Consider the following 115,343-nt stretch of genomic DNA (forward strand, 5'->3'; position numbering starts at 1 on the left):
CAGACCGGCTACTGATCGTCGCCTTGGTGAGCTCTTACCTCACCAACTAGCTAATCAGACGCAGACCCATCTTTTAGCGGTAGCTTATAAATAGAGGCCACCTTTCCTCTTTCTCCCATGCGAGATAAAGAGCTCATTCGGTATTAGCAACCCTTTCGGGATGTTGTCCCCATCTAAAAGGCAGGTTGTCTACGTGTTACTCACCCGTTCGCCACTAAGATCCATTGCTGAATCTCCGTTCGACTTGCATGTGTTAGGCACGCCGCCAGCGTTCGTCCTGAGCCAGGATCAAACTCTCCATAAAAGTTTTATGAAGAACCGATAAGGCTCTAATTACAAAATAAAGAAATTATTTAAGTTGGTTTCTTACGAAACCCGCACATCTGGCTTGTTGTTACTTATCCATCGTTTAGTTTTCAGAGAGCCGCTACCGAAGCAGCTTAGATAGTTTACCATCTTTCGAACCAGTTTGTCAAGCACTTTTTTCAAAGTTTCTTTTTTAACCGTTTCGCCTTCGTTTTTAGAAGCGATGATTCTTTTCTGTTTTCGTGTCGCTCAGCGGCGACTTGTATATAATAGCACAGCAGATTCACTTATGTCAACACTTTTTCGCAAAGTATTTTTAAGATCCTTTTCAGCTCTATAATATATATGATTTTGCTTAAAGCGTCGCAAGAAAAGCAGCACTCAACCACATGACAATAGCCGATCCCTTTTGCAGCCATTTCAAAATAAGCGGCGCTGTGTCAAGACGACGGACAATACGCCCGAGTAAAGCTAGTAAAAAAAACCAAAACCAAGAAACGCCAATACAGGCTAAAGTAAATCCGATCTTTTCCATGCCTTGATAAGCCAAAGAACTTGTTCCAATAACACCGACCGTATCCAAAATAGCATGGGGATTTAACAGCGATACACTCATAGCAAACAAGATACTCTTTTTAATCGTTACCGCTTCTTGATCGCTATTAAGAGCCTGTGTTTTCATATGCCAGTACACCCAGCCCATATAGAGGAGAAAAACAACACCGCCAGCCATAAGCAGCAGTTTTACAAATTGAAAGGTAAGAACAAGAACAGACACGCCTGTTACTGCCAAGGTAATGAGGAGCGTGTCACACAAGCTTGCTGTAATAATGACTGGTATAGCCCCGCTAAACCGCGGCTGAACAGCTCCCTGCGTAAACACGAAGACATTTTGCACCCCCAGTGGCAAAATCAAACTAAAAGCGAGTAAAAAACCATGAAAAAAAGCGAGTATCATCTGTAAGCCTCCTGCTTCTTGCACTCAAAAATTGTTGCACCTTAAATTCAAAATAGCAAAAAGACCGAAGAATCCTCTACAAAAGAATTCTATCGGTCTTTTTCTCTTATCTAGTTAAAGCATTTGATTACCCTTTTTGCGGACGCATATAAGGGAATAATAACACATCACGAATAGAAGAACTGTCAGTTAATAGCATAACCAAGCGGTCAATACCAATGCCCAAACCACCTGTTGGCGGCATGCCATATTCTAAGGCGGTTACATAGTCTTTATCCATCATATGAGCTTCATCATCGCCTGATTCGCGTTGTTCCACTTGCTTTAAGAAACGACCTTCCTGATCAATCGGATCATTCAGCTCAGAGAAGCCATTCGCCATTTCACGGCCAAAAATAAAGGCTTCAAAGCGGTCGGTAATCGTTCCATTGTCTTTATTGCGTTTCGCTAGCGGCGAAATTTCAGTCGGATGGCCAATAATAAAGGTCGGTTGAACCAAAGTTTCTTCTACTTTTTCTTCAAAGGCCTTGTTTAAGATACCGCCAATTCCGTCACCCGAAGTGTATTCTACATGAATAGAATCAGCCCACGCTCTAGCTTCTTCGATTGATGCAGCCGCGAGAAAATCAATGCCAGTCTGCTGCTTTACAGCATCTGCCATTGTCATGCGATTCCAAGGTGGAGTTAAATCGATCTCCTGGCCTTGATAAGTAATTTTCATAGTTCCGAGAACGCGTTGCGCAATCTGCGATACTAACTCTTCGGTCAAGTTCATTACTGTATTGTAATCGCCGAAGGCTTGATAGATTTCTACCAGCGTAAATTCCGGGTTATGTTTTACTGATACGCCTTCGTTACGGAATACGCGGCCTACTTCATAGACTTTTTCGAAGCCGCCGACAATAAGACGTTTCAAGTAAAGCTCCGGCGCAATACGCATATAAAGATCCACGTCAAGTGCATTATGGTGGGTAATAAACGGTTTTGCTGCTGCACCGCCGGGAATTCCATGCATCATTGGGGTTTCTACTTCCAGAAAGTCTTTTTCATCAAGCAATTGCCGTAATGTAGAAATAATCCGGCTACGCTTAACAAAAGTATCTTTAACTTCTGGATTCATAATTAAATCAAGATATCTTTGGCGATAGCGCATTTCTACGTCTTTTAAGCCATGGAATTTTTCCGGCAACGGACGCAGAGCTTTGGCCAAAAAAGTAAACGTAGCTGCTTTTACGCTGATTTCGCCGCGTTGTGTGCGAAATACCGTGCCTTCTACGCCAATAATATCGCCGATATCTGCAAGGTGAAGCTCTTCATACTTCGCTTCTCCCATCGTATCTTGGCGAAAATAAATTTGGATTTTCCCACTCATATCCGTTACATGAGCAAAACTTGCTTTGCCATGGCCTCTTACGGCAACAAGCCGACCACTGACTTTTACAGTCTGACCTTCTAAGCTGTCAAAATTGTCTAGAATCGCTTGCGCGTGATGCGTAGCGTCATAATTTCGACCAAAGGGTTCAATCCCTTTATCGGCAATGGCAGCTAACTTCTCCCGGCGAACTTTCATTAATTCATTTAGATCTTCCGTAGCGGCAACCTGTTGATCACCGGCTGCTTTATTCTTACTCATCTTTCCTCTTGCCCCCGATAACAGCACACCAATTAGCTGCGTTTAATAGTTAAAATTTCATATTTTAAAATGCCTGCTGGAACATTCACTTCGACCACTTCGCCAATCTTACACCCTAAAATAGCTTGCCCTACAGGTGATTCGTTGGAGATTTTGAGTTCACTGGGATCAGCTTCGGCAGAACCGACAATGGTATATTCCAGTTCATCATTAAATTCAAGATCTTTTAAAATGACAGTAGACCCAATAGAAACGGTGTCAATACCGACTGTACTCTGATCAATGAGTTTCGCATTGCGCAGGGATTTTTCTAATGTAAGGATTTCGCCTTCGATAAAGGCTTGCTCATTTTTGGCGTCTTCATACTCGGAGTTTTCGCTAATATCGCCAAATTCGATTGCCTGTTTTATGCGCTCAGCTACTTCTAAGCGGCGCACTGATTTTAAATGTTCTAGTTTGTCTTCCAGCTTTTTTAAGCCTTCTCCGGTTAAAATTACCTCTTTTTCAGCCATATGTCTGTCTCCTTTAACCCTAACTTCACTTCTTGCTGACACATTACCGAGATTACTGCGTTCTGACTTTTTCCTAAAAATGGGCAGAATAATATAAATAGTGCCAAGCCATAAACTTGACACTTTCTACCTAAACTAAAGCGAATGAATCACAACACATAATTCCCCTTAGTTTTATGCACTATTATAGGCATAAAGCAGTGGTTTGTCAATCATTACTAGCCTATCCCCTTTGCCAAATACCCGCTATCGCCCTGTACTTGTAGACGAATTTTTTCAATGTCTTGATCGGTCAAAGGTTTATCGAAGCTGCGCAGACCAGCCAACCGAAAGTGATGTTTTTTCGCCATAGCGCTAATCCATTCAATTTGTTTTACCGAAATATGACGCCCAAGCGTAAAGTTTTTTTGATACTTTTCTAAACAAAGCAAGATTGTTTCAGCCATACAAGCATAAGCAGTCCCTGGCGGAAAGCCGAAATCAATGCCAAAATCCACTTCCCCTGGAATTTTCACAATTCCTCCATCAATCACTAACACATCCTTACGAACAGAAGCTACAGCTTTCGCTACATTGCGCGGTCTTGCTACATCGCAGACGACGGCCCCACTCTTTAAGTCAGTTGGTTCAATTAAGCTTTCCACAGAACTCGTTACGGCAATAATAATATCAGCTGCTTTTAAAGCAGCCTTAGTATTTGCCGTTACCTGCACAGCTAAACCTGTGCTTTTTAAGATCTGCCCAGAAAGTTTTTCCAACCGACTTTCATCACGGGCCACTAAGATAAGATCAGAAACTTCCCGTGACAAAAGTTGTGCACAAGCTGCGCCAATGGATCCAGTAGCTCCCAGAATAACGACTCTAGCTTCTTCTAAACAAATCCCCATCTTATTCGCCGCTTCACGCGTTCCAGCTAAAGCCATCGCAACAGTATAGCTATTGCCAGTCGTAACAGGTATCGTTAAATTTTTCGCTATCGTAATGCCTGCATCGCCAACAACCGAAGTAAAGGCGCCGAGCCCCAACATCTCAGCCCCAAGTTTTTCTGCAATCTTCCCTGCCCCAATAATCTTTTTCAATACGACTTCTTCCGGCAATTCCATCATTTGACGAGCGGTGAGCGGACAGCCGATAAACCAACCTTCTGCTTGACCATAAGGAGATGATATCCCCTGTATTGACGAAACTTTTAACGGCGGAATATATTTGATCATGCCTTCAACCCAACGATCCGGCCACGTCTTTGTAAACGAAAATTTGCGTGAAAAATCTTTTGCGGTGAGCGGGTGAACAATAAAAGCAAATTTCTCCATCCCAATTCCTCCCTGCGACTTGCCTTCTTCAGGACAAATGAACAATGCGCGGCTGAATCTGAAGCCGTTCCATCAATTCTAGATATTCTAGGGGCGTAAGCGCTTTTGGCCAACGCCCACTATGAGCAACTAGCAGCGCTTCAAGAATATTGGTGCCAAAAGAACGCCCCCCCATGCTCGGAGTCGTTGTGACAACGGTAGCTGCCCCTCTTGCCGCAAGCAGAGCAAGATCATCCTGCGTTACTGTATTGGTCAAAATTAATTTCCCCGCAAGCTTTAGTGGCATATACCGTCTAATAAAATGAAAATCACCGGCAATAATATCGGCTTCTTCAAAGAATCGGGAATATCGTGGCTTTGACTCGATCTGCGCTTTGCCCATAGGGTAGAACCAGCCGACAGGCAATTTCGTAATAACAGGCGCTAAAAAAAATGCCAGCCTTGCTAACGTTTTGAGACTGCGAATCGGAACAGGCCAGCCCAGGCCAAATAATAGGTCGCCAAAAACCACTTGGCAGCCTGCCTGTACAAAAGCTTCCGCCAAGCCAAAGCGATCTACTGCGCAGACAAGCAGAACTTTTTTGCCTTGAAAGGAAAATCCCGTTTGCTCCAAATAAGTAAGTACTCTGCGTTCTAAGGTGTTTTTTATGCCGCTGCCGTCTACAAGGGGCGATTTGACAGCTGCTTTCGCGATCTGCGCCGCTTCATAAAAGCAATACCGTTTGTTTCCAGCATAAATATAAAGATCAGTCCCCCCTAGACCAAACGCGGCGACACGGCCATCCATAGCCTGAATCAGCTCAATCGCTCTTTTTTTATCGCCATCAACCCCGCGCCGCTCTACTGTATACTTTTTTCCTTCCAACCATTCTGTTGTACAATGATTACGCTCTGAAGAACCTAGACTGACACTTAAAATATGGTTGTTTGTCATAATGCCTGCTTCATTCCCCTTTAAGTCAGCTCCGGTGAAAATTTCCATCTCCTGCTAGTATATGTTACCGCTTTCCCTCCCATACCAAAAAAGAAAGCAACTCGAAGCGAAATACCTCGAGTTGCTTTCTTAGCGCTTTAATAAGTCTCAATCTTTGCAGCTACAGCACGAAAATCAGCTTCACTTTCGGCCTGATTAAACAGGCGGCGAAGTTCTGCCGAGCCGGGAAGCCCCTTCGTATACCAGGCTGCATGCTTACGCATTTCCCGAATACCAATATGAGCGCCTTTATAATACATCATCAATTCAAAGTGTTTTAATAGCATCGCTATCCGTTCTTGCCGCGACGGTTCTGCCATTTTTCGACCTGTTTTCATATAGGCGATCGTCTGCTGGAAAATCCAAGGGTTCCCTTGGGCGGCACGGCCAATCATAATTCCATCGCAACCCGTCTCTTGCATCATGCGGCAACCATCTTCAGGTGATCTAATATCGCCATTACCAATAACCGGAATCGTCACAGCATCCTTCACGGCTTTAATAATGGACCAATCAGCCTCGCCAGCATAAAACTGTTCACGCGTACGGCCATGAACCGCAATAGCCGCCGCTCCAGCCTGCTGCGCCAACTGGGCAATTTCTACCGCATTCACTTCCGCATCGTTCCAGCCTTTACGAAATTTCACGGTGACAGGAATCTTCACTGCAGCAACCACCGCCGCAATCACTTCATAGGCTAATGCTGGTTGACGCATCAAAGCAGAACCTTCACCATTTTTAACAATTTTCGGCGCGGGACAGCCCATATTAATATCAAGAATATCGGCACCAGCGGCTTCCACCATTTTAGCCGCCTGAGCCATTTCCGCTGGTTCGGCGCCAAAAATCTGAATAGAAATTGGCCGTTCGGCCGGTTCAATCCTAAGCATTTCGTGAGTATGTTTATTATTATAAATAAGACCTTTATCACTAACCATTTCAGCGACGACTAGAGGACAACCCATTTCTTTCGCCAACAATCGAAATGGCAGATCACAAACACCAGCCATAGGCGCTAAAATCACAGGATAAGGTAAATTGATCGGCCCGATTTGCATAAATCAGCCTCCTTGCCTTGTAACATAATAATACCTTTAGTAGTATAGCCGAAAGACTGGGAAAAGAGCAACAAAAAAAGAAACCGCCGTACCTTGACGACAGTTTCTTTGATTTACCAATTCGCATTAACAGTTTCTTTCGTAAATAATCCGCAAGCCTTCTAACGTTAAAAAAGGCTCTACTACATCAATCGCATCGGTTTCCTGAGCAATCAGATTGGCCAGACCGCCTGTAGCAACAACATAGGCTTTATGGCCTAGTTCTTCTCTCATCCGTTTTACCAGTTCATTGACTTGTCCGACAAAACCATAGATAATACCTGATTGCATACTGCTGACTGTACTGCGGCAAATTACATTTTTCGGTTTAATCAGTTCAATACGCGGCAGCTTGGCAGCACGTTGGAACAAAGCCTCAGAAGAAATGCCAATACCAGGGGCAATCGCGCCGCCTAAATAATCACCGTTTTGCGCAATCGCACAGAAGGTAGTAGCCGTACCAAAATCAACAACAATTAAAGGACCGCCATATTTTTCATGAGCGCCAACGGCATTGACAATCCGGTCAGCTCCCACATCGCGGGGGTTTTCATACCGTATAAAAATACCTGTTTTGATTCCCGGCCCCACAACAATGGGTTCAACGCCAAAATACCGCTGGGACATGCGAGTAAGCGGTACCGTTAAGGGCGGTACTACGGAAGAAATAATGACGGCATCAATATTTTTTACGTCAATTTTCCCATAGGCAAACAAATTACAAATCAGCATGCCATATTCATCAGCTGTTTTTTGTCTGTCTGTCGAAACCCGCCAGTTCACACGTAGTTCTTTCTTATCATAGACTCCAAGTACAATATTGGTATTCCCCACATCAAAAACCAAAAGCATGAAAAATCCTCCTGCCACTTAAATTGTGAATTTTCTTAGTACTTAGCACGAATTGACACATCACCAGCAAGAACTCGCTCAATGCCGCTTTCCCGTTCAATCAACAAAGCGCCGTCTGAATCAATATCAACGGCCTTGCCGGAAAAACGCTGATCAAAGCCAATCACATCAACAACTTTGCCTAAAGTAATCGATTTTTTTCGCCATTCATCAAGTAGTGGTGCAAAGCCTTGTTCATTAATCTGATCATAAGCTCTTTCAATCTCTTCTAATACTTTACCAAGAAGCTGCTTGCGATCCACAGGGGATCCCTTCAGTTTAGCAAGGTAAGTCACTATGTCTTTGAGCTCGTCCGGAATTTCTGCTTCATTAAAATTCACATTAATCCCCATGCCGATCACAATATAATTAATCATATCAAGGTCAGCATTCATTTCCGTCAAGATTCCAACAAGTTTCTTACCTTCATAGAGCAAATCATTCGGCCATTTGATGCCACAGTGAATCTGGGTTTCTCGAAAGATGGCCCGTTCCAAGGCTACAGCTGCCATTAAATTGCATTTTGGCGCATCATAAGGACGAAATGTTGTCGGTCGTAATACAATGGAAAGCCAAATTCCTTGATATCTCGGGGAATACCAGCCTCGAGCCAGGCGACCTTTGCCGGCACATTGACTTTCCGCAAGAACAATGGTTCCTTCCGGGGCGCCTTTTAACGCAGCATCCCTGCCAATGGCATTCGTCGACTCCACTTCATCAAAGTAAAAAATTTTTTTACCGAGCCATTCTGTGGTCAAATGCGGAATGATTTCTTCTGGCCGCAACCGATCTGGTGCCAACAGCAATCGATAGCCGAGTCTTGTATGAGACTCAATTTCATAGCCAGCCTGTTTTAATGCCTGGATATGCTTCCAAACTGCCGTTCGGGAAACAGAAAGCTGTCTAGAAATTTCTTCGCCTGATAAATAGTCGCTGCTATGAGCGCGAAGTAATTCCAATATGGAGTTACGCACAGAAATTCCTCCCACAATTGTTAGCTTTATGATAACCGCTCGTTAACTATCTGTCAATCAATTCCGCCAGCTAAAGCCGCGGGAATATCAGCTCTTTCCCAAACAATATTATCAATGAGTCTTGTCCGTCCAATGCGAACAGCTAAAGCGATCAGTGCGCTGTCTTGCACTTTAGGCAGTGGCGCCAAGGTTTGATTGTCTACAATCACAGCATAATCAATCTGCGCCAAAGGTTCCGCTTCAATCAAAGCGCGCATAGCGCCAAGAAGTTTCTCACTGTTTCTTTCGCCCGCTTGTAAGCGTCGTTTTGCTAAGGCAAGCGATTTACTTAATACGAGAGCCGCGCTACGCTCCGCTTGATTTAAATAAACATTACGCGACGACAAAGCTAAGCCGTCTTTTTCGCGCACGATTGGCACAGTAACAATCGTAATGTCCATATTTAAGTCTGCCACCAGCTTTTTAATAACAGCCACTTGCTGGGCGTCTTTTTGACCAAAATAAGCCTTATCGGGCTGAGCAATCTGAAACAATTTAGTAACTACTGTGGCTACACCACGAAAATGTCCGGGGCGCGACTGACCGCAGAGGCCTTCGGTAAGACCTTTTACTTCCACAAAGGTCATCATATTCTCATAACCAAACGGGTACATTTCTTCCACGCTAGGTGCAAAAACGAAATCCACGCCAGCTGTTGCGGCCTTTTGACTATCACAAGCCAAATCGCGCGGATAGGCGGCATAATCTTCGCCTTGACCAAACTGCAGCGGATTGACAAAGATACTTAGCACAACAATATCATTTTCCGATCTAGCTGTTTGGGCCAGTGTTAGATGCCCATCATGTAAATACCCCATGGTCGGAACAAGTCCCAGACTCTTTCCTTCGCAATGCGCTTGTTTAACTTTTTCCCGTAAAGCTGCAACAGTTGTAATAATTTCCATGTCCATCCCCCTAAAGTTAAATTTTTCTAAAATAAAAAGCCTTTCCCGACGGAAAGGCATAAAGTATCGCAGCAAGCGCTTTCCGTCTCAGTCGCAAAGATCTAAGCGGCAAATCTATAAAACTGTCTAAATCACTTGTTCTAACGGCCAGTCAGACTCCCCCAAGGATGCCTGCTGCTTGCTGCCAGCTTAATCATAGCATGTCTTTTTCCTCGGAGCAAGGCAATTGATGGATTTTAACAGGTATGACCCCAGTCCCCCTGTTAGATGAGATTAATTTATGATAGCATAGAGTGAGACTTGTTTAAGGAGGAACTTTCATGATTAAAATCCTCATTGCTGACGATGAACCCAGTATTGTAGAAGTAGTGAAACTCTATCTTCTACAAGAAAACTTTGAGGTTTACTGCGCCTATGACGGAACGACAGCACTCGAAATGGAGGAACAATATAAACCAGACCTTCTCCTGCTTGACATTATGCTGCCAGGCTATTCCGGTTTGGAAATCTGCCAGGCCATTACGCGCGACGTACCTGTCATCTTTTTAACAGCCAAAACGGCAGAGCAAGATAAGATTACCGGTTTTTCTCTTGGTGCTGATGATTATATCACGAAGCCTTTCAGCCCCAAAGAACTGATCGCCCGCGTCAAAGCAGTATTGCGTCGCAGCAATCTGCTCTTTGCGGAATCGATTCTAACTTTCCCAGGCCTCACGATCAATCCGACCTCCCATGTAGTGAAAAGTAATGATCAGACCGTGGCGCTCTCCCCGAAAGAATATGAATTGCTGCTCTTTTTGGTACGCCATCCGTCGCAAGTGTTTGATCGCGATCAAGTTCTAACAAATGTGTGGGGCTATGATTTCGACGGCGATGACCGCACCGTTGACGCTACTGTAAAGCGGCTTCGTCATAAGCTTGCTGAACCTGCAGCAAACTATATTCATACAGTCTGGGGCAAAGGCTATAAATTTGAGGTGCCTGAGTCATGATCCGTTCTATTTTCGGCCGTATTCTTCTTTCCAATTGCGTTGTTATTTTAATTACTGCCGTAACATGTCTACTACTGACAGGCTATCTCTTACATAGCCATTTTGTGGAAGGTCAAAAAAATGATATTCTCATGAAAGGCCAAGCCGCCCTGAATTTAATCATTGCAGAAAATCGTCATGGCCACAAACAACTGCAACAAAATATTGATAAAATCAATGAACTCGTCGGCGCCACTTGCTGGATCGTCGACGAAAACAGTCAAACCGTTACAGGCATCCCCCCCGAAAATTGGCTGGTCGATTATCCCGAAGCCCAAGGAGCGATTGCCAAGCTGGCAAGAGAAAAGGGCGAGTCTTGGTTATATCGATCGTCACGCCGCGGTGATCGTTCCATTCTGTTAGCGTTAACCATTCCAGAAATCAATCAGCCACGTATCCTTGTGATGCACGCTTCCACGCCGCGAGTCAATAAACAGGCCGATCGCGCCCAGCCCTTGCTTTTATACGGCGCTATTGCCGGTTTACTTGTTGCCGCAACCTTTGCCTTTTTCATTTCTCGCTCGCTCACCTGGCCGTTGGCAAACATTAGTAACGCCGCCCGCCGTTTTGCTTCCGGTGATTTTAATGCCAGAACAACGGCTACAGGAAATAGTGAAATCGGCCGCCTTGGTCAAACCTTCAATTCCATGGCTAAATCCTTTGCGGCAATTGAACAAAACCGACGAGAATTTCTAGCAAATGTAACCCATGAATTAAAAACTCCAACGACTTCCATTCAGGCTATGACGGAAGCACTCCTTGATAATATGGTTCCGCCGCAACAAGAGCGCGCCTTCTTAACGGCCATTTTGCAGGCAAGCCGTCGCATGGATCGACTGACAAATGATTTATTAGATTTGTCGAAACTAGAAGCAGGTGAAATGCCAGCGATTCAGGAAGTCATTGAGTTGGCTGGATTTTTAAAAAATCAAATCAAACTAGAGTCTATTCTCTTTCAAGAAAAAGGAGTTCGCTTAGAACTTGATGTAACAGAAGGCCTCTATGTTTTAGCAGATTCCTGTCGCTTAGCCCAAGTCCTGACAAATCTACTAAGTAATGCTAGACGATATTCCCCACCAAACACGCTAGTCACAGTAGCGGCAAAACGTCAGGGAAAAAAAGTCCTTATTACGGTAGTAGACCAAGGCAAAGGAATTGCAGAAAAGGATTTGCCCTATATTTGGGATCGTTTTTATCGTGTGGATAAGGCCCGCTCCCGTGAAGATGGCGGCACTGGTCTCGGTCTTGCCATTACCAAATATCTTGTAGAGTTAATGAATGGTCGTATTTATGCGCAAAGTACCCTAGGCCAAGGATCTACCTTCACAATTGAATTACCCTTATCGTCTTAGCCGCTAAAATAACGACTTAATAAAAAAGGTCCGCAGCACGATTCTGTGCTGCGGACCTTCGCAATTTTAAACATTAAATTTTTAATCGTCTTTACTGTCAGAATCTGATTTTTTAATATAGACGACTTTCGGTGAATCGCTTGATTGCGACATATCACTCGTCTGCTCTTTGGCCGGTTCTACCACAGGGGAAATAGCAGCTGAACTTTCACTGGTATTTTCTGTCGCAGGTTTTTCCGACAAGGAACCCTTTTCCAGAAGTTCCGCCAATTCAGCGCCTTCAAGAGTTTCTTTTTCCATCAGAGCCTGAGCAATCAAATGAAGTTTGTCAATATTATCACGCAGCATTTGCTCCGTTTTTTCGTAAGCGTCTTCAATTAAGCGACGCGTTTCCTTATCAATGGAGTAAGCCACTTCTTCACTGTAATTGCGGTCGCGAGAAATATCGCGTCCCAAGAAGACCTGCTCTTGTTTACGACCAAAAGTAATCGGTCCAAGTACATCGCTCATGCCGTATTCTGTAATCATCTTACGAACAAGTTCTGTAGCTCGTTCCAAATCGTTTTGCGCCCCGGTGCTGATTTCATCTAAAATGACAGCTTCCGCTACACGGCCGCCTAACAAGGTTTTTAACTGATCAAGCAGTTCCGACCTAGTAGCATAATAGCGATCTTCTTTTGGCAGCATCAGCGTATAACCACCAGCGCGACCGCGAGGAATAATCGAAACTTTATGAACTGGATCGGTATGAGTGAGCAACATTCCGATCAGAGCATGCCCTGCTTCGTGATACGCAGTCAGCTTCTTCTCTTTATCGCTAATCACACGGCTCTTACGTTCCGGACCAGCTACTACCCGTTCCACCGCTTCTTCCATTTCCATCATGTCGACACGGCGTTTATTGCGGCGAGCTGCGAGAAGCGCCGCCTCATTCACAAGATTACTTAGATCGGCACCAGTAAAACCAGGCGTGCGTCTTGCTAGTACATCAAGATCTACCTCTTTTGTTAAGGGCTTTCCTTTGGTATGAACCTTTAAGATTTCCTTACGGCCTTTTACATCAGGACGATCTACTACAACCTGGCGGTCAAAACGACCAGGACGCAGTAGTGCCGGATCTAAAATATCCGGTCGGTTGGTTGCGGCAATAATAATAATGCCTTCATTAACGCCAAAACCATCCATTTCGACTAGCAGCTGATTTAACGTCTGTTCGCGTTCATCATGGCCGCCGCCAAGACCCGCTCCTCTTTGACGCCCTACGGCATCAATTTCGTCAATAAAAACGATACAGGGAGCATTTTTCTTAGCCTGTTCAAAAAGATCGCGCACACGCGATGCGCCAACACCGACAAACATTTCCACAAAGTCAGAACCACTGATACTGAAAAAGGGAACGCCTGCCTCGCCAGCAACCGCTCTAGCCAAAAGAGTTTTCCCTGTGCCTGGAGGTCCAAACAGGAGAACGCCTTTCGGAATACGAGCACCTAAATCATTAAATTTCTTAGGATGTTTCAAGAACTCAACAACTTCCTCGAGTTCTTGTTTGGCTTCATCAGCCCCGGCTACATCTTCAAAAGTAACCTTAATTTTATCTTCACTATGCAGCTTTGCCCGGCTCTTGCCGAAACTCATTACGCGATTTCCCCCGCCTTGAGTCTGTTGCATAATAAAGAACCATACGCCAATCAAAAGCAGCATAGGCAGGATTGACGAGAAAATCGTCGTCCACCATGGCGGCTGCGGCGGCTGTTCCGCTTTAATATCGACCCCTTTATCGCGCAGGGAGTTGATTAAAGTAGGATCATTCGGCGCGACTGTCGTAAACTCTTGACCATCTTTTAATTTTCCCTTGATCGTATTATCCACAATCGTCACGCGGTCCACATTCTGGTCGCTCACTTGTTTTAAAAACTGCGTGTAGCTAACCTCCTGCTTCGTCACCGTTCGGGATGAATAATAATCAATAATGGAAATAGCAATGATGATGATCAACAAATAAAAACTGACATTGCGAAAAAACTTGTTCAAAATAGCCCTCCTCTCACTGGAGTACATGGAAAAGAATACTCATATCCACAGTAGATTATTATATCATAAGTGATCAATAATTTACAAAGAAACTTATTGAAACTTTCCATGCGCTTTTTTATGCCAGTGATCTCTATTTACTGTATATTTCTGGTTTCAAAATACCGATAAAGGGCAGATTGCGATATTTTTCTGCATAATCGAGACCGTAGCCGACAACAAATTCATCAGGTACATCAAAGCCGTTATAAGCAATGGGCACGGCTACTTTGCGTCTTTCTGGTTTATTTAAAAGAGTGCAGATTTTAACGCTCTTTGGATTGCGCGACTTAATGTAATCAATCAGATAATTTAAAGTAAGGCCGGAATCAATAATATCCTCAACAATAAGTACATGCTTTCCTTCTACATCCTCGTCAAGATCTTTTAAGATACGCACAACGCCGCTAGACGAAGTGGACATACCATAACTTGAAACAGCCATAAAATCAATAGCTACAGGAATTTTTATCGCCCGTGACAAATCGGCCATAAAAATAACGGCGCCGCGCAATACGCCTATCATTAAAATTTCTTCGCCCGCATAATCAGCTGAAATTTTCTCGCCCAGCTCTTTTACCCGCTTTGCCAGCCCTTCCTGACTGATTAAGATTTTTTCCATGTCTTCTACCATTACAAATCCTCCTGATATACTAGGGATAATTTTAAGAAACGTCTTGTTGCAGCGCTTACGGCGGCAAGAGCAGATTGCCGCAAACCACAAAGCCACAAAATTCCTTGATCATTGTATAAGATCGGAACTTTGTCACGACTTTCCTGCGGCACCTTATGGTCAATCAGATATTTTTTAATCTTTTGCGTTCCCTGCATCTGAGACGGTGTAAAACGATCTCCCGGTTGCCGAGATCGTATGAAAAGCGGCGACGTCAGTGCGTCATAGTCAAACCAAGCTTCGTTTTTGTCAGCTTTTAGCGGGGCTTCTGTCGTCACCACGGCCTCGATCGCTGCGGCAAAAGAAAAAAGAATCGTTTTCCCGGGAATAGACAGCGCCTGTGGCGCAGTGGAAGCTATCGCTTCCCTTTTAGGCCCCTGCCGCATAAGCTTGACAGTATCATACCCTTTATAGGCAATCAGCTTCTGCGGTAAAGGGTAATAGGTCCCTACCGTCCAGGAAAAAAGCATCTTTGACAACTGTTCAACATGATGAAAGCTGATTCCTCTTAAATGCCCCTGTTTTTTTTCAATGGCTAAACGAAAAACTTCTCGCTGCACCGCTTTATGATATGACTGTAGACGTTGCGAAACAAAAACCCCATCCGCTTCTTCCCACACCGTATTCTCATAGGCCTCATAAGCCGCCTGCAAAAGAAAATCATGCTCTTGCTGTGCGATTAATGCCGTACGGCAAAGCGACTCCTTAATATGGTTATTATACTCTAGTTGCAGAGTTGGTAAAAGAGATAAGCGTAAACGATTACGAAGAATTTTCTGATCCGTGTTCGTACTGTCATAACAAGTATCAATACCAAGCTTCGTCAAATATTGCTGAATCATTTCCTTATTTACCGCAAGCAGCGGCCTAATTCGATTGCCATTCTTCGGCAGAATGCCTTTGAGTCCAGAACTGCCGCTACCGCGCAGCAAATTCATCAAGACCGTTTCGGCCTGATCATCTTGATGATGACCGGTAGCAATTTTTTCTGCGCCAACTTGTTTTGCCGTTTCCTCTAAAAAACGATAGCGCAAGATCCGCCCGGCTTCTTCCAACGAGAACCCTTGCTGCTTGGCATAAGAACTGACTTCACAGCGTGCTACAAAAAAAGGAATCTGAAGGTTATCACTAAGTTGCTTAACATAGGCTTCATCTCGATCGGCCTCCGTTCCTCTAAGACCATGATGCAGGTGAGCAAGATATAGTTGATGATGATATGTTTTCTCTAAGTCTTTCAAAATACAAGTTAACGCCACAGAGTCACTGCCGCCAGAACAAGCGATAATAATCTTATCGCCTGGCAAAATCAGTTCGTGACTGTCAATAAACGCTTTAATTTTTTCTAACATTCTTAGTATGACTCCCTATTTTACGGTTTATCATGAAACGAAAGAAGCTTACACAAACAAAAATTCCAAAAGCAATCGCACTGGCAGTAAGCAAGGCGCGCATAGCCATCGCCGCCCCTTGTTCATACTGGCCTTTTACTAAGTAAGTCATAGCCAAATAAGCCTCCCGACCGGGAACAAGGGGAATAAATCCCGGAATTAAGTAAATCGTCGCTGGTTTTTTCCACCTTCGCGCAAAAACTTCCGAGAGAAATGCCGCAGCTACCGAACCAAAAAAACTTGCTGCAACCCAGTGTATGGACACTAATATCGAAAGTTGCTGCGTAAAATAGGCGCCTGTGCCTACAAAGCTAGCATAAAACAACGAAGCCCTAGGAATACGATATAAAATGCCAATAGAAACGGACATTATAAAAACAGTTAGCAGCGAATACAAGTCCATGAAGACCTCACTCAGCTGCCATGGCCACAACTAAAATCACGCCCATGGCAACAGCTCCAGACGTCAATGCGGCTTCCAGACTGCGAGAAATACCGCTTAAAAGATCGCCCGCAATGACATCGCGAATTCCATTAGTCACTGCCACACCCGGAACAAGCGGCATAATGCCGCCGCTAATCATAATATCACTGTGCAAACCGGGCCAAGCAGAACTGCAAAAAAGACCAATAGCGGCGGCCAATACCGCGCCAAGAAATTCATGGGTAAAAGTAACGCCGTGAAACCGTGAAACAAGATGAGCCAAGAGGCGTACCAAAAAAGCAGCAACAAAAGCGGCGACCACGTCTAAAAAAGCCCCATGCTGCAATACAGCAAAACCGCCGCCTACTATGCCGGAAGCCATCATCGAAGGTAACAAGGAAAACCCAGTCCGTTCTCTAGCGATTCTAAGCAACAAGGGCTGTACACTTTCTGACCCGATTCGGTTATCGACTAAACGGTGCGATAGTTCGTTCACCTTATCAATGCGATCTAGATTAATCGTTCGGGCCGCTACCCGCCTAAGCAGCGTAATACTCTCATTATTGTGACTCACTAAGGTTACAAATACGCCAGTCGGTATAACAAAGCTATCGACAGACGCTGCGCCTAATGCTTTGCCCATACGGCGCATCGTTTCTTCCACGCGCGATGTTTCCGCGCCATTTTTTAGCATGATTTCACCGGCGAGTAGTACGAGACTGCCTGTTTCTGTCATCATAAAAACAGACCCTCCTTTTTATTTTCTCTTCGTTCAAAAACATTCCTGCTCTTTTTTTACAACCCGCTCGTTTTAGAATACCCTAGCATGAAAGGTTTCATGAAAAAGAAAACGGCAAAGGTCATCCTCTGCCGCCATTGCTTATTTTTTTAACGATTTACCTTGTTAAGACGTCCTACCAATACGGTCATATCATCGACTGCCTTACTGCAAGACCGCCGCTGCGCTTCTTGTAGCAACGCTTCAGCAATCTGTTGCGGTTCTTCTGAGGAAAGGCACCGTAAATAATTGGCTAGCCAGTTACCTCGTTCTGTTTTGCCACTATCACTCACGCCGTCGCTAACTAGCACCACAAGATCGCCTACCGTTAACTGAACGGAAACAGGTTCAAGCCGCTGAGGAACAATCCCTGCGGGTGCGGAACAATACTCGATGGTCATAACTTCCTTCACGCGCTTGACATAGCTGGGAGCTGCGCCGATTTTAATAAAATCGGTTTCACCAGAGTAGGCATTGATAACAGCAAGATCAAGTGTAGGAAAACTTTCTCCCGACTTTTGTGCAATCAGCAGCGCATTTACTGTTTTCACCGCTGTTTCCACGGAAAAACCGGCCTTAAGGAGTCTTTCCAAAAACTTTACAGCTTTCGTACTTTCTTGTGCGGCCTCACTGCCTGTTCCCATGCCGTCACTCAAAATCATAATAAACTTGCCTTCCGCCAGAGAAAGATAGGAGCATGTATCGCCCAATTCCGCTCCTGGCTGCTGCGCTGCGCAGGCATATCCTACTTGCAGCATCATTTTTGCTGCCGTTTTAAACGTAATTTCACATAAGCTACCTTTTTCCGCCGAACCGCACTCTGTCGCCATTTCCAATACATCACCAGTTAGGCTCTCAGCCAAAGGTAACAACGTATGGCGACATTCTTGATTTTTAGAGCAAGGCGCTTTTTCGATTTGAAGCACCTTTGCCTGGCTCTCACAAAAAACAGTAGCAAATTGCAAGGGACAGGCTAAAGCAGCAGCTTCCTCCTGGAGCCTCGTCGCTAATGCAGTATCCTGCCGCGGCTTTTTGACAAGTTCCTGCCGCAAATTTTGCAAAATATCGCTTAAGGCCAGCATTTGTTCGCATGCCAAATGACGCGTCTCATTGAGTTGCAGCTGCCAGTAAGATCTAGCCAGTTTTTCTTCCGTTACTTTCAAAACTTGCGCCATTAGCTCTTCTGGTTTTAAACAAATATCTTTAAAGTACCGCGAAATGGTTTTATTCCCTTGCTCCGCTCGTCCGGCCAAGATAATCAAAGCTTCGTAACTCTGATAAAAAGCGCTCCCCCAGCATTCTTCGCGCTTTGTACAACATTCACAAACCTGCTGTCCAACTTCAACAAGCAACAGCTGCGCCTCATATTCTTCCACGTCTGCTTGCTTTTGCCCCTCCCTACTTCCCATAGCTTGTCCTAAATCGGAAAATAAAGCAGCGAGCTCAGCAAGTTTTTGGCTGGAAGCGGCTTTTACAGCATAATCAGTCTTTTTTTCAGGTCCTACCAAACGACTTGTGAGCGAAATGTATTTTAACGGACAGAATAAAAAGGCACCACAACTTATTGCTCCTTCAGCCAGCCAACTGGGAGAAACGCCTTGTCCTAAAAGCAAAAGCACTAAGCAAAACCCCATAAGATAGGCAAGAGCAGAAGCGTATTTGCCGTTTTGCCGTACAGCGCCACCCAGCATACCAGCCATAGCAAAAAGCATCATAAACGAAAGTGCATCCTCACTGACAAAACCTAAAATCATACCTGTACAAAGGCCAACAACGGCTCCGATTCCAGCTCCGCCGCTAAAAGCCAACATTAAAACAAAAAAGCTGCCTAATATGTGACGAAGCTCCCAACCATAAACAACGGTAGCGCCAATCCCGCTAAGCGCCAGCGATACGAGAACAAGTTTTGCTAATAAGACTTCTTTAGCAATCTGAGCCTGAAAAAAATCCCCTGATTCGCCTAAAGCAATCGTAAAAACATAGTACAAAAGAAAACCAAAAAAACCGTTTAAGAAGGCGAGCATCACATCATAGAGCGAGAAAGTAGAAAAAAAGAGTAAACTTAATTTACTCGCTATTAGCAGAGTAAACCAAAATAACATTTGCCAAAAAAACCAAGTCGCTACGCCTTTCTTCTTCAGCCCATAATGATGATAAATCGCCATAGCAACGCCATAAGCGCAAGCAGCTTCCCAGCGTCCTAACGACAAAGCTCCAAGCACTACGCCAACGGCTGCTAAAAACCGGCCTGGGGCAAATCGGTGCGCTAAAGCACCGTAAAAAGCGATGCCGCAAGCGTCTAATTCTCCCAGTATGACAATGCGACTCAATAAAAAAGCAACAATACCCTGAAAAAGAATTTCTCCTACTCTACTTTGCTGCAAGGTTAGCTGCCGCTGCAACGCCATAACCCCTTTGTTACAAAAGGTTAATCCTTTTCGTAGTAATGAAAAATTGTCGATTTCTTTTACTAATTCCCGCGGTACTGAAATAACGGTAACTTTCGGCATGGATGATTCCTCCTTTTGTCAGCTTCTTATATTTTACAAAAATTACCATACATTTTTTTGTCTGAATAAAGAAGGAGATCACGCAAAAAAACCGGCATTTTATCCCAAAATTGTAAATAAAAACACATAAAAAAAACAAGTCTAACAACTAGACTTGTTTGTTTCATTTATATCATTATAGAAACAGCTGATACATTACTCGGCCCGGCGAGCAGCACCACGACCGCCGCGCTTTGATTCCGTATTGCGTTTTAAGTCAGATAAACGTTCATCGCTGTCTTTTAAAAACTTACTTAACTTGTCTTCAAAGGACGGCGCATTAAAACGCGGACGCCTGTTCTCATTGACATGTGGCTTTCTATAAGGTTGCTGTGCGGGTACTTCTTTTGGCGCTTGCAATTGCTTAATAGATAATCCTATTTTGCCGCGTTCATCAATCGAAAGAACTTTTACCTTTACGGTATCTCTCTCTTTCAAAAAATCCTTAACATCACGAACATAAACATCGGCAACCTCTGAAATGTGAATAAGACCGACTTTACCTCCTGGCAGTTCCACGAAAGCACCAAAATTCGTGATTCCTGTCACAACGCCTTCTACCACGCTGCCAACTTCAATGGACATACTAATCAAACTTCCTCCTTAAAAAACAATATTTGCAATCATATTATAGCCTTGACAACAAAAGAGTGTCAAGGAATGCCGCAAAAATATAAAAAACTATCACTTCTTAGCAGCACGGTAAGGAACTTCTCCGGGTCGAACAAGCCCCAAATCTTCGCGGGCTACCTTTTCAATATATTCGGGAGTTTCCAGCTTGGCTTTTTCCTCAAGAAGCTGATCATGAATTTGCTGTACTTCCGCCAAACGCTGCTGATTGGCAAGCACTTCTTTGTGGATGGTCCACATTGATATGCCTTGGGAAATAAATAAATATACAAAGCCAACCCCAATTAACAGGATTACACTTCGATACCAATTAAATCTCATTGCTTTTCCACGCATTTTTTACACCGCCAGCTTTTCGTTTCGCAAATTCACTTACATTTGTTTTATTTATTCGCCTAAAGCTTATTACAATCCTGCTTATTTAAAAATTTTTTCCAGCGTCGCCGCCCCTGTTGAGCAAGCTTATTAAAGCCGTAAAACGGCGCTAGACTTTTTCGTACGAGAAACAGGCAGGGCCCAATCAGAAAAAAATAGACAAGCTTTAGAAGCTTTTGCCAAAGAAACTGAAATAAGCGCAAACTTTGTTCGATCCCTTTGACAGCCTGTCTGCTCAAAAATTGATAGTAGGCAAGAACTCCACCTAATAAACTGATGAAAATATAAAATCTCAGCTCACCGCCATTATTCCAGACAAGTACCAAAAATACAACAATAGCAGAAAAAAGCCAAAAAATAAGATCAGCAATGCCTGCAATAACTGAGCGGGGGCGACTACGACGACGAAACACACGATACCAGTCAAAACAAAAAGCCAGCAGCGCTCCGGTAAGGCCCAGCCACAAAAAGGTCGCTAGATCTTCTCTCATCACGATCTGTTCGTCCTCCCTGATCAAACAATTACTTAAGCAGTCGCTGCAACAACCCTTTTTTCACTTTCATTTCTTCATCATAGGCAATAGAATGAATCATTCCTTCAAAAACGAGATTGCCATCTTCTAAATTAAGTTGTTTTATATTGAGTCCGCTTCCCTTGACTGTTAAAATTCCCTGTTCCGTTTCCATAATCACTTCTCGCTCATCAAAACTAGCTAAATTAATTACACCGTCAACAGACATTTCTTCCCGTTCTGTCACACAAAACTGATGGCGCCAACGCGCTGTTTTTTCTTCGCTTGCCATAACCCCTCTCTCCCTCCTGTTGTCCTCCGCTATCAATATATGAGCTATGCCGTAAAAATAGAATAAAAAAAGAGCTGTCGCCAGCTCTTTCAATATCTTTGTTCAATTGCTACGCCTTGAAAATAGTGAGCAATAATGTCTGTTGCACTTGTACCCGACTTAGCTAAAGCGTAAGCGCCCCATTGCGACATTCCCACGCCATGGCCGAAACCGCGCCCACTAAAAATAACCTTACCGCCACTAACTTCCACTGTATCAAGCAACATCGATTTGACTACATCACTGCCCAAAGCAATGCGAAGTTCCGGGCCACTTACTTTTACGGAATGATTCACAGTCAATTCTTCGGCTCGACCGGAAGGTCCTTTTTGCGTAATCTCCACAGCATCAACTGTATTTACCTTTTGACCGATTTGGGCTAAGGCTGTCAGCATGGCCTCGGTTGAAACTGTTGCTTTCCAGTTGCGCACCTCGGGTGGCGCTTGCTCATCGGGCGAGGCAACAGGGGAAATATAAGGCGGTTCCGCATCCTTATAATTAAGGCCTTCTTTGGCAGTAGCCGTCATACCGCCGGCGCTGGCGTGAAACCAAGCCGTAATCAGCTTGCCTTGATATGTAACAACCTTGCCGCGCGACATTCGAATTGCTTCGCGAACATTGTCATTGATGGACTTCGCATCATAAGCCTGGAACTCCTTAATATCTGTTGACGCCTGGGTACCGCGCGCTGGCACACCGCCTTTGCTCTCTATCGCCTGTAACGTAAAGGTCCTGGCTAAAATCGCCTGAGCGGCTAAAGCTTCAACTGGCCAATCGGCTTTCATTTCTCCCGCTACGACACCAGCAATATAATCTTCCAACGGCATTTTCTTCGTTTGTCCAGTTTCGTGCATATAAACCGTAATTTCTGGCTCATTCTGACTACTGGAAGGCGGCGTCGGCTCCGTTTCCGGCTTTTTCTGCGGTGAAAAAAGTGTACAGGCGCTTAACATAGCAATCACCATAATACTGCAAAGAAAAATCACGAATTTTTTCTGTTTCATTTTAATTCGTCCTCCTTTGCCTGTAGTATGCCGCCTGCAGTACAATTTATACTTTGAAGCGACTGATAAGCTCTGCTAAGTCATCCGCTAGGATTTTCACTTCAGCAACAGCTTCATGAATTTGCCGCGAGGCATCGGCTTGTTCTTCGCTAACTGCCACAATTTCCTGAACGCTTTCACTATTAGCCGACACTAAATCCATCACCGATTGTACGGTCTTCACCGCCGACTGACAAAGCTCTACCTGTTCATCCGTCTCTTGGCGTACAACGACTGTATTTTCGTGCATGGAAGCGACAGAAGCAACAATTTTCTCAAAGGCAGGTCCTAATGACTGAGCCGCGGCTACTCCATCGCAAACCTTATCAAAACTTTGGCACATTGTAACAGAGACCGCTTTGGTTTCGTCATCAATTCGTTGAACCACCTGAGAAATTTCTTGAACAGAAGCAAGGGACTGATCGGCTAGCTTGCGGACCTCATCAGCAACAACGGCAAAACCACGTCCTGCCTGTCCTGCTCTTGCCGCCTCAATGGCGGCATTTAGCGCCAACAAATTGGTCTGCTTGGCAATACCGCGAATCATATCGGTAATTTGACCGACTTGCTTAGCATTGTTTTCTAATAAAGCCATTTGATCAGCAGTACCACTCATAGTTTCTTTTACTGCTTCCATATAGCCTACTGTTTTCTGCACTGTGCTTTGTCCGTCTATGGCCGTATCAGAGCAACTGGCCGCTTGCAAGGCAATATGGCTAATGCTGTCAGCCACCCGTCGACTTAATTCGGATAGCCCTTCAATCGCTCCTGTCGTCTCTTTCACTCGTTCGCGTTGGTTTTCCATGGAAACAGCAATAATCTGCACCGCTTGACTTACCTGTTCACTTGCCTGGGTCGAGCCTTCAGCGCTTACAGCAACTTGCTCGGCGGCAGTTGTTACAAAGTGCGTCGCTTTCTTTACAGCCAAAACAATTTTTCTAAGACTCTCCATCATGAACCCAAAGGAACGAGCTACCTGACCAAACTCATTTTGACTTGTACTCGCCAAATCTTGCCGCAAATCGCCTTCTGCGGCAAGATTTACTTTTGTAACGAGCGTTTTAAGCGGGGCCAAGAGGCGACGTGTAAAAAAGAGACCGCCAATAATAAATATCGCCACGACAATAAAAGCCGCTTTGATACTTTGATAAACACTGTCATAAGCCCCTTGTAGCGCCGCTGTCTTGGGATAAAAAGTCATTACAACCCAGTTCGTATTCGCTACAGAACGATAGGAAATCAAATAATCCTGCCCGCGTACGATAGCTGTTGTATCGCCGCTTTCTTGCGCTACAGCTTCATTGTAGTAAGATTCATTGAGTTGACGCTGCTCCTCTACAGCACTAACATCGGACTGATAAAACAAAGGAACACGATTTCGATCAATGACAATCATATTATAGCCGGGATTTTGCGCTAAGATCGTCTCAACAATTCCTTGAATCGTCGCTAAGGAAATTTGACCAACTAAAATACCTTGTATATTCTGGCTCGCCCCTTGTAGCGGAATCGACCCCAAGACCGCCAGCTTCCCATGATCTTTTACAACATTCGAAAAAGCGGCTTTTTCGGTATGAATTTGCGAGAAATACGCTTCTTTTGCTACATTTGTGACAGGAGAAGCATCTGTGCGTACTAATTCTTGACCATCTGATCGAATCACGGCTAAATTATCCGTACCATAATAAGGTTTTACTGACGCTAAAAATTGCTTGGCATCATCGGCCTGAAGGGAACGTATCTCTGGTCGTGAAGCAGTAGCAAGCAAAAAATTACGCTTAGTAAGCATATAATTCCCTAGTTCGCTGGCCACTCGCTCCGCCACTTTACTATTCTTATCAACATCAGTCTGAATCAGTCCATTCATCGTTTGACTTGCAAAATAAGAACCAATCAAAGCCACCGGAACTGAACAGGCAAGAACCATAACCAAAATAAATAAAAAAGCTAAAGAAGAACACTTTTGCTGCCAACTTTCACACCAGTTTTGCCTGTTAAACCCACGAAAACCTTTCCCCTTTTGCCAATACGTACGACCTTTATGCCAAACCCAAGCCAGACCTTTGAGCATGATACCCCTCCATCAGTTCTTTTGTGCATGTCCATGGTATCATTGCCGCCGCAGTCTTCCTAGTGACTTTCCCATTTCTTAACATTTAGATAACCAAACCTTCCAAATACAAAATCAGTGCTGATCAGACACAAAAATGGGGCTATCGTAGTTCAAAACAATCCTACTCTATAGCGTGATTACTGCCCAAAAGCCACACCCTACAAGTAGAAATGCCGAATACGCTAACCCCATTTTCCAACAGTCAAAACTGTACTATCGGTTTTTAATGCTTTGCTGCCGCCGTCCGCCTTTTTATAATCCTGCCCGGGATAGCAAAGAGTAAATTGAAGATCAAAATCATAACAATAAGCAAAGCACCCGTGCCATTGGCTATATCCATTCGGTCAGGGACCAGCCCCACAGCCATGACATACCACATGTGCACAGCCAGCGTTTCACCAGCGGCCGTAGGGTCAATATCACCAATATGGCGCGATACGGTCGTTCCTGCTGTAAAAATCAATATAGCTGTCTCCCCCAAAGCACGCCCCGCCGTCAAGGTAAGTCCTGTAATAATACCAGGTAATGCATTTGGCAATACAACATTCCAGATCGTCTGCCACTTTGTAGCACCAAGCGCCAAACTGGCCTCACGGTAATAGGCCGGTACAGTTCGAATACTTTCTTCTGTAACCCGCACAAGCACAGGCAGATTCAAGAGCGACAGCGTCAAAGCGCCGCCTACAATGCTAAAGCCCATTCCGAGCATATTTACAAAAATAATCATACCAAATAGCCCCAAAACAATCGAAGGAACTGTGGCCAAGCTTTCTGTACTCAGGCGAATCATATCAGTAAGCTTATTTTGTTTCGCATATTCCGCTAGATAAATTCCAGCACCGAGTGCGACGGGAACGGAAAACAGTAACGATAAAAATAAAATGTAGAAAGAGTTGAATAACTGTCCGGCCACACCGCCGCCAGCGCGAATATCACTTGACGGGCTAGTAATAAAGTTCCAGGAAAGAACAGGTAGTCCTTTCACTAACATATACAGTAAGAAGGCGGCAAGAATCGCCAAAATGAGAAATCCCGCCACCCACATCAAGAAAGTAGCAATTTTATCAGTCAACTTTGCAGACATCAAGCCATCCGTCCTTTCGCCACACGGCGCATAATTAAAATCATGGCAAGTGATAGCAATAGCAGCACCAGCGCCATCAAAAAGAGAGAATTACCCCAGGCAGAACCAAACGGAGTATTTCCCATTTCTACAACAATTTCGCTTGGCAATGTTGCTGTAGGCATAAACAAGGACTTTGCCAACTGCGGCGTATTACCGATAACCATTTGCACAGCCATTGTCTCCCCAACCGCTCTGGCCATAGCCAAAATAATTGAAGTAAGAATGCCTGGTACAGCAGCAGGAATCAGCACCCGCCACAAAGTTTGCCAACGTGTAGCGCCTAATGCTAAAGAGGCTTCTTCTAAAGCAGTTGGAACTGCACGAATCGCATCTTCGGAAATACTAATAATCGTTGGTAAAATCATAACAGCTAAAATCAGCGCCGCTGCCAACAGACCAAAGCCTGTGTTTGTATGAAAATAAGTTCGAATTGCTGGTACTAGAATTGTCATTCCGACAAAGCCATAGACAACGGATGGTACAGCCACATAGAGATCCGTCGCTGGGCGCATAATTTCCCGAAGCCAAGACGGAGCAATCTTAGCCATAAATACGGCACCGGCCAAACCAAGCGGTGCGCCAATAATTACCGCCAGTAAGGTAACTAGAATTGATCCAGAAATAAAACTGAAAGCACCAAACTTCCCATCAGAAGGACTCCATTTTGATTGCGTAAAAAAATCTATCGGACTTACTTCTTGAAATGTCATAAGCCCCTGCTGTCCAACAAAAATAATAATTGATAAAATAATCAATGTCATGAGACAGGCACAAGCAATAAATAAATAACGAATATACTTATCACAAGTTAATTTAAATTTATGCCTGTTATCTTTCGATTCAACTAAAGTTCTGGCCAATTCCATAGTCCCACATCCCTCTACCTTTCCTAAACCATTCGTTTAAGTTGTTAAATTCATTATAAAGCATTGCCCTGAGCGATCTGTTAATGGATTGTTAATTCTTTGTTAAAACCAAACAGAGGAGCTATAGCGAAAACGCTATAGCTCCTCTGTCCTTATTTAAAAAGTTTACTTCTTCATTTTGGTCATAGGGATGAAACCGTTCTTTTCAATATACGTATCTTGGAACTCTTTGCTCAGTACATAGTCAAGGAAAGCTTTTACTGCACCAGTAGCTTCGCCCTTTGTATACATATGCTCATAAGCAAATACAGGATACTGACCATTGATAACAGCATCAGGTGAATATTTTGTGCCATTGAAAGAAAGTGCTTTGACCGTCTGATCAACATAAGCGGCATCCACATAACCGATAGAACCAGGCGTACTAGCTATAGCGCTACGTACAGCTCCGTTAGAATCTTGAATAACTGCGTTATCAGTAAATTCAGCGCCTTTCAACACAACTTCGCTAATGGTAGCACGAGAACCGGAAGATTTAGCTCTATGAATCAGTGTAATTTTGGCATCTTTACCGCCAACGTCTTTCCAGTTAGTAACCTTACCAGTCATAATATCGATATATTGCTGTGCTGTCAGATTCTCAACCGACACATCCGTATTGGCAATAAATACGAAAGGAGCAACAGCAACCTGATGATCGACTAAACCTTTATCTTTATACTCTGCTGTAAAAACTACGTCAGAGTTCCCAATATTGACTGAGCCTGCTGCGACTTGATTTAAGCCTGTGAAAGAACCGCCGCCAGCAATATTTACTGTTACCTTACTATATTTTTTCTGGAATTCTTCCTGAGCTGGTTTCAAGAGCGGCAAAAGAGCTGTCGAACCAGACGCCGTAACCGTTCCTTGAATTTCATCTGTTGCCGCTTTGGCTTTGTCGCTTCCGCCGCCACAGCCAGCAATCAAGCTTGCTCCCAGCATTAATGTAATAGCTGCCGTTAAAAATTTGGATTTCCCGAGAAATTTCATTTCATTTCCTCCTCGAAAGTTTGAGTTTCATTCTTGCTTTATTATAAAACAATGCTTTTCCCACTGTGTTAAAGCCATGTTACGTTTCTGTTAAATCCGACGGGACCGGACGCAAATTGCAAACAGGCTCTACCATTTCTTCACTGAAATAGCAGCTTTGCCAGTAAAGCTTACATTTTTTCTTTAACAGGCTGGCTGCTTCAGCCACAGCTTGGGCTGATGGATATTGGCGCTGCTTATTTGTGACAATCGCAATACTAAGCGATACCAAAGGAAAACGTTCCTCTTTACCATGACGGTTTTTCGCCAAAATATAGCCTCTGGCTAAATCGCTTTCGCTATATAAAGAGCTAATCTGCCGATCAAACGCGGCTGATAACTGGCCGCAAATATCTTCTACATTCCAGCGCCTCAAAACAGCAATAAAATCATCGCCGCCAATATGTCCCACAAAGGGTATCTCGTCAAGGCCGCGCGTCAATTCTTGCTGAATAACGGTAGCTGTTAGATCAATGATTTTATCACCGCTTTCAAAGCCGTACACATCATTGTAAGGTTTGAAATTATCTAAATCAAAATATAAAATCGTATAGGGTTCGTTTTGAGCTAGTACCTCTTTAATCGTGCTTTCAATTAAAATATTACCAGGAAGACCTGTCAATGGATTAGAATGTTTCGCTCGATTTACTTCCAGTTGTGTTGTTTTTTCTAGTAAACGCCTGACCGTAATGACACCGTAATACTCACCATTTTTTGTGATGATAATATAGTCATACAGTGTCTCATCAGAGCGAGAAATAGCCATTTTAGACACTTGCTCTAAGGGCATGGCATAATCCACAACAATGGGGTCCTTATCCATCACTAAAGAAATTTTACGATTCATATACAAAGCGACACCGTACTGAGTTCCCAAATTGCTAAAAAAACGATCTTTCATCAATAAACCCACAGGCTTTTTTCCTTCTACAACACATACGCCCATACTTTTCGGATTATTGTTGAAATACTCGATGACTTCATGTCCCAGCGTTGTTGGCGTAATACAAGGATCACGACGAGTAATTTCACCAATCGGCATTGTTACTGGCGTATAGAACGTTTCTCGTTTTTTGCGCCTTACCCGTTCGGCAATATAGCCGCGCACCTCACTGGCGAGCGGAGTAATATTCTCTGAAGGCTTTTGCAAAAAATAGCCTTGTCCATAGGGAATGCCAATTTGAATCAACTCATTGAGTTCAGCAATCGTTTCAATCCCTTCGGCAATCATTTTAATATTTGTTAAAAGCGAGAAGTCATGGAAAGCCTTCATTAGGGCCTGCTTGAAAGGATCTTTATCAATATGACGAACTAGCGCCATATCAATCTTAATAAAGTGAGGATTGGTTTGCGCCAGTGTATTTAACCCTGCATAGCCAGCGCCAGCATCGTCAATGGCAATTTTATAGCCCTGCTGTCGAAACTGTTTTAAGATACGGCGAAAATTTTCATAATCCTCAATAGCTGTCCCTTCGTTAATTTCAAAAACGATTCGCCGCGAAGCTCCTGGCAAAGCAGCCATACTTTGCTGAAATAAGCTGCTATTAAAACGTTCATCGCTTAACACGAGCGGGTCAATATTCAAAAATAAAAGTTCCTGTTTTTGCAGTACTGCACTCTTAGCTAAAGCCTTTTCCCGACAGATCATTTCCAGTTCCCATACGCATTGAAAGCGTCTAGCCAAAGAAAAGAGCATATCAGGACTTTCTAAAAAGGATCCCTTAGGACCGCGACTAAGCGCTTCATAACCAATGACAGTTCCATCAGAGAGAGATACAATGGGCTGCATCACTGCACGGATTTGTTGTTTTTCAAGAATCTCCTGAAACGCTTTAAAATAGTTCTTCTCATTACTTTTCGGTTCACCATTCCAGGCATTAAAGCTTTGAACCAAAGCAGACATCCTTTTCCACCTCATTATTTTCCCTTATGGCTCTATTTGTTTCATCATACTGTGTTTTTCAGCTCTTATTGTTAATGAATCATTAAAATTTAATTAAGATCGCTACTAAGAAGAAAAGGCATCCTGTATAATGAAAAAAGAATAAGAGTATACCGAGGGGGATTCTCATGTTTCGCTTAGGCATTCGCACTCGCCTCATCTTTGCTTTTTTTATTATGATTTTTTTATCGCTCTTTCTCACTGGCAGTTATGTTTTATGGTATTTTTATAATCATGATCTCAATGCGCTGAAGGCTACTATGCAAGTAGAGTGTCAAATTATTGAGGAATTGCTCCATGACGAGCTTTCCGACGCCTTGCGCCGCAACAATATCGACAATAAAGTAAAAGACCTAGGCAGTAAAATTAAGATGCGGATTACCGTCATTGACCAGCAGGGAGCTCCCCTTGCCGACTCTTCCGCTAATCCCGTGTTAATGGAGAATCATCTGAATCGACCAGAAGTTCAGTCTGCTCTATCAGGAGCGGCTGGCATGTCAATTCGCTTCAGTGATACAACAGAAGAAAACCTCCTCTATATGGCAATCCCCGTCTATAATGATCGTGAGCTCATTGCAGCCATTCGCATCGCTACGAGTTTATCGCACATTGAAGAAGGCTTTCAAAAAATTCGTAACGCTATGCTGGCAGCCTTTTTCTTTGCCTTTCTTCTCGCGATTGCTTTGAGTCTACGACTGGCCCGTAAATATACTGAACCCTTAGAAGAAATTGCGGAAACAGCTCGGGAAATTGCCGATGGAAAACTGGAGGCCCGCGTATATTTAAAGACAGGTGACGAGCTTGAAGTACTCGCTCATGCCATTAATCATCTCACTTCGAATCTAGAGGATAAAATCACTGAAACGATTGCAGAAAAAAATAAGTTAGAACTGATTTTAGAACACATGGACAACGGTGTGATCATGTTTGATAAATATGGCAAAGTGGTATCTGCCAATAAAATGGCTACACTTAACTTTTCGATCACGGAAAAAATGATTGGTCAACATAACATGAATGTCATCGGTAAAAGCCAGCTTGATAAAGCCTTGCAAAAAAGCATTTCTTCTGGCGAAAACCAGATCATTGACCTAAAGCGGCAAAGTGATGTCTCCCGACAAATTTATCAAGTCTCGCTTGTACCGATTCAGGAAAATCATCAAGATATTACAGCAGTACTGGCTGTATTCCATGATATTACGACCCTACAGGAACTCAATGACCGCCAAGCTGATTTTGTCGCCAATGCCTCTCACGAACTGGCTACGCCGCTTACAGCAATAAAAGGCTTTGCCGAAACACTCCTGGATGGCGCCATGGAAAGTCCCAGCTTACGACAAAAGTTTCTTACAATCATTTTTAACGAATCAGAGCGAATGACTCGTCTCATAAAAGATCTGCTGCAACTAGCCAGATTAAACCGCCAGCCAGATCAGCCTAAAACCGTCTCTGATCCTGTCGCCTTATCGCCAATTTTAAAAAGTACTGCCGAAAATCTCCTGCCTTACTGGCAAGATAAGAAAATTGACTTTACTGTAACGCTGCCACCCCATCCCATCTTTGTAACCGCCTCAGCCGATTGGATCAAGCAAATCGTGACAAACCTGCTAGAAAACAGCGCAAAATATACACCTGAAGGCGGCAAAGTCTATCTTACTTGCAGCGAACAAGGCAAGTCTGCCATTATTACCGTGAAGGATACTGGAATTGGCATCCCCGCCAAAGATCTGCCTTATATTTTTGACCGCTTTTATCGCGTTGACCGGGCCAGAGCTCGTACAGCTGGTGGCACTGGATTGGGTCTTTCCATTGTAAAAATGATTGTAGAAATGATTGGCGGTACCATTACCGTGACAAGTGAAATCGATAAAGGTACCACATTTACTGTTACCATTCCCACAGCCATTCATTTTGGCTAAATAAAGTTTTATAAAAATAAAAAAGGAATGTACTTTCGATTCCCCGTTCGAAAGTACATTCCTTTTTGTTTTTAGTTGTTATAAACAACTTATTTATTCAAACTTTCGGCACCGCTGGCCTGTAGCCAAATAGATTGTCCATTCAGCAATATTTGTTGCATGGTCCGCAATTCGTTCAATGTAGCGAGCTACAAAGAGCAACTGCGTCGCCTGAGAAATCGTATGAGGATCTTCCATCATATAGGTTAGCAGTTCCCGAAAGAGTCGATTATAAATATGATCGACTTCATCATCGTCCATACATACTTTTTCTGCTAAGGTAATATCTAAATTCACATAAGAGGTTAGCGAGTCCTGTAGCATTTTTTCCGCGACTTCCGCCATAAACGGAATATCGACAAGCGGTTTAATCAGTTCTTGATCGCCAATTCGAAGCGCAATCTCAGCAATATCTGTGGCGTGGTCTCCCATTCGCTCCAAATCAGTTACGATTTTCAAGCCAGTACCAATCACCCGTAGATCTTTGGCTAATGGCTGTTGCCTGGCAATCAGCACCATGCATTTATCTTCAATCTTCTCTTCCAATTCGTCAATGATATCATCGCTGTCAATCACTTGACGCGCCAAAGCAAGATCCTGTTTAGACAAAGCTTCCACCGAACGGATAATTGAATCCTGCACTTTATTGCCCATATCCATAATATCTTGGCGCAAATCCTCTAAAGCATGACTATAATTTTCTCTTGTAGTCATTTGTAACTCTCCCTTCTCCTGGCTTAACCGAACCGGCCCGTAATATAGTCTTCTGTCCGCTTATCCTGAGGCCGTGTAAAGATCGCGTCAGTCTGCTCATGTTCTACTAACTCTCCGTTTAAAAAGAAAGCAGTATAATCAGATACCCTGGCAGCCTGCTGCATGTTATGGGTGACCATAACAATCGTATATTTCGCTTTCAGCTCAGTGACAAGTTCCTCAATTTTCATTGTGGAAATCGGATCAAGGGCGGAACAAGGTTCATCCATAAGCAGAACTTCTGGTTCTACTGCGAGAAGTCTAGCAATACAAAGACGTTGCTGCTGACCGCCAGACATGCCCATGGCGGACTGATCGAGACGATCTTTTACTTCTTCCCAAAGAGCAGCGCCTTTTAAGCTGCGTTCTACAAGTTCATCAAGTCGTGCTTTATCATTAATACCATGAATCCGTGGTCCATAGGCAATATTTTCATAAATCGACATAGGAAAAGGATTGGGACGTTGAAAAACCATCCCCACGCGTTTTCTTAGCATAACCACATCGACGCTGGGATGAAAAATATTCTCGCCATCAAGCAGAATATCGCCTTCGATGCGTACGCCACTGACTAAATCATTCATTCGGTTCAAGGTTTTCAGAAAAGTGGACTTACCACAGCCGGAAGGACCAATCAAAGCCACTACACTGTTTGCTTGAACGTCGAGCGAAACTTTTTTTAACGCCAGCGACTGCCCATAATATAATTTCAATTTATTGACTTGTATTTTCTTTTGAATGCCTGATTCATTCGTGAATTCCATAGTCAGACCTCCTGTCGTATCTGTTTAGCACTATACCACAGAAAGGGTCCGTTTATTGTTAAGAAAAGATTAACTTTTGTTAAAGTTCACTTAGACGGTAGCCTACGCCCCGTACCGTTTCAATAGCTTCAGCCACTTCTGGCTCTTTTACTAGTTTCGCCCGCAAGTGACGCACATGCACATCGACGGTCCGCGTATCGCCAAAATATTCATAGCCCCATACTTTTTCGAGCAATTGCTCTCTTGTATAGACCTTGCCGATATTCGTAATAAACAATTTTAAGAGCTCGTATTCTTTCGGCGTAAGCTCCAGTTTTTCATCACCTAAAAACGCTTCATAGCGCGTAAAATTAAGCCGTAGCTTACCAACAGCTAGTTCGCCTGATGCGGCTGGCTCTTTCCCGCTGCGACGCAATACCGCCTTAATCCGCGCTATTAGTTCGCGAGCGCTAAAGGGCTTCGTCAAATAATCGTCGGCCCCGAGTTCCAGTCCCAATACCTTATCGACTTCTTCGTCTTTTGCTGTCAGCATAATAATCGGAATCGCCGTTGTATCTTGATTTTGTTTTAAGGCACGACAGACCTCCAAGCCGTCTAGGCTTGGCAACATCAAATCGAGTAGCACTAAATTTGGTTTTTCTTTTTTAACGAGTTCTAAAGCCGCTAAACCATCGCCGCATTCCACCGTTAAAAAACCAGATCGCTCCAAATTATACTTTACCAATTCCCGAATATTTTCTTCATCATCAACAATTAGAATTTTACCGGCCATATTCCACGCTCCTGCAGCATTCTTTTCTTCAGTTTGATTTCATTTCAAACTGCTTTACTATTAGAATAAATAAAAACCAGGTTTTTAGCAACCTGGTTTTCTATGTAGCAGGGAAAACTATTCTTATTGATTTACCAGATCTTTTAAGCCTTTACCAGCTTTAAATACCGGGGTTTTCGAAGCAGGGATCGTAATTTCATCACCAGTCTGCGGGTTACGGCCTTTTCTTTCTTCTCTTGCTTTTACTTCAAAAGTACCAAAACCGATAATTTGTACTTTGTCGTTAGCCTGCAGAGCACCTTCAATACTTTCAAATACTGCATTCAAAGCTTTCTCCGCATCTTTTTTTGTTATACCGGCTTTTTCCGCTACACTCGCTACAAGTTCAGTTTTATTCACAAAATCTTCCTCCTTAACGTAGAGCTTACGTCTAGCATTATTCGCTCTTTCTGTTTTTATTCCTTCTTTAAAATTAAAAAAGTGCCGATAAGTCCTGGTTTTTAGCGTTTTTCTTTCTTCTTAGCTTCTTCCCAAAGCAAATCAAGCTCATCTAGTGTTACATTTTCCCATAAAACCTGTGATTCGGCAAGTCTTTTTTCAATAAATTGAAAACGACTTTTAAATTTTTGATTCGTTCGGTTCAAAGCAGTCTCAGGTTCGACCTGCAAAAAGCGAGCTAAGTTGACTAGCGAAAACAAAACATCGCCCAATTCAGCCTCGATGGCCTGCTGAGCACCTATAGCAACCGCTTCTTTAAGTTCCGCTAATTCTTCCTGCACTTTCTGCCAAACAAAATCAATATGGGGCCAATCGAAACCGACCTTTTTCGCTTTTCCTTGCAATTTATAAGCCTTTAGGAGCGAGGGAAGATCGCCGGGAATGCCGTCAAGTTGCGATGGACGTTCGCCTTGTTTCTCTAGTTTTTTAATTTGATCCCAATTCAATACAACCTCAGCGGCATCCTGTACCGATATGGATCCGAATACATGCGGATGACGTCGTACCATTTTCTCTGTCACCTGATCAATTACATCCTGCATAGAGAAAGCCCCTGACTCTTCGGCAACGCGAGCGTGAAAGACAATTTGCAATAGCAAATCGCCGAGTTCTTCGCACAACAGTTCGGCATCTTCCTGATCAATCGCTTCCAGCACTTCATAAACTTCTTCGACCATATAACGTCTGAGGCTGCTATGAGTTTGCTCAATATCCCAGGGACAACCATCTTGCGCTCGTAATTTTGTCATAATATCGACAAGCGGCGTCAGAGAAAAATCCTGCTGCCGCGAGGCAATCGCCGGAACATAAAGACTTGTTAAATGATCAATGACTGGCTGCCTGTCCAATTCATAGAGAAAAATAGGACGAATTTCTTCGTCAGGCAGTCCAAGATTTCTGATAAATATAACTTGATGCTCGTCAGGATAAAAATCCATTAGAGAAAGCTTTACGTCAGAAGCAATTTGCTGATTGTAGACCTGCGAGATAACTAATGCCGCCCCGCTTGCGGCAACATTTAGATCAAGTTTTGCTCCATCTAAAATCGCTAGCCCTGCCAATGGGTCGATTTCCAGTTTGGCGTATAAGACTTCTAAAAAGCTCATGCCAGGCAAAATAGTAAGAGGAATATTAGCCTCAACTGCCGCCTGACGCAATAAGACAACAGTCTGCTCAGCAACCAGCGGGCTGCCTGGTACAGCGTAGACAACCGCTTCCCCGGCCTGGGCCTTAGCAATACAAGCAGCTACAATGCTGTCGTACACCGCTTCGAAGGAACTGCCAGTATGATAGGCAGAATCAAAGGTGTCAAAAGAAATTCCCCGACTTCTTAACCCAGCCACAGACGGATGAACGGCAGTACGAAGATACAGCGAAGTAGCCTGCGTCAAATAGTCCAAGGTTTCTACTGTTAAATATTCAAAAGGCCCGGCGCCTAAACCGACTACTGTGATCGTGCCTGAAGGTATACTTAATTTTTGCAATTTGTTTTTATCTCCTTATGGTAAATTGGTGCAAAATACGGCTTAGGGGTAAACCGATTTTAGGGATTCTTTCCATATCGCTCTGGCAAAATCCTCCCAAAATCAAGAAAGTCACCACATAGACAACGATTCCGCCCATAATGGCCCCGCCAACAGCAGCTCCATTATGGTAGAGTGCTGTCATCGCAGTATGATAAATAAATAAGACAGTCCCTCCCATACACAGCGTAGCTCCCAAAACAGGGCCAAGCCCTTTTAGCGGCCAAGCGCTATGGAGGGATAGGCGCAACGCTGCCAAATTGAGCATAGACGCCACAAAAAAATCAACAACGGTAGCCCAAGCTGCACCGGTAATTCCCCAGTCAGGTAAGGCTGTCAGAGTGTAGTTTAAGAAAATTTTTACTACGGCGGCAATGGCAAGACTGACCACAGGAATCAACGTATGACCTAATCCTTGTAAAATTCCAGTGGTCACTTGCTGCATGCCAAGAAACACAATGCCGCAAGCCAAGATACTCGTAACCGGACCAGCATGATTCGTACCGTAAAGCAGCAGTGAAAGCGGCCCCGCTAGTAAGTACAAGCCCATCGAGGCAGGTATAGTGATCCAGTTAGCCAATCGCAGCGCCAATTCCAATTTTTCGATTAGCGCCTCTTTTTGCTGAAGCGCCGCTGTCCTTGCCACATCAGGCACCAGACTTGCCGCTAAAGCTCCTGTGAGAATCGTTGGCACGTTCATTAGCGTTACAGCCATTCCTGCCAAATACCCAAACAGTTCTGTAGCCTGTTGAATCGTATAGCCTGCCATTTCCAAACGTAACGGCACAATCATTAAATCAATACTCGCCACAATGGGCATAATAATATGAGCCAGCGACACAGGCAACGCGAGACGAATCAAGCGAGCCATTATGCTAGTAAACTGCTCCTTACTTTTCCAACCTAAGCCAATCCGCCCGCGTAAAAAAAAATGTTTATAGCGATAATCATAATAGATAAGCAAGAAAAGACCTGCCGCCGCTCCCGGAACAGCGCCAAAACTAGCGCCAGCTGCTGCATAAGCAAGACCTTGCGGCAAAAGCAAAAAAACGAGCCCCAACATCGTCACAATCCGCACAAATTGTTCAACGACCTGCGACAAGGCTGTGGGAACCATGGTTTGACAGCCTTGAAAATAGCCGCGGTAACTTGACATGACTGTAACGAGAAATACAGCAGGAGCTAAGACAATAATTGCATAATAGGCCCGCTGATCGCGAATAATCTGCCACGAAATCAGCCAAGAAGCGCCATAGTATAAGAGCAATGAAAAAAGACAACCAGTAATGGTAAGCAAAATGAATGATAAGCGAAAAATTTTCCGAGCGCCTCCATAATCACTAAGAGCTGTCCGTTCGGCTACAAGAACAGAAATCGCTACAGGTAGTCCTGCTGATGAAAGCCCTAGAAACAGCAAATAAATCGGATAGGCCATTTGATATAGGCCAATCCCTTCGCCGCCAAGCAGTCTGGAAAGAACAATGCGATTTGCTGAGCCCATCAACTTTACCAGGATTCCTGCCGCTGTTAAATAAAAGGCCCCTTTAAAAAACGACTCCTCCCTCATAACGCGTCATCCTTTCAGACCCATTTCGGCCGCTCTTTCCCCATATAAAAAGTAGCGAACAATTGGCTCGCTACTTAGATACGTACAAGAAGAGGGAAAACTATTGCGCCATCTGTTTTGCTAAAAATCCAGCAGCTGTTTCCGCCAGCTTATGTTCCATTTCCCCCATGACCACACCAGGCTGCTTCGTGCAAATTATCACAGCGCCAATGGCATCGCCCTCGACAATAATTGGTGAGATCACCTCAGCTGTAAACACGTTCGCCAGGGTCTCTGCTTCGACATCGCTATTCTTATCATAATAATGTGTATATTCTTCTGGATCATTAATGACTACTGTTTTGCGATCTTCCATCACTTTTTCAACTACAAGTCGCAGAGGCTTACCGAGAAACTCCTTTTTCGAAGCGCCGGCGACAGCAACTATCGTATCGCGATCAGCAATAAGCACCATGTGAGAAATTGCTTCATGCAAAGCTTCGGCATATTCTTTCGCAAAGTCTCCTAATTCTCCTACTGGGGAGTACTTTTTTAGGATAACCTCGCCTTCGCGATCAACATAAATCTCTAATGGATCTCCCTCGCGGATTCGTAAGGTGCGACGGATTTCTTTCGGAATCACTACTCTGCCTAGATCATCTATTCTTCTCACGATTCCAGTCGCCTTCACGCGTATCCCTCCTATTCTACATTTTTTTTACAATTGACTGCAGTGATAGTATATATCTTTCCAGTTCTTTTTATTCATGATCGTCTTTAGGCAGTAAACAAGAAAACAAGTCACAAAGCCAGTAAAGCGGCTCTTTCGCTAAATCCTTGGTTCGAATTTTGAGGCTAGGTGGCGGTCCTTGCAAAAGGGTAATCCGATTCGGGAACTGCTGCTTTACATTTAGCAGCGTTTCTACTTGTAGATTCGGCTGCTCAAAAAAATGAACTTCGGCCACAAGAGCCTTTTCGGTAACTGCTTTGACTTTTAAAGCACGAGCTAGATTTTTCAGCCTAGCCACAGCTAAAAGATTTAGCACAGGCTGCGTCGGCTCACCAAAACGATCAATCAATTCATCAAGCAGTTCCTTGATTTCCCCTTCATTGCGAATCGCGGCAATGCGTTGATATATTTCAATCTTATGCGCTGGCTCTGCAATATAGTCGCCACTCAAATAGGCTTCACTCTGCAATTCCAATACAGGTTCCGGTACAGCTTCAATGACCTTTCCTGTTTTCAGTTCCTGCACAGCTTCATCAAGAAGTCGGCAGTACATTTCAAAACCAACGCTCACAATATGCCCATGCTGCTGAGCGCCCAATATATTTCCCGCTCCACGAATTTCCAAATCACGCATAGCAATTTTAAAGCCAGCACCGAGTTCCGCGAACTCCTTAATGGCCTGCAAACGTTTTTCCGCTACCTCTGTCAATACTTTGTCACGGCGATAGGTAAAGTAAGCAAACGCTAGCCGATGGGAACGGCCCACACGGCCACGCATCTGATACAGTTGTGATAAGCCGAAGTGATCGGCGTCATAGACAATAATCGTATTGGCATTTACAACATCTAACCCATTTTCAATGATACTTGTACAGACAAGAACATCATATTCCCCTTCATAGTAGTCAAGCATCACCTGCTCTAAGAGCTCTTCCGCCAGCTGACCATGAGCAGTTTGAATTTTCGCATCAGGCATCATTTCACTAATTTCACGGCTGATTTTATCAATCGTCTGTACTTTATTGTAGACAAAATAAACCTGCCCGCCCCGCCTCAGTTCGCGGCGAATGGCATCACGAATAATTTCTTCATCATACTCTACAACATAAGTCTGTACAGGAAAGCGTTCTTCCGGCGGTGTTTCGATAATACTAATATCGCGCGCTCCCACTAGTGACATATGCAGCGTTCGCGGGATTGGCGTAGCACTTAAAGTAAGCACATCAATCTGATTACGCCATTTTTTATATTTTTCTTTCTGAGCTACGCCAAAGCGCTGCTCCTCGTCCACAATTAAAAGGCCAATGTCTTTAAATTTTACATCAGACTGTAAAATCCGATGCGTTCCAATCAACACGTCGACTTTTCCTTCTTTGAGTAATGCCAACGTCTGTTTCTGCTCTTTAGTACTACGAAAACGACTGATCACGTCAACCACAGGACCAAACCCTGCAAAACGAGCACTAAAAGTTCGAAAATGCTGCTGTGCCAAAACGGTAGTCGGTACAAGAACAGCCACTTGCTTGCCACTCATAACCGCCTTAAAAGCCGCCCGAATCGCCACTTCCGTTTTACCAAAGCCCACATCACCACATAGCAGACGATCCATCGTCCGCGTCGACTCCATGTCTTTTTTAATCTCAGCAATCGCCGCAAGCTGATCGGGAGTCTCTTCAAAAGGAAAAGCTTCTTCAAACTCAGCCTGCCAAGGTGTATCAGGCTCTGCGGCAAAACCTTGCGCCATTTGGCGGCGAGCATAGAGTTCTACAAGTTCTTTGGCCAAATCAGCCACTGATGCTTTAGCTTTGGAAGTTGCCTTCAGCCATTCACTGCCGCCCATCTTACTCAGTTTTGGCGTTTCGCCTTCAGAACCAATATATTTCTGCAGCAAATGAACCTGATCAGTCGGTACATAGAGTTTGTCATGACCGGCGTAACGAATCAAGAGATAATCTTTATGAATTCCGCCGACATCAAGCGTTTCGACGCCTACATATTTACCAATACCATGATTCACATGAACGACATAATCGCCTAAATTAATATCGCGAAAATAGGTAATTTTCTTTTCTTTTGAGGGACGTGACCGCATTTTGCGTTTCTGTCGCCCCCAAATATCAATTTCATTGACAACAACAAGCTTCGCATGCGGCATTTCAAAACCGGAAGACAACGCGCCAAAGGTAACAAGAATACTGCCAGAAGCAACCGTTACCGGCTGAGCCTCAAAATGAGCCTGCACATTTTCCTGACGTAAATGCTGATAAAAATGCTTGGCCTTCTCTTCTGAACTAAAGAGTAGCAAAACCGTATTTTTCCGTTCTTGCCATAAAGCCAGTTCTTTCATAAATAAGTCAATCTGGCGATGAAATGGCGTAACGCCCTTCGATGATAGACTAATAATCGTGCTAGGATCTGTATGAGGATTTTTTTGGAGCAGCAACGTCAAATAGACCAAGTTTCCCGACTTGGCCGCTTGAATGAGTTCACTCCAGGAAAAAACTCGTTTTTTATATTCAGGATTTTCTTTCACTACCTTAGTCATTGCTTCACGCAACCGCATCGGTTCATCAAAAATGACATTCGCATCAGACGGCAGATAGGAGAAAAAGGAATCGCCGCGACCAATCTGCACCGTTTCATGGACAGGCAAAATAATAAGCTCTGTAATACTTTCTATGGACCGCTGCGTTTCTAATGAAAAAGTACGCAGTGAATCAATCTCATCGTCGAACAACTCGAGCCGCACTGGGTCTTGGGCGGTAATTGGAAAAAGATCAATAATACCGCCGCGACTGCTAAACTGCCCGAGACCACTAATACTATCAACTCGCTCGTAGCCGATTTGCACAAGCTTTTGTAATAACGCTTTCCGATCAATCCGTTCTCCTAGCTTTAGAGAAAATCGGCTCGCCTCAAAATCGGCTCGCGCCGTAACACCTTGTATTGCTGCTTCTGCTGTCGTCAAAATGATGCCTTTTTGTCCTGTAAGCAAATGGCTAAGTACTTGATTGCGGCGGGCAGAAAGCTCTAGACCCCTGGCTGTTGCCGTAAAATTCGCCATATCAGAAGGCGGGAGAATCTGAATTTCCTGATCCGCTATAATTACCGACAGATCACTACGAAACTGCTCTAGCGCTTCTTGACTCGCACAAACAATCACTGTCGGTTTAGGCGCTTCTTCATAAGCTAACGCCGCTAATAAATGTTTGGGCGCACCAGTCAGACCGTAGAGCAAACTCTGGCTCTGTTTGACTTTAAACACAGCCAAAGCTTGTTCTATCGATGGATCTTTTCGCAGAAGTTCATAAAAATAATGCATTCTTACACCTCGTCTTATTAAGACGCCGAAGCCTGTTTTGCGGCAGGCCCAAAAAGGGCTTTAGCAATGCTAAAGCCCTTTTTGGCGCTCTTTTTATTATTGTATGAAATGATTCGTAAAAGCAGACAAAAAAAGCCCCGCTTGTTCTTGCTCTTTGTAGCAAAGATCACAAATTGTCTGTACAGTCACAGAATTTTTCTCAGAATCAAATTCAATTATATCCCGCCGCTCTTTTTCAGTCAAGCAATCAAACCCTAATTTTGTTTCATCAAGGCTTTCCACGAAAAAACTAGTAATCCACCGCTGACAATGAGAGCAGTAATAGCTTACCTCCATGCTAGGACCTCCTTGAATGTCGCTTAGTAAAATAAAGAAAAACCCATAAGTTATAGCCCACATGGCTAATCGTACCAGCTAAGATTCCCAGTTCGATTTGATTCGTCTGACTAAAGATGAGATTTGTAATCCAACCAAAAGCGCTATGTCCCAATAAACTGAGCAGCGCGCTTTGCTTGCCGCCCTTGGCCTGGAAAAGTTCACACAAACCTTCTACGCTACCAAAGGTCATATGAACAACGAAAAGTGAGACACCAAAGTACCAGGCAGCGCTACTTTTTAGGACCTCCTCGGCCACAGGCCCGACTGTAATCAGATGCCAATTTCCCAATCTTTTTACCATGGCTGTATTGCCAAAATAACTCATTACAGCAGTTAGAAAACCTAATACAAGTGGCTCGCCGTAATCAAACATTTCCATTCACCCTTACAGCGCCGGCAAAAGTGGCAGTGGGTCTAGCGGCTCACCAGCGCACCGTATTTCAAAATGAAGATGCGGTCCTGTTGAATTCCCCGTAGACCCTACAGCGCCAATTACTTGACCGCTGTGAATAAACTCTCCAGGCTGAACATACACTGCTGATAGATGACCATAAAGGCTCTGAAAATTTTGACTGTGTTCAAGCATTACAGCATAGCCATAACCGCCGTTCCAGCCAGCTAAAGTAACCTTACCATCTTTGGCTGCCTGTACAAGCGTCCCTGATTCACTCGCTATATCAATTCCTTCATGAATTCTTCCCCATCGTAGGCCAAAAGGCGAAGAAATCTCGCCAATAATAGGCCACAAAAACCGACCGTTTCGGCCACGGGAAACGCTTTCGTTCCGCCATTTACGGCCTTGTGGAATAATTAAAAGCTCGCCGGAACGCAATTGAATCGTTCGTTTATTGTTGCGACTGCAAAGAGCCTCTAAGGATACGCCATAGTGCTCGGAAATGGACCAGAGAGTTTCCCCATTTTGCACTTCATGGAGCAGATCATTTTCATCTGAAATATCTCGGTCTTGTTGTTTTTCTTCGGCATTTTTCACATCAGCAACATAATCATTCAAAACGGGGGCTTCTCTGTTCTCCCAAAACAAGCTCGGCCCTTGCCAAAAAAGGCTGAGCAGAAAACAGAGCAAAAGCAGGAAACCTTTCATTCACTCGCCCTTTCTATTTGCAAAAATAAAAGCTACTCTTAGTTTGCACCAAACATGTTCTTTTATACAAAAAAACAGAGAATGCCGTAGCATTCTCTGTTTATAAACTCACTAAATTGATTATCGTTTCAGAGCAATATTTTTGTCATCGAGTTTATGAATCGCATCAACAAAGCGAACGGTACCGCGTTTATAACGCATCACAATCGAATGAGTTCTTACGCCGCCGCCAAAATAATGAACACCACGAAGCAAATCGCCTTCCGTTATTGCCGTACCAGCAAACATAACATCTTCGCCATGAACTAAATCATCAATTGTCATCACTTTATTCAAATCACTAATGCCCATTTTGTGAGCTCTGGCAATTTCTTCGTCATTTTCAGGCACAAGCCGCGCCTGCATATCGCCGCCTAAGCATTTTAAAGCAGCTGCTGCAACAACGCCTTCTGGCGCGCCACCAATGCCGAGAAGCATATGAACACCAGTTCCTTCAATGGCTGCATTAATTGCTGGCGATACATCGCCATCGGAAATTAGTTTAATGCGAGCGCCAGCATCACGTACATCTTTAATGATTTTCGCATGACGTTCACGATCTAAAGTAACAACTGTTAAATCCTCAATCTTACGGTCTAAGGATTCAGCAACAACCCGTAAATTTTCAGCAACAGGTGCATCTAAATGAATTTTGCCTGCCGCCTTTGGACCAACGCAGATTTTCTGCATGTACATATCAGGTGCATGCAGTAAACCGCCTTTCGGGGCAATAGCCAAAACAGCGATAGCACCAGGAAGTCCTTTCGCTACCAGATTTGTTCCTTCTAGCGGATCTACAGCTATATCGACTTCAATTCCACCAGCACCAACTTGTTCCCCAATGTACAGCATTGGAGCTTCGTCCATTTCGCCTTCACCAATTACGACGCGACCGCTGATCGACACACTATCAAAAGCGCGACGCATTGCATCAACAGCAGCTTGGTCAGCTCCGATCTTGTCTCCCCGTCCCATTAAACGTGCGGAAGCAATCGCTGCTGCTTCAGTTACCCGAACAAATTCTAAGGCTAATTCACGATCCATGTTTGCATCTCCCTGTCATTTCTTCAAGCGCCATTTGCTGGCGCTAAACTCATTACATATTCGCTTGTTTCCAGTCCTCTAAGAAACGAGCAATACCCGCGTCCGTTAAAGGATGGTTCAATAGAGACAACAGTACTTTATAAGGAACTGTCGCAATATGCGAACCAGCCAACGCCGCCTGTGTGACATGCAAAGGATGCCGCACACTTGCAGCAATTACTTCTGTGTCAATATCATGTAAAGCAAATATATTCGTAATCGTCTGCACTAATTCTACGCCATCTTGGCTAATATCGTCAAGGCGACCTAAAAAAGGGCTCACATAAGTTGCCCCAGCTCGAGCGGCCAAAAGTGCCTGATTCGCCGAAAAAACCAGCGTTACATTCGTTTTGATTCCTTCCGCCGTCAGTGCAGCAACGGTTTTCAAACCTTCCGCTGTCATGGGAACCTTAACTACGACATTCGCCGCAAGTTTCGCCAAGACTCTCGCTTCAGGTAGCATTTCTTCATAAGTTGTTCCAATTACTTCAGCACTAATTGGACCAGGAACAATCGCTGCAATTTCTTTAATGACCTCATGTATATTTCTTTTTTCCTTGGCAATCAGCGAAGGATTTGTCGTCACACCAGCAACAACACCGAGTTTAACCGCTTCCTTAATTTCATTCAGATTGGCCGTATCTAAGAAAAACTTCATATTCAACCTCCTGCCTTCAATGTTTGCGCCGGGAACGGCGCAATGGCACAATTTCGATCGAGTCGCGGGCCTTAAGCAACAGAACATCCTCTTCGGTTAATGCCGGGATAATCTGACGCCCGCCGCATTGACCGCATAGCAGCTCGACATGATCAGGTAAAATATCTGCTTCAATGGCCGTGCCGCCGCAACGGCAATAAACACCGCCCCGCTCCGCAATATCATGAACCAAATTAATGATTTCTAACATGACCTGCGAATTGGCTACAGCCTCTTCATGATCGGCATACGAATTTTCTGGAAAAATATTATCAAGCTCCCGTTTATGGGCGGCAAGCATTTCTTCAATCGCTTGGCGGCTTCCAACAAAGCCAAGCTCTAAATTTTCTTCCACGCAATAAACCTTACTTACCTGTTCCTGCCAAAACTGCCGATTTTCCATCACGATAAGATGGTCTGTTTCACAAACCACACAAGGGATTTGTAATAGAGATTGACGCACACCAACACTGATTACACTTCCCTGACAGTGTCCACAGCTGCAATAAAGCGATTTCGGCAGATTTTTGCCTACAGCAAACCGTGACAAATCATGGGTGATTAAACTCCCGCATTTTTGACAATATAAGGCCAGTGTAGTTTGAGTGCCAATTACCATTATCTCTCCCTCCTTATCTATTCTTTTCGCCACCCAAGATAAAAGTCCTGCAAAGAAAATGCTCCGGCTAGCCGGAGCATTTTCCTACCCAATTTTCGCTTGTGAACCTTCTTCTTGCGCTAACTGCTGAATCCGTTCGCAAAGTGCAATAATATCAAAAGGCTTAGTAATATAATCGTAGGCACCAATTTCTCTAGCCTGATTGACAAGGTCAAGCTCGCCATAGGCAGTCATCATAATTACCTTATCGCCTAGGCCCGCTTTTTTTAATTCCCGCAATGTTTCAATCCCATCCATACCCGGCATTTTCATATCCATGAGAATAAGCTGCGGCTGACATTCTTTCGCTTTTTGCAATCCTTCGTAACCGTTAGAGGCAGCTACCACAAGGTGACCTTCCTCTGTTAACACCTCTACCAGAAGCCGCCGAATTCCAGGCTGATCATCGATCACCAGTACTGTGTAGGACAAACTCTCCACCTGCTTTCTTATTTTGCGCCTTAGCTGCATAGTGTTCTTGTTGCTGTTATCTATTACGGTTATTCGCACGAAAAAGAAAAAGTCCTGCTTTAATTACCAAAAATTACAAATATCCGCCAATAAATTGGCTAAACCAAAACACAAGAAAAGTGCTCCCCAATAAAACTAGCAAAAGTCCAGCTAGCATTGGCGAAAGAAGCAACAAAATCGCCTTGGCCCTAGTCAATTGATAGACCGATATCAGCGCACAGTAAAGCAGATAAACGGTCCAACTCGCAATTCCTATGGCAACTGCCATATTCCAGAGAGTCAAAAGTGTTCCGCTAAGCAAATAGCTTAACACCGAACAAGGCAAAAGAACTAGGCGAGGTAAATGCGCCATACCTAAAGCGGCAAATAAGGCAGTAACTTTGCCTTTACCACCGCTTAATTCCGCTATCAAATGATACAAACCTGTGCCAATAATCCAAATAAGAAACGTAAATAGCGTTTCATGAAACAAGAAGAAAGAAAAAAAGTACCCTTCTGGCGACTCTGTCAGCATTTTAGCGAAAAGCAACGAGGGGGCTGTTGCTGCAAGAATCACAATCAATAGCGCCAAAGCGATCGGCGCCCCAAATTGGAAGGAACGAAAGGCTTCACGGGGCTGAAAAATCACATCATATAAAATTTCCCAGGTTGATTGCATCCTCTCACCTGCCCTCTGATAACGGCAAAGCTAATGGCCCCTGCAGCAATGTCGCCTGTCCATCAGCTAACTGCTTCATAATGAGCTTTTCAAAAGACAGTTTGCTATCAGCGCCAACTAAAACCGCCAAAGGATTCTTTTTGCCATATTCCACAATTTCCGGCTTTCCTTTGAATCCAGCAAGTGCTGCCGCGCCATCAATTGCATCATAGAAATTGCCATATTCATCAACGAGTCCCAAATCCTTAGCCTGATGCCCCGTATAAACACGGCCGTCAGCCAAAGAACGGACTTTTTCCAGATCCATATGGCGGCCCTCAGCAACAACGGCCACAAACTGCTCATATAAATCATCAACCATAACCTGGATTAACTCCCGTTCCTTGGCTGTCATGGTCCGTTCCGGCGATAAAATATCTTTATAAACACCGCTTTTTATTTTTTCTTGATGTAAGCCGATCTTTTTATAAAGCTCTTCTAAATTTGTATAGGGAATATATACGCCAATACTGCCTGTAAGCGTAGCTGGATTGGCATAAATTTTATCCGATACAGCAGCTAGCCAATACCCGCCCGAAGCGGCCATATCTCCCATAGAAGCAACAACAAGCTTACCGGAAGCGCGCAATTTTTTGATTTCTTCGCCCACTTCCTGCGCTGCTGGCGCACTGCCGCCAGGACTATTAATTCTAAGTACAACAGCTTTTACGCTTTTATCATCTCGTGCTTCATGAAGCTGTTTGATGACCTCGTCCGTTCCCCCTTGATCACTGAACATACCCATTTGCGAACGGCCGCCATTAATCACTCCTTCTACGTAAATAACAGCGATTTTTGCTTTTTCCTCTTTCGCTTGTTTTTTTAGACTGGGAATCACCATAAGAGCAAGCGCTGATAAAGTAAAAACAGCGATCAAAACATAGACAACTGATTTTTTATACATCATGGACTCCCTCACTTTGGTTAACTGCTTTTGGCAAAAGAAACTGTTGGCACGCCAACAGTTTCTTCATTACATTATTTCTTATATTGTAAGCTTGCCGTAACAAAATCGCGGAATAACGGATGCGGCGTTGTCGGACGAGATTTAAATTCAGGATGGAACTGCGTTGCTACAAACCAAGGATGAACTTCTTGTTTCAGTTCCACAATTTCGACAAGGCGGCCATTCGGCAGAGTTCCGCCAATAACCAAACCGCAATCTGTCAAAGTCTGTCTATAAGCATTATTAAATTCAAAACGATGACGATGACGTTCATAAATAATTTCATCTTGATACGCCTTGTGAGTCAAGGTGTTTTCCATGACCTTACAAGGATATACGCCGAGTCGCATTGTACCGCCTTTATCGACAACTTCCATTTGATCAGGCATAAGGTCAATAACTGGATGCGCCGTGTCAGCATCAAATTCGGTACTATGAGCGCCAGTCAAGTGGCATACATTACGGGCAAATTCAATAACAGCCGTCTGCATGCCAAGGCAAAGACCGAAGAATGGGATTTTATTTTCCCGAGCATAACGAATTGCTTTGATTTTTCCTTCGATACCGCGATCGCCAAAACCACCAGGAACGAGAATACCACTCACACCAGCAAATACTTCTTCTAAGTCAGTTGCAGGCGCTTCAATTTCTTCTGCATCAACCCATTTAATTGAGATCTTGGCATCATTAGCAATACCAGCATGATATAACGATTCAGTCACACTCATATAAGCGTCATGAAGCGCCACATATTTACCAACAACAGCAATTTCAACCTGTTCTTTCGAACCATGAATTTTATTGACCATCTGATACCATTCCGTCATATCTGGCTCAGCCGCTGAAAGGTTCAGTTTTTCCATAACAATACGATCTAAACCTTCTTCAGCTAACATTTGCGGGACATCGTAAATGGATGAAGCTGTTTTATTTTGAATAACCGCATCAGAATCAATATCACAGAACAGAGCCAATTTATCGCGCATATCTGGCGAAATTTCATGTTCTGTCCGACAAACAATAATATCCGGATGAATCCCGATGCTGCGAAGCTCTTTAACACTATGCTGCGTCGGTTTGGTTTTTAGTTCGCCAGCGGCTTGAATGTAAGGAACTAGCGTTACATGAAGATAAAGAACGCCGTTACGGCCAACTTCTTTCTTTACTTGACGAATTGCTTCTAGAAAAGGCAGACTTTCAATATCACCAACAGTGCCGCCGATTTCGGTAATAACTACATCAGCCTGTTCTTCTTTCCCCAGACGATAGATTCTTTCTTTTATCTCATTCGTAATATGAGGGATAACCTGAACAGTGCTGCCCAAATAATCGCCCTTGCGTTCTTTATTAATGACAGACCAGTAAATTTTCCCTGCTGTTACATTCGAACTCTTACTCAGATTGATATCAATAAACCGTTCGTAATGACCTAAATCAAGGTCCGTTTCGCCGCCATCTTCCGTAACGAATACTTCACCATGTTGATAAGGACTCATCGTTCCCGGATCAATATTAATATAAGGATCAAATTTTTGAATTGTTACACTCAGACCTCGGCTTTTCAGGAGCCGACCAAGAGATGCAGCCGTAATCCCTTTACCTAAGGATGAGACAACCCCCCCGGTTACAAATATATACTTTGCCATAAAATTTCCTCCTAAATATTTGACCACTCAGCCAATATGTTCATAATTGTATCGCCAGCAAAAGCAGCTGTCAAGGCAGTTTCAAGGTTTACTACGCTTCTTCTCTATCGCGCAGCAAAAGATCATCGTCACTGTCGCTTACTTCCTCATCTACTTCTTCATCATACTCTTCATCATACTCTTCAAGCTCTTCTAAGTCACTTTCATCCTGTTTTGCCAACCGAGGCCCCCATTGATTTAAGCCCCAGCGACCATTGCCTAAATAGACGAAACGACTGTCCATATTAATCTGGGTATGAATTTCAGCCATAGCCTGCCCCATTGAAACCGAGCGCTTCGGCTTAATTTCCAAAACCTTAGCAATTAAGTCTTTAAAATACATTCCTTCGCCCGTTTCCCGCAGAATCTGGCAGGCAATATCAATTTCCGCAATATCTTTGTTCATTTGTTGCACGTTTCTTTTCCTCCCGAAACAAATTACATTTTATCAGGTGCTGTAATTCCTAAGATTTTCAAAGCATGAGTCAGCACTTGCAGAACCGCTGTAACAAGAGCCAGTCGCGCTTGCTGCACTGGCGCCTCTACACCAATAATACGGCACTGGTTATAAAAAGAATGGAATAAAGCAGCAAGTTCATGGGTATAGCGAGCAATCCGATGAGGTGCTCGTTCGGCTGCAGCCCAGGAAATTTCCTCGGGATATTCGCCAATTTTCTTAATCAAATCAATTTCTTGCTCCTGCTGAAGAACTGTCAAATCTACTTTAGCCAAGTCCGGCAAAGAGATTCCCGCTTCAGCAACTTGATGGAAAATACTCTTAATTCTAGCATGGGCATACTGAATATAGAACACAGGATTTTCATTAGACCGTTCTTTGGCCAAATTCAAATCAAAATCAAGTTGACTATCAATGGATCGCATAATAAAGAAAAAGCGAGCTGCATCTGTGCCAACTTCCTCAATCAATTCCGTTAAGGTTACGCTTTGCCCAGTCCGTTTAGACATCTTGACAAGCTCGCCATCACGGAACAAATTAACCATCTGAACAATCAATACTTCCAAGTTCTCGGCATTATGCCCCAGAGCCGCTACAGCAGCTTTTACACGGCAAATATAGCCATGATGGTCAGCGCCCCAAATATTGATGACCTTATCAAAGCCCCGTAAAAATTTGTTATGATGGTAGGCAATATCGGCAGCCAAGTAAGTAGGCACTTTATTGTCACGAATAACAACCCGGTCTTTATCATCGCCATAAGCCGTTGACTTGAGCCATAAAGCTCCATCTTGTTCGTAAAGCATACTTTGTTCTTTTAAAACTTCACAGGCTGCTTCAATGGCTTTTTCGTTATGCAAAGTACGCTCACTGAACCATACGTCAAAAGCCACATTAAACGCAGCTAGATCCTCTTTTAAATGATTCAGTTTTTCCGTTAAAGCCAATTCTTTAAAAATTGCCAACCGTTCTTCCAGGGGAACACTAAGATAGCGGTCGCCTTCGGCAGCAATAATCTGCTTGGCTGTTGCAATAATATCTTCACCATGGTAACCATTTTCAGGAAACTCAGCGTTTTTTCCTAAAAGCTCTAAATAACGAGCATTAACGGAAGCCGCTAAATTATCAATTTGATTACCAGCATCATTAATATAATATTCAGCCTGTGCATTATAACCAGCAGCGCGTAATAGATTGACTAAAGCACTGCCTACTGCAGCGCCACGGCCATGACCGACATGAAGCGGTCCTGTCGGATTCGCACTAACAAATTCCACCTGCACTTTTTGGCCTTGTCCTTTTGTTGTGTTGCCGTAATTTTCTCCAGCAGCTAAAGCTTCTGCCAACAAATCGTACAGCCAATTCTTTTTTAAGTAAAAATTAATAAATCCCGGTCCAGCAATTTCCGTTTTTTCCAAAAAAGAGCCTTTCATACGCTCCGTCAAAGCTACAGCAACTTGACGCGGATTCATACGCGCTGTTCTCGCTAACTGCATAGCAAAATTCGTAGCAAAATCGCCAAATTCCTTTTGGGGTGGTACTTCTAAAATAATATCTGGGAATGTTTCTGCTGTAAAAACCTTATCAGCTACAGCCTGTTTAGCAGCTTCATAAATAAGGTTTGTTAATGACTCCTTAATATTCACGATTTTTCCTCCTGTATAACAATGGCTAATCGATTTTCACTTTGCCATTGGCCTTCCATTGTCAAGTCATAATGAATTTTGATCTCGCCGCAACCTCGTTCTAGATTTATCGACAAAGATCGAGTCTCAATTGACAATGCAAAAGCTCCGTAAGGAGTCTGATACAAACTTTCTCTGATTTTCCCTTCTTGAAATATCAGTTTTTGTTCGACCTGCCCCATGCGGAGAATAATAACCTCAGCTGGATCGACTTTTAGTACCGTATGACCGGCTTTTAAACCGCTGAGTCCGCTTTCTTCATACCGAAAAAAGTCCTTATTGTTTTTTTGATAATGAGTTCCTACGCTGACAAATTCAATTTTATTTTCTTCGCCAGAATGATCTTTTTGGGTTCCGATCACGGAAATAATTACTTTGCCCATAGCATCTCCTTCATAACTGAATCTATTATAGCCTAAAGCGTATTGATTTTCCATAGCCAAAACAGATTCACAGGCAAAAAAAACCGTAGCGCCGCCCTTTGCGTAAAATCCACAAAGCAACGGCGCCTGCCCGGAAGATATAAAAACTATATCTTCCTGCTTTTAGTCTATGCCTCAGTTGCTAAATTATACAACAAAATGATTTTATTTTCCTCTAACTATATTTTTTGTAAACTTCAGCCATGAGCTAGCAAAGTCTGACAAAATAAAATTTTGCCACGTATCGCAAAAATTCTTCGACACATAATAATAACGGTTCCAAAATAAGTTCTGCAGGAGGTAACTATATGACAAACAAAACCAGTCAATCGAAAAACACCAGTACTATGCAAAGCAAAAACGAGTATGGTACAATGACTGCCAAGCAAGACGCCAACAATGATTATTCCTCCTCTTCCGCCGCATCATCAACAAGCAGCATGGCATCAGGCGCTGGAACAAATACCACATCTTCACAGCAAACATCAACTACGAAAAACAAACAAAGCAAAGACACCTACGGAACTTTAACCGCCAAGTATGACAGCAATAACGATTACGGTGAGTAAGAAAAAAGCTGCCCTTTTAAAGGGCAGCTTTTTTTCTATAAAATATTTTATTTCACTTTAAACTGTTCAATCGAACCTTCTAACTCATTGGCCATCGCGCTTGTTTCTTCCGACGCAGAAGCAACGGTTTCCATCGCAGCCGACTGCTGCTGCGCTGCCGCCATAACTTCTAAACAATGAGATGCCACTACTTCAATGACAGATGCCAAAGCATCGATCACGCGAACAATTTTTTCCGAATTTGCTACTTCTTCTGAAGTAATTTGGAAAATTTCCTGCGTATTTTCCTTGGCATGTTCAAACGCTTCTAAGATTTGATCAAGGGCTTGTCCCGCTTCATTCACTGTTAAAACCCCTGTAGCGATCTCTACTGAATTTTGCTGCATCGTAGACACAGCCATCTGGGTTTTTTCCGTGACCTTCTTCACAAGTGCCGTAATTTCCTGAGCCCCGTCGTTGGATTGTTCCGCCAATTTTCGTACTTCCTCAGCTACAACAGCAAAGCCTTTACCAGCCTCGCCAGCTCTAGCAGCTTCAATGGCCGCATTTAGTGCCAGTAAGTTGGTTTGATTTGCTATAGATGTAATCATATCAACAATGGCGCCAATCTGTTGTGAGTACTGATCTAAATCGGCAATAACTTGACTCGTGTGCTCCGATTGATTTTTGATATTTTCCATGTTATGAACAGATTCATTTACTTTATTGCGGCCTTTTTCCGCTACAGCCATTGTAGAAACGGCTGATTCCATGGAAGTCTGCGATTTAGACTTAGCAATTTGAATCAAACTTGATAATTGCACTAGCGACTGCGATGCTTCCAACATTGATTTATTGCCGGAATCTGCTTCCTTAGCGAGATTTTCCATGTTGCGAGAAATTTCCTCACTGCTCGCAGTAACTTCCTCCGTCGAAGCAGCCGTTTCTTCCGAAGCCGCTGCAAGTTGTTCCGATGAGATTCGAATATTGCTAATCATTTCCACAAAATTTTTATGCATTAACCGCAACGAATCGGCCAAATCGCCAAATTCGTCATTTGATTGCCAGTGAACTTCATCACGCAAATCCCCATCGGCATAAGCATTGGCTATCCCAACAATTTCAATCACCGGCTTTTTAATAACCCGTGTAAGAACAATCGCGGCAAAAACAGCAAAAAGCAGTGAAATAAGACTCAAAATAACGGAGACATAAATCACGCGATTTGCATTTGTCATACTTTCTTGCACCAAAGAATCAGCATGAGCTTTATTGGCATCAGAGAAAAAATTAACCGATTCGTCAACTTCTTTCGCTAGCGCCCGTGCCTGCTGCGCTACATTATCCATTTTTTGTTTTGCTGCTAAAGCTTCACTCAAATTTCCTGCCGAAAGATTCGTTTGATACTGCCGCGCCAGCGGCATATATTGACTTACAATAATTTTCTTATAGGTTGTAGTTTTATCAATTACAGCTTGCACTTCCTGCCGTTTATCCGCACGAGCCATAGCCAGCAGCTTTTGCTCCAAGGCAATCGTCTTATCCATTTCAGGCTCAACCTTTTGATAAGAGCTTTCATCACCATAAGCCACATAACTGCGAATTGCTAAAACAGCTTCTTTATACTGACTGACAATATCATCAGACACCATAACCCGCTCGTTTGCCCCATTCACTGCCGCTAGCAATTCTTTCGAGTTCGTCAGCGAATAAAATGAAGTCCCCGCCATAATTACGATTAAAATAAGAATAAAAGCCATTACTCCGGCAATTTTTTTACCGATTGTCATTTTCCCCATATTGGCCATGCCGCCAACCACCCTCCTATCAATCTAAAAAATTCACTACAATTACTATACAAAGCGGTCATTTCCTTGCGTTAAGCTCCCCAAAAAAGCCTCTGTAAAACCTCTATGTATCGCGATAAAGCAAATCTATTGTCAAATATTATTCGCCACTTACTGGTAAAACCCTCTTATCATGTAAAAAATTAGCGTCAAAGGGCGAATTGGGGAAATAAAAAAAAGCCAGCATCAAAACACTGGCTTTTCCTGCAATCAATCCCATTATAAACGCAAAGACGCTTCCGCCGCTAAAGGCGAACGTTCACATTCATCATGACTCAGGGTTACCTGATAGCAAAGCGCTGAGCCGCGCATTTTTTCACTAGCGTAGACAAGTCCATTTGATCGACTGTCTAGATACGGATGATCGATCTGAGCCGGGTCACCAATTAATATGATTTTGGTACCAAGCCCCGGTCGAGTGATTACGCCTTTCGCCTGCCGCGGCGTCGAATTTTGCATTTCATCAAGCAGCATCCAATACCGTTGCAGCGAACGGCCGCGTTGATAAGCCAACGCTTCCGTCTGAATAATCCGTTTATCAAAGAGCATCTGAACCGTATCTTCGGCGGCAGCTAAATCTTTCGTATCTTGGATCATTTCGGCATTCCCATTCATTAAAGTAAACAGATTATCACGAATACCTCGCATAAACACGCCGATCTTATCGCTTTCTGACCCAGGAAGAAAACCAATCTCCTCATCCATGGGAATATTAGGGCGACAAATCAGCAGATGATTATATTCGCGGGGACAGCAGTCCATTGTTTTATATAAGCCGACAGCTAAAGAATAAAAAGTTTTTGCTGTGCCAGCCGGCCCCTTAATAATTACCAAAGGAGCTTGATCGGCGCTCATCATGAGACATTCTTGCATGAAAATTTGCCCAACGCTGCGCGGCGCAATCCCAAAAGGATTATGATTCTTATAACGAAGATGCACAATCTTCTTGCCGTCAAAACGACCTAAAGCTGTGTGCTTTTCCTTCTCGGTTGAGCGAATCACCAAGAATTGATTTACCGTAAGTTCCTGTGCTACAAGACGTTGTGCGCCTTCATCATACGTAAAAACATCTTCTGGCCTAATAAAATGCTCTTCGCCAGCATGGAAATAGTCGAGTAGCTCAGATGATGTATATACAGTAGCGCGGCCTGTATACTGTTCTTCCATAACAGCAACTTTTTCATTACGAAAATCTTCCGCTGTGATTGTAAGCACCGCCGCTTTTACTCGCATATTCGTATCTTTGGAAACTAAAATAACCTCTTTTTGCTCGTCAGCAAGACCTTTACATACTTGCAAAATTCGATTGTCAGGCTTTCCTTTTTCCCAATAGGGGCCGACAGATGTGGAAAGATGATTCGTCTCTATCTGCAATATACCGCCTTCTTCGTTAATTGCGACACCTGTTAAAAGGTTGCCCCTCATACGCAATTCATCAATCAATCGACTCACTTGGCGACTGTTTGCCCCACGATCAGACGCTTCTTTCTTAAAGCGATCCAGTTCTTCAAAAACAACTTCGGGAATAATGACGCAATGTTCGTTGAATGCAAAGATAGCGTTAGGAGAATGCAGCAACACATTTGTATCGAGAACGTAATATTTTCTCAACTTTTTTCCTCCTTTTTGTCTTCCCACACCGTCATGATTCTGCTAAAGACAAGCAAAGCAGCCCTCAAATAACTAGCATCACCTACTATAATGTATTCAAGAAAGCCAAGTAAATGTCATCACTTATCTTCTTATTGCTCTACTGACAAAACTCCTTTGCCGACAAAAAGACTTAAGAAAAAATTAACATAAGTAAAAGAGACTGCCTTCATCAGAAGACAGTCTCACCGTAATAATTCCTCTTTTATCGCTCCAAAGCAACAGTTATTTCACTAAGTCCACCGGAATCTTAACAACGACCTTTGTCACAACATCAGCGTGATCGCCAACACGTACTCCAGGCCGATGAACATCTTCGGGAAAGTAAATAGCGAACATGCCAGCTGTAAGTGTTGTCATAACTTCTGTTTCGACAGTACTGTAAAAACAGAGATCCTTATCCTGCAGCAAATCTTCAGTCACGACGGCGGCTGGCGTAAGTAATGCCCAACCGATCTGTTCCTGACCAGCTACAATATATTGGATATCAATATACTTCACATGATTTTCGGGACGACTCTCAGCAAAGGACTTTGCTTGATACTTTTGCAGCAAAGCAAAAATGCCCTTTTCTAGTTCATAGCGTCCTTCCTGTAAGCTAGAAAAGTCCGTATCTTTGAGATACTTTAAAGCATAATGAAAAACTTCGCCATAGCGCTTCACTTCTTCTACTGTCTGATCCACTCTGCCAATAATCATATCTGCCACCATCCTCTATATAATAAAAAGCACTGCGCTTCTCAGCGTTCAATAATCGTCGTATTGCAAAGAAAGGCCTGTACTTCGCGATCTGTGGGATATCCTTCAATATCGCCTGTAGCCGTCACGGCCATAGCGCCAACAGCATTGCCAAGGCGACCAGCCTCGTAATCTGATAAATTACGTAACTTACCAGCTAAAAATCCGGCGGCAAAGCCATCACCAGCACCGATCGGATCCACCAGTGTAACTGGACAGCCAGGTACCTTTAAAGACTCTTCTTTCGTAAAAATAGTACAACCAGTTTCTCCTTCTTTAAGAATTACCTTTTTTACGCCTTTTGCCAAAAGATCAGCAACTACATCGCCTAGTTTTTGTCCAGGATAAAGCTGCTCTAATTCCTTCTCGCCTGGGAAGAAATAATCAGATAGCTCCGCTAGCTTCGTCAGCACCGGCCGCGCTTCTTCTAAAGACCATAATTTCAGACGAATGTTTGGATCAAAAGATATCTGTACGCCATGTTTTTTGGCAATCGCCACAGCAGCGAAAACCGTTTCCCGGCAACTGTCGCTAAGCGCTGGAGTAATTCCCGTTATATGGAGAAATTTAGCCGCCTTTATATAATCTTCATCAAGGTCTGCCGGTGTCAAACGGCTGGCTGCCGATAACTTGCGATAATAATATACGCGCGATTCTGCACCTTCGCGACGTTCTTTAAAAAAGACGGCCGTAGGCGCCTGTCCGTCAAACACAACTTGCTCTGTATCAACACCTTCCCCGCGAAGAAAGTTACGAATAAACAGACCAAATTCATCATCACCGAGACGACTAATCCAGCCTGCCGTATGACCAAGTCGACTGGCGGCAATACATAAATTAGACTCTGCCCCGCCTAAAGTTTTCGTAAAATTTGTTACATACCGCAAGGAACCGGTTTGCTGCGGATTCAGCAGCATCATAGTTTCACCAATTGTTACAATATCAGCCATAATAGGGCCTCCTTCATTTTAAAGTTCATAAAGTTTCTGCCGCAAAAAACCAAGTTGACGCGATATTGCTAACGCACTTTCTACCATCAAGGTTCCTTGTATTTTGATCGCCGCCTCATCCATGGAACTGGCGGGATTCGCTACACTAATTGCCGCAACTGCCCTATCTCTGCGGTCAAAAATCGGCGCAGCCACACAAAAAATATCCGTCTCATTTTCACGTTCATCTAAGGCATAGCCGCGTTGTTTGATGAGAGAAAGCTCAGCAAATAAACGCTGCGGCTCCGTAATGCTAAAAGCGGTTTTACAGGCAAGACCCTTTTCACGCAACAAAGCTTCTACTTTTTCCTGCGGCCAAGCAGCTAACAAGGCTTTACCAAGTCCCGTACAACTCATCGGATTGCGCGACCCTAGCAACGCGCCCGTAAAAATAGCAGAATGCGGCTCCACTTTATCAAGATAAACGATTTCCCCATGATTTTCTGTCGCCAAAAAAGCTGTTCGCCCCGTAGCAGCCACTAAATATTCTAAGCGAGCTCTTGCCGCACGATGCAAATCAGCCTTCGAAAGAAAAGCGGCTCCCACTTCAAATACTTTAAGTCCCAGAGTAAAAGCTGCGCCATTTTGCTCATCTAATTCTAAAAAACCTTTTTCCACCAGCGTATAGACTAAATCAAACGCACTGCTTTTCGGAATCTGAAGTTCACGCGCAATCTCAGCTAAAGTTAAAGAGCGGCTGCTCTTCGCTAAAAGGACGAGAATATCTACAACGCGGGCGGCAGATTTATTCGATCGAACACTTGCCATAACCACACTCCATTCACATATATGAATGTCGTTCACATATCTGTCTACAAACAGTATAAAACGCCGTTAAGAAAAGCGTCAAGATTTTTTTGAATAATCACGCGAAATAGTCAAAATTAAAACAGCCCTTAGGCTGTTTTAATTGACAAAAATACAAATTAGACCAAAAGATACCCGTACTGGAATGACTTGCCCTTTAATTGATGGAAATGCTTTTTTCGCCATTACTTCCTGGGGTTCTAAGTCATAGCTAATTCCTTGATTTGAAGAATTTACACTAAAAATTCCATTTGTTAAATTTAAAAACTCACCGGCGCAATCTTTGGCAAAGGCATCTACAGTACTACTGATTTCCTCACCGCTAAATCGTTTTGCCAAAGCTAACAACGTGCTGTCATCCATTCCTAAGCCGGTCAGCAAAGAATCTTTACTGACCATATTCTGCGTAACAAGCCAAGGAAAGGAGGCGCCCACAACCGGATTATTCTTTAACAAGACCGGCGTCTCATTCAAAAAGCGTACAATATTCCGCAAAGTGAGCGCTGCATAATTGTAATATTCGTCAGCTTTTTCTTCGCGTCGAAAATCAAGGCTAAAACGTACGATGGCATCAATATCCGCCTTAGCCAAAGCCTGAATATGTTCATCGGAAAGTTGATTTTCCGCTTTATAATTTGATAAGGCTTCATCTACTTCACTGAGAGACAAAAATCCTTTATCGACAATAACCTGACTCAAATTCAAATACTTTTGTTCCTGCGATTTTAGAAGTTGTTCTAACTGTTGTTCCGTTAAATAACCTTTATCAATGGCCAACTCACCAAACCGACGGTCACGTTTTTTCTGCAACGCATTGATCTCTTCTACCTGCGTCACTGTCATATAACCTGCATTCATAGCTAAAATACCGAGTTTTACACGAACAGACTGTTCTAAGTCCAGCGCTTCTTCCACCTGTTCTGCTCGAAGAATTCCTTTATTCAATAAATATTGTCCAAAATATTGACTAAACATATTCTCTCTCCTTTAGCCTCGTACGCTTGCAATGGCTTTTGAAATTTGCTCTTGCTCAAAGGGTTTTTGAATAAAGTCAACAGCGCCTAATTTCAAAGCAGTAATCAGCTTTTCCGACGTACCTGTCGATGACACCATTACAACCTGAGCCTTACCATCAAAAGAACGAATTTGTTTTAAAGCCTCGAGCCCATCACATTCAGGCATGACAATATCCATTAAGACTAATTTAGGCTTCTCAGACTGATATTTTGCGATTGCCTCCTGTCCATTGGCTGCTTCAACTACCTCGCAGTTAAACTCATTCTCTAATAATGTTTTTAGCTGCCGACGTACAAGCATCGAATCATCACAGATCAACACTTTTATTTTAGCCACTTCCATCATTCGTCTCCCTTTCCCTTTGCGTTTATCCAATACGAAATAGGTGATACTACCTGCGATTGCCTACGCTACATATATTATCTTTACTTGAAACAAATTCCTGCAATATAAATGTTTTTTTTACATTTTATTGAGTAATTCTGCCTGTCTTACGAAAAAAAGGACTTTTTTCATAAAACTGCGAAGTGTAGTAAAAACTTGCTGCATAGGAGGCTGCCATCAATGAGTCAAATACAAATTGCTACGTTTAATATAAATTCGCTCCGTGTTCGATTGCAAGATCTTTGCAATTGGCTACTGAAAGAAAACATCGATATTATCGGCTTACAAGAAACGAAAGTACAAGATCCAGACTTCCCCTGGGAACCACTCCAGCAAATTGGCTATCACGCTACCTTTCGCGGGGAAAAAGGAAAAAACGGCGTCGCTATTCTCAGCAAAGAAAAGCCGATCAGCGTCACCTTTGGCCTTGACGAATGGGGCGCTGACGGCGAGGCTCGCCTGATTGCAGCTAAATTTTCCGCCTTTACGATTATAAATACCTATGTTCCTCAAGGACGTGAAGTTGACACAGATTATTTCAACTATAAATTAGAATGGCTGCGCCATATGGGCGATTATTTCAGACGACACCATGAGCCTAATGAACCGCTCCTCTGGCTCGGCGATTTTAATGTAGCGCCAGATCCCCTTGATGTTTATGATCCGAAGCGTCTTGCTGGTCGTGTCGGCTTCCATCCGGCTGAACAAGAAGCGCTAGCTAGTGTCCGCGAATGGGGCTTTACGGATATTTTTCGCAAGCATTGCCCGACAGGCGGCTTATATACTTTTTGGGATTATCGGATTAAAGATGCGCTGCCGCGCGGCCTTGGCTGGCGAATTGATCATATTTATGCTACTGCGCCTTTGGTCGCAGCTTCCCAAAAAGCCTTCGTAGCCACAGAACTGCGTCAAACAGAACGACCATCAGACCACGCCCCGCTTGTTGCTACCTTTCATTTATAAACGAAACAGACAGCAGTTCCCTTTTCCCTACGCGCGGAATAGAGTAACAGCAAAACTTGCCTTTACGGAGTGATTTTTCGATGAACTTTGATAACTTACCTTTGCTGGCCATTCTTGTTCTTTCAGTCATTGGCCATAACAATTCAGTAGCCATTGCTGCTGCATCCTTATTATTTTTAAAGTTACTCGGCCTTGATCAGTACTTTCCCTTTATCGAAAGCCATGGTCTTTCTTGGGGCATCATTATCCTCACAATGGCCATTCTTGTTCCCATTGCCAATCAGAGCATTACCGCTAAAGACATGGTAACAGCTTTTCGCTCACCTGTAGCTTTTATCGCACTAGGCGTCGGCTTGTTTATGGCCTGGATTGCCGGACGAGGCGTTCCCTTTATGTCGTCTGCACCGGAAGTCATTACGCCGCTATTAATTGGCACCATTATCGGTGTCTGCTTTTTTCAAGGTTTGGCTATTGGTCCGCTGATTGCCAGCGGCGTTGTTTGGGGAATTATTTCGCTAAGCCGCTTCTTTCACTAATTTAAACTGCAATCAGTAAAATGAATAAGAAGAGTGTTGCTAACCGCCAAATCGGTAGCTACACTCTTCTTTTCTTATCTCTAGGCCCTATGAAAAGAGCTGAATTGTTCGTGAAGTTTTAATAATATTCGTTAATATAATTCGTACAAGCAGGAAAGAATTGATCCAGAAGTGCCAAAGCCGCCAGCGGCGCTGTGATTTTACCCATTTTGTGTAGTTGGCTAGCAGAAACTCGACCAAAAAGCAATTGCGCTAAGGTACCGCTCGTAAAATGGCATTCAGCCTCGCCAATCATCTCATCTGTCAGCTTTACCACTTGCCCGCACCCTTCTTGAACCGTAAGCGCAAAGGTACCGTGATTCCACGGCGCCAAGGGATCATTTACGGCAAACACAATTCGCCCTGCTGCAGCTAGCGGATAAGAAACCTCCGACAGAGCTTTTACCACATCAACAATACGAGCTGTCATAAAAGGATAGAGTGATACGCCCACTTTAGGGTCTGGTAATGAAAATAACGTTCCATCATCAAGCGGCGCCAGCCAATAGAGACGACTTACTTGAGAGCGATGATTATAACAAAAACGCAACAGCGCCTGTTTAGCCGTTTCGCTCCGATAAGCCATTTCCTTTACCACAACTTTATCTTCTTTCAACATATAAAAAATATAGCCTGCCGCCTCATCGGCTTCAAACAGCAGATAGGCATGGCCCTGATCAGTCTGATGTTCTTCGTAAAGCTGTCGCCAGCTTGCCGCTTGGCGCACAGGATAGCCATGCAGATCTTTCGTATAAGATTCATATACTGGCTGCAAGAAATGAATATTTTCTTCTGTTACGGCCTTAAACACACCGTCGCCAGGCGCCGCAAAACGCAAATCAGCCAAATCAACATCATACAGCAATGAATGATAACAAAACTCAAAATCATAAGGATAATAAAAAATGCCTTTAAAGGGCATTAACAAAACTACCCACTGACCACGCCGCCTCATTTCGACCAAAGATTCGGCTAGAAGCCCCCCAATCGACTTTTGACTGCGAGCCTCCGGCGCTGTGGCCACACCGACAATGTATGATGTAGCAAAAAATTGGCCTCTTAAGAAAATTTTATAAGGATTTAGATGGAGACAGCACAAGAGATGCCCATCCTTAACACCAGCCAAAACATTTTCTGGCTTATAATATTTCCCGAAATACCATTCAAAAAAAGGGTGTCCTTCTGGCTCAAAACAGTAAGACCATAATTTTTTGATGGCCGTTTCTTCTCGCGGTTCAATCAATCGATACTCCACCTAAAGTCACCCCTCGGCAGTAATCATCACATCATATTTTTCTACCATTTTCACGGGATGATAAGACTCTTTCGCTTGGCGCAAGCCTTCCATTCCCATGTCTTCTTCCCGATTAATATAAGTCATATTTTCCCATGCGTTACGACAAAACTCTTGGTTAATGGCTTGATAAAGACCGCGAATATTGGGATTGCCTTTTTCTACATGGATGACCGCCGTATCACTATTAAGAGGTTCACCAATCGAAAAAGCCTCCATTTTCCCATCAATCAAGATGACACCGCCAGTCAATTTCATCGCGGCAAAATGATCCAGCATATCAATGACGGCATCCTTTTCCAGATCAATTTCACTATCTTCATCAAGACCTCTGAGTTCATACCATTCCAAAGCCGTTTTCTTACAACTCGGCAAAAGATCTGGCGTCAACGGCAAATACTGGTATTGACTGTAAGTGCGTTTAAAGTAATTTAAATGATTTTTCTTGCTGCTGTATTTGCGGCCTTTGAGCCATTTTAGATCTTCGGCTAGGTAGACATAGTCGAAGTTTTTTCGGTCTGCTTCAAACGTAAAAAGGTTAGGACGCGCTGCCTCAAGCGCTGCCTTATCGTCTAAAGTCGCTCCTTTTAATAAAAAAGGCTGACCTAACTCCTTAAAATAATCAATTACCACAGTAAGCGCGGCGGCAATCGATCCGCCTGTAGCTTTCGGAATGGGCGGTAACATGTAAGTATGGTCGTGATGAGTGGCTCTAACACACAAGCAGCCTTCTACTTCGGCCCACTCAATATTATAAGGTTTCCGCCACATGTAAAAATTAGTGAAAGTATACACCGAACTTTCATAGCGATTCGCTTGAAAGTAACTGTCAATAAGCTCTTTATCTTCTAAAACAATTGGTCGAAATAAAATAAAAACCACACCCTCAAATTTTTTCTGTCTAACCCTTATAGTACTGCAAACAAAAACTATTGGCAAATATTTTCTTATTGATAAAGACTTTATTTATAAAAGCACCCAAAATAAAATAGGTACAAACAAAAATAAGTAAAAACCAGTTGTTAATACAAAAGAGGCTGTAGCGATATGAATATTTAAACGATATAGCCTAGCTGTAAGCACAGCATTAATGGCTGTAGGCGTGCTGGAAATAACAAGAAGCGTATACAGTGCGACTTTTTCTTCAACAAAAGGATAGGCCATGACAAACAAAATCAATGGAGTAGCAATAAACTTTACCCATAGTAAATCAGCAGTTTGCCGCCAATGCGAACGAATTTGGCCGAAATCCATAGCATAGCCTACAGGAATTAACGCTGTCCAAGCGCCAACATGGACAAGTGCTTGAAATATCCATTCAAAAAACGCAGGTCGTTCAAAACCACTAATACTAAGACCGAGTCCCACAAAAACACTAAGGGTTGGTAATTGATTTCGATTCCAAAGAATCTTTTTCCATGAGATTCTATGACTTTTATCACCCTTACTTAAATCGTAATAGTGCTGAGCCATGGGAAAACAAAACAGGAACAAAATCAAATTTCCAAAAAGTAAAATAAGTACCGTATAAGCATACCCCGGTTCGCCATATAAAATAAAAGCGACTAAGCCGCCTAAAGTGAGAGTATTAGACAAAGTAGCCGCAAGCATATAACTGCCTTGATCAAGCGGATCAGGATACTTTTTCTTACTGCCGCGGTAGGCGATCATGGCTGGTACAAAACTCATAATCACACCAAGAATAGGCAAATATAGCATATGCATTGAAATTTTCATTTGCCAAAAAGAAAGGATCGTCAAAAAAGGATACACCACGAGCAAATTCACTACGATAACCTTATCAAAAAAAGCTTGGCGTCCAGCCGAAAATCGTCGCAATAAATAACCAACACAGAGCGGTAAAATAACATCTACGACAAAATAAAGGAGCTTTATCAGTAACAGCAACCACTCAACCTCCTTTGTCAAAGTAGAAAAAGGCCCAGCCCAAAATCTGGGCAGGCCAATTTTTTCTTTCGTCATTTTATTTTACCACTGAAACTACCGTAGCGTCAAACCTTAAGAATCCCAATAGAATTTAAGAAAACTACAATAAGCAGAATCGGCGTAACATAACGAATCACAAAGTAGAAAGCGGAAAAAATTCCGTCAATCGACAAAGTGCCATCATTCGAAAGCTCGCGTTTCAAATCTTCTTTTTTGAGCACATAGCCAATAAAAATTGAAATTAATAGCCCACCCACAGGCAGAAGAATATTTGAGGAAATATAGTCGAATAAGTCAAAGAACCCTTTACCAAAAATGGTCACTCCGCCTAACAAGCTATCCTTATCAACTGATAAAGATGCTAGAATTCCAATTAGAGCGATAATGACGCCATTCATAATAACCGCTGTTGAACGTCCCATTTTCCGCTCTTCTACGCAATAGGCTGTCGGCACTTCCACGAGGGAAAGCATGGCCGTTGTTGCTGCAATGGATGTCAAAAAGAAAAAAGCTACAAGCAAAATACTGCCAAAAGGCATTTGCGAAAAAACAAGCGGAATTGTCATAAAGAGCAGTCCCGGTCCAGCACCAGGCTCCATACCAAAAGAAAAGACCGTAGGAAAAATCGCAATGCCAGCAAGCATAGAAACAGCCGTATCAGACAGCGCTACTTTTCCGGCGGTAGCAAAAAGATGGTTGTCTTTCGTAAAATAGCTGCCATAAGTAACCATCGTGCCCATGCCAAGTGAAAGCTTAAAGAAAGCCAGTCCCATGGCAGTTAAAATTGCTGTCGACGTAAGTTTACTGAAATCCACTTGGAATAAGAAATTCAGGCCTTCCGAAGCTCCCGGTAAAGTGAGGGCCCTGATATCACAAATAATAATTAGGATAAACAGCAAAGGCATTAAAGTTTTCGTAATCTTTTCAATCCCTTTCTGTACTCCCATTACCAAAATCGCACAAACAACCAAGAGCACTATAAACTGCCAGATAATTGGCGATAGAGGACCGGCAATGGTGCTGCCAAATTCACTTTTGGCCGCCGCCATCGTAATTCCTGCAAAATCCCCTTTTAGAGCCTTAAATAGGTATAAGTACACCCAGCCAGCCACACAACTGTAAAAAAACATAATTAAATACGCTGCCGCCACACCCATGAGGCCTGATGTATGCCAGCCACTGCCTGGTTTTAAAGATTTATAAGCACCAACAGGATTTTTGCGCGTCTTACGACCTACGTAAAACTCACCAACCATAATCGGCAGGCCAATAAACAAAATACAAATAAAATAGACCAGTAAAAAAGCGCCCCCGCCGTATTCGCCTGTTAAATAAGGGAATTTCCATATATTTCCCAATCCAACTGCTGAGCCTAATGTTGCAAAAAAGACCGCCAGACCAGAAGAAAAGGTTTCCCTCTCGCCTGTTTTAAACGACTTCGCCACAAACTTTCCTCCTTTTCAGACTTTTTGTTCATATTATCATAGCCTGCAAAGAAACGTCAATCAAAACTAATCATTTTGTACACTTGTAAAGGACAAAAGCTTCCAGCGTCGCCGGAAGCTAAATGATTTTGTTTAGAAGAAAAAGTTAAATGTGGATTGAATGCTGTTATTGGTCCAATTTCCATTAATCGGTTTGATTCTGTCATAAGTAAGAGTCCACTGCACATTTTTCCATGGAACATAAACATAATCAAAGCGCCAAGCATTGATGCCATCAAAAGTATTTTGCCAAGATCCAGCACTATCTGTCGTGAGTGGTATCCAGCTAAAGGCGCCGCGATTCACATACCCGGCTACGCCGCTCGGCATATGCCGATAAGAAATCCCCCAGCCGCTGTCGCCCTGTTTAAAGGGATTTACCATATTCGTATATAGTGATGGATTATAATTGGTTGCCGCATACTTCGACTGAAGAGCGATAAAGTAACCACTCTGCTTACCTTTGAAACGTAAGGAAGCAATATCATCTGCTCTATTTTTCGCATATTCAAAGGACAAAGCTAACCCGCCTGGAATCACTTCTGCTGCGCCATTTACTACAAAAAGGTTCAAATCTTTAATCCCATTATTATAGTTTTGCCGTAAAACATAGGCGCCAATATCCATCGTCTTTGTCGGACGATAGGTCACCTCGCCAAAATTAATCATCTGCCCTGAAGCTACTAAATAACTACTGCGAGCTACGCCAGAGCGAACTGTGAGCTTGCCTTTTTGCCTCGTATAATAAAGCCCTTCCGTGTCGCCTGTATTGCCAAAAAATGCACCTTTACCAGGATACAATTGCATTTTTCCCATTTCTACGGTACCGCCAAACATATTCTTACCAGTCAACCAAAACCGATCAAAGCGGGCTGTTCCATTGTTACTTGTCGCTGTAGCTGTATCACTTGTTGAGTTGAAACTCCATTTTGCCTGAACAAATCGCGCATTCCAGTCCCATTGATCGCCGACTGGCACGTTCATATAAATACGAATCCGTTCCATAAATTGATCTTTATCTTTCACCTTGCCATTTGTTGCCCAAGCGCCTGTATTGTTATTCGAATCAAGCGAATTATGGGTATATTCCAAGCGATTATCAAAAAAGAAATTGACTTTCGCCTTTGCTTCGGCGCGCGCCGCCTGAGCCTCTACTTTGACTAGCCGCGCACCGATTTGTTTTAAATCATTATCATATTCCGCCGCCAATTTTTCTAGCATTGCTTTTTGCTGCGCATCAGCTTTCGCCATTTTTGTCATACCATTGGCAATCATAACTGCCATTTCATAGCGAGTTACGGTACGATCGCCATTAAACCGACCGGCATCACCTGATATGATCCCCTCTTTGGCAAGCTCCTGTACGGCATGATAGGACCAGTGTTGCATTGGAACGTCAGCAAACGTTTCTGGCGCCGCCCACACCGTACCAGAAAATACAGTTGAACAAGAAATTACTAGCGCCATTAGCATCCTTTTCTTGCTTTTTTGCTTATGCATTATTCTCATATCCTCCCCGTCTCTCCTTTACCCCAAACTCCTCACATTTATACTTTTGCCAAAAACCGCACCAATTGCGCCGTTAACAAATCGGGATCTTCCAGCGGCGGATTATGTCCAACCGCATCAAATAGAATAAATTCACCACTTGGAAAAGCCTTGGCTAGCGCTTGCCCCGCTTCATAAGGAATCACATTGTCAAGTTTCCCATGAATTATAAGAACAGGTTTCGCAAAAGCTGCCGCCATTTGGCTAAAATCAGCCCTTTCCAAAGCATGTGTATTGGGAATAAACGCAGCCTTAGCTTTCAGACACTCTCTTGTCATAAGTTCTTTAATTTCCGGACTTACGGGAACCGCTAAAGTGTGTAGCAGAGAAGCGATCAGCAGTTCTTCCTGTGAAACAACCGTCTCTAAGGCGGCATAATTCATCGTATCGAGTCCGTGCAAAGAAACAGAGTCAATCAGAATCAGACCCAGCAGCTTTTCGGGAAACAATTCAGCAAACTTCATAGCTACAGCACCGCCAAGGGAATGGCCGACCAAAATAAAGCTTGTTAATTCCATAGAATCTAAGGTTTTTTGTATATCTTTTGCGTGATCCGTTAGCGTCACAGCCTCACGTCCCGGTTGGCTCGCACCATAACCGTTTAAATCAACAGCAATCATTTGACAAGCAGATTCCAACCGCTTCATGACCATGTTCCACCACTGAGAAGAAGCTAAATTTCCATGAATAAAGACAACAGTTGTAGAGCCCTTTCCCTGCGTCAAATACGCAAGCTTACGCAATGTCATAAGGTTTCCCTGCCTTTTTAATATTTGTCAATCTCATAACCTGTCCAAAGATCAATGGCCTTGTCTTTATTGGCGGGAACAGGCAGCGTCATACTGGCAGGCGCTGGAATCCCTTTTTCCACCCAGTTCACAAGTACATCAAAAGATTGATGTACGTAAGGCATCAAGGGCTGTAATTTATGCTCTGAATCGACGCCTGGTTTATTAACCAAACCTTCAAAATGATTTCCTTGTTCAACCATATACAGCCTGTATATGGCTTCTTTACCTTGTGACTTTACCAGCCGTTCATAGGCTTTCGCATGAACATTCGCAAAGAGCAGTGAATCCCAGGTTCCATGAACGGTAATCACTGGTTTTTGTATATTCCCGTTATTTTCAAAACGAGCGATACGGTCTTTAATAAATTCTGGCCGCGCCAACCAATCATAATGCTGATAATCTTCAGGATGAGATAAAAACTCCCACCAATTACGCGTAAGGTACTCAGGATCGTATTTCATTCGATGAAGATTTAGTGTGGGCAACCAATAGGCCGTACCATGGAGTGGCCAGAGAAATTCTGATTCGATTGGCAGTCCCAAACGTTCTAACGCCGCAATAGCCTGCTGTCGCCGCAGTGGATCGACCTGTGATTGTTTCAGTATCTCCCAGGAGTTTACTGCCGTAGTTAAACTTGATATTAGATTCTCCTCTCTAGCTCGCCAGAGAACACCTTCCCAGTCAAGCATGCCATCATATAAAGCACTGTCCTGTTCAATGGCGTAGCGTGCTATATAACCGCCGTTCGAATACCCCCATAAATAAGTATAGACAGGTTCTTTGCCCTTCCAGGATTTTAGCAGCGACTTCGCAGCAACAGTCAACTGATGCAGCCGCAAATTCCATTCTTCTAAGGAATCCTCTTGACTGCTTAAAGCGTTCATGGCTTTCGCCCAAGGATAAATTTTCCCATCAGGAGCAGGGATTTGCTCGCCTGTTGTACCCTTATCACATACAGCATAGGCATAGCTGCCGCCTTGCTCATCGACTTTCGTCAAGACATAATCGCTAATTACAGCGTCAGTTGAACGAGCATCACCAAACCCTGGCGCCCCGACAACAACAAGTCGACCATTCCAATTCTGCGGGATTCTAATTAAAAAATAGCAATCCTCGAAATAACCCGTGACTTCCCTCCCGGGAATTTTCAATTTCGGTTTATACCATTCCGGACGAACTGGCTTTCCGGAAGACCAATCATTTTCGCCTAGAGCCACACGCCGCGCTTCTGATAGAGCGCCAATAGCCGGATTATTCGTAGTAAGATCGTCATATTCAATCACATTGACCGTATGTGCTCCAGGAAGCAGTGTGGACATTGCATATCCTGGTACAGAGAAGCAAATCAGCAGCAATGCCAGACATAAAATTTTGATTTTACTTCGCACCACTCTCACTCTCCCATCTCACTTTAGCTAGCATGACCTGCTGTCGTGCTTTGTGCCGCATCTTTGGACCGCATCAAAAAAACCAGCAGCGCTCCTGCCAAGAGACCGCCAAAACCGACTTGCCAGAGCAGATTGTAACTGCCTGTAGCATCATAAATAGCTCCGCCAGCATAAATGCCAAGGGCTGCGCCGCCTGCTCCGATCATCGCCATAGCACCGCTGACCGTGCCAAGACTTTTCCGTCCAAACGTATCCGCAGCAAAAGCGGAGAACAAACCATAGCTACCATAATGAGAGATGCCCATAATCACGACAAAAGCATAAGTCATGGTCATATCATGCGCATTTAGCAGCAGCATGGTCCCTGCCGCTTGAATGAGTAAGGATAAAATAACAGCAGTACGACGTTTAATAAAGTCAGAAATAGCTGGCCAAATTAACATAGATAATACGGCAAGGATCATATTCATGCCAAGCGCAACTGTTGCCGCGTCTTTGCTCAGACCCATTTTAATCAAATGCGGTACCTGGTGCACTTGCTGCGCCCAGCCGTTGCCACCCATAACAAAATAAGCGAAAAACACACCAAGGGCTAATGGTGATGTAAATAGCTGCGTTAAGGTCCATTGCCGTTCGCCGCTTTGATCCGGTCCTGCTGCAGCGGCCACCGTCGCTTGCGGTTTCTCCGTATCGCCATCAGGTAGCAGTCCCATTTCTTCTGGATTAGACCGCATAAAAAAATAAGCAGGCAGTATGACCAGAACAAAAGAAGCAATCCCCATAATACTTACAAGACCTTTCCAACCAATTGTCGGCAGCAAGTCTTTCGCCAAAAAAGTAAACACGGCGATACCGCCGGGAGACGCCACCAAGGCTATCGACAAAGCTCTGCCGCGTTTACGAACAAACCAACGATTGACCGCTGTCGGACCAGGAATCATGCCCATTCCCGTATTGGCAAGACCAAGTAATAAACCATAATATAAGTAAAACTGCCAAGTCTCAGTGACTGTCGTGACAAGTAAAAAAGCAACACCTGTCAAAAACCCGCCAACCATCAAAACAGTCCGTATTCCGACTTTATCCATAAATTTGCCAACAAAGGGAGCTGCCAAAGCATAAACAAGCATATTTGCCGACATAGCACCGGCAATCGAAGCTCGTGTCCAGTGAAGCTCGTCAAGCATCTGCAATTGAACGACGCCAAAAACGCCTTTCGTCCCATAAGTAATCGCTACCGATAAAAAGGCAACGAAAACAATCCACCAGCCGTAAAAGAATTTCTTTTCTTGGCCCATATTATTTCCCCCCTTGCAAAAATTCGCTAAGCAGCGCATTATACTCCGTGGGATTTTCCATTTTTGTCATATGAGCTGCTTGCGAAATGACTTTTAACGTAGCATTTGGCAAAGCTTCCAACAAAAACTGGGCATAAGAAAGTGGCGTAGTTTGATCAAACTCACCAACAAGTAATAATACAGGTACTGTCATTTTATGATGTTCGTGGCGATAATCGGCCTGCAGCGTAGCGATGGTCGCCTCGCGATACGATTTCTTGCGGTTCTGAGCAAACATCGCTTCAATATCGGCTTTTACTGCTTCTGGTACATCAGGACGACAAGCCACAGTAGCAATTGTTGCTGCCATTTGCGCCATCGGCAAAGTGTCGATATTATGCAACCGTGTTTCTAAGCCTGTTGTTCCCATGGGCGGAGGATAAAAGCCAGCACTATCACTTAAGGTCATCGTAAGAATGCGCGAAAGATTATGTGCTGCAATCTCTTGACTAATCAGCCCGCCCATGGAGTGACCGACAAAGTGGGCTTGATCAATGTGCAAGATATCCATGAGTCCAAGTACATCCTGCGCAAAAAGTTCCATCGTAATGACTGCGTCATTGTCTTCACTTTGGCCATGCCCTCTAAGATCCATGGCAATAACACGATGCGTTTTCTGAAACGCTTCCATTTGCCGCTGCCAGGAACTACTATTCTCCCCGAGGCCATGAATAAACACAATGGCCTCACCTTCGCCTGCTGTTTCATAATAAAGCTGAATCCCATTCACCTGAGCTAACACAATATCAGCCTCCTTTAATTAGATTGCTTTTATTGTAACGAAAGGAAGTTACTAACAAGTTACGAAATAGTCACAAAAAAGGCCAAATTGCGAAAATTAGCAATTTGGCCTTTTGAAATGATACATTTTCAGTTTTCAAGGAAAATATAGGATTATTCCCGATAACGTCGGAACAGTTTTACTGTTTCAGGCGAAGGCGTAACACTTAATTCTGTCTCTAATACATCTACGCACCGCTGATACGTCCGTACTAGCATCACTTGATTTGCCTGTTTACCATATAGCTCCAACATAAATTGATAGGCTTTCTCCCAACAAATATCCTGACGCAAAATCCATTGCGACCAGCTTAGCGCCTGCTCATATTCTTGCCGCTTCATATGCAGCAAGGCTAACAATTCAGCCCCGTTTACAGCCAAAGTTCTGAGTCGTTCTCGTTCTTTTTGCACAGCATCACTGCCACTTTCGCCAGCCAAATACTCGCCCTCATACCCTTTCAAAGCGTTTGCCAGGATCATTTGAGCCTTCTGATTCTTATCTTGATCATCATCAGTTAAACTTTCTTCGGCCAGCCTCATCCCCTTCGCTAAATCGGTCTCAAAGCAACTTACATCAATTACCATATTTTCAGAAAGCAATTGGTAGCAGCTGCCTTTCCTTATAATATAAGAACTAGGCGAACGAGGACGGCGCAACGGCTCTAATACAGCAAGTAAATCATGCAAAGCAGCTTTAAAATTCCGCAAAGCTGTTTGTTGATTTACCTCAGGCCATAACTCGCACATAATTCGCTCTTTACTCACTAAACAGTTTCTTTCTGTCAACAGCAGCCCCAAAAGTTGTCGTGAACTGCCGCGCCGCCACTCTCTTGGCGCCACTTCATCGCCGTACCGCCACAGCTGCAAAGGGCCTAGCGTCTTGATGCGCAACTCGATGTTGGTTCTATCACCGTTCCTATCGCTCTCGTCATATTCCGCCGACCATTCCGCAAAAGGCTGATAAGATAACGCGGCCACATTTCCCAGCAAAGAAGGGCCTTCCAACAAAAACTCATAACCATATTCCCCAACAAGTTGCGAAAACTGCTGATAGAATTCTTGAAATTCCGTCCGTTGTTCCAACTTTGCCGCCAAAAGCGCGAGCCACCACAAAGAAACGGCCTGTCCAAACGAATCACCGCACGCAGAAAATAAAGCTAACCCTTTCTGCAAAAAAGTTTTGGCATCTGCCTGATTTTCCACCATGACTGCTCCCATTCCCAAGGTATGGTATAAGACAGCGGTGAACCAGCGGTCCTGTACTGTTTCAGTAATGGCAATTCCTTCTAAACCAATTTTACGAGCCTTCGTCCAGTCGCCCTTCAATGCATGAAGCAGCGATAAGCCTTGCAGCAGTTCTGTTTTACTGCGGGAAATTCCCATTCGTTCCGCAATTTCTAGGGCCTTGCCGTAAAGTTCCCAGGCCTCTTTCCTTGTGGCTTCACGCAGAAGCAAAGCATGGCCCTTGCGCACATAGGCAATCGCCAAAACAAAGGGCGAGCGCATCTTCTCAGCCAAAGCAATACCAGCCTGAGCCAAGGAAATCGCCGCTTCCTGTTTGCCGGTATAGGTATAACAAAGCGATAATAATAGTGTCGTTTCACGAAACGAGCGCGGCACGTGATAGGATGCTTGTTCACGACTATAGCGTTTTTCCAGCATTTCCGTTGCTTCTTTCAATCGTCCTGTTCGCAATAAAATACGAGCTGCTAAATTATTTTTATCTTCTAACCCCAAGGGCATAAGTCCAGTCATTAGGCGACGATACCGCTCGGCCCGCCGCGGATTGCCGCGGTTAATCATATTTTCAGCCATCAGTCCAAGTATCGCTGCTTTTTCTTGCATCAGCTCTACATCTAGCGCCTTATAAGCTAATTTAAGATAATTTTGCGCATGAACTGGCTGAATAATATCAACGTAAGTTTCGCCAATGCTTCGCATAGCCTTACTCCAACCACTAGAACACTTTGCTGCGTCAAAAGCAGTCTTAGCCTGATTGTACCAGGCAATAGCTTGATCATAATGGCAGGCAAAACGGCTATCGTCGCCCAAAGCAAGATAAATCTCCGGACGCTGTCGATATTCGACAGGTAATTCCTCAATATAGTTTTTGAGCAATTTACCACGACCGCTGCTGACCCAGTGACGGCCTTCTTCGCAAAGTAATTCACAAAGAGCTTGCCAATTTTCTGCTAACAGCAAGAACGGTAGCGCCCGTTCGATCAATTTTCGCTTTCTGTAAAAAAGGCCGATTTTATTGTAAGTTGCCGCCAAGTCGCCAATCCGAAATTTTGCTTCCCGACAAAGAAACTCACGAAATAAATTATGATAGCGATACACATCAGGTCCCACTTTATAAAGAAACAAACCTTTTTTTAAGGCTTTCTCCAATAAAGCGGCAAAAAACCGATCTCCCATAACCTCTTTGCAGTAGGCTAAGGAAAAAGAATCGGTTAAAGCGGTTTTCAATAGGAAGTTCTGCATTTCTAGCGTTTGTCTTTCTAGTACATCATAGGCTAAATATTCAAAAAGAGCCTTTAGCTTATCTGGTTCCAATTGCCAAGATTCCCCTGGAAATAGCCCCTCCTTTTGCCAATAATTCATGAACAACCGAATCGCAATAACCCACCCCTCGGTATATTCATAAATCTGCTTGATCTGCTGCTTATGATTGAGTTTGCTATGAAATTGTTGGAGCAAGCTTTTTGTTTCGGTCAAAGAAAAAGTAAGCTCCGTTTCGGTAATATCCAAAACCTCGTCGCTCGCTCGCAGTCGCTCCACTTCAGCTAAAGCCACCTGCTGCCTTGATAGCAAAATAACCTGTAACCACTCCGGTCGGCAAGCGAGAAAACGATTAAAGAAAAGGCGAATTTCGCTACTATCCTGTACATGATGCCAGTCATCAATTACCAGTATACTAGCTGGCGATTTGGAACTAAACAGCTCCATACCAGCCATTAACAGTGAAAAAGCAATTTTCCAGTCAAATTTTTCTTCTTCGCTGATTTTTTCTTCATACCATAAACGGATTCCCGGCAATAAAGCATCAAGCGCTCCGGCCAGATACAAAGAAAAAGTATATACATTATCATCTTCCGGCCCAGGATTGTACCAGCAGATTCGTTTTTTCCCCATTAAATATTGCACTAAAACGGTTGTCTTACCATAGCCAGCACCAGCAGTAAAAACAACTAAGCGCTTACGAGCAGCCTCTTGCAGCATCTGAATCAGACTCTCGCGAAAAATTACATCATTTTCTAAAGCAGGGATCGTTAGCTTACTTTGGAGTAATGTAACAGAGCGCATAAGAAATACCCCTTTGCTGCTAAAATAAACTTAAAAAAATCTAGCCTGATGCACTAAATAGCCGGCAAAGAACAGCAAAGCGCCAAACCGATGACCGGTCCGCCAAGATCGCTTTGTAGCATAACGTCGGATCAAAAGTCCCGAAATAGCCAAACAGCCGAGGAAGGCCAACGCCAAAAAACCCGATCCTGCTCCTCGCTGCAAAGAATCCAGACCCGGATGACGCACATTCCAAATACTCCATAATAAATAACCATGGTCAATTGCCAAGGTAATCGCCAAAACACCAAACCAAATATGCAGCCGTCTTAGAACCGTCACAGCAAACTGGAAGTTAGCCTGGTACTTTGCTACCAAAGGAATTTTTTTACGGCCATAAATATAAAACTCGCGCAAGCCATAATAAGCAAAAGCGCCAAACGCAAACAGCAGCGATACTTTGCCAAGTTCTTTACCATCTCGCCCTAACTGACGCAAATCAATACCTGACATATCTTGATAAAACACATTGGCCCCAATCCAAAGGATCGTAGCTAAAAGAATCATAAAACTAATCGACAAAGAGCGATCAAAAATCCATAGTGAAGCCTGATCAATCCATTTTTTCATAAGTAAATGTAGTTCCCTTCTATCGTTTCATTTAAGTAAACCGATACATCATTTCTTCAACTCTAATTCAGTCGTAAGGCGCTCCATACGGAAGAATTGTAATAGCGCTATAAATCGACGGTCTTGCACCGGATTTCCCGCAAGCTTATAAAACTGCACGGCTTCCTCCATTTCACGAGGCGACCCCTGGATCACTTGCCGCGCCAGAGCCAACTCCTCTAAAACATTATGAAGCTGCTGGTCAAAAGCTTCTGTCGTCCGGATTGCAAAAACTTTGCAACTCGCTGATTTACTACGTAGATTTTCCGCCAAGGTAATCGGCTTCTTACGTTGCCGCATTAGTCGATTGATTGCCTGCGTCAAGTTCTCGCTCACTTTGCCCGCATAAAGATAGTAGCCTGGCAACAAATCGAAGGTCTCCCCTGCTGTCGCCACTACAGCAGTTTTTGCCGTAAACTGAAACAGCGCTAAATAATAACCGCTGTCTTGCACTTCTTCCCTTAAAAAATCCCAAGGAATTGTAACTTGCTGCGGCATCACTTCATAGGCTAATTGGTCGTGCCAATTTAGCGCGAGAGGATAAAAATCTACTTTACCGCTAGCAGCGCAAAAAGTCTGGGCAAAGGCAAAATCCGTATGGTAGTCAGGCAGAAAGTAGCGTGCATAGGGCCAGTGAATTAAAATGAGAACACCACAGCCGATCTCCGCTTGGGCCAATTGCGTCAAGGTTTCTACATGACTACGTCCCCGTTCGGTAATCGCATCAGGAAACATAGCCACAGATCCTTCAAAGAGCGTACAGGATTTCACTTCGAGATAATAAGGCTTTTCATCTTTAGTCAACAAAAAATCAAAGCGATGCTGGCCAAATTTCACTTCCCGCCTCACTACCGTAGCTGTTTCTAGTCCTGGAACCTGACCTGAGCGCAAAAGCACTTCCGCTACATCATTGGCCCAGTGCGTGTGCAGCATGATCCAAGTGTCTTCCCGCTTCACAGCCAAAACCGTATAAGGCAATTTTTGTTCTGGTGGATTTTTCTTTACATAGAGAGCTACACCGGCAAATAAAAGCTCCCACATTCTTCCAGGGTTCGGCATATAGGCAGTTGTTTCCTGTCCATTCACTGTACAAATCACAACAAAACGATTGGGCCGCCTAATAAAAACAGCTTCTATCACCGGAAAATCGCCCAAAGAATTTTTTCTATTCATTATGGGCCTGATATAAAAGATATAAAGCCTGAGTACCGCTATTTTCATGGCCTGCTGTCGCAAGTTGTTCATATAGCTCTTTCGCTAAAGCAAGACCTGGCAAAGCCAGCTTCATTTCCGCCGCCGCTTCCAAGGCAATCTTCATATCTTTAATAAAATGTTTCACATAAAAACCAGGCGCTTGATCCCCAGAAAGCATGCGCGGCGCTAAATTACTTAAAGAAAAACTAGCTGCAGCCCCTGTAGCAATACTTGTGAGAACCTGCTGTGGGTCAAGTCCGGCCTCTCTGGCGTAAGCCATGGCTTCACAAACCCCCATCATATTTGAAGCAATGGCAATCTGATTGCACATTTTTGTATGCTGCCCCGCACCAGGACCGCCTTGTTTCACAATATTGGTGCCAAGGCACTGAAAAATAGGCAGGGCCGTTTCGAAAACCTTGGCCTCACCGCCCACCATAATGGATAACTTGGCCTGCCGAGCCCCCACATCACCGCCGGAAACAGGCGCATCAAGCACGGCCACATCGCGTGCTTTTCCGGCTTCATAAAGTTTTTTTGCTAAAAGCGGTGAAGAAGTTGTCATATCTATAAGAATCGTTCCAGCCTTAGCCTGCGCGATAAGTCCGCTAGGAGCTAAATAGGTCTCTTCCACATCCTTCGGATAACCAACCATCGTAATAATAATATCGCAGCTTTGCGCCATCATAGCGACGGTTTCCGCCCATAAGGCGCCTTGCTCTAACAGTTGCTTCGCCTTTGCTTTCGTCCGATTATAAACCATCACGGAATAACCGGCTGTCAGTAAATGACCAGCCATACTTTTCCCCATAACGCCTGTTCCAACAAAACCAATTTTCGGCAATTTCATAGTCATAGCCTCCAGAGTGTCTTTTAGAGAATTATACCACCTGGAAAATAAAAAAATCCACAAAAAAAGCACTTCTCGTTTGAGAAGTGCTTTTAGTAAGCAACGCGTTATTACAGGCGAACAACGTTAGCCGCTTGAGGTCCACGGTTTCCTTGAACGATATCAAATTCGACGTTCTGACCTTCTTCAAGGGTTTTGAAACCTTCGCCTTGAATTGCGGAGAAATGAACAAAAACGTCGTCTCCATCTTCACGAGCAATAAATCCAAAACCTTTTTCTGCATTAAACCATTTAACTTTTCCTACCATTATGAATGGCCTCCCGTAAAAGAAATCCATGAAAAAAGCGGAATACCTCAAACTGCTTTGTTCCTTCAACCTGTGACGATAAAGAGGCGCAAGATCGTCTTATGTATTACTTCACTTTTTTCCATGTCCATAATCATTATACCACAGCAAACGGATTTTGCAAATTTTTCGAGGCAATTTCTAAAAATTACTTTTCTGTAGGCAATTATTGCGAGCGATTTTTTTCCATTTCTTCGACAATTTCGCTCAAAAAAGCCCAGCGTTCCAGCAGAAAATCGAGCTTTTTTTCCATAGCCAGCTTCTCGTCATAGAGTTCTTGGAGCCGAAAAGCATCACTAGCAGCTCCCTCCATAGCCAAAGCCAGAGCTTTTATGAGCCCCTCCGTCTCCGCAACAGCCGTTTCAATCCCATCATATTCTTTTTGTTCTTGAAACGTAAGCTTAACGCTTTGACGGCGCGGCGGTTGGGAGGTTTCCTTCACAACAGGCGCCACTTGTCTTTCTTTAGTTGAAAGCAGCTCTACAGAGTTTTCTTTTTCCTGTCGTTTTGCTTCATAATCACTATAAGAACCGCTATATTGAACGACTTCCCCCGGGCCTTCAAATGCAAAGATTTTATCGGCCATTTTATCTAAAAAGTAGCGATCATGGGAAACAGCGACCACGGCTCCTGCAAACTCATCGAGATACTCTTCCAAGATCGTCAAAGTTTCGATATCCAAATCATTCGTTGGTTCGTCTAACAGTAAAACATTGGGCGCTCCCATTAAAATCCGCAGCAGCTGCAATCGCCGCCGCTCACCGCCGGAAAGTTTACCAAGCAGCGTCCACTGTTGGCTACGAGGAAATAAAAACCGTTCTAAAAGCTGAGCGGCAGTGATTCTTGTTCCGTCTGGCCGTTCTAAATAATGCGCTTCTTCTTCGATATATTCAATGACCCGCAAAGAATCGTCCATTTCCAAGGTATCCTGAGAAAAATAGCCGATCTTCACAGTCTGACCTCGCTCAATCACACCGCTGTCTGGCGTCAGCCTACCATCAATAAGATTTAAGAGCGTTGATTTACCACGACCATTGCTGCCCACAATTCCGACGCGATCATTTTTCAAGACAATATAACTAAAGTCCTGTAAAATGACCTGTCCGTCAAAGGACAGCGTAACTTCCTTTAATTCCAAGACTTGCTTACCTAAGCGGCTTGACAAGCTTTCCATCTGAAGCGATTCGCGATTTACACGCCGTGGCTGTTCCTTCAGCTCTTCAAAACGCTCAATCCTCGCCTTCTGTTTCGTCGAACGAGCTTGCGCCCCGCGACGAATCCAGGCAAGCTCTCGGCGATACAGATTCTCGCGCTTTTCGGCCATTGCTTCTTCCCGTTCCAGCCGTTCCGCCTTTAACGTGAGAAAATCACTGTAGTTGCCTTTATACGTATAAAGCCGACCGCCATCAAGTTCAATCATGCGATTGGCGACACGATCCAGAAAATAACGATCATGGGTAACCATCAGCAAGGCGCCCTTGCGTTTATTGAGGAATTCTTCGAGCCATTCGACGGCTTCAGCATCTACATGGTTTGTTGGTTCATCAAGAATCAAGAGGTCGGAAGGATAAACCAAGGCCCCCGCAAGAGCCACTCGCTTTCTTTGACCACCTGACAGTTGTTGCATCGGCGCCAAAAAATCAGTAATGCCAAGAGCTGTTAAAGCAGCTTTCGCTTCTGTTTCGAGCTGCCAGCCTTCTAACTCGTCCATTTTAGCCGTTAAGTTCAGCAAGTGCTGTTGGGCCGCTTGACTACCAGGATCTTGCTCTAAGGCCTGCAGCGCGGCCTCATACTGGCGCAGACAAACCATCACTGGTAAATCGCCGCTAAATACCTCCTCCAGTACAGTTGCTTCCGGCAAAAAATCCGTTTGTTGCGGCAAATAGCGCACCGTAGCTTGGCTGTTCACCCAAAGCTTACCAGCATCAGGCGAAAGCTGTCCGGCAATCAATTTTAGCAGCGTTGATTTTCCCGTACCATTTACACCAATCAAACCAATTTTATCGCCAGAATCGATATGCAGTGTAATATGGTCAAATAAAGTTTTATCAGAAAAGCCTTTGCAAAGCTCTTCACAAGCTAGAATATTCATCACTTCGTATCTCCCTAAACATAACGACAAGGCGCTCTTTTTGCGCCCTGTCAAGTTTCTTTATCGCTGCTTCCCGTTTTTGCGCCTCACTGCGGTCAGAGCAGGCCTCCCAATAAATCAGGGAAACGGGACGGCGCGCCCTTGTATAACGCGCCCCTTTGCCAGCATTATGCCGCTGAAGCCGCTGCTCCAGATTGACCGTCCAGCCTGTATAAAAAGTACCATCAACACATTTTACCATATATACATAAGCCATAATTTTCTATTCAATCGTAATCTTATTGACGATAACGGGTTTTACGGGCTTGTCACGGCCATCCGTCGAAACTTTACTAATATTAAGAACAACAGCAAAACCATTAACCACCTTGCCGAAAATGGCATGATGGCGGTCTAACCATGGCGTTTCTTTCACCGTAATAAAAAACTGTGAACCACCGGTATTCGGTCCGGCATTGGCCATTGCCAAAATACCGGGAGAGTTAAACTTTAAATCAGGATGAAACTCGTCAGGAATCGTATAGCCAGGCCCCCCGGTGCCATTGCCATTGGGATCGCCGCCTTGAATCATAAAATTGTCAATGACCCGATGAAAGGTTAACCCATTATAAAACCCTTTATTCACTAAATCGATAAAATTCTTAGTAGTTTTCGGCGCCTTGTCTTCAAAAAGCTCAACCTTGAAAGTTCCCATGGACGTATCGAAAACAGCAACATGGTTTTGTGCCTTCTCGGCTTGGTTTGCCGCCTGCGGCTCAGACTGCTTTGCTTGCTTTTCCGTTTCAGTGGGCGTACTGCTAAAACAGCCGCTTACAAAAAACATATTCACAAGAAAAATCGTTGTAATCATCAAAAAAGTCTTTCTCATCTTATTCCTCCTAATAATCTGCTTCTTAGTTTATATTCTGTATAAAAGCCTTGGTTCCTACTAGAGTTTCCGCGAAAAGAGGAAGTCCTTAGCTTGTTTCGTCCCAAAAGACACCTTTCATAAAATAATAAACTTTTTTCCATTGTGCATTGACACAATTCGGTGAAAATTCTATAATGATCTATGTAGGCGTACAAACACCCTTTTGCAAAAGACATTAAGGGAAGTTTTTATGACATTCTAATGAGATGGGGAGAAAAGAGATGTTAAAAACGAAAAAATTTCGTCTGACAAGCCTCTTGCTGTCAGGCCTGCTTGCTGCGTCTTTATTGAGCGGCTGCGGCGGCAGCCAACAAGCCGCAAATGAAATTAAGTTAGGCGCTAACCTAGAAATGACAGGAACGAATGCTACTTTCGGTCAATCTGCTGCTAACGGAGCAAAGCTAGCCATTAAAGAAGTCAACGCCCAAGGCGGCGTACTTGGCAAACAGCTTTCCCTTGTCGTTGCTGATAATAAGAGCGAAGCAGCCGAAGCAGCCAATGCTATGCAAAAATTAATTACACAAGATAAAGTTGCCGCTGTAATTGCTCCAATTGCCTCCTCCAGTGTTATCGCTGGTGCACAGGTCAATCAGGACAATAAAGTGTTAGCAATCAGCCCAACAGCATCCAACCCGAAAGTTACCGTTGACCCTGGTACGAATAAAGTTCGCGATTTCATGTTCCGAGCTGCGTTCATTGATCCTTTCCAAGGTTCTGTTATGGCTAACTTTGCCACGAAATCCCTCAAAGGAAAAACAGCGGCCTTATACCTCGATAATTCCAGCGATTATGCCAAAGGCCTTGGCCAATTCTTTAAAGAAACCTTTATTAAAAATGGCGGAACTATTGTTTCAGAAGAAGCCTATCTAGCCAAAGATACTGATTTTAAAGCAACCTTGACCAAAATTAAAGCAACGAATCCTGATGTTGTCTTTGTGCCTGGCTACTATCAAGAAGTCGGCATGATTATTAAGCAGAGCCGCGAATTAGGCTTAAATGTTCCCTTCCTGGGCGGCGATGGTTGGGATTCAGCAAAACTGCCGGAAATTGCTGGTAAGGCTGCTTTAAATAACACCTTCTTCAGCAATCATTACTCACCTGATGACAACAGCCCGGCTGTAAAGACCTTTGTCGAAAGCTATAAGAAAGAATATGGCCAAACACCAGACGCTTTTGCCGCTTTATCTTATGACGCAACGAAAATGATCATTGAAGCTATGAAACGGGCCAATAGCGCCGAACCAGTAAAAATCAAAGATGAGCTGGCAAAAACCAAAGATTATCAAGCGGTTTCCGGTCTCATTACGTTCAATGAATTCCATGATCCCGTTAAGAGTGCTGTAATCATTGAAATGAAGGACGGTTTACAAACTTTCCGAGAAAAAGTAAATCCTTAAACTGTAGAGTTTTAAAAAATGCTTCTCCAAAATCATTGCTTACAAAAAAGCTGCCACCAACCATCGCCTGATACAGGCCTTGGTTGGGGCAGCTTTTCTCATAAAAAACAATATAATTTTAGAAATCAATCGCGAGGCGGAATAACTTCCAACCAGTAGCCATCAGGATCACTAATAAAATAGATCCCCATAGCGGCATTTTCATAGCAGATGCAGCCCATTTTTTGATGGAGCTCGTGAGCAGCAGCAAAATCCGGCGCCGCAAAGGCAAGATGAATTTCATTGTCGCCGAGATTATAAGGTTCTTTGCGATCTCTGAGCCAAGTCAATTCAAGCTGATGACTTGTTTGTCCATCGCCGAGAAAAACAAGAATAAAGCTGCCGTCAGCCGCTTCCTTCCGCCGCACCTCTTTAAGGCCCAGAGCCTCTTGATAGAAGGCTAAACTCTTATCAAGATCGAATACATTTAGGTTATTGTGTAAAAAACGAAAATTCATGTCTTATCCACTCCCTCCAATTTTCCTAAACAAATTTCCTTATTAAGGATTCGCCTTACAGCGATTCTTTCCTGCTCCAACAGTAAAATCGGGGTTCTTTCCTGACTACCAAAGGATTTTTACTCTTTTTAGAGAAATACTACAGGTAAATGTAAACCTGATTTACCACCAAAAGGAGTTGATTCACTTGGCACGCAACCTGCAACTTGACCCAACCGTCATTATCGTTTTCGGCGCTTCCGGCGATCTGGCTCAGCGCAAAGTATTTCCTGCCCTATATAATTTATACCTTGACGGTTATTTGCCGAGTCCTATCAAGATCATCGGACTAGCTAGAAGCAGCTTTACTGTAGAAACATTTCGCGATCGGTTGCGCCAGGGAATTGATAAATTTTCCCGCCGCGGTCCTTCACAGGATGCCGACTGGGAAGACTTTGCCGCTTGTCTGGAATACCTGCAGGCAGATTATAGTGATCCCGCCACTTACGAATACCTCTTATCCACAGCAGGCCGCGACTGGCCAACGCCGCCTAATCTCTTGTTTTATTTGGCCACACCGCCACTGCTCTTTTCGCCGATTGTCCAACATTTGGGCGAAAGCGCTCCGCTACGCGGCGACCGTCGGTATCGCTTAGTCATTGAAAAGCCCTTCGGCAATGATCTTTTATCAGCTCGACGACTCAACAGCGAACTGCTCAAATATTTTGCGGAAGAACAAATTTACCGCATTGATCACTATCTTGGTAAAGAAACAGTGCAAAATATCCTAGCCTTCCGATTTGCCAACGCAGTCTGGGAGCCTGTATGGAACCGCAATTTCATTGATCATATTCAAATTACGGTAGCCGAGCAGCTCGGCGTAGGCGAACGCGGCGGCTACTACGAAACGGCCGGAGCCCTTCGCGATATGATGCAAAATCATCTGATGCAGCTACTTTGTTTCATGGCTATGGAACCGCCTACGTCATTCCAAGCCGACGAAATTCATAATAAAAAAATTGATGTTATGCATGCCATCCATCCCATCTTGGAAGATGACGTCCCCTTCTACGCCGTACGCGGCCAATACGGCCGAGGCTGGATTAACGGCAAAGAAGTTCCTGGTTATCGCGAGGAACATGCCGTCGCCCCCGACTCAAATGTTGAAACCTTTGCTGCCGTAAAGTTATTTATCGACAACTGGCGCTGGCAGGGAGTCCCTTTCTATCTCCGTACAGGAAAACGCATGCCAGCTAGGGTTTCCGAAATCTCTCTGCAGTTTCGTCCTGTGCCCCATCACCCGTTTTCCCATCTAAACACCCAATTGATCCAATCGAACCGACTCGTTATTAAAATTGAGCCAAACCAAGGCATTTTGCTGCGAACTCAAGCGAAAGAGCCGGGTCTCGGCATGAAATTAAAACCGGTCGACATGTATTATTCCTATCGCGAAGCCTTTTCCTCCGTGTCACCTGACGCCTATGAAACATTGCTCGTCGACGTAATGCGCGGAGATCCGGCTCTCTTTATGCGGGCCGATCAAGTGGAAGCCGCTTGGTCCGTTATGCGTCCCCTTTTGGAAGTTTGGCAAAATGCACCGGAACTTAACTTTCCGAATTACCAGGCTGGTCAATGGGGGCCGCCTGATGCCGAAGCGTTGATTGCCCGCGACCGTCGTTCCTGGCTGTTACCAGCCTGTATGGAACCGAAAAAAGGAGGCTCCTCATGCTGAAAATTTATGAAACAGAAGCAGCTGCCGCGAAGGCAGCTGCCGATCTTTTTCATCAAACTGCTTTACAAGCCATAGAGAAACAGGGCTATTTCTATGTAGCCGTGGCAGGCGGTACAACCCCGCAAAAAGTCTATGAACTTTTAAAAGAGCCGCCCTACCTCACAACAATCCTCTGGGAAAAAGTCCATATTTTCTGGGGCGATGAACGCTGTGTCCCCGCTAACTCGGCGCGCAGTAATCAGAAAATGACCTATGACGCTTGGCTAAGCCATGTCCCGCTGCCACCGGAAAACATTCACACCATAAATACCAAAGAAGCGCCAGAGGAAGCAGCGCTTCGCTATGAGACAGACTTAAAAACCACCTTTGCTTCCGCTCCGCCTCGCTTTGACCTCATTTTTCTCGGACTTGGCGCCGACGGCCATACCGCATCACTCTTTCCCGGTTGCCCCGCCCTAAAAGAAAAACAGGCTCTCGTGAGAGCTGTATTTCCGCAAACACAGCCAGAGGCCCGTATCACCTTTACCTATCCACTTTTAAACCAAGCAAAAAAAATTGTTTTTTTAGCAACAGGAACAGCAAAAGCGGCTATTTTGGCAGAAATTCTAAACACTCCGCCACATGAGCCGCCCTATCCTGCCCAGCTTGTTCAACCAACCCAAGGAGAAATCCTGTGGCTTCTTGACCAGCCAGCTGCCAAAGAACTATCACCAAGCACCTTAAAAAATTAAAGTTTTGCCAAAGCCTTTACTAATGTTGCTTCTTCAAAAGGCTTGACTACAAAGCCTTTCGCACCAGCCATAATGGCTTCACGAACACTATTCTCATGCCCCAGCGCAGTAATCATTAAGACTGTGGCGTTTTGATCAATCGCTTTAATTTGCTTTAACGCTGTTACCCCATCAGAATTTGGCATTGTAATATCCATAGTCACAATATCAGGCTGTAACGTTTGAAACTGCGTTACAGCCTGATTGCCGTCTACAGCTTCCCCCACAACTTCATAGCCATTCTTCTGCAACATTGTCTTAATACTAAGACGCATAAACATTGCATCATCCACAATAAGTACCCGCTTCATCAAAATCTCACCAGCCCTTACGAATAGAAATAAAAGTCTATTGCCTTTATTACTAAAATATTGCATTTTTCTACAAATAAACCGCTTATAAATTCATTGTATACAAGGCAACGCTTTTTGTCTATCCTTTATTTCCCTTTAAATAGCAGAAACTGGGTCAGGTTACTATATTGTAATCACTATAGTAACGAATTGCTTAGCGACTAAGCCGCTTCATCTGCCAAAGTCCTGTCCCAATAAGAATGATCACATAGAATGCTAATACGCCAGCAGAAAATAGCGGCAGCGGCGCCCCACTGCCAACAAGACGTAATCCTTGACTAGCATGAGTTAACGGAAGCAACTGCACCACCCCCTGCAAAACAACGGGAAGTCTGTCGCTGGAAAAAAAAGTAGCGCAGAGAAACGACATAGGGGTCAATACATACGTGTTGAAATTTGCCATTTCCTCATGAGAATTCATCAACATCGCCGCAACAAAGCCAAGTGACGCAAACAGAGCGCAGTTTAATAGCAACAGTAACCAAAAGCCCATAGAAAGCGATAATTTAGCGCCAAATACAAACGCTAAAATCAAAATAACCAGGGAAGAAATGACGCCGCGCAGCATCCCGGAAAGGACTTTTCCCAACACAAAAGCAGCAGGCTGAATCGGCGCAATCTGGTATTCTTCTAGTGTTTTATGGTACAGTCTCGCCATATTTACGGGCGTCCCTACGGCGTTAAAACTAATAATCATCGAGTTCAGCGCCACAATACCTGGTACAATATAGTCAAGATAGCTTCCCTGCTGTACCTGAATTTGACTGCCAAGACCCCAGCCAAAAGCAACAAGATAGAGAATTGGCGATACCATACGCGATAAAATAAATCGCCCTAGGCGTCGGTTCAAAACTAGCCAGTCCCGCCAAAAAACTGTAAAAATATCAGATAGCATTATTCTGAAACCTTCCTTCCCGTAAGTTCCACAAACACATCTTCCAAATTCGTCTTTCGTAAGGCCGCCGTACCGCTTAACTGCCCCATTGCCGCCACAGCAGTTTCGCGTTCCTCAAAAAACCGTGCCTGCAAAACGCCCTCTTCCATCCATTCCAAAGCAAACTGCCCAACACGCCGACAGAGCTCTGTCGGCGTGTCCGTTACTAAGAGTCGTCCTTTTTCGAGAATAGCCACACGATCACAAAGCGCTTCTGCTTCCTCGATATAATGTGTTGTAAGAAGTACAGTCAAACCAGACTGATTGAGACTGCGGATCAGGTCCCAAAGTTTACGTCGTACCTGCGGATCAAGACCCACTGTCGGTTCATCTAAAAAGAGAATCTTGGGTTCGTGCAGCAAAGCTCTGGCAATCATCAGTCGCCGTTTCATTCCGCCAGAAAAGGTTTGAACCATATCGCCAGACCGAGTATCCAATTCGACAAAAGCAAGCAACTCAGCAATTTTCTTATGGCGAACCGCTTTAGGAATATGATGCAAACGCCCATGAAGCTCTAGGTTTTCCCACGCCGTAAGATCCGAATCGAGATTAAAATGCTGCGGTACAACACCAATCAAAGCCTTTATGGCAATGGAGTCTGTCGCAATAGGTTGTTTTTGAATCAAAACAGAACCTTCTTGATAGGATGTCAGCATTGTTAGAATCCGGATCAAAGTGGTCTTGCCAGCGCCATTTGGGCCTAGCAAACCAAAAATTTCACCATCGCCAATGGAAAGATTCAAATGGTCAATGGCTCGCCTTTGCCCATACTGTTTTACAAGTTCGCAAATCTCAATCATAGTGTCTCCTCATTTCCTTTCGCCAGCGAACGGGCCAGTGATAAGGGCCTACCTGTTTCATCAAGCCAGATATCGGCCTCAATCCGAAACACTTCCCGCAACATCTGCTTGGTAATTACATCGGCAGGCGAACCAGCGCTATATAAAGCGCCGCTACTCAGCACAGCAATCTGATCAGAATACCGTGCTGCATGATTCATATCATGAAGTACCATGATAACAGTAATCTTTTCCTCCCGATTGAGTCTGGCAATGAGTTCGAGAATTTCTAACTGATGAGAAATATCAAGATACGTTGTCGGCTCATCAAGCAGCAAGAGACGTGGTTTTTGGGCTAAAGCCATCGCCAACCAAACTCTCTGACGTTCACCGCCCGAAAGAGTTGCCACAATCCGGTCAGCTAACTTTGTCAGCTGCGTTGTTTCGATCGCCCATTCAATAAAAGATGCATCTTCTTTTTGCGTATTTTTCCACCAACGTTGATGAGGAAAGCGACCATAACTAATTAAATCACGCACTGTCAAATCGCTGGGAGCACTCGGCGTCTGCGGCAATACAGCCATAGTTCGGGCCAACTCTGCTGCCGAAACAGCATAAAGCTCCTTGCCATCAAGCAGAATTTTTCCCTGCTGCGGTTTTAAGGCACGCGATAAGGTTTTTAAAAAAGTACTCTTGCCAGACCCATTTGGCCCAATAATCGAAACGATCGTACCTTCTTGAATCGTCAAAGATAAATCCTGGAACAAAAGTTTCGCGCCAAACTGAACGGTTACATTCTGCGCTATAAGCATTACGGTTCCCTCCTTAATAGATAGAGGAAAAAGGGAGCGCCAGCAAAAGCCATAATAATGCCCACAGGCAGTTCCACTGGCGCAAAAACCGTTCGGGCCATTGTATCGCTAAAAGTCACAACCGCCGCACCTAGCAACGCGGAAGCAGGCAGCACATAACGATAATCAGAACCAATAAGCAGTCTTGCTGCGTGCGGCACTACCAGGCCCACAAAGCCAAGCAGTCCAGCTACACTGACAGCGCTAGCCGCTAGCAGCGCGGCCACAGCAGTGAGTAAGAGACGCGTTCTCTCGACAGCAAGTCCCAAACCAGCAGCCACTTCATCGCCGAGTTCTAATACATTTAAGCTACGCGTACTGAAAAAAGCCACGAGAGAGCCAAGTATCGTGTAAGGCAGCATGGCATAAAAATGGGGCCAGCTTCTTGCCGATAGCCCGCCAACCATCCACATAAGAGCGCCATGAACCCGATCACTAAAGAAGACTAATAAACCAGCAATGCCTGCTCCCAGAAAAGCCGAAACAGCTACCCCCGCTAAAATAATCCGTACCGGACGAATGCCGCCTTTCCAGGCCAAAATATAAATTGCCATCGTCGCCGCCATGGCACCGCAAAAAGCTACTGGCGTGAGTAAATACTCCCAGTGAGGGAATAAAATCAAAATTAAAATACCAGCAAGACCAGCCCCAGAGGAAACGCCAATAATGTGGGGATCTGCCAAAGGACTTTTCATGATCGACTGCAAAATAGCCCCAGATAAGGCTAGATTCAGTCCCACTAAAGCGCCTACAAGTGTGCGCGGCAATCGAATATTAAAAATAATCGGATTTCCCGCCCCTTGCGAAAAAAGCGTTGTAACAATTTCCTGCCAGGAAATTGTTACAGCGCCTGTAGCTAAACTATAGACAAAGGAAGCGGCAAAAGCCAGAACAAGCAAAGCTAAAACAAGTACGCGACGCCCAAGTCGACCATCACCAGAAGAAAAGTTTCGTTTATTGAACACGGCCATACACCTCAGGATAGACGATTTTAGCCATATATTCTACAGCATCAGGAATTTTCAGACCAGGATTGAGCAAAAACAAATCAGACGGCAAAAAGTAAACCTTCTGATTTTTCACAGCAGCGAGAGTACTCCAAGCTGGATTACTTTCTACATCGCTTTTCATCCTTGCGCCAATTTCCGCGGCATTGCCCATGGTGACCACAAAAACCATATCAGGATTGGAATCCACCAGTTTCTCTAAACTATAAGGCACATTATCACTGTCTTTATCAGGCGCCGTCGTTCCCGAAGCAACATTGACAAGGCCCAGACGTTTCGCTATACTGCCAGCAATCGTATTATCAAGCTCGACTGTTACACTTTTCGACGTAGCATGCAAAATCGCCACCTTCAACGGCGGTCCTTGCGGCACTTTGGCTTTTATGGCGCTGATTTTGTCTTGAATGGATTGTACTAATTGAGAAGCTTTGCTCTCTGTCCCGACAATCTTACCAAGTAAAGTAATCGTTGTCAGCGTATCTTCTAACGTCTTATATTTCAAAAGCAAAACCGGAATGTGATTACTTTCCAGCGTTGGCAAAAGCTTTTCATGCATTCCCTGCACGGCAATGACTAAATCCGGTTGCAAAGCCATTACTTTTTCTAAATTCACATTATAGACAAAGCCGACTTCCGGCACAGAAGCAGCAGCCTCTGGCACCGATTCCGTTTTAGAACTGGGCCTGCCTGCGGCTTTCCCATCGACAGAATATAATAGATCTAAAAAAGAGGTAGAAAGCACTACGACTTTTTCCGGTTTTTTCGTTAAAGTAACTGTGCGTCCGGCATTATCTTGTATGGTTAAATAATTCCCGTCTTTCCCTTGATCGGCAGATTTTTGCGCACCACAGCCGGCAAAGAAAAGTGCTGCCACGCCACAAAGGAGTGCCAGCAAAAACATATACTTTTTCATTGCAGTCTCTTCCTTTCGCTGCTCCGTTAGATGCAGGAAGCGATTAGCCCCGTCTTGCTACAATGGTTGATAAATAGTTCAGTTTATGATCATCATTCAGATCAGACAAGTTATGTACCACTTGTTCGCCGTCTAGGCCGCAGCGGCTGATCATGACAGCTTGTTTGGCCAAGCCATGACGTTTTAATTTTTCCAAAACCTGCGGGAAATTTTTATAAACTTTCATAAGCACTACATTATCGGCTGTAGCGAAAGCCTGTTCCATTTTTTCTTCTTCCATCGTGGCTGGAATAATATTCAGTACATCGTCCCCTTCGACGATAGGATAACCTAATTTGCTGCCAATGGCGCAGAAAGCCGTAATGCCAGGAATCGTTTCAATGGGATGTCCACAGTCTTTTAACAGTCTGTATACATAAATATAAGTACTGTAGAACATAGGATCGCCCAAAGTTAAAAAGACAACCGTCTTTCCTTCATCTAAATAGTTCACGATTGTTTCCTTATTACTAGCCCAGGCATCATTCAATTGAGTTTGGTCGGAAACCATAGGAAATACAAGAGTTGCAATTTCAGCCGTGTCCTTAATATAAGGTTTAGCAATTGTAAGCGCCACACTGCCTTCTTTCTTCTCCGTTTTTGGCGCAATAATAATATCAGCCGACTTAATCAAATTAATCGCTTTTAATGTAAGAAGCTCCGGATCTCCAGGGCCTACGCCCACACCATAAAAAATACCTGCCATTGCAAAAACCTCCATAAATTAAAAATAGGTCATAAAAAAACCTTTCTTAAAGCAAGAAAGGTCTTATTTCAAAAGAGCGCTGAAATCAAAAATCCTGGCTTTTGGCCAGGAAAAAAAGATCGAACTCTTTAATCCCCTCCCCATCGCTCGTGGGTTAAAACGGTGATTGTTAAACAGGCAGTTCTCCTGACTCTGGATCATCGCTCATCCAAACCTTCCCAAGACAATCGTCTCAGTGGCATTTTCTGGTTTCGCTTCCCATTACAGTGGCGGGACCGCGCCGGCCTTGCACCGGACTTCCCTATTAAGCCCTATGGGCACCTATTTCAATCTTATGCAATTATGAAATAACAGTTAATGTAACTTATTTATATCACTTGTTTGCAAAAAAGTCAAACAAATCCGACTAGAACTACAAGTATGCCCAGCTCTCTATAAATAGAAAAGCTGGGCTTTTTGCAGCTATTTGCCGCAGCACTTTTTGTATTTTTTCCCGCTATTACAAGGGCAAGGATCATTGCGACCGATCTTGACTGGCACCGCCTCATTTACGTTGCTCAGTTCCTGACAAGGCTGCAATTTCGCCGATTCATCCTCCACAAGTTCTACCGGTTTATACCCCTTCAACACCCACATGCGCGTCTGATTATGAAGCGCTGCCACATAGGGAAGTAAGGTATCTTGAAAAGAGTCACTAGGAAACTCATACCCTTTTGATAAGTAAGCTAAGAGATCGCCACTGCCTTTACTATTGTTGATAATATAAAAACAATCTTCGGCTAATGCCGCCGCCTCTTCCCGATTGAGCGAATAGCACTCTTTCATAAAGCGCAGGAAATTCTCTGAAGCAGAGTTTTTATCAACAAAACCGGGTTTACCAGCCTTCACAAATTGCTGCTTTAAAAAGGAACAGTAAGGAAGTTCAGCACGACTTTTCTGTTCTCCTAGAATATAGGCCCGATCTTTCACACGATAATCGGCATAAACCTCTTTATCAATTACAATTTGACCATAGCAAGCCGCAGCTTCAGCAATGACCGCCAAATAACGGGAAATATCCTGCGTTGCAACAATCCCTTTTTCCTGCACGAGCGCTACAAGCTGATCTTTTTCCAACAAGCCATAATAATAAAGTAAACCCTGTGTAGCATAAATCCACTCAGTATTTTGCCTGATCATTTCATAAAGCTTGCCTTCATTTAAAGCCTGAAAAGCCTGCTTCACACCAGTAGGCATCCAAAAAATCGTCTTCTCATCACAAGTACCAGTGCCTAAAAAGCCATAGCTTTTAAAATATCGAATAAAGTCAAGTCGTATTTTCGTGGTATAGAAGTTTACTTCTTGCGTGGCAAATCGTTTAAACCACCGCCACCGCTCTTCATCAAAAATCAGCGCCGCTGCCTCAGCAACGCCCGTAGGAATCGCCATGACAAGTAAATCGGCAAGCTCCTGTTTCTTCAAGTTGCTAGCATTCTTAACCTTTAAGTTTACCCGTATTTCCGTCAATTCATCCTTGGTCAAATACCCTAAGTAACTCGTGAGTTCTTCCGGTCCACTCACCGCGCGCCATAAACGCTCTGCTAACTTTTTCTCCTGACGCTGAGCCTCTTCTATCACCTGATGCAAGGCTTCGGCTGTTTCATCGGCTGCTTCACAGCGGATATCTTTCGAGTCTTTCTCGCTCACTTTCGTTCCTCCCATATTCATCACACAAACTACTTGGCGAATATCTTTCTCAACTCTATAGATTGTACACCATTTCACCGAGAATTGCCAAGTCATAAATAGGAAAAAAATACCAAATAATTCTCTTATTATTTTACCAGGAAAAATTACAGGACTTTTGTCGGAAAGCGCGAATAAGAAATGCCAATAATTTATTTTCTGAAAGGATGTATCGCATGGCCCATGCCGCCCTACGCCCAATGCTTCTAACCGCTTTTCTATTAGCTGCCGCCACTTCCCCAGCCGCCACCGCCCCCCTTACAATTGACGGGGAAACCACGCTAAAATATGAAACCATCCGTTATCATCGCTCTGACGTAGCTGATATCAGCGATACAGAGAGAACCTTGCGGCTAAATTTTCACCAAGCCCTTTCAGAACAAACCGAGATTTTTTTCCGCTTTGGCCATCAATCTTACGCGGGTTCTGCCACCAAAGAAAATAACAGCAGTCTAGATCAGTATGGCGTGCTTGTTAACAACAAGAATATGCTATTGAAAATTGGCAGCCAAGATACTTACTTAGGGGCTTACGGCGCGATGTTTGATAATAGCTCGAATGCTGGCTTTGGTATGTTTAAAGGAATTGATTGGCGTACAACGACAGGCCGAATTCAATATCATGCCACCTTCGGCAGATTAGACTCTGCTTTATTTTCTGATAGCGCTAGCCATACTATTTCCGGCGGCGAAATCGCCTACTTTGCTGGTTCCACCCGCTTCATGGCCAGCGCCCTTCACATTCCCCATCTGGAAAAAGCCACAACCTTTACCGGCTTTAGCGTGAATTTGCCCCTGGGAAAAGCAGAGTATTTGGCTGAATATGTCCGTTCTTCCGCCCCTGATCAAAACCAGGGAATCCTAGTAGGAATCAACTATCAGCCCACAGAATATCAGGCGATAAAAATACTTGGCGGCGAAATTCAAGATCAGGCCGTACCAGAAGGGAAAGCAAGTCTTGGCGGTTATGATAATAGTCTAAGAGGCTTTCAAATCGCCTTCATCCAAGCTTTAACGCCGCAAGATCGCCTTTCCCTAAAGTACATAGTTGCTCAAACAATTACCTTCGATATCCCCATTCGCAAAACCGAAATCGAATATACCCATACCTTCTAGCATAAACGTGCTAGAAGTTTTTTTATAAATCGCACTGAAAATTTTTATTTTTTACTATTATAATTTGACAACTAACAAAATTAGTCTTATAACTATAGTAATTAGTCTTAAATCATAAGAGAAAGCAGTGATTTACATGGGAGCCCCTGTCGGCCTTACATTTCAAATTATTATTGAAACTGCCGCTGCAATAGCGGATCATACCGGATTAGAAACAGTAACCCTAACAGCGGTAGCGGCAAAACTTGGCGTTCAAAAACCCTCTCTTTATAATCATATTGATAGTCTGGCCCATCTCAAACAAAGCCTTTCTATCTTTGCCGTAAGAGAAATGCAGAAAAAAATCAGTCAAGCTGCTATTGGCAAAGCAAAAAACGATGCCATTAAAGCAATTGCCCGCGAATATCGCGCCTTTGCTCATGAGCGTCCCGGTTTATACAGCGCCATTGTCGCAACACCCAATCGAGAAAATCAAGATCTGCAGCAAGCGCTACAAGACTTAATGTCAGTAATTCGAACCGTACTGAACGGCTATAACCTAGACGAAGACAATACAACCCATGCGCTACGCGGTCTTCGCAGCGTCATGCACGGTTTTCTTTCCTTAGAAGCAGCTGGTTGGTTTATTCAAAAAGCGAACAAAGAAGACAGCTATGAGCAAATGATTGCTACTTTTCTGTACGGTATTGAAGCTCTCAAAGAAAGCCGATAAGCGAGGTCTGTTTATGGAAATGTGGAAAAGGAATTTATTCATCTGTTGGATTGGCGCTTTTGCTACCGCCTCAGCCTTAAGTCAGATTGCTCCGATCTTACCGCTTTATGTGGAGCACTTGGGAGTCTCTGATCTGGAAAGCATCGAAATGTGGTCAGGCCTTGCCTTTGGAATTACGGGAATGATGATGGCACTCGTTTCGCCACTGTGGGGGCAAGCAGCTGACCGTTTTGGCCGAAAAGCTATGCTGCTTCGAGCCAGTCTCGGAATGGCGATTGTATTATTTTTCATGAGCTTTGTCACGTCAGTATATCAATTAGTCGGCTTGCGGTTGCTCATGGGGACGATTTCCGGCTTCAACTCCGGCGCAATTACCTTGATTGCTACGCAAACACCGCGAGATCGAGCTGGTTGGGCTTTAGGCACCTTGTCTACAGGCATGGTTGGCGGCTCACTCTTAGGCCCGCTCATTGGCGGATTTCTAGCAGAGTTTCTCGGCGTAAGAAGCGTATTTTTATCAACAAGCGTTTTACTCCTTATTGCTTTTGCCCTAACACTTTGTTTTGTAAAAGAAAACTTCACTCTAGGCGATAAAAAAATCTTCACGACAAAGCAAGTTTGGCAAATGATTCCGCAAAAGGAATTGCTGTTATCCATGTTTTTAACTACCTATCTCTTAAGCGCCGCCTTATTTTCCATCGAACCCATCATCACGGTCTATATCAAACAGCTCATGTTGGAAACCGATCATGTAGCCTTAATTTCTGGTTTAGTTTTTGCAGCTTCCGGGCTGGCAAGCATGATTTCCGCTCCTCGCCTTGGCAAACTTTCTGATAAAATCGGGCCGGAAAAAGTAATGACTGCTGCCTTATTTATTGCCAGTCTTCTCTTTATTCCTCAGGCCTTTGTAAAAAACGAGTGGCAACTGCTCGGTCTGCGCTTTCTGTTAGGTTTAGCAACAGCGGCTTTACTGCCCTCTGTCAACACGCTCATTAAACGAACAACGCCTGATCAAGTAACCGGACGGATTTTCGGCTATAATCAATCGGCACAATTTTTAGGAATGTTCAGTGGTTCTGTACTAGGCGGCCAGACTGCCGCTTTTCTCGGAATTCGCTCCGTCTTCTTTGTCACCAGCCTACTCATGCTGATCAACGCTTGTTGGGTCTACTTTACAGTCCTAAAAGTTTCTGCCGCACAAAAAATCAAAGAATCCTCCCACTAAAAAACTGTCGCACTAAAAGCAGCTTTCCTATAAGAAAGCATTTTAGTGCGACAGTTTACATTTTTAAGAGCACTTTTTTAAGAGCACTTTTTTTCTAAGACTTCCTCACTCGTGATAGGCCGCCGTACAAGGGCATAACTAATAGCCCCGAAGAGGCAAAGAATACCACTCACCACAAAAACCATATCATAGGACCCTGTCGCCTGCAAAATATAGCCTGTACAAATCGGCGCCAACGTACCACCGACAAAACTGGCAAAGTTTTGAATCCCGCCAAACGTTCCTACAGCTTCTGCCGGTGCTAAATCTCCTACCAAAGCCCACAAAACGCCAACCCGTAACGCCCCAGCAAACAGACTCACGGTAATAAGCGCAATCGCAATCGTTGTATCCTGTACGTAGTTGACCGGAATAACAGCAACAGCGGCTAGAATGCAGCCCCCTACAGCAGGAACCATTCGCGCCTTAATCACATTCATACCACGCTTAATAAGGTAGTCCGAAATATAGCCGCCAATCGGTACGGCAATAACCCCGGCAATAAAGGGAATGGCTGAAACCCAACCTGCTGTTGTCAGCGACATATGACGCTGTGTTGTTAAATACGTAGGCAGCCAGGTAAAGTAAAGCCAAAATACATAAGACGTACCGGCATTGCCAATATTAAACCACCAAGACGTCGGATGATTGAACAGTTTCCAAAAATTAGGCTTTACTTTGCTGTTAGTAAGCTCAACAGCTCCTTTTACGACAAATTCCAGATCATCCTTGCGATAAAACTTCAGCCACAAAGCAAGTACCGCAAGGCCCATCAAGCCAAGACAGATAAACATGCCGCGCCACCCAAGATAAATCATAAGAAATGTAAGCAGCGGCGGTGCAAAACCATTAGCAATCTTTGGTCCTAAATTAATGACGGAAGAAGCCATACCGCGATCCTTTTCGGCAAAGTACCGTTGCGTAATCTGCCCGCCAATAATGAAAAAAGGCGCTTCCGCAATTCCCAGCAGAACTCTGGTAATATACATAGATGTAAAACCTAGCACAAAGCCACCGGCAATCGTCGCCAACGACCAGATTCCAATAGCGCCTAAAAAGATTTTATGAGTACCAAATTTATCGATAAACCAGCCTGCTGGCAAATTGGCCAGCGAATAGGGCCACATAAACGCCGATAACAGCAAGCCCATTTGAATCGGATCTAAGCCAAATTCCCGCGAAATTGTCGTATTGGCAATACTTAAATTTACCCGATCCAAATAATTGACTACAGATCCTAACAACATAATAGCGACAATAATCCATCGATAATCACGATACCATGGAATCGCTTCCTGGCATTTTTCCACGCTTCAATTCCTCCCTTTTCTCCCCATCTGACAATTATTATAGCATTTTATCTGCTATCTCCTATGGCATTTCATAAAATTCAAATAAAAGATAGCTCATTTAAGGCGAATCGTACTTACATCACGAAAATCCCCCTATACAACAAGCAAAAGGCCCCCCATGTAAAAACATGATGAGGAGCCTTTCGTCTTAGCAAAACTGAAACAAACAATATTTTTATAAATCCTTACAAAACTCTAAAAATACCAGTGAGCGCCACTACAGCGGCAAAAAGCATGGCGATACCAGCGATCTTCATCAATCCCTGGTAAAACTGTTCTCTAGCCTGGGCGCTTTCATGCAAAATTGTTTCATAGGCGGATAAAAGAATCGCCCCACCTGTAAACGGCGAAATACCTGAAATATGAGCGCCAACCGACATAGCTGCCATCATTTCGGGATAAGATCCAGTCCCTAATGCTTTGATAATATCAGGAATCATAGTCGCTACAGTAGGAAGTACAACACCAGATACACTGCAAAATAGTGATAATAGACTGCTAGTCAATGATACAAAGGCTGGCGCAGTAAAGGAATTCATAAAAGCGCTTAGACCTTTAGCTAATAGTGCAATGCCGCCAAGACTAATGATAATCTTCATCAATACACCAAAGCCAGTAATCAATATAATCGTGTTCCAACCAACAGTCCCTAGAACTTCCTTCGAATCAGCAGCATGAATGAGCAGCAACAAGGTGGCGATCACAAAGGAAATTAATCCGACATTGGCTTTAAAGGCAAACACAAAGAAAACCATTAAGAGAATTCCCAAGAGAGTGACACTTTGCTTTTTATTAAAAGCAGGCAGTTCTTTAAGTTTAAAAGGTGAAGCGACATTAATTTTATGACCGCCATAATAAAAATAAAGCAAAGTGACTAAAATCGTAACAGAAACAAATTCACTAATCATCACAGAGGCGCTAACCGCCCCATGTCCAGCTTCGTGGGCCAGAGTATCAAGAATAATCCCATTTACAGCAACAGGACAAACGCCGCCTACATTTGTACCGAAAAAGCCCATCGCTCCTAACAGCAGCGGCGATACCTTCATTTCTTTGGCTAGCGACATGGAAAAGACGCTCATTAGAATTAAACCAGCTAAAGCGCCCGGGCCAACAGAAGAAATCAGAATACTCACAAAATAAATGACAAAAGGAATCAAGTGCGTTTTAGATCCAGTTAAAGCAATGATTTTTTTAGCGATCAGCTCCATTGTTCCATTCACTTGAGCCACGCCGAATAAAATCATTACACCAAGGAGCATCAAAAACAACCCGGTATTAAATCCTTTGATCATATCTACTTCAGGAGTCCCGCTGAGACGGCATAAAATATATGCCGCCATCAGCGCAATAAGCCCTACATTTTGCCTGGTTTTTAGACCGATCAAAATCGTTAGCACGAGGAAAACTAGCGAAATAGCAGCAAAATCCATAACTTACTCCTTTCACACTATAAACTGGCTAGGCCAATTTCAAAAGCTTTGACATTTACTGCAACAAACTGCGGTTTTACTGCTTTAGTAATAATCGCCCGCCAATCAATATCTTCCATCTTCAAAGCTTTAACCAAGGCGCCTAGCAGCACCACATTAGCGCTCTTCGGATTGCCTGCTTCAATTGCCAACTCGGCAGCATTAATTGCCAAAGTAGACGCCTTATCGCTCAGAGTTGCAATAATTCCGTCTGGATACATAGTTTTTCCTGCCAGAACTGGCATAGAAGGAATCTGATAGGTATTTACAACAATCTTGCCATCTTTTTTCAAAAACTTGGCATATCGTGCGGCTTCCATTTCTTCAAAAGCAACGAGTACGTCAGCACTGCCCTGGCCAATAATCGGCGAATATACTTTTTTGCCGAAACGTACTTGCGTGCTAACACTGCCGCCGCGCTGACTCATGCCATGAACTTCTGACATTTTCACATCGTAACCATTTTCGATTAATCCCATAGTAAGAATTTTACTAGCTAGAATTGCGCCTTGTCCGCCAACGCCGACAAACAATACATTCTTTACGTCAGACATGGATTATTTCCCCTTCCTTTCAATAGCTTTTACCGGACAAACCTGGCTGCAAATCCGGCAGCCTGTACAATCGGCCTCACTAATGGCAACTTTCTTCGCGGCCCCATTGAACCGCAGCGCCGGACAGCCTGTGGATAAACATTTTTTGCAGCCAATACACTTCTCTGCATTTACCATGCAAAGCGTCCTATCAAGATCAAACTCTGCTTTATCTTCTTTCGAGAATTTTTTCAAAATACAAGGCCATTTCGTAATAATAACAGTTGGTTCTGTCTCTATACTGTAAGCCCAGTCAAAAGCCGCTTTCATATCAGCTAACTCTAAGGGATTTACTGTTCTAACCTGCTTAATCCCTAGCGAACGGACGACAGCTTCAATGTCAAGAACTTCGGTTACCTCACCTGAAAGAGTATAGCCAGTACCAGGATTCTCCTGATGACCAGTCATACCAGTAATTCGGTTATCTAAAATCGCACAGATCACCGAAGACTTATTATAGGCCACTTCGGTCAGCGCATTAATGCCTGTATGGAAAAAAGTCGAATCGCCCATGACACTGACAATCTTCTTCTTCTGACCGCTTTTCTCAAAGGCTTTCTGCATTCCGTGCGCAACGGAAAAGGCACTGCCCATACACAAAGCCATATCTTTCGCATTGAGCGGTTCAGAGCCGCCAAGCGCATAACAGCCAATATCACCGACCATAACAGTATCTTTTCGCTGCTTCAACTCATAAAAAAAACCGCGATGAGGACAGCCAGCGCAAAGCGCAGGCGGACGATCTGTCGTTAAATTGCCTGGTACCTCCAGAGCTTCTACGGTCTGATTAAACACAGCCTTAGCAATAATATCTGGATTGAGTTCATCAATATCCGGAATCACTTCTTTGCCAATACAGTCAATACCAGCTGCTTTAATCTGCTCTTCCATAAAAGGATCAAGCTCTTCAATGATATATAATTTCTTCACTTTTTGACGGAAACTACGGATTTTTTCCAGGGGCAGCGGGCAAGTAAAGCCTAGTTTCAAATAAGAAGCTTTATTGCCAAACACTTCCTTCGCATAATTATAGGCAACGCCAGCTGCTACCACGCCAATTTCGTCCGTATTCCATTCTTCAAAATTAAGCGATGTTGTTTCGGTATACTCTTTCAGTCGTTTATCGCGATCGACCATACCAATACGCAATTTCTTGGAAATAGCCGGAACAGGATCCATTTTTTCGCGATTCTTCACATAAGGAACTACAGGCACTTCCGTTCTTTCCCCTAATTCCACTAAACTTTTAGAATGGCAGACACGAGTTGTCATGCGAAACATAACAGCTACGCCATATTCCTCACTAACGCGATACGCTTCTTTTATCATATCTTTCGATTCCTGGGAGTCGGACGGCTCAAGCATAGCAATTTTGGCGAATTTGGCATAATTGCGGTTATCCTGCTCGTTCTGGGAAGAATGCATGCCCGGATCATCAGCTGATATAAAAACAAAGCCGCCGTTCACCCCAAGATAACTATAAGTAAATAACGGATCTGATGCTACATTAACACCGACATGCTTCATAGCGACTAGTGAGCGAACCCCGGCAATGGCAGCACCAATCCCCGCTTCCATAGCGACTTTCTCATTAGGCGCCCACTCTGAGTAAATCTCCTGATACAAACTTACATTTTCGAGAATTTCCGTACTGGGAGTACCGGGATAAGCAGAAGCAAAAACTACCCCCGCTTCATAGGCGCCTCTTGCTACGGCCTCATCTCCTGTTAGCAATTCTTTCATCTTGTTTCCTCTCCTTTACATACGCCTACTTTGGTAAGGCACGTATTGATTTCCGCGTCAATTGCTTCTCCCATTTCCAGGGCAGTAGCAATCACCTTGTCTAAGTCATAGCCTGTTTCATAACCAAGCGAATGCAGCATGTTGACCAGATCCTCTGTGGCAATATTCCCTTTAGCTCGCGGCACAAAAGGACAGCCGCCCATGCCGCCTAAGGAAGCATCTAGGGAAGTAATTCCGGCTTCAACAGCAACGAAGGCATTGATAAGTCCCATACCGCGCGAATCATGCAAATGCAGTGAAAAAGCTTCTAAAGTCGTAAATTCCTGCTTCAACTGCTGCAGCACAGCGCGTGTATGAGCAGGGCTGCTAATTCCGGCCGTATCAGCTAGGCCAATATTTTTAACGCCAAGTGAAAAGGCGGTTTGACATAAATTGATAAGCCGCTCTACAGGCACTTCATCCCCAAAAGGAGATCCCAAGGCACAAGCTAGCGCCAGCGTAATTTTTACGTCTTGTACTTCACTTGCCATTTCTTTAAACGCTGCTAACGATTCTGCAATAGAACAGCGTGAATTTCTCATATTGTGTTCTTCGCTAGCTGACAGTACAAACTGGATCGTTTTGGCCCCGGCTGCAATCGCATCTTCTACGCCGCGTTTATTCAAAACAAGCGCCATCAATTCAAGCTCTAAATTATTCTCAGCGCCATACAACTGCAGACTTTGTAATAGTTCAGCCGCCCCGGCCATTTGCGGCACTCGCTTTGCATTCACGAAAGAAGTGACATCAAAACTCCGGGCGCCATAAGCAATCATTTTTTTGACATATTCAATTTTTGTTGCTAGCGGAATCATTGTTTTATGATTTTGCCAACCGTCGCGCGGACAAGCTTCCACAATCCTGATCTTCCGTCTCATAAATTCATCTCCCAATTAATTAATGACTCCAGCCTTTTTAAAAGCAGCAATTTGTTCTTGACTAAAACCAGCTTCAAGCAAAATCTCGGTATTATGTTCGCCCAAATCAGGCGCCGCCTGTTTATATTCGCAAGGATATTCGCTCATCTTAATCGGGTTGCCCAGTACAGTCAGTTCGCCTGCCGCCGCGTGATTTACCTTGACGAACATCTGCCGCACTTCGCTAATATTTTTGTCTTCGTAAACATCTTTGATATCATAGATCGGACCAGCCGGGACATCTACGCCAAGAATAATATCCACACACTCATTCGCCGTTTTATCACTGGCCCATTTGTTAATAATTGCTTTTAGCGAGTCGGCATTTTTCTTTCTGGCTTCTGTATCAATATATAAGGGATCATTCGCTAGTTCCGATAGTCCCATCGCTTCTGACAAAGCAACGAAATGCTTGTCCGTACCACTGGCAATCACAAAATCAGCGTCTTTCGCCCGGAATGAATCATAGGGAGCCGAAGAAATATATTTATTGCCTGTCTTTTCAGGCGCTTTACCTTCATAGACATACTGCATGGCTTTGGCTTCCAAGCCGGAAACAATACTGTCGACTAAGGCCACATCAATATGCTGACCCATTCCCGTTTTCTGCCGTTTGATAATCGAACCCAAAATTCCAATCGCCGCATTCATGCCAGCCATCATATCGCCGATAGCCATACCAGCCCGTGTTGGTTCTTCTCCCGGCCAGCCTGTAATGCTCATAGATCCGCCCATAGCTTGCGCAATTAAATCATAACCGGGACGATTCGAATAAGGCCCGTACTGACCGAAACCAGAAATAGACGCAACAATAATTTTCGGATTTAAAGCTTTACAAGCTTCATAGCTAAAACCGAGTTTACCAATAACGCCTGGTTTCATATTTTCAATCAACACATCAGCGCCCTTAATTAGTTCCGCAAAAATCTTCTTCCCTACCTCGGTTTTTAGATTGAGACTAACACCGCGCTTATTCCGGTTTAAGTTCTGAAAATACATACTGCGCCCGGTTTTCTTCTCTTTAGGCCGAGCATTTCTGACAAACTCACCTTTGGTCACTAGATTTTCTACTTTAATTACATCAGCTCCCATATCAGCTAAAAACATGCCGCAATAAGGTCCTGATAAAAACTGAGTAAAATCCAAGACTCGAATTCCTGATAATACGCCATTGCTCATTAATCAAACATCCTTTTCTTTTTAATTCACATACCAGCGTATGTGTTGGGCTTTTCCCAAACTTCTACCTACTAAGTGATGCTTGGGAATACCTCATCGCTCTAACGAATTTATATTTTTGCAATAACTATGCCAAATTCCAGCAATCACAAAAAAGTCAGATTTTACGCACATTTTCGCCAACCATCCCAAAAAGCACTTAGCTTCATTCGTAAAAAATTCTTTACGTATTTTTACATAAAATAATCCCCTCATTTCATTCTGACAGTCAGAAGTTGAGGGGATTGCTCTGCTACACGATTAAATGCCGTGACAATATTTGATTTTTTCCTTTAGCGACTGCTTTACTTTCCCACAAATTCAAGCTACATTTATAAATAATTATGATAAATACTTTGGGAACAGGAAGGAAGCTTCATGCGAAAAATCGCTTTTTTAACAGCTAGCGACACAGTTACGCAGCTTATAAAAAAATCCCTGGCAAATTTGCCGGGCCAAGAAGATGAAATTCTTATCGAAGCATTACGCTTTGAAGATATTATCAGCCAAGGCAAAGCCTTAGTTGACAGCGGCGTTCAAGTAATTATTACGAGTGGCGGAACGTATTTTGATTTATGCCGAGCAATTGATTCCATCCCCATTATCAATTTGTCGATTTCCACGAATGATATCATCTACACACTGAGTAAAATTCAAAACCACCACAGCTCTATTTATCTCCTGTTAAATGAGCGCATTCTCTTTGACCAGGATCGCTGTCAAGAAGTAATCGACAAAGAGATTCATCTTCTGCGTTATCAAGGAAAAGAAGATCTAGCGCTTCTCTTACAAAAAATCCCCGCTGACCCCACAGGCATTATCGTTGGCAGTGCCTTGCTAGCTCGCTTAACTGATGGCTCTGTTCCCACCGTGTCCATTATGCCAAGCTCGTCTACCATTTTATCGATTTACCAATATGCCCGAGACTTGATTGAACTAAATCTTCGCGACAATTATCGTCTTTCCGTACTAGAAGCCATTTTATCGAATATTGAAGACGGCATCTTATTTATTAATAGCGAGAAAAAAATCGCCCATGCAAACCAAAAAGCAGCCGATTATTTAGGCTTTTCGTTGACAGAAATTCCTGCATTAACGCAATTATTTCCTGATTTCAACCTGCAGACTATGACCTTTCCAACTAGAGAGCATGTAATCGAACGAGGCAAATATACTTTAATTATCCGTCTGTCTTCTTTTCCCGCCAATAAAACCAAAGAATATATCATCGTAATTCAGGATGTCAGCAAAATCCAAGCGTTAGAAAAAACAGTCCGAATGAAGCTGACCCAAAAAGGGTTAACAGCTGCCTATATATTTTCTGATATTCTTACGCAAAACAAAGCTATGAATGAACTAATTGCAACAGCGAGAACGATCGCCTGTCATGACTTTCCTGTTTTAATTCAAGGCCAAAGCGGAACAGGCAAAGAACTATTTGCTCAGAGTATTCATAACGAAAGTCCGCGCCGTAACGGCCCCTTTATTGCTGTGAACTGCGCCGCCCTGCCGGAAAACATTCTGGAAAGCGAATTATTCGGTTATGTAAGCGGCGCCTTTACGGGCGCTCGCAAAGAAGGCAAGGCAGGACTCTTTGAACTAGCTCATCAAGGCACGATCTTTCTTGATGAAATTAACAGTATGTCGTTACATTTGCAGTCAAAATTGCTGCGCGTTCTGGATACGAAAGAAGTCATGCGACTAGGATCTGATTATATAATTCCTTTAGATATCCGTATTGTTTCGGCAAGCAACAGCAATTTGACATCCGAAGTCCACCAGGGAAATTTTCGCCAAGATCTTTTTTTCCGCCTCAATACCTTTACCTTAAATCTCCCCAGCCTCAATGAACGCAAAGAAGATATTTTGTTTTTATTTAAGCATTTTATAGCCAAGCGGCGTAACGAGCCCTTAGAAAAAATCCAGCTCGCAAGCGAGCTAGAAGAAATACTTCTGAACCATAATTGGTGGGGCAATATCCGCGAATTAACCGGAGCAGTAGAGAAATATTTAATTTGGCAGGACAGGGATCAATATAAATATTTATTTGCGGAAACAAAACAAGAAGAAGCTTTACAAAAACCAGATCTCATTGATGATCAACTGCAAATAAACCTCAAAGAACTAAATAGTGTAATCGATAGCGTAATTATTCAAAATCTCCTTGATAAAGGACTCTCTAAAACACAAGTGGCTAAAGTATTAGGCGTAAGTCGTCAAACTCTGTTCAATAAAACAAAGAAACCTTGAAAAATTACTTATTCAAGGCGAATCGTACTTTCACTCTCTTGATTAAAGGCCTTAACATGGACAGCTAGCTTCTCAATATAAGCCTCATCAAGAATGAGAATACAGTTTTTCTCTTTCTTGATGATTTTTTTTGCAATCAAACGATTCATCACGTTATATAAACCTTTACGACTAATAGGGAAAAAATTACAAAGTTCCATTACGCTTTTAAATTGAAAGCGGTCAGCCTCGGCATTCTGTAATAGATAGAAAGCAAATAATTCTTCCGAACTAAAGAGATTCTTCATCATCAATTTTTTGTACATAATATAAATCCGATGACTTGTTTTATATAAAAAAAGCTTAAGAAATGCTGGATTCATTTTTAGCTTATCAAAGGTTGCTTGGTCAAGCTTTAAGAGTCGTACCGAACTGACGGCTTTCATATCGCAGGAAAAATTCTGTTCATAGATATAACTGATCTTGCCGACAAACTCATTTTCCGAAAGCTCATCAACAAGAAAACTCTTGCCATACTCCGTAATACACTCCACACGAACCGTTCCCTCAAGAATAAAGTAAATCTCTCGAAAATCTTCCTCAGAGCGAAGAATATATTGTCCCTTTTTATATTGGACAATAGCAATTACCGGCAAATACGCTTTAATATGTTCATAAATACAAGTATTAACTAACTCCACAGAGTATCCCCCACTCGCTCGTTCGTTTCTCTATCTTAATCATAATAAAAAACGATGAGGAATCGCAAGCAGCAATTCCTCATCGTTTTTCTTTATAAACACTCTTCAAAAAGGCGTATCATCACCAATATAGCAGGCTATATCGTGATTGAGATACAGATTTTGCAAGTTGTATAAAGTTTCCTCCGTTACATCGCCATGATTCATAAACTCGTAATTCTTGCCTAACTGCTGCCACTTCGTAGCGCCAAAGCGATGAAATTTCAGCAAGTTAATTTCATACAGATCATGTTGTTTCATAAAAGCAATTACGTGAAGGGCATTTTCTACACTGTCATTATATCCGGCAATCGTTGGCTGGCGCAATACGAGGCGCCCCTGCCACCCTGACGGCTTTAAAGCTGCAATATTGTCTAAAATCAACTGATTCGAAACCCCAGTTCCCTGGCGATGAGCCGATTCCTCCATATGCTTTACATCAATAAAAGCAAAATCAATTTTTTCTAATATTGCTAAAAAAACCGACTGTTTCGCATAGGCGCTTGTTTCGATCGCCGTATGAATCTGATGCTGCCGACAGCCTGCCAGGATCGCTAGTAAAAAGTCGGCCTGCAGCAAAGGCTCACCGCCAGAAAAAGTCACACCGCCTGTTGGTCCCCAATGGTTAAAATCACGGCGCAGTAACTGCAACAATTCCGCCACAGTATAAGTTTTAACACACTGCTTTAAGGCCTTATTGGGACAGAGTTCTATGCAGGAAAAAGTCGTGCAGTTCTGGCAAATCTCCCAGTCAAGCCGCGGCTTTCCTGTTGCTTGTAATGTAAGCGCTTCGTTCGGACAAGTGCCAGCGCAAGCCTGACAGCCTTTATCACCTTTACAAACCGCTTCGGCAAACAACAGATGGGGTCTCACAATCCAGCTTTCTGGATTGGCACACCACCGGCACTGTAGCGGACAGCCAGAAAAAAACACATTCGTTCGGCAGCCTGGCCCATCATGAACCGAAAAACTTTGTATATCAAATAAATAGCCTTTCTTTTCCATCAACTAACCTCAACGACCAGCATAGCCGCTGCAGGAAAAAGCGCCGCAAGTTGCATAAGCCCAGTGTTCTTTTTCTAAGCCCGTACAGGTCCCGACGCCATAACCGTCAGGATTACTAAAATGTTTGCAGTTACCGCATTTTTCCGCTGGCTTAAAGGCAGGACAAGCTTCGCTGCCTTCGCCGTCAATTACTACAAACTGTTTACTAATGGCGCACATGCCCTTTTCACAATCTAAGTTAATATAATTCTTACAGTCATAATGAGTCATAGTATTCGCCTCCGCTACAGATTATTATGCTTCGTCATATTCCGTCCGATAGATGACTTCATCTTGAATTGGTTTGCCAATTTCACACCAGTATTGCGTAAATCCGGCAACCCTCACCATGAGATCGCGATATTTCTCCGGCGCCTTTTGGGCATCACGCAACGTCGCACTATCTACGACATTAAACTGTACATGAAAACCGCCTTTTCGCATATAGGAGCGAACGACATCAAGCAGTTTTCTCGTGCCGCTTACGCCACGCACCGCCGAAGGATGCAGTTTTAAATTCATTTGCGAATTTTGATGAAGCGAATGGTCATAAACCGTAGCGGATTCAAAGATTGCATAGATTCCATTTTGATCCGTACCGGCAGCCGCTGACACGGAACCATCGGAATAGGTCGTCCCCGCTAGCCGTCCATCTGCTGTCGCTAACGTCACAAACCCCTGCGGCCCGTGTGTCGAAACAGAAATCTGGCAAAGATACAAGGGCTTGCCATAGTAAGAGCGATAACGCTGCGTCATTTCATGCATATAGTCATGATAGGCTTTAAAAATTTTATCGGCATAAGAATCGGCATTGCCATACTTGGGAGCGTTGAGACAAGCCGCAAAAATCTGTTCAAATTGAGCGCTCTCCGCCGTATTCTCGCGGTAATCCGGTGAATATACGCCTGTATCATAAGCTGTTTTAAAACCAAAGTTATGCAGCATCGCTTCGGTCATTGCCACTAAGGTAAAACGCTGCTTATCAAACACATTCTGTTTCAGCGAGGCTAAGGAATTAATGAAGGTAATGGTCCCGCAGGATTCGAAATTAATCGAAGCATTATAGCGAGCTCCCATTGTGCCAATATGTTTTCCTTTCGTAAAACAGTCCGGTTTTAAGAGCGAATTCACTACCGGCATATTATATTTACGCCAAATATCCATCTGTAAGTTATTACAACGATTGACTACCTCTGTAGTCAGTTCCATATAAGCTTTCCATTGATCTAGCATCGCTTCATAGGAATCAATCGACTGATTATGAGGTGGATAGACTTGCTTGCCAGTTCTGCGGTCAAAACCATTTGTCAAAACAAGTTCTAGCACCTTCGGCATCGCAATAAAGTGAACGCCTGTACCGCAAGTCGGTGAAGCGCCGCCAGGAATCATGGTGCGTTTGCCGTTATAGTCGAGCGGTAAAAAACAGCCTGGCGCCGATTCGAGACAGCCGCCCAAACACCAGGCTCTGGCATCATGCAGATCCATACCCTCCGGTCCATAATTACGCAGCATAAAATTCATACCAGTTTGGTTGTTCATCCAGGCGGGATAACCAAGACCCAGCTTCGTGCAAGACGCCGCTTTCATCAAGAAATCTTCCGGTGTCTTTTCGTCATATAAAATACTGAGCGTCGGCTGCGGCGTCTGATTGCGCATGCCTGCTTCAATAATCAAATACTCTAGCGGTGTTACTGCTGAGAGACCATCATAATTCTGACCGCCTAACGACAAGTTATTAAAGGTATTGCCTGATAAAACACCGCCAGAAACGCCAGCTGAAGCAAAACATTCAATACAAGTAATCTTAATGCGGTATAACTCCAAAAGTTCAATAACCGCTTCCTGATCCATCACTTGATCGATAATATCTTTTTCATAAAAGGGCTGAAGTACTTGGCCAAGCCGCCCTATCGACAGACCAGACTGCGGATCTTCATTGACAACGCCCAAGTGACAGCATAAAGTCAATTGCAGCGCTTCCCAAAACGAAGCGGGTTTCTTGTGAGCAATATTGCTCATCACTTCATCAATTTTCTCATAGTTTCGCCTAAGCGCCGCGTCGGTTTCAATCGATGCCAGATATCGAGCCTGTCGGGCATAGTTTTCACACCAAGTACTCAGCCCTTTAGTAATCTCTTTCATGGCTACATAATAGTACCCTCGGCTCATGCCAAAATCGCCGTCTTCCCCGGCTTCGCCCATGAGTTCCGCAATTTTTTCATCGCACATTTCCCTAATGCGATCAAAACCATATTGCAGCGGTAAATAATAATTCATGACTTCTCGTCCTTGGGGAATGGCAAAGGAGTCGAACATGCAGATAACACTGTCCATAATCTCTTTAAACTGGCTATAGCCTGGCGTCATTTGTGAATATTTATCACTCAATTCTTCCACGGAAATTCCTTTCCAAGGCTTTGCCGTCTTTACGAGAACCGGAATTTCCTCTTTACGCATGCCAAATTTCTTGGCAATCGAAATGACATTTCCCTGGCTTTGCGTTACATTGCCGCCGCCAGAGCCAACAACGCTGACGGAATCAGCTTCACTTTCCGCCGGCGCATCCACTTCTTGCATGAGCGCTTCTGCTTGGGCATTAAAAAAGCTGGCACAAACCCACGGAAAAGGAAAGGCGCCGCGAACATGCTTCGTTTTATTCATAACCAGTTTTTCATAAGGCAAAATAGTCGGTGTCATATGAGCTAACGAAGCCGCCACTGCTTTGGCTCGTCTTACCTCAAGAATTTCACCGTCATTTTCCCACCAAGTGCGGTTATACCAGTAAGCAGCCTCCATATCAGCCGTTACTTTGAGTGTATAGTAAATATCCATTAAATTTTTCGTACTTTCCTTCGGTTCAGGAATATCTGATTCTAATAAAGTATCCACATTGCCTACCGCAATGCCGCGCTTTTTTAAAATTTCCTGAATCCGGCTATCCATTTCACTCACAGCGCATCCCCCTTAGCATTTCATCTACTACTACTTTAGTATAAAATACCACAGAAGAGCAGTGTAAAGTACACACTTTTGAAAAGAAAATTATTTGAAATTTATGAACGAAGCAAGAATCAAAGAGCTTTATGAAAAAAAGGCCTGTGTTTCCTCGCCACAAGCCTTTCGCATCTTCTCAAATTACTCAATTTTTCGATTTTCTATTTCTTCATTTCACAGCCACACCAGGCATGCTTATTTTCATTCATCCACTGCTGCACCCGATCCAGTGTTTCGCCGAAGCGCTGGAAGTGGACGACTTCTCTTTCCCACAAAAAGCGCAGTGTATCTTTCACTAAAGGATCGCAGGTAGAATGAATCAAATGTTCATAAGTGGAACGGGCCTTTTGCTCGGCTGCCATATCTTCCGTTAAATCAGTAATCGGATCGCCTAAGCAGGCAATGTATTTTGCCGTCCAAGGTACTCCATTGGCATCGGTCCAAAAGAGTCCGTGGTCATGCTGCACATATTGACCACCCCAGCCAGCTTCCTGAAAGTCCTTCGGGTCAGCGCCATCAGTCAGTTTATAAACAAGACCGGCAATCATCTCCATATGGGCTAATTCTTCCGTACCAATATCAGTGAGTACAGCTTTCGCTGCCCCTGAAGGCATAGAATAGCGCTGATTTAAGTAGCGCAGCGAGGCAGATAGTTCCCCATCAGGGCCGCCGTATTGGGTAATCACCAGCTTGGCAAAAGCGACATCGGGACGGCTGACCCGTACGGGATGCTCCATTGTCTTTTCATAAATCCACATTGTTTCTCCCCCTCTACATTTGCCAGGGCCAGGGCTGATCGGCCCAATCCCATTTGCCTTCGACGCCGTGATGACCTAACCATAGGAGTGATCCAAATTCATTCATATACTCATTTAGGTAACGTTCAAGCACCTCTACGGCGCAATTATAGTCGTCAAGGGCTTCCTTGTCGCAGGGATGAGTATCTAAATATAAGGCAAGCTCAATGGCGACAAATTGTATTTCCTGGATCTTTTTCAATAACGCCATTTGGTCGCATTCCATAACAGGCTCCCCTCCGTTTTTAATCGCTCAGTCTTGGCTCCGTTGCTATTTGGGAATTGGATACACGCCAAATAGCTCAGGAAATAAGGTTCCTTTACATAAAGCTTCCGCCGGTTTATAGGCGCGTTTATAAAACTGCCAAGGAACATAAGCATGAGCCAATACAAAGCGACCTTCGCGGCTCACAGCGTCTTCTTGGCAATCGGCAAGAAATTCATCATCTTGATATAGTTCTTCCATAAAATAAGCCTCCTTTACAATAACTCGCCTTCTTCCTTATGTTATGTGAAGGCGACTAAAAAAGTTTCCGCACCTTAAAAGAAAAAGCGATAGACAGGATTCTTACTCGCTAAGAATTCTCGTCTATCGCTGCTCTATTTTTCATTATAGCTAACCGTTATACCCGGAAAGACTTGATGACCGTTTCCATTTTCTCAGCCATGAGCGCTAACTCACGACTGAAAGCGGCAATTTCCTGCATAGATGCTAATTGTTCCTCTGTCGCATCCGATACGGTCTGAGCCCTTTGCGCCGATTGCTTATTTAAAGATTCAATGGCTTGAACTGATGTAACAATTTTTTGGCTTCCCTGCGCCATAGTTTGAATCGCTGCGGCAATTTCTTTGATTTGTCCTGATACGTCTAAAACAAGCTGACGAATGCCATCAAAAGCTGTTTCGGCCTCTTGAACAACTTCAGAGCCGCGTTTGACTTCTTGACGACCTTTTTCCATAGCCTCGACAGCTCTCCCAGTATCGTGTTGCACTTCACCAATCAAAGCTGTAATTTTTTTCGCCGCCTCTGCTGACTGCTCGGCTAGCTTGCGAACTTCTTCAGCTACTACGGCAAAGCCTTTACCTTGTTCTCCGGCTCGTGCCGCTTCAATTGCCGCATTTAAAGCAAGCAAATTAGTCTGACCGGCAATACCGACAATGGTGCCAATAATTTCGCCAATCTCACTAGACCGATTGCCAAGCTGCCCGATTACTTGTGCGGAATGATCTACTGTTGTTTCAATCTGTCCCATTTGGGCAATAGCCCGCCCCATAGAGTCACGTCCTGCATCAGCTCGATTTGCTGCGGTTATGGCTTTATCGGAAGCATTATTGGACTGCGAAGCAATCTGTTTAATAGATGTTGAAAAACCTTCTACAATATTAGAAACCAGATTAACAGCTTCTACTTGCTCTTGCGTCCCTTGTACTACATCAGTGATTGCCACTGCTACTTGATTGGATGCTTCGGCTGATTGATCGGAGTTTTCCATAAGCTGCTGTGAAGCCATAGCCACCTGAGTAGAAGACCCTGATATGGTTTTGAGTAAATTATTTAAATTCGCTTTCATCGCATTAAAAGCGGTTGCCAAAGCGCCAATCTCGTCAGACCGCTCCATAACAATATCGTCTACACTCAAATTCCCTCGAGCAATTTCACTCACATTTCTTTCAATGGCAATAATCGGATCGGCAACCTTTTTACTAATAGCCAGAGCCATGGAAAGTAAAATAACAAAACTTAAAACGCTGACCCCGCCAAGGACAACAATATTTCGCATCATTTGCTGATTGTATTCAGCAGTTTTTGCGGCAACAAGCTTATCAATATCTTCAATCCAGTTTCCTGTACCAATGACCCAGCCATAGGGCTTAAATAGCAAACTATAACTGCGTTTTTGCAGCGCTTCCTGTTGATTGGGTTTAGGAAACCAGTAATCCGTATAGCCGCCGCCTGCTTTTTTCCCATTCGCAATGATGTCTTGAATAAATTTATTACCTTTCTTATCGACATCATCAAAACGACTCTTGCCTTCTGTCGGACGCCCTAACAGAACAATATTGACGCCTTGTTCTGTATCAATCCAAAAATAGTTTCCACCAGCAAAACGAAGTTCGCGAACAATATCGGCAGCTCGTTTTTTCGCTTCCGCTTCCGGCAATAGCCCTTTTTGCTGCTGCTGATAGATTGTATCAACAAGCGTATAGGCTACTTCTACCTGATTTTTTATATCATAATCGAATTGCTCCATAAGTACCGAACGATATTCCTGTAAATCTTTTTTCTCCTTTTGCATGGTGTCAAAAAGGTAATACCCGCTTAAAATCAAGACAACAGTCAAACCGGTTCCCAAAAACGCTACAATCAATTTTTGTTTTAAGTTCATTTCGGCAAACCTCCCCCGCTTAATCCTAACTCTAACACCGTTTTGTCGTTCTTGCGCTTTTTGTAATAAATTCTCGAAAAAAAACATTTTACCTGCTACTATTCCGGTTCAGAAACCAAGGAAACAATCAAAATAGTCGAAAAATTACTTTTTCGCCATAAAAATAACTCTTCCGCTATTCTCCTACCGAAAGAGCCTTGAATTCTTGGCCTTTCTCCTGTATGATCGTTATAGCAAATAAGTAAATCTTTGATCCAACAAAATCTTATCTTACAGGAGTTATGCATGAGTGTTTTAACTGTTGAAAATGTAACCCACGGCTTTGGCGCCCGTAAAATTCTTGAAGACGCCTCCTTCCGCCTCCTAAAGGGCGAACATGTCGGTCTTGTCGGCGCCAACGGCGAAGGCAAATCGACCTTTTTAAATATTATTACTGGTGAATTAACGCCTGATGCCGGTAAAGTGGAATGGGCCCGCCGCGTCACGGTAGGCTATTTAGACCAGCATACGGTACTAACAGAGGGAAAAACGATCCGGGATGTATTGCGCGATGCCTTCAAGGGTATGTATGATTTAGAAGCGGAAATGCTCAGTCTCTATGACAAAATGGGTGACGCTTCACCGGAAGATCTTGACAAAATGATGGAAGATGTCGGCGAAATTCAAAGCATCCTTGAAGAAAATGGGTTTTATATCCTTGATACGAAAATCGAAGAAGTAGCAGGCGGCCTCGGCCTACGTGACATTGGTCTCGATCGCGAAGTGCAGGATCTCAGCGGCGGCCAGCGTACCAAGGTTCTCCTTACCAAACTACTTTTAGAAAACCCTAGTATCCTCATTCTAGACGAACCGACAAATTATCTCGACGTCGAACACATTGAATGGCTGAAACGGTATTTGCAGAACTATGAAAACAGCTTCATTCTTGTGTCCCATGACATTCCGTTCTTAAATTCTGTCGTCAATGTAATCTATCATGTAGAAAACACGCTTCTCACCCGCTATACAGGCGATTATGAGCAATTCCAGCAGCTCTACTCGATCCGTAAGGATCAGGAGCAAAAAGCCTATGAGCGGCAGCAACAGGAAATTGATAAGCTTGAAGACTTCATTGCCCGCAACAAAGCCCGTATCTCCACAACAGGCCGGGCGAAAAGCCGCCAAAAGCAGCTTGATAGAATGGAAATTCTCGAAAAACCCCGAGAAAAACCAAAACCAACTTTCCGCTTTATGGAAGCCCGTACGCCGTCACGGACGATTGTGGAAGCCAAAGATCTTGTCCTTGGCTACAATGAACCGTTGACCAAACCTGTAGATATTCTCTTGGAACGCGGGCAAAAGGTAGCGATTCGCGGCGTAAATGGCCTTGGTAAGAGTACGCTTCTAAAAACACTGCTTGGCATCATTCCACCGGTCTCAGGCAAGATTGACCAGGGCGAGTTTTTAGAGACTGGCTACTTTGAGCAAGAATCTGGCCGGAATAACAGCAATACAGCCATTGAAGAGATCTGGCAAGATTTCCCTGGTTTGACGAACTATGAAGTCCGCTCTGC

At 43.8% G+C, this 115,343-nt stretch carries 107 protein-coding genes, 1 rRNA gene and 1 riboswitch (1 of these 109 running past the window's edge); of the genes, 14 read left to right on the plus strand and 94 right to left on the minus strand.

Annotated features, from left to right (window positions below):
• From AC0NJP_RS12285 to panC, 10 genes are all read right to left on the minus strand, one after another.
• Positions 1 to 304: ribosomal RNA gene (locus AC0NJP_RS12285) — 16S ribosomal RNA — on the minus strand; the annotation flags it as partial.
• 357 nt (positions 305 to 661) lie between these two features.
• Positions 662 to 1,264: a LysE/ArgO family amino acid transporter gene (locus AC0NJP_RS12290; RefSeq protein ID WP_474039309.1), complete on the minus strand. Its 603-nt coding sequence runs from the start codon at positions 1,262 to 1,264 to the stop codon at positions 662 to 664.
• A 127-nt stretch (positions 1,265 to 1,391) separates the two neighbouring features.
• A complete protein-coding gene (gene lysS, locus AC0NJP_RS12295; protein ID WP_474699984.1) occupies positions 1,392 to 2,897 on the minus strand; it encodes a lysine--tRNA ligase in 1,506 nt (501 codons plus the stop codon).
• 32 nt (positions 2,898 to 2,929) lie between these two features.
• Positions 2,930 to 3,409: a transcription elongation factor GreA gene (gene greA / locus AC0NJP_RS12300; RefSeq protein ID WP_474039311.1), complete on the minus strand. Its 480-nt coding sequence runs from the start codon at positions 3,407 to 3,409 to the stop codon at positions 2,930 to 2,932.
• Between the two features lie 218 nt (positions 3,410 to 3,627).
• Positions 3,628 to 4,722, minus strand: coding sequence for a shikimate dehydrogenase (locus tag AC0NJP_RS12305; protein WP_474039312.1), 1,095 nt, complete (start codon positions 4,720 to 4,722; stop codon positions 3,628 to 3,630).
• A 28-nt stretch (positions 4,723 to 4,750) separates the two neighbouring features.
• A complete protein-coding gene (locus tag AC0NJP_RS12310; protein ID WP_474039313.1) occupies positions 4,751 to 5,704 on the minus strand; it encodes a quinate 5-dehydrogenase in 954 nt (317 codons plus the stop codon).
• Positions 5,705 to 5,793: 89 nt separating this feature from the next.
• Positions 5,794 to 6,753 carry a tRNA dihydrouridine synthase DusB gene (dusB, locus tag AC0NJP_RS12315; protein ID WP_474699985.1) on the minus strand — a complete coding sequence of 320 codons (960 nt, stop codon included), beginning with the start codon at positions 6,751 to 6,753 and terminating at the stop codon, positions 5,794 to 5,796.
• 126 nt (positions 6,754 to 6,879) lie between these two features.
• Positions 6,880 to 7,644, minus strand: a complete 765-nt coding sequence (locus AC0NJP_RS12320) for a type III pantothenate kinase (protein WP_474039315.1) — start codon at positions 7,642 to 7,644, stop codon at positions 6,880 to 6,882.
• A 35-nt stretch (positions 7,645 to 7,679) separates the two neighbouring features.
• A complete protein-coding gene (locus tag AC0NJP_RS12325; protein WP_474699986.1) occupies positions 7,680 to 8,657 on the minus strand; it encodes a biotin--[acetyl-CoA-carboxylase] ligase in 978 nt (325 codons plus the stop codon).
• A 53-nt stretch (positions 8,658 to 8,710) separates the two neighbouring features.
• Positions 8,711 to 9,601 (minus strand): pantoate--beta-alanine ligase, encoded by an 891-nt coding sequence (gene panC / locus AC0NJP_RS12330; RefSeq protein WP_474699987.1) that lies wholly within the window; start codon positions 9,599 to 9,601, stop codon positions 8,711 to 8,713.
• Positions 9,602 to 9,921: 320 nt separating this feature from the next.
• On the opposite strand from panC, the gene AC0NJP_RS12335 reads away from it, so the two are divergent.
• Positions 9,922 to 10,593, plus strand: a complete 672-nt coding sequence (locus AC0NJP_RS12335; protein WP_474699988.1) for a response regulator — start codon at positions 9,922 to 9,924, stop codon at positions 10,591 to 10,593.
• Entirely contained in the window at positions 10,590 to 11,984 is a 1,395-nt protein-coding gene (locus AC0NJP_RS12340; RefSeq protein WP_474039319.1) for a sensor histidine kinase, read from the plus strand. Before AC0NJP_RS12335 ends, AC0NJP_RS12340 begins: the two co-directional genes overlap by 4 nt.
• A gap of 81 nt (positions 11,985 to 12,065) precedes the next feature.
• On the opposite strand, the gene ftsH is transcribed toward AC0NJP_RS12340, so the two are convergent.
• The 16 genes from ftsH to AC0NJP_RS12420 form a co-directional block, all read right to left on the minus strand.
• Positions 12,066 to 14,015: an ATP-dependent zinc metalloprotease FtsH gene (gene ftsH / locus AC0NJP_RS12345; protein ID WP_474039320.1), complete on the minus strand. Its 1,950-nt coding sequence runs from the start codon at positions 14,013 to 14,015 to the stop codon at positions 12,066 to 12,068.
• A gap of 133 nt (positions 14,016 to 14,148) precedes the next feature.
• Entirely contained in the window at positions 14,149 to 14,688 is a 540-nt protein-coding gene (hpt, locus tag AC0NJP_RS12350) for a hypoxanthine phosphoribosyltransferase (RefSeq protein WP_474039321.1), read from the minus strand.
• Positions 14,688 to 16,076, minus strand: coding sequence for a tRNA lysidine(34) synthetase TilS (gene tilS / locus AC0NJP_RS12355; protein WP_474699989.1), 1,389 nt, complete (start codon positions 16,074 to 16,076; stop codon positions 14,688 to 14,690). Before tilS ends, hpt begins: the two co-directional genes overlap by 1 nt.
• The gene (locus tag AC0NJP_RS12360) at positions 16,060 to 16,518 is read right to left on the minus strand and encodes a threonine/serine exporter family protein (RefSeq protein ID WP_474039323.1); all 459 of its coding nucleotides are present in this window, start codon (positions 16,516 to 16,518) and stop codon (positions 16,060 to 16,062) included. The genes tilS and AC0NJP_RS12360 overlap by 17 nt, the downstream gene beginning before the upstream one ends.
• A gap of 7 nt (positions 16,519 to 16,525) precedes the next feature.
• A complete protein-coding gene (locus AC0NJP_RS12365) occupies positions 16,526 to 17,278 on the minus strand; it encodes a threonine/serine exporter family protein (protein ID WP_474039324.1) in 753 nt (250 codons plus the stop codon).
• Positions 17,279 to 17,427: 149 nt separating this feature from the next.
• Positions 17,428 to 19,827, minus strand: a complete 2,400-nt coding sequence (spoIIE, locus tag AC0NJP_RS12370) for a stage II sporulation protein E (RefSeq protein WP_474699990.1) — start codon at positions 19,825 to 19,827, stop codon at positions 17,428 to 17,430.
• A 195-nt stretch (positions 19,828 to 20,022) separates the two neighbouring features.
• Complete coding sequence (locus AC0NJP_RS12375) at positions 20,023 to 20,451, minus strand: S1 domain-containing RNA-binding protein (RefSeq protein ID WP_474039729.1); 429 nt, start codon at positions 20,449 to 20,451, stop codon at positions 20,023 to 20,025.
• 99 nt (positions 20,452 to 20,550) lie between these two features.
• Positions 20,551 to 20,832 (minus strand): FtsB family cell division protein, encoded by a 282-nt coding sequence (locus AC0NJP_RS12380; protein WP_474039326.1) that lies wholly within the window; start codon positions 20,830 to 20,832, stop codon positions 20,551 to 20,553.
• Between the two features lie 59 nt (positions 20,833 to 20,891).
• On the minus strand, positions 20,892 to 21,362 hold the full coding sequence (gene yabQ / locus AC0NJP_RS12385; protein ID WP_474700085.1) for a spore cortex biosynthesis protein YabQ: 471 nt from the start codon (positions 21,360 to 21,362) through the stop codon (positions 20,892 to 20,894).
• 31 nt (positions 21,363 to 21,393) lie between these two features.
• Positions 21,394 to 21,675 (minus strand): sporulation protein YabP, encoded by a 282-nt coding sequence (yabP, locus tag AC0NJP_RS12390; RefSeq protein ID WP_474039327.1) that lies wholly within the window; start codon positions 21,673 to 21,675, stop codon positions 21,394 to 21,396.
• A gap of 89 nt (positions 21,676 to 21,764) precedes the next feature.
• Positions 21,765 to 22,718: a SpoIID/LytB domain-containing protein gene (locus AC0NJP_RS12395; protein WP_474699991.1), complete on the minus strand. Its 954-nt coding sequence runs from the start codon at positions 22,716 to 22,718 to the stop codon at positions 21,765 to 21,767.
• A gap of 46 nt (positions 22,719 to 22,764) precedes the next feature.
• A complete protein-coding gene (locus tag AC0NJP_RS12400) occupies positions 22,765 to 24,828 on the minus strand; it encodes a methyl-accepting chemotaxis protein (RefSeq protein ID WP_474699992.1) in 2,064 nt (687 codons plus the stop codon).
• Positions 24,829 to 25,093: 265 nt separating this feature from the next.
• A complete protein-coding gene (gene pstA, locus AC0NJP_RS12405; protein WP_474039330.1) occupies positions 25,094 to 25,954 on the minus strand; it encodes a phosphate ABC transporter permease PstA in 861 nt (286 codons plus the stop codon).
• The gene (gene pstC / locus AC0NJP_RS12410) at positions 25,954 to 26,862 is read right to left on the minus strand and encodes a phosphate ABC transporter permease subunit PstC (RefSeq protein ID WP_474039331.1); all 909 of its coding nucleotides are present in this window, start codon (positions 26,860 to 26,862) and stop codon (positions 25,954 to 25,956) included. The genes pstA and pstC overlap by 1 nt, the downstream gene beginning before the upstream one ends.
• Before the next feature lie 165 nt (positions 26,863 to 27,027).
• Entirely contained in the window at positions 27,028 to 27,891 is an 864-nt protein-coding gene (locus AC0NJP_RS12415) for a phosphate ABC transporter substrate-binding protein (protein WP_474039332.1), read from the minus strand.
• A gap of 79 nt (positions 27,892 to 27,970) precedes the next feature.
• The gene (locus AC0NJP_RS12420) at positions 27,971 to 29,833 is read right to left on the minus strand and encodes an EAL domain-containing protein (protein WP_474699993.1); all 1,863 of its coding nucleotides are present in this window, start codon (positions 29,831 to 29,833) and stop codon (positions 27,971 to 27,973) included.
• A 167-nt stretch (positions 29,834 to 30,000) separates the two neighbouring features.
• Here AC0NJP_RS12420 and pnpS point away from each other — a divergent pair, with 167 nt between their 5' ends.
• A complete protein-coding gene (gene pnpS, locus AC0NJP_RS12425; RefSeq protein WP_474039334.1) occupies positions 30,001 to 31,791 on the plus strand; it encodes a two-component system histidine kinase PnpS in 1,791 nt (596 codons plus the stop codon).
• A gap of 93 nt (positions 31,792 to 31,884) precedes the next feature.
• On the opposite strand, the gene phoU is transcribed toward pnpS, so the two are convergent.
• The 21 genes from phoU to AC0NJP_RS12530 all read right to left on the minus strand — a co-directional run bounded on the left by phoU (position 31,885) and on the right by AC0NJP_RS12530 (position 52,139).
• Entirely contained in the window at positions 31,885 to 32,544 is a 660-nt protein-coding gene (gene phoU, locus AC0NJP_RS12430; RefSeq protein WP_474039335.1) for a phosphate signaling complex protein PhoU, read from the minus strand.
• A gap of 23 nt (positions 32,545 to 32,567) precedes the next feature.
• Positions 32,568 to 33,323 carry a phosphate ABC transporter ATP-binding protein PstB gene (gene pstB / locus AC0NJP_RS12435; RefSeq protein ID WP_474039731.1) on the minus strand — a complete coding sequence of 252 codons (756 nt, stop codon included), beginning with the start codon at positions 33,321 to 33,323 and terminating at the stop codon, positions 32,568 to 32,570.
• Positions 33,324 to 33,426: 103 nt separating this feature from the next.
• The gene (locus AC0NJP_RS12440; protein WP_474039336.1) at positions 33,427 to 34,119 is read right to left on the minus strand and encodes a response regulator; all 693 of its coding nucleotides are present in this window, start codon (positions 34,117 to 34,119) and stop codon (positions 33,427 to 33,429) included.
• Positions 34,120 to 34,242: 123 nt separating this feature from the next.
• Positions 34,243 to 34,518, minus strand: a complete 276-nt coding sequence (locus AC0NJP_RS12445; protein ID WP_474039337.1) for an HU family DNA-binding protein — start codon at positions 34,516 to 34,518, stop codon at positions 34,243 to 34,245.
• Positions 34,519 to 34,619: 101 nt separating this feature from the next.
• Positions 34,620 to 36,101, minus strand: coding sequence for a bifunctional methyltransferase/pyrophosphohydrolase YabN (gene yabN, locus AC0NJP_RS12450; RefSeq protein WP_474699994.1), 1,482 nt, complete (start codon positions 36,099 to 36,101; stop codon positions 34,620 to 34,622).
• A 7-nt stretch (positions 36,102 to 36,108) separates the two neighbouring features.
• Positions 36,109 to 37,707 carry a putative polysaccharide biosynthesis protein gene (locus AC0NJP_RS12455; protein WP_474699995.1) on the minus strand — a complete coding sequence of 533 codons (1,599 nt, stop codon included), beginning with the start codon at positions 37,705 to 37,707 and terminating at the stop codon, positions 36,109 to 36,111.
• A gap of 100 nt (positions 37,708 to 37,807) precedes the next feature.
• On the minus strand, positions 37,808 to 38,377 hold the full coding sequence (gene spoVT / locus AC0NJP_RS12460) for a stage V sporulation protein T (protein ID WP_474039340.1): 570 nt from the start codon (positions 38,375 to 38,377) through the stop codon (positions 37,808 to 37,810).
• 70 nt (positions 38,378 to 38,447) lie between these two features.
• Positions 38,448 to 41,738, minus strand: a complete 3,291-nt coding sequence (gene mfd, locus AC0NJP_RS12465) for a transcription-repair coupling factor (RefSeq protein WP_474699996.1) — start codon at positions 41,736 to 41,738, stop codon at positions 38,448 to 38,450.
• 96 nt (positions 41,739 to 41,834) lie between these two features.
• The gene (locus AC0NJP_RS12470; RefSeq protein ID WP_474699997.1) at positions 41,835 to 42,074 is read right to left on the minus strand and encodes an anti-sigma-F factor Fin; all 240 of its coding nucleotides are present in this window, start codon (positions 42,072 to 42,074) and stop codon (positions 41,835 to 41,837) included.
• Between the two features lies 1 nt (position 42,075).
• Positions 42,076 to 42,489: a hypothetical protein gene (locus tag AC0NJP_RS12475; RefSeq protein ID WP_474699998.1), complete on the minus strand. Its 414-nt coding sequence runs from the start codon at positions 42,487 to 42,489 to the stop codon at positions 42,076 to 42,078.
• 12 nt (positions 42,490 to 42,501) lie between these two features.
• The gene (locus AC0NJP_RS12480; protein WP_474699999.1) at positions 42,502 to 43,128 is read right to left on the minus strand and encodes a peptidoglycan DD-metalloendopeptidase family protein; all 627 of its coding nucleotides are present in this window, start codon (positions 43,126 to 43,128) and stop codon (positions 42,502 to 42,504) included.
• 210 nt (positions 43,129 to 43,338) lie between these two features.
• Entirely contained in the window at positions 43,339 to 44,301 is a 963-nt protein-coding gene (glpX, locus tag AC0NJP_RS12485; RefSeq protein ID WP_474039345.1) for a class II fructose-bisphosphatase, read from the minus strand.
• A 52-nt stretch (positions 44,302 to 44,353) separates the two neighbouring features.
• Complete coding sequence (gene fsa / locus AC0NJP_RS12490) at positions 44,354 to 44,998, minus strand: fructose-6-phosphate aldolase (protein WP_474039346.1); 645 nt, start codon at positions 44,996 to 44,998, stop codon at positions 44,354 to 44,356.
• 16 nt (positions 44,999 to 45,014) lie between these two features.
• On the minus strand, positions 45,015 to 45,656 hold the full coding sequence (locus AC0NJP_RS12495; RefSeq protein ID WP_474039347.1) for a hypothetical protein: 642 nt from the start codon (positions 45,654 to 45,656) through the stop codon (positions 45,015 to 45,017).
• Positions 45,657 to 45,740: 84 nt separating this feature from the next.
• Positions 45,741 to 46,136 carry a response regulator gene (locus tag AC0NJP_RS12500; RefSeq protein ID WP_474039348.1) on the minus strand — a complete coding sequence of 132 codons (396 nt, stop codon included), beginning with the start codon at positions 46,134 to 46,136 and terminating at the stop codon, positions 45,741 to 45,743.
• A gap of 103 nt (positions 46,137 to 46,239) precedes the next feature.
• Positions 46,240 to 46,824 (minus strand): YIP1 family protein, encoded by a 585-nt coding sequence (locus tag AC0NJP_RS12505; RefSeq protein WP_474700000.1) that lies wholly within the window; start codon positions 46,822 to 46,824, stop codon positions 46,240 to 46,242.
• A gap of 4 nt (positions 46,825 to 46,828) precedes the next feature.
• The gene (sppA, locus tag AC0NJP_RS12510; protein WP_474700001.1) at positions 46,829 to 47,770 is read right to left on the minus strand and encodes a signal peptide peptidase SppA; all 942 of its coding nucleotides are present in this window, start codon (positions 47,768 to 47,770) and stop codon (positions 46,829 to 46,831) included.
• Between the two features lie 71 nt (positions 47,771 to 47,841).
• Positions 47,842 to 49,455 carry a CTP synthase gene (locus AC0NJP_RS12515; protein WP_474039351.1) on the minus strand — a complete coding sequence of 538 codons (1,614 nt, stop codon included), beginning with the start codon at positions 49,453 to 49,455 and terminating at the stop codon, positions 47,842 to 47,844.
• A gap of 91 nt (positions 49,456 to 49,546) precedes the next feature.
• Positions 49,547 to 49,900, minus strand: coding sequence for a DNA-directed RNA polymerase subunit delta (gene rpoE / locus AC0NJP_RS12520; RefSeq protein ID WP_474700086.1), 354 nt, complete (start codon positions 49,898 to 49,900; stop codon positions 49,547 to 49,549).
• Between the two features lie 32 nt (positions 49,901 to 49,932).
• The gene (argS, locus tag AC0NJP_RS12525; protein ID WP_474700002.1) at positions 49,933 to 51,597 is read right to left on the minus strand and encodes an arginine--tRNA ligase; all 1,665 of its coding nucleotides are present in this window, start codon (positions 51,595 to 51,597) and stop codon (positions 49,933 to 49,935) included.
• Entirely contained in the window at positions 51,594 to 52,139 is a 546-nt protein-coding gene (locus AC0NJP_RS12530) for a YwiB family protein (RefSeq protein ID WP_474700003.1), read from the minus strand. Before AC0NJP_RS12530 ends, argS begins: the two co-directional genes overlap by 4 nt.
• Before the next feature lie 227 nt (positions 52,140 to 52,366).
• Between AC0NJP_RS12530 and AC0NJP_RS12535 the strand changes: the two genes are divergently transcribed.
• Positions 52,367 to 52,627, plus strand: coding sequence for a hypothetical protein (locus AC0NJP_RS12535; protein ID WP_474039354.1), 261 nt, complete (start codon positions 52,367 to 52,369; stop codon positions 52,625 to 52,627).
• 47 nt (positions 52,628 to 52,674) lie between these two features.
• Here AC0NJP_RS12535 and AC0NJP_RS12540 read toward each other — a convergent pair whose 3' ends face one another.
• The 7 genes from AC0NJP_RS12540 to AC0NJP_RS12570 form a co-directional block, all read right to left on the minus strand.
• Positions 52,675 to 54,426: a methyl-accepting chemotaxis protein gene (locus AC0NJP_RS12540; RefSeq protein WP_474700004.1), complete on the minus strand. Its 1,752-nt coding sequence runs from the start codon at positions 54,424 to 54,426 to the stop codon at positions 52,675 to 52,677.
• A gap of 246 nt (positions 54,427 to 54,672) precedes the next feature.
• Positions 54,673 to 56,064, minus strand: a complete 1,392-nt coding sequence (locus AC0NJP_RS12545) for a PhoH family protein (protein WP_474039356.1) — start codon at positions 56,062 to 56,064, stop codon at positions 54,673 to 54,675.
• A 264-nt stretch (positions 56,065 to 56,328) separates the two neighbouring features.
• Complete coding sequence (locus AC0NJP_RS12550; RefSeq protein WP_474039357.1) at positions 56,329 to 56,802, minus strand: NanQ anomerase/TabA/YiaL family protein; 474 nt, start codon at positions 56,800 to 56,802, stop codon at positions 56,329 to 56,331.
• 41 nt (positions 56,803 to 56,843) lie between these two features.
• Entirely contained in the window at positions 56,844 to 57,791 is a 948-nt protein-coding gene (locus tag AC0NJP_RS12555) for a sugar kinase (RefSeq protein ID WP_474700005.1), read from the minus strand.
• An 18-nt stretch (positions 57,792 to 57,809) separates the two neighbouring features.
• Positions 57,810 to 58,598: an IclR family transcriptional regulator gene (locus AC0NJP_RS12560; protein ID WP_474700006.1), complete on the minus strand. Its 789-nt coding sequence runs from the start codon at positions 58,596 to 58,598 to the stop codon at positions 57,810 to 57,812.
• A 138-nt stretch (positions 58,599 to 58,736) separates the two neighbouring features.
• A complete protein-coding gene (locus tag AC0NJP_RS12565; protein WP_474700007.1) occupies positions 58,737 to 59,612 on the minus strand; it encodes a hypothetical protein in 876 nt (291 codons plus the stop codon).
• Positions 59,613 to 59,624: 12 nt separating this feature from the next.
• Complete coding sequence (locus AC0NJP_RS12570; protein ID WP_474700087.1) at positions 59,625 to 59,996, minus strand: response regulator; 372 nt, start codon at positions 59,994 to 59,996, stop codon at positions 59,625 to 59,627.
• 222 nt (positions 59,997 to 60,218) lie between these two features.
• On the opposite strand from AC0NJP_RS12570, the gene xth reads away from it, so the two are divergent.
• Together xth and AC0NJP_RS12580 are read left to right on the plus strand one after the other, a co-directional pair.
• Positions 60,219 to 61,001: an exodeoxyribonuclease III gene (xth, locus tag AC0NJP_RS12575; RefSeq protein WP_474700008.1), complete on the plus strand. Its 783-nt coding sequence runs from the start codon at positions 60,219 to 60,221 to the stop codon at positions 60,999 to 61,001.
• 80 nt (positions 61,002 to 61,081) lie between these two features.
• Positions 61,082 to 61,537 (plus strand): DUF441 domain-containing protein, encoded by a 456-nt coding sequence (locus AC0NJP_RS12580; RefSeq protein ID WP_474700009.1) that lies wholly within the window; start codon positions 61,082 to 61,084, stop codon positions 61,535 to 61,537.
• Between the two features lie 118 nt (positions 61,538 to 61,655).
• Here AC0NJP_RS12580 and AC0NJP_RS12585 read toward each other — a convergent pair whose 3' ends face one another.
• From AC0NJP_RS12585 to AC0NJP_RS12665, 17 genes are all read right to left on the minus strand, one after another.
• A complete protein-coding gene (locus AC0NJP_RS12585; protein ID WP_474700010.1) occupies positions 61,656 to 62,819 on the minus strand; it encodes a GNAT family N-acetyltransferase in 1,164 nt (387 codons plus the stop codon).
• Positions 62,820 to 62,837: 18 nt separating this feature from the next.
• Positions 62,838 to 63,752: a DUF2156 domain-containing protein gene (locus tag AC0NJP_RS12590; RefSeq protein ID WP_474700011.1), complete on the minus strand. Its 915-nt coding sequence runs from the start codon at positions 63,750 to 63,752 to the stop codon at positions 62,838 to 62,840.
• 84 nt (positions 63,753 to 63,836) lie between these two features.
• Complete coding sequence (locus tag AC0NJP_RS12595; RefSeq protein WP_474039365.1) at positions 63,837 to 64,778, minus strand: AEC family transporter; 942 nt, start codon at positions 64,776 to 64,778, stop codon at positions 63,837 to 63,839.
• A gap of 104 nt (positions 64,779 to 64,882) precedes the next feature.
• A complete protein-coding gene (locus AC0NJP_RS12600; protein WP_474039366.1) occupies positions 64,883 to 66,262 on the minus strand; it encodes a sodium-dependent transporter in 1,380 nt (459 codons plus the stop codon).
• 132 nt (positions 66,263 to 66,394) lie between these two features.
• Positions 66,395 to 67,801, minus strand: a complete 1,407-nt coding sequence (locus AC0NJP_RS12605) for an S-layer homology domain-containing protein (protein WP_474039367.1) — start codon at positions 67,799 to 67,801, stop codon at positions 66,395 to 66,397.
• Positions 67,802 to 67,848: 47 nt separating this feature from the next.
• Positions 67,849 to 68,598 carry an alpha/beta fold hydrolase gene (locus AC0NJP_RS12610; RefSeq protein ID WP_474700012.1) on the minus strand — a complete coding sequence of 250 codons (750 nt, stop codon included), beginning with the start codon at positions 68,596 to 68,598 and terminating at the stop codon, positions 67,849 to 67,851.
• A 17-nt stretch (positions 68,599 to 68,615) separates the two neighbouring features.
• The gene (locus AC0NJP_RS12615) at positions 68,616 to 70,031 is read right to left on the minus strand and encodes a tannase/feruloyl esterase family alpha/beta hydrolase (protein ID WP_474700013.1); all 1,416 of its coding nucleotides are present in this window, start codon (positions 70,029 to 70,031) and stop codon (positions 68,616 to 68,618) included.
• A 20-nt stretch (positions 70,032 to 70,051) separates the two neighbouring features.
• Positions 70,052 to 71,326 (minus strand): MFS transporter, encoded by a 1,275-nt coding sequence (locus AC0NJP_RS12620; RefSeq protein WP_474700014.1) that lies wholly within the window; start codon positions 71,324 to 71,326, stop codon positions 70,052 to 70,054.
• A 1-nt stretch (position 71,327) separates the two neighbouring features.
• Positions 71,328 to 72,107, minus strand: a complete 780-nt coding sequence (locus tag AC0NJP_RS12625) for an alpha/beta fold hydrolase (protein WP_474700015.1) — start codon at positions 72,105 to 72,107, stop codon at positions 71,328 to 71,330.
• A gap of 152 nt (positions 72,108 to 72,259) precedes the next feature.
• Positions 72,260 to 75,451: a winged helix-turn-helix domain-containing protein gene (locus tag AC0NJP_RS12630; protein ID WP_474700016.1), complete on the minus strand. Its 3,192-nt coding sequence runs from the start codon at positions 75,449 to 75,451 to the stop codon at positions 72,260 to 72,262.
• 30 nt (positions 75,452 to 75,481) lie between these two features.
• Positions 75,482 to 76,060, minus strand: coding sequence for a hypothetical protein (locus AC0NJP_RS12635; RefSeq protein ID WP_474700017.1), 579 nt, complete (start codon positions 76,058 to 76,060; stop codon positions 75,482 to 75,484).
• A gap of 48 nt (positions 76,061 to 76,108) precedes the next feature.
• Positions 76,109 to 77,272: a DNA/RNA nuclease SfsA gene (sfsA, locus tag AC0NJP_RS12640; protein ID WP_474700018.1), complete on the minus strand. Its 1,164-nt coding sequence runs from the start codon at positions 77,270 to 77,272 to the stop codon at positions 76,109 to 76,111.
• A complete protein-coding gene (locus AC0NJP_RS12645; RefSeq protein ID WP_474700088.1) occupies positions 77,265 to 78,158 on the minus strand; it encodes an NAD(P)-dependent oxidoreductase in 894 nt (297 codons plus the stop codon). The genes sfsA and AC0NJP_RS12645 overlap by 8 nt, the downstream gene beginning before the upstream one ends.
• A gap of 95 nt (positions 78,159 to 78,253) precedes the next feature.
• A complete protein-coding gene (locus AC0NJP_RS12650; protein WP_474039734.1) occupies positions 78,254 to 78,454 on the minus strand; it encodes a cold shock domain-containing protein in 201 nt (66 codons plus the stop codon).
• Positions 78,455 to 78,656: 202 nt separating this feature from the next.
• Complete coding sequence (locus tag AC0NJP_RS12655; protein WP_474700089.1) at positions 78,657 to 80,582, minus strand: ABC-F family ATP-binding cassette domain-containing protein; 1,926 nt, start codon at positions 80,580 to 80,582, stop codon at positions 78,657 to 78,659.
• On the minus strand, positions 80,563 to 80,838 hold the full coding sequence (locus AC0NJP_RS12660) for a GIY-YIG nuclease family protein (RefSeq protein ID WP_474039376.1): 276 nt from the start codon (positions 80,836 to 80,838) through the stop codon (positions 80,563 to 80,565). Before AC0NJP_RS12660 ends, AC0NJP_RS12655 begins: the two co-directional genes overlap by 20 nt.
• A gap of 6 nt (positions 80,839 to 80,844) precedes the next feature.
• Positions 80,845 to 81,450: a peptidylprolyl isomerase gene (locus AC0NJP_RS12665; protein ID WP_474039377.1), complete on the minus strand. Its 606-nt coding sequence runs from the start codon at positions 81,448 to 81,450 to the stop codon at positions 80,845 to 80,847.
• A 263-nt stretch (positions 81,451 to 81,713) separates the two neighbouring features.
• On the opposite strand from AC0NJP_RS12665, the gene AC0NJP_RS12670 reads away from it, so the two are divergent.
• Positions 81,714 to 82,889 (plus strand): ABC transporter substrate-binding protein, encoded by a 1,176-nt coding sequence (locus AC0NJP_RS12670; protein WP_474039378.1) that lies wholly within the window; start codon positions 81,714 to 81,716, stop codon positions 82,887 to 82,889.
• A gap of 125 nt (positions 82,890 to 83,014) precedes the next feature.
• Here the strand turns inward: AC0NJP_RS12670 and AC0NJP_RS12675 are convergent, their stop codons facing one another.
• Positions 83,015 to 83,386 carry a VOC family protein gene (locus tag AC0NJP_RS12675; protein ID WP_474039379.1) on the minus strand — a complete coding sequence of 124 codons (372 nt, stop codon included), beginning with the start codon at positions 83,384 to 83,386 and terminating at the stop codon, positions 83,015 to 83,017.
• 187 nt (positions 83,387 to 83,573) lie between these two features.
• On the opposite strand from AC0NJP_RS12675, the gene zwf reads away from it, so the two are divergent.
• Positions 83,574 to 85,097, plus strand: a complete 1,524-nt coding sequence (gene zwf / locus AC0NJP_RS12680; protein ID WP_474039380.1) for a glucose-6-phosphate dehydrogenase — start codon at positions 83,574 to 83,576, stop codon at positions 85,095 to 85,097.
• Positions 85,091 to 85,828, plus strand: coding sequence for a 6-phosphogluconolactonase (gene pgl, locus AC0NJP_RS12685; RefSeq protein ID WP_474700019.1), 738 nt, complete (start codon positions 85,091 to 85,093; stop codon positions 85,826 to 85,828). The genes zwf and pgl overlap by 7 nt, the downstream gene beginning before the upstream one ends.
• On the opposite strand, the gene AC0NJP_RS12690 is transcribed toward pgl, so the two are convergent.
• The 8 genes from AC0NJP_RS12690 to AC0NJP_RS12725 all read right to left on the minus strand — a co-directional run bounded on the left by AC0NJP_RS12690 (position 85,825) and on the right by AC0NJP_RS12725 (position 93,135).
• Complete coding sequence (locus AC0NJP_RS12690; RefSeq protein WP_474700020.1) at positions 85,825 to 86,178, minus strand: response regulator; 354 nt, start codon at positions 86,176 to 86,178, stop codon at positions 85,825 to 85,827. The genes pgl and AC0NJP_RS12690 overlap by 4 nt on opposite strands.
• A 196-nt stretch (positions 86,179 to 86,374) precedes the next feature.
• On the minus strand, positions 86,375 to 87,115 hold the full coding sequence (locus AC0NJP_RS12695) for an ABC transporter permease (protein ID WP_474700021.1): 741 nt from the start codon (positions 87,113 to 87,115) through the stop codon (positions 86,375 to 86,377).
• Positions 87,115 to 87,954 (minus strand): ABC transporter ATP-binding protein, encoded by an 840-nt coding sequence (locus AC0NJP_RS12700; RefSeq protein WP_474700022.1) that lies wholly within the window; start codon positions 87,952 to 87,954, stop codon positions 87,115 to 87,117. Before AC0NJP_RS12700 ends, AC0NJP_RS12695 begins: the two co-directional genes overlap by 1 nt.
• Positions 87,951 to 88,745: an ABC transporter ATP-binding protein gene (locus AC0NJP_RS12705; protein ID WP_474700023.1), complete on the minus strand. Its 795-nt coding sequence runs from the start codon at positions 88,743 to 88,745 to the stop codon at positions 87,951 to 87,953. The genes AC0NJP_RS12700 and AC0NJP_RS12705 overlap by 4 nt, the downstream gene beginning before the upstream one ends.
• Complete coding sequence (locus AC0NJP_RS12710; protein ID WP_474700024.1) at positions 88,745 to 89,755, minus strand: FecCD family ABC transporter permease; 1,011 nt, start codon at positions 89,753 to 89,755, stop codon at positions 88,745 to 88,747. The genes AC0NJP_RS12705 and AC0NJP_RS12710 overlap by 1 nt, the downstream gene beginning before the upstream one ends.
• Positions 89,739 to 90,704 (minus strand): ABC transporter substrate-binding protein, encoded by a 966-nt coding sequence (locus AC0NJP_RS12715; protein ID WP_474700025.1) that lies wholly within the window; start codon positions 90,702 to 90,704, stop codon positions 89,739 to 89,741. The genes AC0NJP_RS12710 and AC0NJP_RS12715 overlap by 17 nt, the downstream gene beginning before the upstream one ends.
• A gap of 43 nt (positions 90,705 to 90,747) precedes the next feature.
• Positions 90,748 to 91,449 carry a precorrin-2 C(20)-methyltransferase gene (gene cobI, locus AC0NJP_RS12720; protein ID WP_474700026.1) on the minus strand — a complete coding sequence of 234 codons (702 nt, stop codon included), beginning with the start codon at positions 91,447 to 91,449 and terminating at the stop codon, positions 90,748 to 90,750.
• Positions 91,450 to 91,608: 159 nt separating this feature from the next.
• Positions 91,609 to 91,789, minus strand: a riboswitch (cobalamin riboswitch).
• A gap of 122 nt (positions 91,790 to 91,911) precedes the next feature.
• The gene (locus tag AC0NJP_RS12725; RefSeq protein WP_474700027.1) at positions 91,912 to 93,135 is read right to left on the minus strand and encodes a YecA family protein; all 1,224 of its coding nucleotides are present in this window, start codon (positions 93,133 to 93,135) and stop codon (positions 91,912 to 91,914) included.
• A gap of 215 nt (positions 93,136 to 93,350) precedes the next feature.
• On the opposite strand from AC0NJP_RS12725, the gene AC0NJP_RS12730 reads away from it, so the two are divergent.
• The 3 genes from AC0NJP_RS12730 to AC0NJP_RS12740 all read left to right on the plus strand — a co-directional run bounded on the left by AC0NJP_RS12730 (position 93,351) and on the right by AC0NJP_RS12740 (position 96,226).
• Positions 93,351 to 94,289: a hypothetical protein gene (locus AC0NJP_RS12730; protein WP_474700028.1), complete on the plus strand. Its 939-nt coding sequence runs from the start codon at positions 93,351 to 93,353 to the stop codon at positions 94,287 to 94,289.
• A 136-nt stretch (positions 94,290 to 94,425) separates the two neighbouring features.
• On the plus strand, positions 94,426 to 95,001 hold the full coding sequence (locus AC0NJP_RS12735) for a TetR-like C-terminal domain-containing protein (RefSeq protein WP_474700090.1): 576 nt from the start codon (positions 94,426 to 94,428) through the stop codon (positions 94,999 to 95,001).
• Positions 95,002 to 95,014: 13 nt separating this feature from the next.
• Entirely contained in the window at positions 95,015 to 96,226 is a 1,212-nt protein-coding gene (locus tag AC0NJP_RS12740) for a multidrug efflux MFS transporter (RefSeq protein ID WP_474700029.1), read from the plus strand.
• Between the two features lie 77 nt (positions 96,227 to 96,303).
• Here the strand turns inward: AC0NJP_RS12740 and AC0NJP_RS12745 are convergent, their stop codons facing one another.
• The 6 genes from AC0NJP_RS12745 to AC0NJP_RS12770 form a co-directional block, all read right to left on the minus strand.
• A complete protein-coding gene (locus tag AC0NJP_RS12745) occupies positions 96,304 to 97,575 on the minus strand; it encodes an MFS transporter (RefSeq protein WP_474700030.1) in 1,272 nt (423 codons plus the stop codon).
• A gap of 227 nt (positions 97,576 to 97,802) precedes the next feature.
• Positions 97,803 to 99,050, minus strand: a complete 1,248-nt coding sequence (locus AC0NJP_RS12750) for an SLC13 family permease (protein ID WP_474700031.1) — start codon at positions 99,048 to 99,050, stop codon at positions 97,803 to 97,805.
• A gap of 17 nt (positions 99,051 to 99,067) precedes the next feature.
• Positions 99,068 to 99,643: an indolepyruvate oxidoreductase subunit beta gene (locus tag AC0NJP_RS12755; RefSeq protein WP_474700032.1), complete on the minus strand. Its 576-nt coding sequence runs from the start codon at positions 99,641 to 99,643 to the stop codon at positions 99,068 to 99,070.
• Positions 99,644 to 99,646: 3 nt separating this feature from the next.
• Positions 99,647 to 101,425 carry an indolepyruvate ferredoxin oxidoreductase subunit alpha gene (gene iorA / locus AC0NJP_RS12760; RefSeq protein ID WP_474700033.1) on the minus strand — a complete coding sequence of 593 codons (1,779 nt, stop codon included), beginning with the start codon at positions 101,423 to 101,425 and terminating at the stop codon, positions 99,647 to 99,649.
• Positions 101,422 to 102,342: a hydroxymethylglutaryl-CoA lyase gene (locus AC0NJP_RS12765; RefSeq protein ID WP_474700034.1), complete on the minus strand. Its 921-nt coding sequence runs from the start codon at positions 102,340 to 102,342 to the stop codon at positions 101,422 to 101,424. Before AC0NJP_RS12765 ends, iorA begins: the two co-directional genes overlap by 4 nt.
• A 15-nt stretch (positions 102,343 to 102,357) precedes the next feature.
• Positions 102,358 to 103,560 carry a CaiB/BaiF CoA transferase family protein gene (locus AC0NJP_RS12770; protein WP_474700035.1) on the minus strand — a complete coding sequence of 401 codons (1,203 nt, stop codon included), beginning with the start codon at positions 103,558 to 103,560 and terminating at the stop codon, positions 102,358 to 102,360.
• A gap of 417 nt (positions 103,561 to 103,977) precedes the next feature.
• Here AC0NJP_RS12770 and AC0NJP_RS12775 point away from each other — a divergent pair, with 417 nt between their 5' ends.
• Positions 103,978 to 105,849: a sigma 54-interacting transcriptional regulator gene (locus AC0NJP_RS12775; protein ID WP_474700036.1), complete on the plus strand. Its 1,872-nt coding sequence runs from the start codon at positions 103,978 to 103,980 to the stop codon at positions 105,847 to 105,849.
• 8 nt (positions 105,850 to 105,857) lie between these two features.
• Here the strand turns inward: AC0NJP_RS12775 and AC0NJP_RS12780 are convergent, their stop codons facing one another.
• The 8 genes from AC0NJP_RS12780 to AC0NJP_RS12815 all read right to left on the minus strand — a co-directional run bounded on the left by AC0NJP_RS12780 (position 105,858) and on the right by AC0NJP_RS12815 (position 113,790).
• A complete protein-coding gene (locus tag AC0NJP_RS12780; RefSeq protein WP_474700037.1) occupies positions 105,858 to 106,529 on the minus strand; it encodes a Crp/Fnr family transcriptional regulator in 672 nt (223 codons plus the stop codon).
• A gap of 105 nt (positions 106,530 to 106,634) precedes the next feature.
• A complete protein-coding gene (gene hpdA, locus AC0NJP_RS12785; RefSeq protein WP_474700038.1) occupies positions 106,635 to 107,573 on the minus strand; it encodes a 4-hydroxyphenylacetate decarboxylase activase in 939 nt (312 codons plus the stop codon).
• A 9-nt stretch (positions 107,574 to 107,582) separates the two neighbouring features.
• On the minus strand, positions 107,583 to 107,843 hold the full coding sequence (gene hpdC, locus AC0NJP_RS12790) for a 4-hydroxyphenylacetate decarboxylase small subunit (RefSeq protein WP_474700039.1): 261 nt from the start codon (positions 107,841 to 107,843) through the stop codon (positions 107,583 to 107,585).
• Between the two features lie 24 nt (positions 107,844 to 107,867).
• Entirely contained in the window at positions 107,868 to 110,555 is a 2,688-nt protein-coding gene (hpdB, locus tag AC0NJP_RS12795) for a 4-hydroxyphenylacetate decarboxylase large subunit (protein ID WP_474700091.1), read from the minus strand.
• A gap of 212 nt (positions 110,556 to 110,767) precedes the next feature.
• On the minus strand, positions 110,768 to 111,364 hold the full coding sequence (locus tag AC0NJP_RS12800) for a manganese catalase family protein (RefSeq protein ID WP_474700040.1): 597 nt from the start codon (positions 111,362 to 111,364) through the stop codon (positions 110,768 to 110,770).
• A 13-nt stretch (positions 111,365 to 111,377) separates the two neighbouring features.
• Positions 111,378 to 111,629 (minus strand): spore coat protein CotJB, encoded by a 252-nt coding sequence (locus AC0NJP_RS12805; protein ID WP_474700041.1) that lies wholly within the window; start codon positions 111,627 to 111,629, stop codon positions 111,378 to 111,380.
• A gap of 45 nt (positions 111,630 to 111,674) precedes the next feature.
• Positions 111,675 to 111,869, minus strand: coding sequence for a spore coat associated protein CotJA (locus AC0NJP_RS12810; protein WP_474039405.1), 195 nt, complete (start codon positions 111,867 to 111,869; stop codon positions 111,675 to 111,677).
• 157 nt (positions 111,870 to 112,026) lie between these two features.
• Positions 112,027 to 113,790, minus strand: a complete 1,764-nt coding sequence (locus tag AC0NJP_RS12815) for a methyl-accepting chemotaxis protein (RefSeq protein WP_474700042.1) — start codon at positions 113,788 to 113,790, stop codon at positions 112,027 to 112,029.
• A gap of 285 nt (positions 113,791 to 114,075) precedes the next feature.
• Between AC0NJP_RS12815 and AC0NJP_RS12820 the strand changes: the two genes are divergently transcribed.
• Positions 114,076 to 115,343 carry the 5' portion of an ABC-F family ATP-binding cassette domain-containing protein gene (locus tag AC0NJP_RS12820; protein ID WP_474700043.1) on the plus strand. Its footprint extends 289 nt past the window's final position, so only the first 1,268 of its 1,557 coding nucleotides appear in the window; its start codon is at positions 114,076 to 114,078; its stop codon lies beyond the right edge, outside the window.

The organism is Pelorhabdus sp. sgz311002, from assembly GCF_056134285.1.

Bases quoted from the DNA above. Each gene is read 5' to 3' on its own strand.
- spoIIE (WP_474699990.1), bottom strand. From the start codon at position 19,827: ATGCCGAAAGTTACCGTTATTTCAGTACCGCGGGAATTAGTAAAAGAA.
- AC0NJP_RS12755 (WP_474700032.1), bottom strand. From the start codon at position 99,643: ATGTCTGACGTAAAGAATGTATTGTTTGTCGGCGTTGGCGGACAAGGC.
- AC0NJP_RS12470 (WP_474699997.1), bottom strand. From the start codon at position 42,074: ATGGAGGTAAGCTATTACTGCTCTCATTGTCAGCGGTGGATTACTAGT.
- AC0NJP_RS12515 (WP_474039351.1), bottom strand. From the start codon at position 49,455: ATGGCAAAGTATATATTTGTAACCGGGGGGGTTGTCTCATCCTTAGGT.
- AC0NJP_RS12665 (WP_474039377.1), bottom strand. From the start codon at position 81,450: ATGAGAAAGACTTTTTTGATGATTACAACGATTTTTCTTGTGAATATG.
- AC0NJP_RS12770 (WP_474700035.1), bottom strand. From the start codon at position 103,560: ATGAGCAATGGCGTATTATCAGGAATTCGAGTCTTGGATTTTACTCAG.
- fsa (WP_474039346.1), bottom strand. From the start codon at position 44,998: ATGAAGTTTTTCTTAGATACGGCCAATCTGAATGAAATTAAGGAAGCG.
- AC0NJP_RS12305 (WP_474039312.1), bottom strand. From the start codon at position 4,722: ATGGAGAAATTTGCTTTTATTGTTCACCCGCTCACCGCAAAAGATTTT.
- dusB (WP_474699985.1), bottom strand. From the start codon at position 6,753: ATGCAAATCGGGCCGATCAATTTACCTTATCCTGTGATTTTAGCGCCT.
- AC0NJP_RS12380 (WP_474039326.1), bottom strand. From the start codon at position 20,832: ATGCGTGGAAAAGCAATGAGATTTAATTGGTATCGAAGTGTAATCCTG.
- AC0NJP_RS12605 (WP_474039367.1), bottom strand. From the start codon at position 67,801: ATGCATAAGCAAAAAAGCAAGAAAAGGATGCTAATGGCGCTAGTAATT.
- rpoE (WP_474700086.1), bottom strand. From the start codon at position 49,900: ATGAACAAAGATATTGCGGAAATTGATATTGCCTGCCAGATTCTGCGG.
- AC0NJP_RS12655 (WP_474700089.1), bottom strand. From the start codon at position 80,582: ATGAATATTCTAGCTTGTGAAGAGCTTTGCAAAGGCTTTTCTGATAAA.
- AC0NJP_RS12670 (WP_474039378.1), top strand. From the start codon at position 81,714: ATGTTAAAAACGAAAAAATTTCGTCTGACAAGCCTCTTGCTGTCAGGC.
- AC0NJP_RS12550 (WP_474039357.1), bottom strand. From the start codon at position 56,802: ATGATTATTGGCAGAGTGGATCAGACAGTAGAAGAAGTGAAGCGCTAT.
- hpt (WP_474039321.1), bottom strand. From the start codon at position 14,688: ATGGTAGAAGACATGGAAAAAATCTTAATCAGTCAGGAAGGGCTGGCA.
- pstA (WP_474039330.1), bottom strand. From the start codon at position 25,954: ATGTCTGCAAAGTTGACTGATAAAATTGCTACTTTCTTGATGTGGGTG.
- AC0NJP_RS12475 (WP_474699998.1), bottom strand. From the start codon at position 42,489: ATGTTTGATTACGGCGAGCCACTTGTATTAGGTTTTCTAACTGCTGTA.
- AC0NJP_RS12715 (WP_474700025.1), bottom strand. From the start codon at position 90,704: ATGAAAAAGTATATGTTTTTGCTGGCACTCCTTTGTGGCGTGGCAGCA.
- cobI (WP_474700026.1), bottom strand. From the start codon at position 91,449: ATGGCAGGTATTTTTTATGGTGTGGGCGTAGGCCCTGGAGATCCGGAG.
- pstC (WP_474039331.1), bottom strand. From the start codon at position 26,862: ATGGAATTGGCCAGAACTTTAGTTGAATCGAAAGATAACAGGCATAAA.
- AC0NJP_RS12320 (WP_474039315.1), bottom strand. From the start codon at position 7,644: ATGCTTTTGGTTTTTGATGTGGGGAATACCAATATTGTACTTGGAGTC.
- AC0NJP_RS12810 (WP_474039405.1), bottom strand. From the start codon at position 111,869: ATGGAAGAACTATATCAAGATGATGAATTTCTTGCCGATTGCCAAGAA.
- phoU (WP_474039335.1), bottom strand. From the start codon at position 32,544: ATGACTACAAGAGAAAATTATAGTCATGCTTTAGAGGATTTGCGCCAA.
- AC0NJP_RS12630 (WP_474700016.1), bottom strand. From the start codon at position 75,451: ATGCGCTCTGTTACATTACTCCAAAGTAAGCTAACGATCCCTGCTTTA.
- AC0NJP_RS12775 (WP_474700036.1), top strand. From the start codon at position 103,978: ATGCGAAAAATCGCTTTTTTAACAGCTAGCGACACAGTTACGCAGCTT.
- AC0NJP_RS12690 (WP_474700020.1), bottom strand. From the start codon at position 86,178: ATGAAGCGGGTACTTATTGTGGATGATGCAATGTTTATGCGTCTTAGT.
- AC0NJP_RS12310 (WP_474039313.1), bottom strand. From the start codon at position 5,704: ATGGAAATTTTCACCGGAGCTGACTTAAAGGGGAATGAAGCAGGCATT.
- AC0NJP_RS12495 (WP_474039347.1), bottom strand. From the start codon at position 45,656: ATGGTAATTGGCACTCAAACTACACTGGCCTTATATTGTCAAAAATGC.
- yabQ (WP_474700085.1), bottom strand. From the start codon at position 21,362: ATGAGAGAAGATCTAGCGACCTTTTTGTGGCTGGGCCTTACCGGAGCG.
- hpdA (WP_474700038.1), bottom strand. From the start codon at position 107,573: ATGGAAAAGAAAGGCTATTTATTTGATATACAAAGTTTTTCGGTTCAT.
- panC (WP_474699987.1), bottom strand. From the start codon at position 9,601: ATGGAAATTATTACAACTGTTGCAGCTTTACGGGAAAAAGTTAAACAA.
- AC0NJP_RS12415 (WP_474039332.1), bottom strand. From the start codon at position 27,891: ATGAAATTTCTCGGGAAATCCAAATTTTTAACGGCAGCTATTACATTA.
- AC0NJP_RS12660 (WP_474039376.1), bottom strand. From the start codon at position 80,838: ATGGCTTATGTATATATGGTAAAATGTGTTGATGGTACTTTTTATACA.
- AC0NJP_RS12555 (WP_474700005.1), bottom strand. From the start codon at position 57,791: ATGGCTGATATTGTAACAATTGGTGAAACTATGATGCTGCTGAATCCG.
- AC0NJP_RS12420 (WP_474699993.1), bottom strand. From the start codon at position 29,833: ATGTCTGCTTTGGTTCAAAGCTTTAATGCCTGGAATGGTGAACCGAAA.
- mfd (WP_474699996.1), bottom strand. From the start codon at position 41,738: ATGCATTATTTTTATGAACTTCTGCGAAAAGATCCATCGATAGAACAA.
- AC0NJP_RS12570 (WP_474700087.1), bottom strand. From the start codon at position 59,996: ATGGAAGTGGCTAAAATAAAAGTGTTGATCTGTGATGATTCGATGCTT.
- AC0NJP_RS12815 (WP_474700042.1), bottom strand. From the start codon at position 113,790: ATGAACTTAAAACAAAAATTGATTGTAGCGTTTTTGGGAACCGGTTTG.
- AC0NJP_RS12805 (WP_474700041.1), bottom strand. From the start codon at position 111,629: ATGGAATGCGACCAAATGGCGTTATTGAAAAAGATCCAGGAAATACAA.
- AC0NJP_RS12675 (WP_474039379.1), bottom strand. From the start codon at position 83,386: ATGAATTTTCGTTTTTTACACAATAACCTAAATGTATTCGATCTTGAT.
- AC0NJP_RS12800 (WP_474700040.1), bottom strand. From the start codon at position 111,364: ATGTGGATTTATGAAAAGACAATGGAGCATCCCGTACGGGTCAGCCGT.
- xth (WP_474700008.1), top strand. From the start codon at position 60,219: ATGAGTCAAATACAAATTGCTACGTTTAATATAAATTCGCTCCGTGTT.
- AC0NJP_RS12335 (WP_474699988.1), top strand. From the start codon at position 9,922: ATGATTAAAATCCTCATTGCTGACGATGAACCCAGTATTGTAGAAGTA.
- glpX (WP_474039345.1), bottom strand. From the start codon at position 44,301: ATGGATCGTGAATTAGCCTTAGAATTTGTTCGGGTAACTGAAGCAGCA.
- AC0NJP_RS12635 (WP_474700017.1), bottom strand. From the start codon at position 76,060: ATGAAAAAATGGATTGATCAGGCTTCACTATGGATTTTTGATCGCTCT.
- AC0NJP_RS12340 (WP_474039319.1), top strand. From the start codon at position 10,590: ATGATCCGTTCTATTTTCGGCCGTATTCTTCTTTCCAATTGCGTTGTT.
- yabP (WP_474039327.1), bottom strand. From the start codon at position 21,675: ATGGCAAGCGAAGAAAAAACAGCGCGTTGGCGCCATCAGTTTTGTGTG.
- greA (WP_474039311.1), bottom strand. From the start codon at position 3,409: ATGGCTGAAAAAGAGGTAATTTTAACCGGAGAAGGCTTAAAAAAGCTG.
- AC0NJP_RS12735 (WP_474700090.1), top strand. From the start codon at position 94,426: ATGGGAGCCCCTGTCGGCCTTACATTTCAAATTATTATTGAAACTGCC.
- AC0NJP_RS12740 (WP_474700029.1), top strand. From the start codon at position 95,015: ATGGAAATGTGGAAAAGGAATTTATTCATCTGTTGGATTGGCGCTTTT.
- AC0NJP_RS12560 (WP_474700006.1), bottom strand. From the start codon at position 58,598: ATGGCAAGTGTTCGATCGAATAAATCTGCCGCCCGCGTTGTAGATATT.
- AC0NJP_RS12455 (WP_474699995.1), bottom strand. From the start codon at position 37,707: ATGAGGGAGGAGTCGTTTTTTAAAGGGGCCTTTTATTTAACAGCGGCA.
- AC0NJP_RS12730 (WP_474700028.1), top strand. From the start codon at position 93,351: ATGGCCCATGCCGCCCTACGCCCAATGCTTCTAACCGCTTTTCTATTA.
- AC0NJP_RS12700 (WP_474700022.1), bottom strand. From the start codon at position 87,954: ATGATTGAGATTTGCGAACTTGTAAAACAGTATGGGCAAAGGCGAGCC.
- AC0NJP_RS12400 (WP_474699992.1), bottom strand. From the start codon at position 24,828: ATGCTCAAAGGTCTGGCTTGGGTTTGGCATAAAGGTCGTACGTATTGG.
- tilS (WP_474699989.1), bottom strand. From the start codon at position 16,076: ATGTTAGAAAAAATTAAAGCGTTTATTGACAGTCACGAACTGATTTTG.
- AC0NJP_RS12580 (WP_474700009.1), top strand. From the start codon at position 61,082: ATGAACTTTGATAACTTACCTTTGCTGGCCATTCTTGTTCTTTCAGTC.
- AC0NJP_RS12395 (WP_474699991.1), bottom strand. From the start codon at position 22,718: ATGAAACAGAAAAAATTCGTGATTTTTCTTTGCAGTATTATGGTGATT.
- hpdC (WP_474700039.1), bottom strand. From the start codon at position 107,843: ATGACTCATTATGACTGTAAGAATTATATTAACTTAGATTGTGAAAAG.
- hpdB (WP_474700091.1), bottom strand. From the start codon at position 110,555: ATGGATAGCCGGATTCAGGAAATTTTAAAAAAGCGCGGCATTGCGGTA.
- AC0NJP_RS12710 (WP_474700024.1), bottom strand. From the start codon at position 89,755: ATGGCCGTGTTCAATAAACGAAACTTTTCTTCTGGTGATGGTCGACTT.
- AC0NJP_RS12705 (WP_474700023.1), bottom strand. From the start codon at position 88,745: ATGCTTATAGCGCAGAATGTAACCGTTCAGTTTGGCGCGAAACTTTTG.
- pnpS (WP_474039334.1), top strand. From the start codon at position 30,001: ATGTTTCGCTTAGGCATTCGCACTCGCCTCATCTTTGCTTTTTTTATT.
- AC0NJP_RS12610 (WP_474700012.1), bottom strand. From the start codon at position 68,598: ATGACATTGCGTAAGCTTGCGTATTTGACGCAGGGAAAGGGCTCTACA.
- AC0NJP_RS12440 (WP_474039336.1), bottom strand. From the start codon at position 34,119: ATGGCCGGTAAAATTCTAATTGTTGATGATGAAGAAAATATTCGGGAA.
- sfsA (WP_474700018.1), bottom strand. From the start codon at position 77,272: ATGAATAGAAAAAATTCTTTGGGCGATTTTCCGGTGATAGAAGCTGTT.
- AC0NJP_RS12750 (WP_474700031.1), bottom strand. From the start codon at position 99,050: ATGGATTTTGCTGCTATTTCGCTAGTTTTCCTCGTGCTAACGATTTTG.
- AC0NJP_RS12505 (WP_474700000.1), bottom strand. From the start codon at position 46,824: ATGCAATCAACCTGGGAAATTTTATATGATGTGATTTTTCAGCCCCGT.
- AC0NJP_RS12535 (WP_474039354.1), top strand. From the start codon at position 52,367: ATGACAAACAAAACCAGTCAATCGAAAAACACCAGTACTATGCAAAGC.
- lysS (WP_474699984.1), bottom strand. From the start codon at position 2,897: ATGAGTAAGAATAAAGCAGCCGGTGATCAACAGGTTGCCGCTACGGAA.
- AC0NJP_RS12765 (WP_474700034.1), bottom strand. From the start codon at position 102,342: ATGAGACGGAAGATCAGGATTGTGGAAGCTTGTCCGCGCGACGGTTGG.
- AC0NJP_RS12695 (WP_474700021.1), bottom strand. From the start codon at position 87,115: ATGCTATCTGATATTTTTACAGTTTTTTGGCGGGACTGGCTAGTTTTG.
- iorA (WP_474700033.1), bottom strand. From the start codon at position 101,425: ATGAAAGAATTGCTAACAGGAGATGAGGCCGTAGCAAGAGGCGCCTAT.
- AC0NJP_RS12620 (WP_474700014.1), bottom strand. From the start codon at position 71,326: ATGGGCCAAGAAAAGAAATTCTTTTACGGCTGGTGGATTGTTTTCGTT.
- AC0NJP_RS12290 (WP_474039309.1), bottom strand. From the start codon at position 1,264: ATGATACTCGCTTTTTTTCATGGTTTTTTACTCGCTTTTAGTTTGATT.
- sppA (WP_474700001.1), bottom strand. From the start codon at position 47,770: ATGATGTATAAAAAATCAGTTGTCTATGTTTTGATCGCTGTTTTTACT.
- pgl (WP_474700019.1), top strand. From the start codon at position 85,091: ATGCTGAAAATTTATGAAACAGAAGCAGCTGCCGCGAAGGCAGCTGCC.
- AC0NJP_RS12360 (WP_474039323.1), bottom strand. From the start codon at position 16,518: ATGGACTTGTATTCGCTGCTAACTGTTTTTATAATGTCCGTTTCTATT.
- AC0NJP_RS12565 (WP_474700007.1), bottom strand. From the start codon at position 59,612: ATGTTTAGTCAATATTTTGGACAATATTTATTGAATAAAGGAATTCTT.
- AC0NJP_RS12375 (WP_474039729.1), bottom strand. From the start codon at position 20,451: ATGTCCATTGAAGTTGGCAGCGTGGTAGAAGGCGTTGTGACAGGAATC.
- AC0NJP_RS12365 (WP_474039324.1), bottom strand. From the start codon at position 17,278: ATGATGACAGAAACAGGCAGTCTCGTACTACTCGCCGGTGAAATCATG.